The sequence below is a fragment of the Mycobacterium sp. genome (assembly GCF_035274705.1).
In the GTDB taxonomy this organism is placed as follows: domain Bacteria; phylum Actinomycetota; class Actinomycetes; order Mycobacteriales; family Mycobacteriaceae; genus Mycobacterium.
Genome location: NZ_DATENY010000109.1, coordinates 1 through 115,343 on the forward strand (window position 1 = coordinate 1; position 115,343 = coordinate 115,343).

A 115,343-nucleotide genomic window follows, 5' to 3' on the forward strand; every position below is an offset into this window, starting at 1 on the left:
CAGTCCCTACGTCGCGCCGCGGAACCCAGCCGAGGAGACGATCGCGGACGTCTGGAAGGCCGTGCTGCGCGTCGACAGGGTGGGTCTCGACGATCACTTCTTCGAGCTCGGCGGCGATTCGCTCCTCAGCATCCGGGTGCACGCACAGCTGAGGGATCAGCTCCGCGCGGACCTGCCAATCGTCGCGCTGTTGCAGTATCCGACCGTGCGCACGCTCGCACGCCACCTCGCTGGCGAGCGCAATGGCGCCGAATCGGCCGGCGCGGCGATGGATCGCGCACGCAAACAACGCGAAGCTTATGCGCGCCAACGCAATCTGACCGGGAGACGTTGACGCCGTGGCCTACTCCGACGCCTACGATCCGCTCGAGGGCACCGCCGTCATCGGCATGGCCGGGCGTTTTCCCGAATCGCCGAGCGTCGCTGCGCTGTGGCAGAACCTGCTCGCGCGGCGCGAGTGCATCACACGCTTCGCGCCCGAGGAGCTTGAGCCCGCGCGCCGCGAGGACATGCTCGCGCGCTCGAGCGCGAACTACGTGCGCGCGCGCGGCGTCCTCGCAGGCGTGGACGAGTTCGACGAGGAGTTCTTCGGCTTCACGCCGAAGGAAGCCGAGATCCTCGATCCGCAGCAGCGTCTTTTCATGCAAGCCGCGTGGGAAGCGATCGAGCATGCAGGCTACGACCCGCAGCGCTTCGACGGCCCGATCGGCGTGTTCGCCGGCGCGACGACCAACAGCTATCACCTGCAGAACCTGCTGTCGCGCAGCGACGTCACCGACCCGCTCGGCCCGATGATGATCATGATGGGCAACGCGAACGACTACGTCGCAACGCGCGTGTCGTACAAGTTCGATCTCAAGGGTCCCGCGCTCAACATCCAGAACGCCTGCTCGACCTCGCTGGTCGCGGTCTGCACTGCGGTGCAAAGCCTGCAGACATACCAATGCGATATGGCGCTCGCCGGCGGCGTATCGATCATGCTGCCGCAGCGGCGCGGTTATCTCCACGAGGAAGGCTCGATCCTCGCGCCGGACGGCCATTGCCGTGCATTCGACCGCGACGCCGCAGGCACGGTGTCCAGCAACGGGCTCGGCGTCGTCGTGCTCCGCAGGCTGCGCGACGCCATCGAGGACGGCGACACGATCTACGCGGTCGTCAAGGGTGCGGCGCTCAACAACGACGGCAGCACGAAGGTCGGCTTCACCGCGCCGAGCGTCGACGGCCACGCGCAGGTGATCTCGATGGCGCAGATGCTCGGCGGCATCGATCCCGCGACGATTTCGTACATCGAAGCGCACGGCACCGGCACCGCGCTCGGCGATCCGATCGAGATTGCGGGCCTGACGCAGGCGTTCCGCGCGGGCGGCGCGGAAGAGAACGGCTTCTGTGCGATCGGCTCGATCAAGTCGAACATCGGTCATCTCGACGTCGCGGCGGGCGTCGCGGGATTGATCAAGACGACGCTCGCGCTGCATCACAGGATCCTGCCCGCGAGCATCAATTTCGAATCGCCGAATCCGAAGCTCGGCATCGAGAGCACGCCGTTCTTCGTCAATGCAGCGCAACGCAACTGGCCCGAGGGGCCGACACCGCGCCGGGCCGGCGTCAGCTCGTTCGGCCTCGGCGGAACAAATGCGCATGTCGTGCTCGAAGAGGCGCCGCGCGCGGAACCAGCGCCGTCCGCGTCGCGCCCCGAACAGCTGCTGCTGCTGTCGGCCCGCGACGCGGAAGGCCTCGATCGCGCCGCGCAGAACCTCAAGGAGAATCTCGAACAGGACACGAGCACCGAGCTCGCCGACATCGCGTACACGCTCCAAGTCGGCCGCCGCCGCTTCAATCATCGGCGCTCCATCGTCTGCCGCAATCGCGCCGATGCGATAGCGCTGCTGACAACCGCCGATCCGAAGCGCGTGCACGATTTCACCGGTGACGCTGAGCCGTCGCCCATCGCGTTCATGTTCCCGGGCCAGGGTTCGCAATACGTCAACATGGGCCGCCGGCTCTATGAATCCGAGCCGCTGTTCGGCGAAACGATCGACGCCTGTGCGCGCGTGCTGCAACCGGAGATCGGCGTCAATCTTCTTGACGTGATTTATCCGAGCGAAGCGGACCGCGACAGCGCGCAGGCGAAGCTGACACAGACCGCGATAACGCAGCCGGCGCTGTTCGCGATCGAGTACGCGCTGGCGCAGCTCTGGATGTCGTGGGGAGTAAAGCCGGATGCGATGATCGGTCACAGCATCGGCGAATACGTCGCCGCATGCATTGGTGGCACCTTCTCGCTCGACGACGCTCTCATGCTCGTCGCGCACCGCGCGCGCCTGATGGAGTGCATGCCGGCCGGTGCGATGCTCGGCGTGCACGCTCCTGCGGACCTAGTCACGGCTGAGCTGACGCCCGACGTGTCGATCGCCGCGCTCAATGCACCGAAACACACAGTGGTCTCCGGAAACCACGAAGCCATCGCCGCTTTCGAGACGAGGCTCGAAGCGAAAGGCATCGCGCACCGACGCCTGCATACATCGCACGCGTATCACTCACCGATGATGGAAGCCGTCGCGGAGCCGTTTGCGAATATGGTCGCCGAGATACCCTGTCGCGCACCGGAATTACGCTGGATCTCGAGCCTCACCGGCCGTCCGATCAGCGATGATGAAGCGGTCGACCCACGCTACTGGGCACGACAACTGCGTGAGCCGGTGCAGTTCTCACGTGGCGTCGGCGAGCTTGTCGATGCACATCTCACGCTCGTCGAGGTCGGTCCCGGCCAGACGCTCGCAGCTCTGTCACGTCAACACGACCGGCGTCTCCCGCAGCAGCTGATCACGACGTCGCTACATCCAGGCCAGGATTGGGGCGCGGATATCGAGCACCTGCTCGCGGCCGCGGGCCAGCTCTGGGCCCGCAATGTCGACATCGACTGGCGCAGATTGCACGGCGATGTGCCGCGTCGTCGTGTGCCGCTGCCTACGTACCCTTTCCGACGCCGGCGTCACTGGGTTGACCCGATCCCGGAGAGCGACGCGCTCCCCGCCGCCGTACCACCCGTTCCTGCGGCGACTACTCCGACTTCCGTTCCGCCCCAGGACATCACCGTCGCGACCAGCGACCGATCCGCAGTCCTACTTTCGCGCCTGCAAACGGTGTTCATGGATCTTTCCGGCTTCGACCCGGCGCTCCTCACGCCGGACGCGACCTTCCTCGAGATCGGCTTCGATTCGCTGTTCCTCACGCAGGCGAGCAACGCGCTGCAGAAGCACTTCGCGACGAAGATCACCCTGCGTACATTGCTCGAGGATGCTCCGACGTTGAACCTCTTGGTCGAGCACATCCTGCCGACGTTGCCCGATGACGCGTTGCCAGCGGCCGCGTTCGCGATGCCGACAGCCGCCCCGGCACCGACGCCCAGCCCGACCGGCGGCCTGACCGATCAGCAGCAGAAGCACCTCGCGGCGATCGTCGAGCGCTACAACCGCAAGACCGCGAAATCGAAAGCCGCGACGGACGCGAACCGCGCACATCTCGCCGATCCGCGCTCGGTGTCGGGCTTCCGCAAGAGCTGGAAGGAGATGGTCTACCCGATCGTCTCCGTGCGCTCATCCGGGGCACACCTCTGGGACCTCGACGGCAACGACTATGTGGACATCACCAACGGCTTCGGCTCGATCTTCTTCGGCCACAACCCGGAGTTCATTCGCGAGGCCGTCGACAAGCAGTACGACGCCGGGATTGAAATCGGTCCGCAGACACCGTTGGCGGGCGAAGTGTCGAAGCTTCTCTGCGAGATGGTCGGCATGGAGCGCGCCGCGTTCTGCACCACCGGTTCCGAAGCCGTGATGGCCGCCATCCGTCTCGCGCGAACGGTGTCTGGGCGCGACAAGGTCGTGATGTTCACCGGCGCGTACCACGGCGCCTTCGACGAAGTGCTTGTGCGCCCGACCAAGGGCACCGACGGCCGGGCAATGCCGATCGCACCCGGCATTCCGGCCGAGATGACCGACAACATGCTCGTGCTCCAATACGGCACACCGGAAACGCTCGAAACGATCAAGTCGCTGAACGGGCAACTGGCCGCGGTGCTCGTCGAAACCGTGCAGAGCCGGCGCCCCGAGTTCCAGCCCCGCGAATTCCTGCACGAGTTGCGCAGAGTGACCTCGGAAAGCGGCACCGCGCTGATCTTCGACGAAGTGCTCACCGGCTTCCGCGTGCATCCGGGCGGCGCACAGGCGCTTTTCGGCGTGCGCGCCGACATCGCGGCGTACGGCAAGGTCATCGGCGGCGGCCTCCCGATCGGCATGATCGCCGGCAGCGCGAAGTACCTCGACGCACTCGACGGAGGCGGCTGGCGCTTCGGCGACGACTCCGGCCCCGAGAGCGGCGTCACCTACTTCGCCGGCGCATTCGTGCGCCATCCGCTCTCGCTCGCAGCAGTGCACGCGGTGCTACTGCGCCTGAAGCAAGAAGGTCCCGCGCTGCAGCGCGGCCTCAATCTGCGCACGACGGCGTTGGTCGGGCGGCTGAAGAAGGTTGTCGCCGAGCTCGGCGCACCTGTGCAGGTCAATCATTTCTCGTCGTGGTTCCTCGTGTCGTTCCCGCACGAACTGCCGCTCGCGCCGCTCTACTACACGCTGATGCGCGAGAAAGGTGTGCACACGTGCGAAGGCCAATTGTCCTTCCTGACACTGGCGCACAGCGATGCCGATCTCGACCGCGTGGTCGCCGCGTTCAGCGCGACGCTCGCGGAAATGCAGGCCGCCGATTTCCTGCCCAAACGCGCCGACGCGCCACGCAAGGGCCGCGACCCTTCCGGGCGCGAGGCGTGGTTCGTTCCGGACCCAGATCGTCCGGGCAAGTATCTGGAGGTGGCCGACATCAATGCTTGACGAAAGTCATTACAAGCCGGTCGATTTCGATCCATTTGCGGAAGTCGAGGCACATTTCCCGCTAACCGAACCGCAGCGCGAGATGTGTGCCGCGACGCTGATGGGCGACGACGCGAACTGCTCGTACAACCAGTGCTTCATATTGAAGTTGCACGGTCCGCTGTCGGTGGAATCGCTGCACACAGCGCTCGCCGACGTCGTTCGACGCCATGCTGCCCTACGCATTTCGATCGATTTGATCGGCGAGTCGCAACACGTGCTGCCCGACGTCGCAGTGGAGCTTCCGCTCACCGACCTCGCAGCGCTGGACGAGCCGGAGCGCGATGCTGCGATCACGCGCATCGTCGATCGCGAGACGCGCACGCCGTTCGATCTAGGCGCCGCGCCGTTGTGGCGTGCGGAAGTCATCCGCGAAGCGCCCGACCGGCATCAACTCGTGTTCACGGCGCATCACGTCATCGTCGACGGCTGGTCCTCGACGGTGATCTTCGACGATCTTGCGAAACTCTATGCCGCCGATCGCGTCGGCCTGCCGGCGACCTTGCCTCCAGCCGCATCATTTCGCGAGTTCGTGGATGACCAGCAGAGCCCTGCCGTCGTCGCGGAAATGGATGCGGCGCTTGAGTTCTGGGCGGCGCAATACGCGAACGACGTGCCGGTGTTCGAACTGCCGCTCGATCGCACGCGCCCGGTGTTCAAGACCTACCCCGCCGGCCGGCAGATCCTTACGATCGACAAGGCGCTCTTCCAGGCCGTTCGCGCGGGTGCTGCCCAGCAGGGCACGACGCCGTTCGTCGCGTTGCTCGCCGCATTCGAAGTGCTCGTCGCGCGCCTCACCTCCGTCGACGACTTCATCATCGGCGTGCCGATGGCGAGCCAGGCGCTGCAGGAGAACGGTCACCTCGTCGCGCACGGCGTCAATACAATTCCCTTGCGCTGCCGCGTCGATTCGCAGCAGACGTTCGCCGAGCACCTCCGAGCGGCGCGCCGATCATTTCTCGATGCACAGGCACATCAGCGCCTCACCTTCGGCACGCTCGTGCAGAAGCTCAGGCTGCCCCGCGACCCGGGCCGCATGCCGCTGGTGTCGATATTCTTCAACGACAAGTTCAACAGCCGGTTCGATTTCGGCGAGGTCACCGTCGCCGGCGTCGAGATGCCAAAAGCGTTCTACAACTTCGAGTTCGGCCTGACCGCGACCGCCGACGGTGACAGCGTCGTGCTCGAAAGCGAGTTCAATGCAGACCTTTTCGATGACTCGACAGTCGCGCGCTGGCTTGCGCAGTACCGCCGGCTGCTCGAACAGGTCGTGGCGGAGCCGACGGTTCCGCTCGCTGCCTTGTCGCTGCTGACACCGGCCGAACACGCCGAGTTGGTCGGCGAGTCCCCGATCCCGACGTTGACCACCCGCGATGCCACATTGCACGCCGGGTTCGCCCGCCAGGCCGCAGCGACCCCGCAGGCGATCGCCCTTAGCGCAGAGACCTCCGCCGGGCGGGTGCAGTTGAGCTACGCCGAACTAGACCACCGCGCCGAGGCGCTGGCCACCTACCTGCGCACCCTGGGTGTGGGCGCCAACCAGGTCGTCGGTCTTCGCGTCGAACGCAGCCCCGACGTCGTCATCGGCATCCTGGCCATCCTCAAAGCCGGCGCCGCCTACCTCCCGCTGGACCCCCTCTACCCCACCGAACGCGTCGCGTTCATGCTCCACGACGCCGCCGTGCACGTGGTACTGACCCAACGCGCGCTAGCCGGCGAACTGGCCGCCCTGCCCGTCGACTGCGTGTGCATCGACGAACCACTGCCACCCACCCCGGCCGACCCACCACCGGCAGTGGCCGGCAGCGGCCAGGACCTGGCCTACGTCATGTACACCTCAGGCTCGACCGGCCAACCCAAAGGCGTACGCGTCACCCACCACAACGTGCTGCGCCTGTTCGCCGCCACCGTGCCCCGGTTCGGCTTCGGCCCACACGATGTCTGGACCCTGTGGCACTCCTACTCCTTCGACATCTCGGTCTCCGAACTGTGGGGCGCTCTGCTGGTCGGCGGGCGCCTGGTGGTCGTGCCCCACGACGCCAGCCGCGACCCGGCCGCCTTCCGCGCGCTGCTCGAACGCGAACACGTGACCGTGCTCAGCCAAACCCCGACCGGGTTCCAAGCGCTCATCGACGCCGACCGCAGCGCACCACCGGGCGCCTTCGCCCTGCGCTACATCCTGCTGTGCGGCGAGGCGCTGCACCTGCAAACCCTGCAACCCTGGTTCGACCGCTACGGCGACCACACCCCACAAGTCATAAACATGTACGGCCCCACCGAGACCACCCTGTACGTGACCTACCAGCAGATCACCCAAGCCGACCTGACCGCGGGCGCAGGCAGCATCATCGGCATGCCGCTACCCGACATCCGCATCTACCTACTCGATACCCACGGCCAACCCGTCCCCACCGGCGTCGCCGGCGAGCTGTACATCGCCGGTGCCGGCGTCGCCGACGGCTACCTCAAGCGCCCCGAACTGACCGCGCAGCGCTTCGTGCCCGACCCGTTCCACGGTGGGCGCATGTATCGCAGCGGCGATCTGGCCCGCCGCCTCGGCACCGGCGAACTCGAATACCTCGGCCGCATCGACCAACAAGTCAAAATCCGCGGCTTCCGCATCGAACTCGGCGAAATCGAAACCACCATCGCGCAACACCCCGCCATAAGCCAAGTCGCCGTCATCGACCGCGAAGACACCCCTGGCGACAAAAAACTCGTCGCCTACCTCGTCACCAACACCGCACCACCCACACTGACCGCCGACCTACGCCAAGCACTGCACACACGCCTACCCGAATACATGGTGCCCGCACACTTCCACTACCTCGACACACTCCCACTAACCACCAGCGGCAAACTCGACCGCAAAGCACTACCCGCCCCTCAACCCGCCAACACCCAGCCGCGCGACATCGTCGATCCGCGTTCGTCGAGCGAGGCGCTCGTCGTCGCCGCGTTCAACGAAGTGCTCCGCCGCAGCGATGTCGGCGTCTTCGACAATTTCTTCGACCTCGGCGGCCATTCGCTGATGGCCGCGCGCGTGATGGCGAACCTGTGCAAGATGGCTCGCGTCGAACTGCCCTTGCGCAACCTGTTCGAACGGCCGACACCCGAGCAGCTCGCCGTCGCGATCGACGCCCTGTCCTGGACGGCAATGGGCAGCGCTCCGCTCGCGCTCGCCGGCCACGGCGAGAGGGAGGAGATCGAGCTGTGACCGCTGCCGACCTTCTCGCCGAGCTACGCAAGCTCGACGTGCACGTTGTGCTCGACGGCGACCGCCTGCGCCTCAATGCGCCGGTCGGGGTCCTGACCGACGAACGCAAGCGCGACCTTGCCCAGCGCAAGCCCGAAGTCATCGCGTTCCTGCGCGAGGCGCAGCGGCTTGCCGCGCAGCAGCGCGCAATCGTGCCGCTCGAATCCGCCGGAACGCGAACGCCGATCTTCGCCGTGGCCGGGCACAACGGCGACGTGTTCGCCTATCGCGCGCTAGCACAACATCTCGGTCCGGACCAGCCGTTCTTCGGCCTGCAGCCGCCCGGGCTCGAGGAAGGCGGCGAGCCGCTGACGCGCGTGGAAGACATCGCGCGCTATTTCGCGGAGCAGATCCGCGCGTTCTGGCCCGCCGGGCCCATGTCCATCGCCGGTTACTGCGCCGGCGGCGCGATCGCGTTCGAACTTGCGCGCCAGCTGACGAATTCGGGTGCGTGCATCACGAATCTCATCCTGTTCGGCGCGCCCTACTGCAAGTTCTATCGTCGATTGCAGTGGACGACGACGGTGGCACGTTACTACAGCAGCCGTTCGATGATGCATGCCCGCACGCTGCGTGCGATTCCCGTGGCCGAGCGCGCGAGTTATCTCGCCCAGCGCGCGAGTTATCTCGCCGAACGCGCGCGCGTGCTGCTGCACCGCGAGGCTGAGGAGCCCTCCGATCCCGTCCTGATCCGACGCGGCGCCGTCGTGGAGGCGACGCTGGCCGCGGTGCGCGCGTATTCGCCGAAGCCGTCCAGCAGCCACATCGACTTCATGATTCCTTGCGAGTCGTGGAAGCATTCGTCGACCCATCCGTTGCGCTGGAGTCGCCTCGCCCCGAGCTCCACCGTGTTCGTCGGACCCGACGACTGCAATGGCGACACCATGCTCCTGCCCGAGCACGCCGCGACGTTCGCCGCATTCGTCGCTGAGGCCCAGCAACGCCATGCTCGAAGCGGCGCGCCATGAAGACCGTCGAGTTGGCTCCGATCACGGACGAAGACGTGGCCGCGGTGGCGGACTTCCTGCACGCCAATCTCAATGACCGAGTCCCCTGGGCTCTAGCATGCTCAGCGGCGCCATGGAAGGTGGAGGCACCTAACCGCGGATTTATGCTCCGGGACGGGCAGCGCGTCGTGGGCGCACTATTGGCTCTCTACTCCGAGCGGCTGGTGGCAGGACGGGTAGAGCGGTTCTGCAACATGGGGTCGTGGTGCGTACTGCCCACCTACCGGTCCCGGAGCATCTTGCTGCTCAAGGCGCTGCTGGAGCAGGAGGGCTACCACTTCACAGTCCTGACGGCCGACGTGGGGCCGCAGGAGGTCCTCGCGTGGTTCAGGTTCCGCTACCTGGATACGTCTGCAGCGCTCGTTCCCAACCTGCCGTGGCCCACCCTTCCGGGCAGAACGAGAATCAGTGCCGATCCAGACGTTATCGAAAAAGCGCTCACCGGAGCGGAGCTGGAGCTCTACCACGACCACGCACAAGCCCTCGCCGCGCATCACCTCGTGCTAACCCGCGGCCAGGACTCCTGCTATGTCATGTACCGGAAGTCTAGGTACAGGGATAAGCCGGTCGCTCTAATCCTGCACGTCAGCAATCCTGAGCTGTTCCATCGTGCTCTGATCCCGCTGACCCGTCATCTGCTGGTTCGTCATCGGCTAGTGGCGACCCTGGCTGAGCTGCGGATCATTGAGCACAAGCCACCTCTGTCGTTCAAGCTGAACAACTGGCCCAAGATGTACCGCAGTGCCAACCTGGAACCCGAGCAGATCGACTACCTCTACAGCGAGCTTGTGTGTGTGCCCTGGTAGCCGGGGCGACTGGCCCCCATGAAGAGAAGCCTGAACGGAAAATGATCCAGGGTGACCAGACGCGCGACGGCATCCGGCGCAGCAGGTGCGTGACGGGTCAGCAAGACATCGTTTTCAGCATCGAGCCCATCGGCGCGCTTGACGAGCTCGAGCCAGAGTGGCGGCGCCTGGAGATCGAGGCCTCGCCATCGTTCTTCGTGTCGTGGAACTGGATCGGCACTCTGCTCGAGATGGTCCCGCCGGAGGCGAAACCGCGCCTGCTGCGTGGCACAGCGGCGGGACGGACGGTGGCGCTCGCCGTGCTGGGGGACGCCGAGATACGTCGGCGCCGGATAATCCGCGCTCGCCGGTGGGTCCTCAACGCCACCGGCGATCCAGCGCTTGACTGCGTCCACTTAGAGCACAACGGGTTGTTAGCCGAGCCGCAGATCGGTTGGGACGGTCTGCTCGACGCCTTCGCCGCAACGAAGGAAGTCGACGAGATAAGCCTCCCCGGTGTCGCGGCCCCCCCGCCCGCCTCCTTGGTCGAGGAGCGGGGGCTGCTTCGTGGGGAGGCGCAAGAGTTGTCCTTCGCGGTGGAGCTTGGCGCGCTGTCCGCCAGTGGCGGGGACGTCGCGGCGATTCTCAGCCACAACGCACGCTCTCAGCTCCGACGAGCAATGCACAAGCTCGAGCCGCTCAGGATCGAAGCAGCGGCGAGCGAAGGTGAGGCGCTGGCCTTCTTCCGAATCCTCAAGGAACTCCACGTCCCCTGGTGGGAGCGGCGCGGCCTGCCGCACGCGTTTGTCCACCAGTTCTTCGAGCGCTTCCATGAACGCCTCATCGAGCGAGGGTTCGCCGAAGGAGCGATCCAACTCCTGCGTGTTTCGAGCGGGGACCGCACGCTCGGCATCCTCTACAACTTTCACCGCGCCGCCCGCGTGTACGCCTACCAGAGCGGCTTCGTTCAGCCGGAGGCACACGAACGTCCCGGCGTCATCGCCCATGCCCTCGCTATCAATCGGGCGTGGCAGGAGGGCGCCGAAGTCTATGACTTCATGGCCGGCGAGAATCGGCTGAAACGAAGCTTCGGGAACCGCACCGAGACATTGTCATGGACCGTGGTCCAGAAGCCACGCCTTCGCTTTCGCGCCGAGCATCGGCTTCTAGGCGACTCGAGGCGAACCACCTCGCCGTATGAGCTCGTGCGGAGGAACAGCCCGGCTAATCGAAGCGGAGTTCACTACGTCAACGGCAGCCGAACCGATCAGCCTGGCGGTAAGTGAAATTGACCAGCTTGGGTTCATTGGTCGTCGCCCGTGACGGTGGGGACGCGGCCGAGGCCTCGGTCTTGGATGCGGTAGCTGCCTCCTTGAGTGCGATGACTTCGGCGTGGCGGAAAAGGCGATTGATCATGACTGCGGCGACGGGTAATCGGGCCGGGCGGTCCAGTTCGGTTTGCAGCGTGCCGCTGTGCAGGCAGCGGTCATTTCGGGTTGGCGTGCCCGCCACCGCCCGACCGTACCTTCACCGTCCCGCAACAACACCCGGGGCGTGGCACCCGGCGTTGAAAGATGTTGACACCAAACGGCATAGCGGTCGTCAGCCAAACAGGCCGGAACCAGTCCCACTGTCGCCAACGCTGTTCCACACCACGAATCGGTGCACCCCGGGGAGCATGCGGCAAATCGAAATTGGCTGCTGGGTGGCATACTGGGGCCATGCGTGAGATTGTTCGCGCCGAATCAACCGTTCCGTTCACCCCGCGGATCGGTCGCCGCGAGTTCGCACGTCTGTCATTGACCATGGCGGCTGCCATCGCCAGTGGCTGTGCGGCCAAGCCGGAAGCCGGCACCGAATTGCCCCCTATCACAAGCACAACAGCGCATATTCTCGATGCCAGCGTGGCGTCTTTTGTCGGCGATTACAGCACTGGAGATTTCAGTCAGTGGTGGGTGCAATGCAAGGACTACAACGGGGAGGGGAGTAGCTTCCCGGGTTCGTACTCTGCGCGCATCGTCGCAGACCCCAGCTACGGGAATGCGGCCCGCTTCGAAGTTCGCACCGGCGATGTTGCGCCGTTCGGAGGTGGTGAGCGCTCCGAGGTGAGTGGGGGCGACAGCTCGGGCGGGGTCGAGGGCCAAGTCCGCTGGTATCGGTTCGCGACAAAGTTCGATCCAACTTTTCCGAGCGACCATGCGAGCCTTGGGTGGGGTTTGACCAATCAGTGGCATGGTGATTCGAGCGCGGGCACTCCGCCGCTCAACTGGAGTGTGAGTGAGCAGAATGGCCAATGGACGCTGCTCGCCGATAGGCAATCCTCTCCAGGCGCCTATCTCGGCAAAGTTGCATTGTTCAGTACTCCCCTCGACGTGGGCAGTTGGCACGATGTGAAGATGCAAGTCTGCTGGTCAACTTCAGACTCCGCAGGGTTTGTCGAGTTGTGGCACAACGGTGTACGCCAGACGTTCACCGACGGGTCCCAGACTTACCATTTGCGCACGCTGGTCCCTAGTAGCGCGGTTCCCTCGGTCTACTACAAGGAGGGCTACTATCGGGAGAACGGCATCGCGCCAACCGGCATCGTGTACCACGCCGCATTCCGGTGCGCAGCCACAGAAGCTGCGCTATAGATCCCCTGCTCGGTCACCTCAGGTCGCGGCACGCCCCGCGAACTCGTGCACGCGCAACGTGAATGCCCCGCTAGACGGTTGACGACTGGCGAGGGCAATCTTGGTACGAATCCATCACTGCCACCCTGCCTTCGGGTATCGGCCATTCTTCCGACTGTTGATTCGTTGTCCGGTCCAGCAGCAGCAGCCGGGCGTTGCTGGGCAGGGGCACCCGTTCCGTGTCAACCAGTTTTCCATCGCTTGCCGGCCGCACGGTATAGAGGACGCGCTCGGACAGCGGCGCTCCGACTTGGACGAGCAACTGAGGCCGGTACGCCCCCACGATTACATAGTCGAGCCCGTCAGGAGAAGCCGCTAGCTTCCGCTTTACGACGGCCGCCACGCAACTGCGTTCATTCTGTATCTCGATCTCGCGGATGACGGGCCCGCTCATATTGAAGCCCTTGATGCCTTGGTGGCGGTCCAGCGAAAAGAGAAAACAGGACACCAGCAACAATGCCGTCAAGACCCAGAGCATGATGTAACGCGCATACCGGCACAGCAGCCAGTACAAGCCCAACAGTGCTGGCATGAGATACGACGCCTCGTCGGGGAGCTGGACAAAGATCAGGCCGTAGAGAATCAGGACGGTCAGGGCCCAGCCGTTGAGTTTGCGACCGACGAAGTCGGGCAGCGGGATACCGCGCCGCTTGTTGATCCAGGCCGAGACCACGGCGCAGGCAACCCCGACGAAGCCGGCGAAGCCGAACAGACCCAGAGTGCTGTTGTATGCCACATACGCCCAGTTGCCATACACCTTGGGCACCTGAACACCGATATTGAGGAATGCAGGCAGAAAGAACGCAAGCGTGATCAGGCCCGAACACAACGCCAGTGCGGCCAAGTGCCGCCACACCACGGGGTTGCGCAGTTGTCGCAGGTCATAATCCACGTACAGCAATCCCAACGGGATAATCGCCAGCGCATAGCTCGGCCTCGACGCTGCGGCCAAACCCAGAAATATCGCTGCCAGCCAGACGCGGCCCGACAGCATGCACAAGGTGGCAGCCAGAAAGAACGTCAGTCCCCAGAGGTAATCCATGGAGCCCAGGCCGGCAACGTAAAACACCGGCGTCAACGACAACGCCAGGGTCCCGGCCACGGCGCGTGTTCGGCCCAATGGCAATAACAATTGGAAGAACAGCGCCGCTGACGCGCCGGATAGCACCGCCGAAATCAGGCCGATCCCAAAACTGCCGGCCCCGAGGTAGAGCATAATCGCGTCGACGTACTCAGGCAGCGGATATCCGGGCACCCTGGACGGCAGGTACGTGCCGGTGTCCAGTAGGCGTTGGGCCGCCGAGATCGCGCGCCACGCATCTGGATCGCTCCCGTAGCCATGTCCCAATAAGGGCAAGCGGCTCAACAGCACAACGAGCGCAAGAAGCAAAGTCAATCCCCATGCGCCGTTGTCGCCAGCGGTAAGGCGCGGGTTCAACCCGGCCAATCCACGTACGTCCCCCGATTTCATGTGGAGCCCAGATTTGCGTATCGGTTCTCGGCCATGTCGACCCGTAGTGATCCGCCGACTTCCCGCAGGACGAGCACTTCGGGGCCTTTGCCGAAATGCTTTGCACCAGTGTCAGTTCCGGCGAAATCGCAGCGCCACTGTCCGTCCCGCCGGCGGTGCGAAATCAAACAGGTGGTGGCCAGCTGCCGGTTATTCCGTCGTCCGGTCCCCGATATCGCTTGCTGCGCCGAGTTCCCCAATTGCGAAACTACGGAATATGTTCCAGCGCCATTGATCATAATCGCGGAAGTGCCCCCGGCTGTGCTTCATCGACCTGAGGTATTGCCGCGCGTGCAGATCGACGTCGGGGGTTTGTGCGAAAAGGACGTAATCGCAGCTCGAAACCCGAGACCTTGAGCCGGAACAGCGCAAAGGAGTGCTGGCTCGCAATTCCGATGCGGGGCAGCGCAAGCGGATCGGAATCGCGGTCCGCGAAGCCGTTGGTCGTCGAGAGCGCCCAGCGGACGCCGTTGCGGTGTAACGCCGACCTCGCACGCTGGTCGAAGTCCTGCACGCCACCGTTGGGATAGGCGAAAATCTCTGGTGCGCCGCCTGTCTCGCGCTCAATCGCCAGACACGATTCGGAGATCTCGTACTCGACTTTCTCGTCGGAGCAGCGCGAGAGGATCGGATGCGTGACAGAGTGCGGGTAGAGAGTCACGCGCCCGTCGCTCGCGAGGACACGCGCCTCCTCCCACGAGAGCATTTGGAACGGTCCCCCATAGGCGTCGAACTCGGGCCCGAGCGCGGCGACGAGCCACTCGACGCGCGCGATGCGCTCCGCGTCGGGGAGATGCTTGAAGTGTTCGACGGCCGCGTCGCGGGTCTGGTTGCGGTCAGCGGGACTCCGAAGCGAAAACTTCCCGAGGCCGGCCGCCGTGAGGTCGACTTCGGGCACCTTCGTTCGCGAGAACGCAAGCCAGAGGCGGTCGGGCCAAAGCGCCTCACCGGTTCCCATCGGCCCTGTCGCGAGGAAGACCGCGGCGGGCAGTTCAAGGTCGCGTAGCACCGGCGCGGCGTGGATCGCTAGGTTGCGCGTCCCGTCGTCGAAGGTCAACGCCGCCGCGCGGCGGGGCAGTGTGCCGTCATGGAGACGCTCGAGGGCCTCGTCGAGCGGTAACACACGAAAGTGTCGGCGAACGTATTTCAGCTCCCGCCGCAGGGTCGCGGCATCGAGAACGTAACTGCAGGGCGGGGAAAGCGGCTCTCCCTCGATCCCGTGAAACATCAGGATCGCAAGTCGCCGGGATCTTCGCCACCGAGCGAACGCCGGGACGCCGACAGCGCACAGGAGCCGTGCGGCGAGCTCCTTCACGGCCGCGCGTGGCAGCAAGTTCGGCGATGCGTCGCACTCGACTAGCTCAACCGTCATGGATGTCTCCTACCCCAGTGCTGCTTGATATGCCTGGACAGTCATCTCGGCAATTGCCTTGGGCGTGAACCGGGCTAGCGCGACTTCATGTCCCCGCTGACCCATCCGCAGGCTTAGGTCCTGATCCTCGAGCAGAGTCAGCAGCCGGTCGGCCAACTTGGCTTCGTCCTCGGATTCCACAACGAATCCCGTCTTGCCGTCGTCGACCATCTCCGGCACGCCACCGACGCGGCTCGCCACAACCGGCTTTCCCGCCGCCATTGCTTGCGCGATGATCGTCGGCGAGTTTTCCTGCCGTGAGAACGACACGACAGCGCGGGCGGTGGCGATCTCATGCCGCAGCCGTTCATTGTCGACCAGATCGACAATGTCAACACTGTCGGCCAACCCCAGAGTTGTCACCCGATCCCGAACAATCTTCGCGTAGGCCGCATCCGGTTGCGGACCGATCAGTGCCAGGCGAGCGTCGGGCACAGCCCTTCGCGCCTGCGCGAACGCATTGACCACGCCCAGCGGGTTTTTCAGGGGGATGAGCGCACCGGCGAACAGCAGCCGCGGCGCGGTTGGCGCTGGCGGCGCCAGCGCGAAGAACTCCACGGCGGTTGGATTGGGAATGCTCACGCGTGAACCCCGGGTCAGTCCGGAGAGTTCCTCGGCATCGTACTTCGAGATCGAAATGACGACCTTGGCGCGTCCCAGCACCCGCCGGGCCACGTTACGTATCAACTTGGCCCGCAACGTATTCCGGAGACTGGGCTCGTGATATAAGTGGGTCTCGACATACGTAATACCGTGCACGGTCACCACGCAATTCGGGCTGCAGCGTGCCGCGATATCGCTGTTCAAGCCGATTTCTTGGCCGTGCACCACGTCTGGGTTCAATTCGGCGATCAGCTTGCGTGCCTTGCGCAAATCCAGGAAGGCCCCGGTGACCATCCGCCACCGGTACTGGCCGCGCATGTAGAAGACTTGGATCTTCGGCGCCTCGCGCCGGTAATCTGTCGACGCCTCACCGTGATGGAAGCGCAGCACGGTGACACTGTCGATGTCGTCGCGCTCGGCCAACGCCGGCACAAGTGTGCCGGTCGCCGACTCGACTCCACCGCGCACGACACCCGGCTCAAGCGGATACGTGCCGATCATCAGCACCTTCAGACCCACACCAAATTCCTCACTTACGCCGGCCGTTGAGCGAGGCCACTAGCGTCATCGCCGCTTGCTCTGCAAAGCCACGGACCGATCGATACCGGGTCGGCGACACCAGTCGTAAGACGCCGATGTAGACCACCGTGAAAAGCAGGCAATCGCCAACAACCGACGCGAGACCTAGCGGCTCGAAGTACTGGTCGGACCTGATGATGAGATGCTCCAAGGGGAAAACCACTGCGAAGGCGACAGATGCCGACAGTGTCGACGGGGCCAGGCACGCAACGACATCGCGGAATGAGGCATTGACCACCGCGCGCGCGAGCAAGACGCTGACGATGCCGCAGACCAGAAACGTGAGCGAGAGCCCGATGCCGACCCCGACGAGGCCAAACGGCAAGAGCAGCACGATAAGCGGCAGGTGGAGCCCCAGGCCGAGCGCGCTCAGCCAGTTCACCAGCGATGACCGGCCGGCACCCTTGATCGCCGTCACGCCAAGCGCTTGGAGCGCTGCACCCACGGCGATTCCCGCCATCGCCATGGCGGCAGTCCCGGCGGGACGCCATTCGTCGCCGAGGAGTAGCACTGCGACTGGCTGGCCCACCAAAACCAACAGCGCTCCGATCGGAAGTGCAGCGAACCAAGTCCAACCGAGCGCGCGCAGGAAAGCATCTCGGAAGCGTGTGCTATTGGCGGAAATTCGCGCGAATGCGGGGAACAGCACGTACCCGAAGATCTCGACGATCGCCATCGCGGGCATGCCCGCCATCTGGTACCCATAACGGTACTGGCCCAAATCCGCCGTCCCAAGACGACGACCGAGGAGCACCTGCTGGAAGGTGTCACGGATGCTGTAGGCCATGTTGTCGAGGAGCAGCGGCAACGAGAAAACTGCCATCTCGCGCCAGATCCGGACCGAAAAGCGTCCGCGGAACGGGCGCCATTTCGCCAACCACCAGCTCAGCACCAGCAGGGTGGTGATCGACGCGTAGGAACCGACGACCATCGCCCACGCGCCGTATCCCAACACCGCGAATAGAATCGATACACCCGCGAACGCGATCTTTGCCGCGGGCTGAACGATCATTCGTTGTTTGAACCGAAATGCGCGCTGCATGAGCGCCTCTGGAACGCTCACGCACAAATAGAGCAGCATAAGTCCCGAGCTCGCCGCCGAGATCTGCCCAGCCCGGGCATTGTGAAACAGATTGCCGATCAGAGGCGAGGCGGCCAAGACCCCAATTCCGAGCAGCAGACCCGTAACAAAGGTCACGACCAACACCGTATTGGCGGCGTCCTCGATATCGTCCTCGCGTTGTATGAGCGCCTGCGCGAGCGTGCTCTGCGCGAACAGCAGTAAAAACCCCGTCAACACTGATCCGGCCGTGAAGACACCCACCTCTTGGGGTCCGAGTAGACGGCCCAGCACAATCGTCTGGACGATGACGACGATCTGGCAGACGACTACGCCGATCGCCGAGTACCCCATCCCCCGCTTGAGCACACCGCTGAGACCACCTTGCGAGGCGCCAAGCTCTGCTGACGTCATCGGATCCGACCAAGGTGGATGCCGAACTGGGCTCGGCGCGCGGCGTTTTGGGAGCGGTTCGTCTCGACAGCGCTCGTCAAAGAATGGATGAACGGATGCAGCATCGGCTACCAGCCGATGCCCTGGTAGTTCGGGGTACCACGCAGTTGCTCAGCGTTGGGGAGCCGCACCAAGTCGATGATCAGACGCTCCGATCCGACCTGTGAGATCGCATCGACGACCTCGGGCGCGCGCGACCCGATAATCAGCACCTCGGCATGCTCGAGCACGGCGTCGACCGTGTCGATCAGCACCTCGCCGATATGAGGCAGCCGCTCATCGATGTAGGTGCGGTTCGCACCTACAAGTCGTGACAGTATTACGTTCGCGTCGTGGATCTTGACGTCGAAGCCCTTGCCAATGAGGCGTTCAGCCAGTTCCACCATCGGACTCTCACGCAGATCGTCTGTGCCCGACTTGAACGACAGACCAAAGATCCCGACTTTGCGTCGACCGTCGGCGATGACGAGGTCGAGAGCACGACGCAAATGGACCTCGTTGGAGACGAGTACGTTCGCCAGCAGTGGCGTATCGACGTCATTGCGCCGCGCCGTATGAGTCAGTGCTCGAAGGTCTTTGGGAAGGCACGAGCCGCCGAAGGCGAATCCCGGACGAAGGTACGCCGGGCTGATGTTGAGTTTGGTATCGGCGAGGAAGATGTCCATGACAGCGTGCGAGTCCAGTTCCAAGGCGGCGCAGATTGCGCCGATCTCGTTCGCGAACCCGATCTTGACGGCATGAAAACTGTTGTCGACGTACTTCGTCATCTCAGCGACCGCGATGGGGACCTGGAAGCGCGGGCCGGGAAGGCCTTCGTACAGTCCCAGCACCGTCCTCGCGCTACGTAAATCCGTAGCCCCCACAACCGTTTTGGGTGGATCACGAAAATCCCGAATACTCGTTCCCTCACGCAGGAACTCGGGATTCACGCACACCCCGAAATCGACATCAGCACGCTTGCCTGATGCCTTTTCCAGCAGCGGTATCAACAGCTTCTCGCACGTCCCCGGCACCATAGTGCTGCGAAATACGACAACGTGCCACCCATCCTTTTCGGCCAGCACCGCACCGATTTCGGACGTCACCTCTTCGAGATAACGTGTCGTCAATCCCCCGCCGGCGGACGAAGGCGTGCCGACACAGATCAGTGAGATGTCGGTGTCCAAGACCGCCGCGTGGGCATTTGCCGTCACTGTGAGGTTGCCCGCGTCGACGACCTCGGCGATGAGGTCGCCGATGTCCTCCTCCACGATGGGAGACCTACCCTGCCGGAGGGACTCCATCTTGTCCGGGTTCACATCCACGCCGACGACCCGGTATCCGCGCGACGCCAGGCAAGCGGCGGTCACGCATCCGACGTAGCCGAGACCGAAAACACTTACTGAATAGGAATTTTGACGGCTCACGATTCGCTCACCAACCTCACGGGGGACGGACAGGCCGCACTCACCACGGCACCGGGGCCACTGATGTCGATCGTCAATCCACGCCGGACGCCATACTCCGACCAACTGACCTCGAGCATCTCACTGTCACGGACAACTTCCGGCACGGAGATCATCCCCGCATCGGCGGTGCGCAACACCGACAGCATTGCCACAGGGGGGGTGGTCCGGGCGTGCACTGTGAGCAGCCATGCCGGCACCCTGGCTTCCAAACGATCCGACCACCAGCCAAGCTGAGAATCAGGATCCGCCCGCACCTGGCCGATTTCGATCGGTGACGTTGCGGCATAGCACAACTGCAGGACCGGAAGTCCATCGCGGGAGACCAGATGCCCGTCCTGGGTAGGAATCCAATCCAGATCCGGATGGAGTGGCCACGACATCGCGATGTCGTGCACTGACAAGCCGTCGAGCAAGTCGACGACGACCACGGTCGCGTCGCCGGGTGGGGCAATCAACCAACGCCGGTGCATCACCGGGTCGTCGAGCCTGCGGTAGCCGTTGTGCTCGGCGTCGACGATGCCGCGGTTGAGATCAACCGACCGCACAGTAGTCGCAGCGTGCCGCCTCCAGTAGAACGGTCCGCCGATCACAGACTGATTGACGCCGTCGACACAGACCGTGGGATGAGCGCGGGTGCCCCGAAGCGCAGTCCGCCATGCCGGCTTCATGTAGTAGCTGCCGGTTCCTGGGTCGACGATGAGCTCTCGACCCTCGGCGCTCAGCGTCACGGCGAGCGCGTCAGCGTGCCCGTGCGCTGCGGTTGACAAATAGCCGAGCGGCCCGACGTCCATCGTCAGCCGGTGCGGACCCGGTCGCAGGACGACCAGCCCACCGTTCGGTGCATACATGCCCGCGCTCGTTTCGCGTCGACGGACACCTGCGCCGAGCTCATGTAAGGGCGTGCCCAGCGCAGTCGCGATCCACGCGCCAGTGAGCGTCATCTCGCCATACCGGGCCGCGGTGACGTTTGCAGTCGTCGCCGCCACGATGCCGAGATGTTCGCGGACCGTACGTTTCGGCTCGGCGCCCAGCCTGAGCGCGAAACCGTCGTCGTCGTCCCCGTACCTGGGGTCCGGGTCGTCGGACCCGACGACGGAGACAAGGTATTGCGCACCACGCTCCAGCGCCGCGACCAACTCTGTCGGCACCCGATCACCGGCCAGCTGCAGCAGCGCGACCACCATCGCGAACAGCTCTGCAGTGAACATCTGGTATGAAATCGACTGCTCGGCACCGGCACCATCGGGCAGAATCAGTCGTTCGGCCTCGGCAGCGAGCGCGTCAACGGCACGCCTATATAGCGATGCGGGTGCAGCCAGCTCGGGGAACAGCAGATGAACGGTCACCAACCCGGTCAGCTCACCGATCAGGTGATTATTGGCCGAACTGAACCGGGAACGGGCGTGCCAGCAGTAGCGGGCACTCGCGTCGAGCATCCGGACCACCCGGCGGTACCTCTGCGTGGTCATGGCCGGCGAGTTCCGCAATCCCTGCAGGGCAATGGCCACCGAGATCGCCCTGATGCCCGCCTCAAACGCACCCCGCCATACGATTCCGGTGCCGATCGGGTTCTGGTCCAACCACGAATCGAGGTGGTCGAACACCGTATCGGCGTATCGCGATTCGCCGGTGAAAAGCCACGCCTGCGCCAGCACTGGCAAATGCTGTAGGCGATTCAGCTCCCAGATCCATTTCGGGTCGCTGCTTGCCACCCGGTGATCAATCCTGCTGCTGGCGATAGCCGGCCAGCGGTAACCGGTGATCGGGTCGTAGTTCCAGTCGGCGACGGGACCGATATTCACACTGCGGTACCCGAAATAGGCGCGTTCACCGGCGAGGATTCGGTCGGCCTCGGTGATCAGTTGGCCAACTTCCGCCGGTTGTTCTCTCGCAACCTGTAGAGCGCGGTCCTGATCGAGCAGCAGCGGCCGCGCACTGGCGTCGCGGAACCGCTCCAACAGCGCGTCCCAGTCGGATACCGAACCTGTGAGCATCCTGGCGTCAGCTTGCTCACGCAATCCATCACGGCTCGCCAGCGTGTCGCCCATACGTCGGGCACGCCACACCATCTCGCGCGGCGACATCTTCGCCGCGCGACCGGCATACCATGCAAGGCGCGACAGCGGTAGGCCTCGGGAAGGGAACACGGTTCAAGTCTTTCGAATCGCTCACACCGACTGCGGCGACGGCGAATAGGCGGCCACCGGGGTTCGTGACGCCTGCTCGACCGGGCGGCGCGCGATCGCATACACGGAAGGTGAGGCCACGTCGCGAATGCCCCGCGAGCGCGCCGCGCGCAACAGCAGTTCGGGCAGTCGGTCGCCGTACTTGAAGCGCAAGTAGTCGTCGGTGATGAAACGGATGTCGGTGAACTCCGCCGCCAGCAGGCCGTGAAGCTCCTTCTCCGAAAAACCGGCGTGTGCCCCGAGCTCATTGCGAAATCGATTGGTAACGCGCGCTCGGTAGTCGCTGAGATTCCACCGCAGCTTTTCCATAGTTGTCGCGTCGAAGGAACCGAGGTAGCCGACCGCGCGGTGCCGGTTTGGGGTTCCGACGAAGATGAGCCCACCCGGGCGCAACACCCGGGCCAGTTCGCGCAGACTTCCAGCCGGCTTGTCGACGTGCTCGATCACGTGGTGGTAGAACACCGCATCGAAGCTGCCGTCGGCGAAGGGTAGCTCGAGAATGCTGCCGGCGAGTAACCGGAAATCTGTCACGCCGGCGTCCAACCATGGATCCCATTGCTCGCTGATGTCCACCCCGACCACAGATCCGCCGAGTTCCCTGCGGATGAACAGCGCCTCATGGCCCTTACCGCAGCCCGCGACGAGCAGCCGCGGTTCGGGTCCCAAGCCTCCGGCCGACCGGACCGTTCGGCAGAAATATTGTGCGCCGGCGTGGGTTTCGCTGGAGATGGCTTCGGTCATGGTTGTCTCCTTGTCGTGAATTCTCGGGGTGTCCCTGCCGAGCAACTGTTCATAGAACCGAACGAGCGCTCGCCGCGACACCTCCCAGGACAGTTCCTGTGCGACCCTGCGGTATCCCGACTCACCCATCTGCCGGCGTTGGCCGGGGTCTTGCAGAAGGGCGTCGATCGCTTTCGCGAACGCGAGTTCGTCGTTGGGCTGTACGTACACCGCTGCATCGCCGGCCGATACGCGCGCCTCGACAAGATCGAAGGACACGATCGGCCGCCGCATCGCCATGTACTCGACCACCTTGTTCATCGTCGACAGGTTGTTGAGCGGGTTCAGCGGGTCTGGCGCCAGGCACACATCGGCCGTAGAAAGACAACGCTGCACGAACTCGTCGGTCACCCGGCCAGGAAATTCCACGAAGTCTGCAAGGCCGAGTTGCTCACTGAGCGCGACCAATTCGTCGTAGGTGTCGCCCGCACCCATGAAGATGCAGTGGACGTCGTCGCGTCCGATCTCGTCGCGCAACAGCTGTAATGCCCGCACCGCGTAGTCGACACCGTCCGACGGCCCCATCACGCCCAGGTACGCGAGCAGATAGGGTTTGCCGCGTCGCAGGCTGGTGTCCGGCTCCCGCCGGATGAAACGGCTCAGGTCAGGTGCGCTACGCACTACCACCACCCGGTCGGCGGCGAATTTGCCGCGCTCGATGGCGACGCGCCGATAGCTTTCGTTCGTCGAGATCACTGCGTCGGCGGCGGCGAAGGTGAGTCGCTCGACAAATCTGGTCAGCCAGTACAGGATTCGCCCACCGTCCGGGAAGCGCGAAAGGTACATTTCGGGCCCCAGGTCGTGGTGGTCGAAAACGAACCGCGTGCCGCCTGGACGCAGAGCCAAAGCGATCAGAAACAGAAGATCCGGAGGGTTGCACGCATGCACGATGTCGATGGGCCCCGAGCGACGAACCCTAATGGCCAGGCGCAGCGTGTGGAATAGCGCGAGCGTGTACTCGAGGACATAGCCGATCGGCCCGCCGGTTGCCTGAAACAACGGATAGCGCAGGATCCGCACACCCTCGATCAGAGCTTCCCGCTCGCGGTCTTGATTGGCACCCGTCGGGCAAATAACCGTGACCTTGAATCCCGCGTCGGTCAACGCCTGGGCCTCTTGCCATACGCGACGGTCGAACGGCACCGAGAGGTTCTCGACGAGAATCAGTATGTGGCGCGTCATTTCGTTACCCCCGACCAACCAGCATGTATTGACCCATGACCACGTCCTCGATCGCCCGTTGGGCCGCCTCGACGCTGCGATCCAGATTGAATTCAGTCTCCACGCGATCGCGCCCGGCCCGGCCCATGCGACGCGCGGTTTGCGGATTCGACAACAAGTCCACCAGTCGCACTGCGAGCTGTTGCGGATCTTTCGGTGGCACAAGGTATCCGGTCTCTCCGTCATTGATCATCTCGGGGATGCCGCCGACGGCGGTGCAGACTGCCGGTCGGCCGCACGCCATGGCCTCGAGTAGTGCGATCGAAAAACATTCCACCGTTACCGAACTCAGCGCGAAAACATCGATCGCGCGCAGCAATCGAGCGACATCGCGACGCACGCCGGCGAAGTGAACGTTCGATGTGATCCGCAGTTCTGAGCACAGCGCCTCGAGCTGAGGACGACATGCACCATCGCCGATAACGAGGAACCTCGCTCGGGGCATCTCGTTGATCACGATGCGGGCAGCCCGCAAAAAGGTGGCGTGGTCCTTTATCGGGCTGAGTTCGGCAAGGATGCCGACCACGGGATCGCCTTCGGTCCAGCCGAATTCGGTCAGGGCGCTTCGGTCGGTGTTGACATCGAACAGCGCCGGATCCACTCCGTTGTGGATGATGCGAATCTTGTCATCGGGGTAGCCGAGTTCATCCACCAGATACCGTCGCTGTGCCTCGGCGACACCGAAATAGGCACTCGTCCAGCGAGTCAGCGCACGATCAACTGTGGTGCGGACGCTGCTTCGCGGGTTGGGATCGCCGATGTTATGCACCCACATGACCGTGTGCTCGACGCCGGCGGCGCGGGCAGCGATTCGGCCCAGCGTTTCTGCGTTATAGCCACGCACCACCACGACGTCTGGCCGCTCCCGCCGGGTGATTGAGACGAGTTTGCGCAGAGCGCGCGCTGCCTGCCGCTTGCCTCCCAGGTGCAGTGCCCTCGAGTCGACCCCAGCCGCCAGCAGATCGGCAAAGAGTTCGCCCTCCTTGCCGATGCAGACGACCGATGGAGTGAACCGCTCAGGGTTCATCCGCGGCAGCAACGTGGTCACGTGTCGCTCAGCGCCGCCAACCCGCAGATCTGGAACAACAAACAGCACTCGGATCGGGCGCCCGCTCATCGGGACACCTCGCGGTAGAGCGCGTCGAGCCGGCGCGCGACTGCGCAGACGTCGAACCGACTCTCTACTCGTGCGTAGGCGGCGCCACCGTATCGGGTGCGCAACTCATTGTCGTAAACAACGATCCGCAGCGCGGCTGCAATCGCCTCGGTGTCTTCGGGCGGGATGATTAGGCCGCATTCATCGCCGATCATTTCCGGCAGCCCACCGACATTGCTGGCGATCACGCACAATCCCCGCGCCATCGCCTCCAGCACCGCCATCGACTGCCCCTCGTTACGTGACGGCAGCACCAACACCTGGGCGTGGTCGAGCAGCTCACCGACCTCTTTCTCAGACAGCCAATTGTGCAGTGCGACAGTATCTTCCAGGCAAAGTTCCCGGATGGTTTGGCGCGCGCGCTCCACTTCGCCATCACCGGCGAGCGTCAAGGTTGCGGCCTTCCAGGGGCCCGAATTGAATTCCGGGTCGCGGGTGAACTTGGCCCACGCGTCGAGCAGTCTGAACGTACCCTTGTGGTCGCCGATGCGGCCGAGGAAAACCACATGCACTGGCTCGCCCAATGCCGGCTGGGTCGCACGGCGTGCGAGGCGAACCGCGTTGGGGATTGCAATTATCCGCGCGGTCGGGGCAATCGCGCGCATCCGCACCGACCACACCTCGCCGAGCGCAATGAAGGCGCTCGCCCGACTGAGGGTCGCACGGATCACCGCCTGTGCCACCCGTGGTGAATTCTCGTAGAAACCCTGGAAACCGGACCCGTGCATATGGATTACGACGGGAACACGGGCAGGCCTGCTGATCCAAAACAGCGCGGCCTTCCGGATGAAACTTCCGCGCGTACTGGCATGCAGGTGCACCACGGTGGGACGGAATCGAATCAACTCGACGACATACAGCAGCGCGCCACGCGCGAAAGCCGTGATTTTCGCCGCGTCGGAGCCGTCGCGGTGAGTCGCAACGTGCCGGATGTTCCAGTCAGTCCACAGGACTGTCTGCTGCATCGCGCGAACGTAGCTCGCGATGCCGCCTCGGGTTTCCGTGCTTGTGGAAACCCACAGTGCCCGTTGCTCAGCCATGGCGCTGGAGTATTCGTTCGGGGATGTCGCCGTTCCCGGCCGCCTTCGCGCGTTTGTCGCGATCGGCCCATCCGATGGTGATTCCGACGAGCAGGAATATGACCGTTATCGCAAACTCGAAGTACCGGAGGTCGACAGTCATCCCGGCACAGACGAGGATGGCCATCCCCATGATCGCCAGGACCGCGAGCGGCTTGCCGCACAAATCGTGATCCGGAAGTGTCCGGTACGCACTCGATAGCCGGTACGCAACCAGCGCCAGGACACAGATCCAGGCTGCGAGGCCGATCGCGCCCAATTCGGCCAGGACTGCCAACTCGTTTTGGTGCGAGACCTCGCCCAAGCCAAGACTCCATGCCGTGTCTGGGGACCACTGCTGATGGTGATAGGAATTGACCGCCTGAAATCGACCAACTCCCCAGCCTTCGAGGGGTTTTCGTGCGAATGCCCAAAGCGCGGTCTGGATGTCGTTCAGTCGAGACTCGACCTCGCCCTGGGAGCCCACGCCACCTGCCTCCCGGTCGTCACTGGTGAACGTCGACCAGTTGGTGACGACGATCGTGACCAACAAGCAGAGGACCGTGATGAACCAATGGCGATATCCCTTGGCCAGGGTTGCGCCGATGATGAGCACGGCCACTCCGCCGAGCCAGGCGGCTCGGGTATGCGTCTCATAGAGGCCGACGCCGGAGGCAACGGCGATCGCGAACGCTATGCACCTCTGCCACACCGGTTCGCTGCGCCGGCTCAACAGCAACATCGCGATCGCAATGCCCAGCGCGAGGACCATTCCATTGACGACCGGCTGGTTGAAGACGCCCACGGCCCGGCCGGCCCAGCCCGGTCTTTCGATCACAACGATGTAGCGAGGCCAGACCCAGTCGGACAGCCCGGTGAATGGCATGATGCTCACTGCGGCTGAGTAGGCCACCAATGTCAGGATCGTCCAAAGCAGTGCCCGCACCGCCGACGTGCGGTCGAATGCGTAGCGCCCGACGACATACATCGCGAATGGGATCAACGTCCCGATGACTATGAGCCGAGATACCGAGAGACCTTCGCTGAGCAGCACGTCGACCGCGGGGTATTTGTGCGGGGTCAACATCGAGTAGACGTTCCACATCAGGTACAGGGACATCGCCCACCCGACCCCTCCGATGCCGCGCAATCGAGTCGGTGTGCGATCCATCCATAGCGCTGTCGCTATGACCAGCGCAGCGAAGACGACCAAGAACAGCTCGACGGGCAATGCGGTCTCTGACCGTATTGGCAGCCGCAGGAACATCGTCACAAGTAGCAGGATCGTTGCGAAGACCGGGCTGATCAGGGCACACAGTCCGAGCGCCAGAACGGCGACACCGGCAAACAGCATCTGGCCGGATGTCGAACCCACCAGCAGCGCCGCCGGCATGCCGACAACGATCCCGACCACGATGGCACCGGCAGGCAACGATGCCCGCAACCGGCTGCCTCGGACGGGGGCGCCTGATCCGTCGGCTCCTTGGTGGGCCGAGACGTCAGCCGCCAGCGGAGCTGACCCGCTCATCTGCGTTCTGTCCCGTCGATCAACACCGCGCCAAGAAGAACCGTGTGCGCGTCACCGAGCGCATCAACTGCCGAGGTGACGTCGCCGGCCCGCGACGAACGTCGGCCGACGACGACAATGGTGAGGTCTGCCGCCGCACATATCGGTTGCGAATCGATGGTGTCGGCGATAGATGGAGCGACGACGACAACGGTGTCGGCGCCCGTGCGAATCTCGTCGAAAACCGCGACGACTCTCTCGCGGCTCACGAGCGAGTAGCGGTCGGCAACAACCGAACCCGAGGTCATGATCTTCAACGAGTCGACCGCACCGTCTTTCAGCACACTGTTGACCAGGCCGCTGTCGGTGAGTACGTCGTTGAACCCGGCATCCTCCGTATGCTGCGACGCGTCGTTGTCGGCGTAGACGAGAACGGTCCGATATCCCTGCTGAGCCGACAACCTGGCCAATGCTTCGCCGAGGTCTCGCGCTCCTCGAGCGCCGCGGATGTCGGTCAAGGCGACGACCGTCGATTTTGGCAAGTCTTGGAGGCTGACGATGTTGGCAAGCGTGCGCAACCGATTTTCACGCAACGTGTTCCGCTCGATCGAACCACTAGCGGGCACCTCGACCAACGGTTCGATGCCGGTCTTGTCCAGAACATCGGCCGAATTTGTGAGCCGTGTCGAGAATGCCGCCAGACCGAGGGCGGCAAGGATACCGAGCAGCAATCCACCCGCGGCCCGCAGTGCGACCTCGAACATGAAGTTTGGTGCGTTCTTGGTTACGCCGGCCCGAACCTGAAGCTCCTGGAGTTGATCAGTCGAATCAGCACGCAGCGTGTCCAGTCGCTGCTGTACGACGGGCACCAGCGGATTCATCAAACCGTCGGGTCCGGCCTTGGAGAGCAGCGAGTTCAGTTGGTCCTGCGTGTTCTCGATCGCTTTCTCATTTCTCCTTTGCCGTACCGAATTGATGTCGTCACAGAACGCCGCGGCCATATTCTGCGCCGCATCCTGGGCGACTTTCGGGCTCTGAGCGGTTGCCTCGATGGTCAGGATCGGGCTGGCGCCAACCGTCCGGGCCTCGAAGGTGACATCCTCGGGGAGGTCATGCGCGTCCCTCAACCGGCCGATCGTCGCGGGATCGTTGAAAAGGGTGGAGTATCCCGTGACCATCGTTGCGTCTTCCACGGGATTTCGGCCCGGTGAGGACAGCACGAGTGTCGATGTCGCCACATACGTTGGTTTGGTAAGCAGCAGCGGCAGGGCGGCCGACAGCGTCGCGAGTCCCGCGATTGCCAGAACTACCCACCATCGTCGCCGGATCTGATCGATGCGGCGCCTCAGAATCGGATTCACTTCTCCTCCAAGGGAACATAAGAACGCGCCGATGCCCAGGTCATCGGAGTACACCCTTTCGCGAAGCGGTCGCCGGCTCAGCGCCGTGGATCAATTCGGTCGCGACGCGTCGGCCGGACCTGATCGCACCCTCCATCAGCCCGAAGAACTCCAGGCTGGTTTCGGTGCCGGCCCAGTGGACGCGGTCATGCGGTGTTGTCAGTGTCGGGCCGAGCCGCAGCCAGTCGCCGAGGCCGAACAGGGCGGCATAGCAGCCCTTGCTGTACTCCTCAGCCAGCCAGTCGGTCACCGTGCATCGTGTCGGCGGCGGCAACTGTGGAAAGAGCCGCCGGGTGTGGGCCAGCGCCGCGTCCCGCTGCTCGGCCGGCGACAGCGGGCTGAAGGCGGCTGCCGCGGCACCGGTAACGAATCCCGTTAGCACGCCGGTGGATTCGTCCGGCGGAGAATCATCGACCGTGGACAGCAGCGGCCCGTGCGCACTGACCGACCATCCGGATAGTCCGTAGTCACGCCAGATCGGAGCCGGATAATTCAGATGTACCTTGACTGCACAGCCGCGCCCGGTGGCCGTTGTAGCGCGCGGCGTCCGCAGCGCGGGCCGGAACTCGATCCGTTGCGCGAGCAGCGGCGGCACGGCGACGACCACCCGGTCGGCGCGATACTCGGACGGTGTGCCGTCGATGGCCGAAACGCTATGCACCACAACGTCGTCACCGTTCTGGTCGATCGCACAAACTGGTTGGTGCAATTGCACCCGCTCGCCGAGCCGTTCAGCGAGCACCCCGCACAAAAGATGCGCGCCGCCATCAACCCGCCATTGCTGGGCCCCGCCCTCGAAGGCGTTGAGATACCGGATCCCGCCGCCAGAGCGCAGATAGAAAGCCATGTGAAGAGCGGAGATCGCGGCTGGGTCGGCCGCCATCATCTCGCCGATGAACAGCGGGAAAAAGGTCTGCGCGTCTGGATGCCTGACCTCGTCGACAAGCCAGCGCTCGGCCGTCAGATGGTCGAGATACCCCGCCCGTGGGCTGTCCCAGGGTGCGTCAGGCTGCACTTGCGCGACGAGGTCCTCGAGTCGATCGAACAAATCACCGAGCGCGACCGCGTCCAGAGGGGGCATCCGAGTCGCGGTTGTCGTCCTCCGCTCCGACACCAGGAATGTACTGTCCCCAGCCATCACGGTGGAGACCACGTCGAGTCCATGCTCCCGCAGCAGTGCGAGCAATTCGGTGTGCCGCTCGCCCAGGTAGGCGGCACCCCCATCGGCTACCACACCTGCGGACAACGGGACACCAAGCATCCGCCCGCCTACCCGGTCACGCGCCTCCAGCACGGTGACCTCCGCGCCCGCCACCGCCAAGTCGACAGCGGCGGTCAGTCCGGCCAGGCCGGCACCGATGACGACAACGCGCATGCCTGCCCCGATCATGACACCGCGGCCGCAACTTTAACGAATAGCCCATCCGCCGATGGGTTTTCGACGAAGTCCTCGAACAACAGCTCCGTACCGAAGTCCCGGGCGATCGCACTGAGCACCCGAGTGGCCAGCAGTGAATCACCGCCGAGTTCGAAGAAGTCGGAACTCGGAGTCACGTCCGGGGTGTTGAGAACTCGACGGAAGATCCCGACGATGTGGTCGGCGCTCATAGGCTTGCTCCATTGCTGTCGTAGTCTGCTGCTGCGGCACGCTGCGTTGCCGCCCGGTCAACCTTGCCGCTGGACGTGTAAGCGAGCGCGGCAACGAATTTCACTCGGCTGGGCACGAATTGGTTGGGTAGACGGTCGCGCAGGTACTGTTTCAGTTCGGCCGGCGTAGTCGCCCCGGCCGTCCTGGCCAGAGCAACGTACGCTGTCAACGCCGTGCGCCCGAGTAGCCGTTCACCGACCACAACGGCGCCTGCGACCTCGGGGTGGGTGTTCAACTGCGCCTCCACCTCGGCCGGATGTACCCGCACACCAAGGACTTTCACCTGTTCGTCGGCGCGACCGCGCGAATACAGCAAGCCGCGCTGGCCGCGGATGACCAGATCACCGGTGCGGAACCACCGGGTCGGTCCCGAGCCGTCATCGGCGACCGGGAAACCCTTCGCAGTGGTTTCTGGCAGCCCCAGGTATCCGGTGGCTAGGGAGGGACCCGAGATGAGTAGTTCGCCCTCCTCGGTGACGCGATCGCGCACATGGGGCAGCGGGCGCCCCAGTGGCGCCTCGGCGTCGTGAGCCGCGACTTCTGGTTCGGTGCCGGGGCCGGCCAGCTGCACCGCGTGGGTCACCATCGTCGTTTCGGTACACCCGTAGGTGTTGAGCAACCTGACGTGCCCGACGTCGAGATCACGCCACTGCCGCAATCGGGTTGGGTCGACCCGCTCGCCGCCGATCACCACCAGTCGGACGCTGTCGGGTAGTGCCGCGTGCTCCTCGTGCAGGAAAAGCGCGAGTTCGTGCCAGAACGCCGTCGGCAGGTCGAGCACGGTGATTTCCCGTTCCGCCAGCATGCGGATGAACGGCGGGAACGAGCCGGAATGGGCCGCGTCGTCGAAAACCAGTGTCGCGCCGGCGGTCAGCGCGGGCAGAATCTCCTCCAAGCAGGTATCCCACCCGAGCGAGGCGAATTGCAGCACGCGGTCTTCGGGTGTGACCGCGAAGAGGTCGCGTAGCGCGCGCACCGTGACCGTCAGGGCATGCCGCGAGACCACCACCGGCTTCGGCGCCCCAGTGGAACCCGACGTGCACAGCACATACGCCGGATCGCTCCGGTGCCATGAAGGCTGCAGCACCTCGGCATCAGCAGCGACTGGATCGTCGTCGAGCGTTTCGATCCGCAGGTTCGTTGCTGCGTGCGGGTCGGGGGCTACCGCAAACAGACGGTCCAGGCCGAGCACCGCGGCGAGCGTCTGCTTGCGGGCGACCGGAAGAGCGGCGTCGATCGGACAGTAGGTGGCGCGGGCTTGCAGTATCCCAAGCAGATGCTCTACCACCGCGGGTGTGTGCGAGACCAACGCACCGATCAGACCGGATGGCGCGTCGGCGGCGAATCGGCGTGCCCGATAGCGCAATGCGGTAAGACGGACCCGCTCTGCGAGGTCTCGATAGGTGATGGCGACCCCGTTGTGCACGATGGCAGGACGGTGAGGCCAATCTCCGGACGCGGCGGCGAAGTCCGCCATCACGTCACCGACGACGTCGGTGTCGGGAACCGCGACGCCTTGCTGCAACGGCGACAGCTCGTAGGTATCGATCACGTCATCCATGCGTCAGCTTCTCCCGTTCATGCCGAGCCGTTGGCGGCGAATTGCTTTTCGCTGACGCATGTTTCAGTGGGCCCATGACCGTTCGGGAATGATCCAGAGGGAGTGGTCGCGGTATTGGTCGAGGGCAGGGCGCCTGCGACAGGACCGTACTGGTCAGGTACGGTGCCGTCGTCCGAGGCGGGCGTGGCTGACCCGCATTCGGCTGAAAGTGCTGTGCCACATGGGCGGTCGCAATTCTCCCGCCACCATGCCTGCCCGGACGCCGGCAGACTGTCGATCGGGTCGTAGAACGGGTAGATGCGGTTCAAGGCATCGACATCCGTCAGATCCAAACCAGTGCGGTAATTCTTGGTCCAGTATGAGACGCCCAGGTTCCGGTCGTAGTGCACCACTTGATGGACCCACCGTTTACCGACATAGGGAACATCGCATACGATTCGCGGCGTCGCGTAACCGGGCAGATAACCCATGATCGCCAACTGCAGCTGTTGAGCTTCCCCTAGTGAGGTCCGCCAGTGTTCGGCGTTAGGGATCATGTCGCACATATAAAAGTAGTACGGCAGGATATTTGCTTCGCCCTGGAGCGCGAAACACAGGTCGAGCAGGTCGTCGGCCGTAGCGTTGACCCCACGCAACAACACGCCCTGGTTGCGCACGTTGCGCAGCCCTGCGTCGAGGAGCGCCCGCGCCGCCGCCGCGACCAACGGAGTCACCGACTGCACATGGTTGATGTGGGTGTGTAGCGCCAGGTTGACCCCGCGGGCGGCGGCAATGTGCGCCGTACGATGAACTCCGTCGAGCACCTTCGATTGCAGCCAGTGCTGCGGCAGCCCGGCCAACGCCTTTGTCGCCAAGCGGATATCGCGGATGGTGTCAATTTCGAGCAACTGCATGAGGAACGATTCCAGTCGCGGCCAGGGGACGTTCGCAACATCCCCGCCGGACACCACGACATCGCGCACCATCGGTGTGGCGCGCAGGTACTCCAACATTCGGTGCTGCCGGTCGGCCGGCTGCAGGGTCAGCCTGGTCTTGCTGACCGTGGGTGTGGAATTGCCGACGAGATCCATCCGCGTGCAATGGCCGCAATATTGCGGGCAGGTCGACACCATTTCGGCGAGGACCTTGGTCGGGTACCGATGGGTCAGCCCCTCCACGACCCACATGTCGCTCTCGTGCAACGAATCTCGCTCGGCGTATGGATGTGAGCACCATTCCGGGTCGCGATCGCTGAGCACCGGGAGCATGTAACGCCGGATCGGATCGGCATAGAACGCCTCGGTGAGGCTGCGGCGTTCCGGCAAGCTGTTGGGGGCCATGGTGTTCAGCGTGTGCGGCGGCAACAACATCGACATGGTCGCCCGTGACAGCTGATCGGCGGCCAGGTCGGCATAGAACCGCTCGCCGAGCAGATCCCCCACCACCGCGCGCAGCTGCCCTACGCTCTTGACGGAGTGCGCCCGCTGCCATTGTGCGTCCCGCCATTCGGACTCCGTGACCGTCGCCCAGCCTGGGAAACGGCGCCAATCCGGCTCCGACAACTCCTTGCGTACATAGGTATACGGCTGATCGGTGGCGGCGGTGAAGCCAGTGCGCCGGGTTTCCGAGAGTCCCCGCAAACGATCAGTCATCAATCCGTCCTCCGTCGCCGTCACGCGTCGATCGCCATCGCCGGCTCGGGCTCGAGAGAGGCGCGAAGCCACTGCACCGTGCGGTGGACTCCTTCGACAAGATCGACAGCGGGTTTCCACCCGAGTTCCTTGTGCGCCTTCGTCGCATCCAACGCAATCGCGTGTAACTCACCGGTACGAGCCGCCGCGTAACAGGGCATCGATGACCCATCAAGCACCGCAGCGATCAGGCGGTGCACTTCTGCAACTGTGGTCTGTTGCCCCGTGCCGATGTTGTAGGTTCCGACGGTCGTCAAGGGCGCCTCGCCGGCACGCACAAATGCGTCGACCACGTCGTCGACATAGACGTAATCGCGAGCGGCGGTGCCGTCGCCGTAGACGGTGACCGGGCGACCGCTGATCATTCTGCTGCCGAAAATAGCGATCACGCCGGCCTCTCCCAGCGGATTCTGACGCGGTCCATAGACGTTGGCCAACCCCAGGCAGATCGGCGCGAGCCCGTACATGCCCGCGTAAGCGCGTACATACATCTCGCCGGCGACTTTGGCCGCCGCATAGGGCGACAACGGATCCAACTGCGCGGTCTCATCCACCGGCAGGCGGGTCGGTGCCCCGTAACGTGAACCGCCTGACGCGGCATAGACGACCCTTTGAACGCCCGCTCGCCGGCTGGCCTCAAGAACATTGATCGTTCCGAGCACATTGCTGCGGGCATCGAATTGAGGATCGGACACCGAAGCCCGAAGATCGACCTGCGCGGCAAGATGGAAAACAGCGTCGGGGTTGGCACCCGCGACGATGCCTGCCAGTTCGGGCGCCTGAATATCGGCCCTCAAGAACGTGAACCGGCCCGGGTAAACCCTGTTGCAGCGATGCGCTTGTTCGAGGTTGGTTGCGACGCCGCTGCTGAGGTTGTCAACTCCAACTACTTTGTGGCCTTCGGCCAGGAGACGGTCCACCAAAGTGGAGCCGATGAATCCGGCTGCGCCGGTAACCAAGGTTCGCACGATTTGCTACTCCTATTCAACGGGACTGACTGAAAGTTCGTGGTAACCGCTCCACTGGACCAGGGGTCATGCAGGCTGACGACTCATCGCGACCAAAGACCGCGAGCGAGGAACCTACTTTGTACATTCTCAGTAAGCCCCTTCATGCTGAAATACTGATCGGACTGTCTTCCCGATAATCGCAATGTCGGCGGCCATCGACCAATTATCGACATATGAAAGATCCAGACGGAGGGCGTCATTCCATGAAAGATTGGATCTGCCACTAACCTGCCATAGCCCAGTAATACCAGGCTTGACGAGAAGCCTGCGCTGGGAAACGCTGTCATATTCTTCGGCTTCCAGCTTAAATAGCGGACGGGGACCGACCACACTCATATCCCGGCGGAGAACGTTGATGAATTGTGGCAACTCGTCGATGCTGAAGCGTCGCAATATGCGACCCACCGACGTTATCCGAGGGTCATTTCGGATCTTGAACAGATGGCCGTCGCATTCGTTGCTGTTCAAGAGATTCTCGAGTTTCTTGTCTGCATCCACCACCATGGTGCGTAGCTTCAACATCGAAAATGGCTTGCCGCCAAATCCGATGCGTTCAGAAGAATAGAAGACAGGGCCCCTACTGTTGGCCTTTATAGCGATGGCGGCTAGAAGAAGGATCGGCAGGACGGCTGTGAGTGCGGCCAATGCGAAGCAAAAGTCGAAAGCGCGTTTCTGCACGCGCTCTGCACCGCGATATTGCGGCTTTTCAATGTGTAACAGTGGTAGGCCGGCAACGGGAAGCATGGTCAAGCGAGAAATCGCGACATCCATTACCCCGGGCGAAACCACTAGATCGACGCCCAGGGGCTCGAGCGTCCAGATTAACTTGCGGATTTCCTGGGTCCCAAGATGCTCGCTGCCAACTATCGCGACTGTGTCCGCACGGCACTTACGGATCATCTCCTCTAAATGGCATATTTCGGCACCGACTACGGGAATCGCCTCGTCCCGGACTAACAGCTGCTCGTCGTTTGCCGGGACGCCGCCAGGTATGCAAGCTCCGACAATCCGATACCCGTCTATCGGATTCCGGGTGAGCTCATTCGCGAGATTCGCCACCGCGTCACTTTTTCCGACGGCCAACACTGCAGTTAGATATCTGCCATCGACCCGCTTGCGCGCAACATATTGCCGGGCCAGCCACCTGCTCAGCACCAAGCCAAAAATGCCTACGGGAAGAGCAACAGCGAGATAACCCCTCGCAATCTCGAGCTTGAAGAGCAGCTCCGCCATAGCGATGGCACCGAAGGTCCAGAGAGACGCCTCCACCGCTCGCCGGTACTCCTCGATGCCCCGCCCGATAATTCTTGCGGACCTTGCATGGAAGCCGGCTAGGGTGGACAACCATAGAATCGCGATCAGACCGGAATATGCCGTGGCATAACCGTTTTCATGTACAGGCGCCAGAGGGGCTTGGCCGAATCGGATATATTGAGCCAAAATCACCGCGCCGATTACCACCGCGGAGTCCGTTATCCGAAGTTTGGCGGCGTATCGCCGTTGCCACCGTGAGCGGTCGAGTTCCTGAGTCGGCGCCCCTTCGGCCCGGGGAGCTTGTGCCGAACCTAGTATCCGCACCTGGGTCGGCTCGGGGAGCGCTCGTTTCGGTAACACTGCCGTGCTTTGGTGACCATTTCTCCCCTGGCGGTTTCGTTCGCCGCCAGGGCGAGAGACGCTGAGTCCGGACTTCTGTTGAAACACGGCCTACCCCAACACCATCGGTTCGGATTCTCTGATTTGGGGCTTGGTCTGCGACGGCAGTGCAACAGAATGCACGGCATTTGCGCAAACCTCCCGGGTCAAGCGAGAGGCCCCAAAGGCTGTGCGGGCCAAACTGCTCGAACCCATCGCGGTGGGCCCGACTAGGTGCATCTCAGGCAGTTCGTGTCGGTCGGTGGACAGCTCAACAATGGGAGTCAAGACTCGCTCCTTTTGAAAGTCTGGCGCCACAAAGGTTTTGGCGGCTGTTACCTCGATCGCTGGGTCGGCGGCACATGTCACAACCGTGTCAGCTCGGCCGGCCAAGATGGATTGCGCATCGTTGGTGGAGGCCTGGACGGTCGACTCGTCCGCCAATCGGGATGTGAGAGAACGAGCTTGCACTACTTCGCCAAGCTCGGTTGGAACAGCACCGTCGGCCTCGATGGTCATGACGCGCGAACTTCTTGCAAGGCCTTCGCATGCCACTCGATCGTTCGGACAATGCCTTCGCGCACCTGCACCTGTGGGCTCCACCCCAGCCGGTCGCGAGCCCTGCTGATGTCGGGCTTTCGGCGTGTCGGATCGTCTTGCGGTAACGGGCGGAGCTCGATCATCGAGGGTGAGCCAACTAATTCGCGAACCAGTTCGGCGATTTGACGGATACTGAGTTCAACTGGATTGCCAAGATTGATCGGTCCCGGCTCGCGCGAGTCGAGCATTGCCGCAATGCCACGAACCAAATCGTCCACATAGCACAGGCTCCTGGTTTGGCTACCGTCTCCGAACACGGTCAAAGGTGCGCACCGTAGCGCCTGAGCAATAAAGCTCGATACCACGCGCCCGTCGTCTGGACGCATCCGCGGACCATACGTGTTGAAGATGCGTACGATGCCGGTGTCCGCTCCACATGAAGTGCGGTAGGCAGTCGTTAACGCCTCCGCGTAACGCTTCGCCTCGTCGTAAACACTTCGCGGGCCGACGGAATTTACGTTGCCCCAGTAGTCTTCTGATTGCGGGTGAATCAGCGGATCACCGTAGACTTCACTGGTCGATGCCAAAATAAAGCGCGCCGACTTGGCGCGCGCGAATTCGAGGGCATGCCGTGTTCCCTCCGAGCCGGTCCGCAGCGTAAAGATTGGCCTCTGTAGGTATCCGGGTGGCGACGCCGGGCTAGCTAGGTGAACGACGCCATCGAAACTGTCCACGATATTGATCGGCTCCAGCACGCTGGCCTCAATGAAGGAGAATCGTGGTGACGAGATGAGGTGTTCGAGATTGGCGCGGCGCCCGCTCGACAGGTCGTCGAGGCAAACGACGGTGTCGCCACGGCCGACCAGCAAATCGCATAGATGCGATCCAAGAAATCCGGCTCCGCCGGTGACGAGAATCCTCACGATTTCCCCCTGGTGCTCTGGTTGTTGACGCGCTCTGTGTAAGTGATCACGGACACCCGAAACCGCGATATGTCCAGCCCGCTGCTCGCCATTCGTGCGGATTGAGGCAGTTGCGCGCGTCGATAATGCACTTGGATCTCGTGACGTCACCAAGTTCTTGCGGCTGCATTCTCCGGAACTCGTCCCACTCCGTGAGAACCAGCACCGCGTCGGCGCCGATACACGCGTCTGCGGTTGAAAACGCGTAGTTAAGAGTTGGGAAGGCTTTCCGCGAATTATCCATAGCCTTGGGGTCGTATACGGTCACGTTGGCGCCCTCTACTTGGATTTGGTCGGCCACGTCCAGAGCAGGCGAGTCGCGGATATCGTCGGTGTTCGGTTTGAACGCCGAACCGAGAATGCTCACCCTGGCTCCGACTAGCGATCCGCACACTTCTCGGGTGATGGCTACAATTCGGCTGCGCCGCCTGATGTTTAGGCTGTCGACCTCGCACAGAAACGCGAGCGCATCGCCTACACCCAGTTCGCCGGCGCGAGTTATGAACGCGCGTATGTCTTTCGAGAGACATCCGCCCCCGAACCCCAAGCCGGCGTCAAGAAATCGACGACCGATGCGGTCGTCACAGCCGATCGCATCGGCGAGCGTCGTGACATCGGCCGACGTAACTTCACACACTTCAGCGATGGCGTTGATGAATGAAATCTTTGTGGCAAGGAATGCGTTCGCTGATACTTTTACCAATTCGGCGGTTGGAAGGTTTGTCACGAGAAAAGGAATTTCCTCAGCCCACAGTCGGGCATACACTTCCCTTATCGTGTCCTCTGCCCGGGAATCCCGGCGGTTTTCGACGCCGAGGACTATACGGTCCGGATGCAAGGTGTCCTGCACCGCGAACCCCTCCCTAAGAAACTCGGGATTCCACGCCAACTCGACTTCGACGCCAACAGGAGCGATTCTGCGCGCCCGTTCGGCCAGTCGCTGGGCTGTTCCGACCGGAACCGTCGACTTTCCGACGATTAGCGTCGATCGGCTCAGATGGGGACATAAGGCATCGATTGCCGCGTCGACGTAGGACAAGTCGGCGCCCCTATTTCGCTTGTTTTGCGGTGTGCCGACTGCGAGGAAATGGACATCGGCGAAGTCGGCCACCTCCGCATAAGATCCGGTGAATCGGAGATTCCCGGAGGCCAGGCCGTCCTTTACGATGTTCTCTAGCTCCGGCTCGAAAAAGGGCACCACACCCGACTGGAGCTTGGCCACCTTGTCAGCGTCGATATCGACGGCCAACACGCTGTGGCCAATTTGCGACATACACGCCGCGTGTGTCGTCCCCAAATATCCGGCTCCAATCACGGCGATCTTCATGGAAGTTCCCGTGTTGGCGCTTCGTAAGGTGCAGCGGTAGTCGCTTGTTCCGAATTCATTCGCTTCAACTCCCGTCCAGGCTGCCGCTCATTCGGTGAACAACAACGATTTTGTTGCCGTTTAATCAGCCCGCGAGCTGGAGTCACGTGCTTTGGACTGGCGTGCATATCGGCGATGCACGAATCGAAAACCGCTATAGCCAACGCCGCAATATTGAGGCGCCCGATGAGGCCGGCGGAGTCGGGGGCGGGCCGCCGACTCCGCCGGCGATGAATCGCGTCTAGGGCTTTCAAGTTCTTCAGCGGTTGGTGGGGCACTCCATTGCGATGGCCGCGCAGGCTATTGATGCAGCACTTCACATAACCGACCATGCGATCGGTGGCAGACACTCTCCACACTGGACCGTTGATGAGCCGCCTGGTGAACTCGATTCGTTCAGCCAGTTGCAGCAGCATCAAAGCGGAAACGCTCATCGAACCGCGTGGCTCGCGTACCGACGCGAGAGTCTCTGACATACCGAAGAATTCGCCCAACCGCAGTAGGCGCGTCCACAACTCCAGATCTGACCACTCACGCAGATCCTCGCGAAAGCCGCCACAGCGCTGAAAATCTACGCGTCGAAACATTGCCCCGGATGGCGGTCCAATGGGGTTGCCGCCGCCGCGCACTATCGCCTTGACCACGCGCTGCCCGGAGTGGACACCCACGATTTGCGCGAACGCCGGCTGCCGTCTCGCAACTTTGCCGGTGTGATCGATGTGTTCCGTCCGGGCGGCTACCAGCGCGACACCGCGGTTGTCCTCCAGCACTTTGGCTTGCGCTGCTATGCAGTCCGGCTGGAGTATGCCGTCGGGGCATAGGAGTTTGACGAACTGCCCTCGACTATGCCGCACGGCCATGTTGAAGCCCGCGGCGAGCGGCAGGGTCGTCTCATTTCGGATCACTCGCACGCGGTCGCCTGCCGCCGCGCAGAAATCGGCTGCACTATATGAGCTTTCGTTACTGACGATGACGATCTCCAGGTCGTCGAAACGTTGCGCGAGAACGCCGTTGATCGTGGTCTGCAGATTGCGCGCCGCCCGGTTGGCGACAATGCAAACCGAAACCTTTGGGCGACGCACAGGGCGCTTGCTGGCCTCCATTACGGCTGGCCGGTACGCCTCCACGATGTCGGCCCAGTCCCTGATTGGCTTACTCATGATGAGCTCGCACTCAGTTGACACTTCACTCTCCCGGCGCGTAGCCGCGAAAGTCCCTCTCCCAGGCCCCTAGTGGTTCTGGAAGCAATGTCGCCACGTCCGAATTTGATCTCCCCCCGATGCTTCACGATTCACCCCACCGTCACCGATTTGGCGAGGTTTCTGGGTTTGTCGACGTCCCGGCCCAACGCCAGTGCAAGCGTGCGGGCCAGCACTTGCAGCGGTATGGCGGCGCCAATTGGACCCCACGGCGCATGTGGATCGTCGACTACGGGAACGGTGCTGCCTGCCGGACCGAAAGTGATCACGCGACCACCACGGGCCTTGACCTCCGCAACATTGGTGGCCAGTTTCGGGTCGGCGTTATCGACGACGATGACGGGAGTTCCGTCGTCTATCAGTGCGAGTGGTCCGTGTTTGAGTTCTCCCGCCGGGCAGTGCTCGGCCCATCGGTACGTGAGTTCCTTGAGCTTGAGCGCGCCCTCGGCGGCGTACGGCAGCCCAGATCCTCTGGCGATGAAGATGAAGCCGCTGGCCCCCTCAAGCTCCTCGGCGAGCGGTGGCACCAAGCACTTGGCGATCGTCCCCGCCGAGGCAAGCTGGTCTGGCAAGCGGCGAAGATCATCGACCAGTGCAACAGCGAACGCAGCGCTGATCCGGCCCGTGGCGACGAGCGCTGAAATCATCAGCGCTGCACCGGTAATGATCTGGCATGTGAACGTCTTAGTGGCTGCCACGCCGATCTCAGGGCCGGCGCCACACATGATCACTGCATCTGCCCGGCGCGCCAACGTGGAGTGCGAGTTGTTTGTAAGGGCCAAGAGAGGCGATCCAGCTACCGCTTCGGACTTGACGGCATTCAGAACGTCGGCCGTCTCGCCAGACTGACTGATCACCAAGGACAGCTGATGTGCTTCCGCGATCTCCTCTGCCGCCTCGCTGGCGACAGTGGTCGTCGCCGGTATACCTCCCAGGCGGCGTACCAGGTTGCAGATCACATGCCCTGCATTCAGCGATGTGCCACACCCGATCACGCGCAGACGTTCAAATGGCGCCAGTCCGAGCTCAGTCCACAGCGCCCCGGTTGCAATTCCGTCCTCGAGTTCATCGAGCACTCTGCTTGCCAATTCGGGTTGTTCGTCGATTTCCTTGGCCATGTAGTCGGTGCAACCGTTCAAGTCGGCGTCGTGCCCCTGCCACGTGGACCGCGTCACTGTTGGTGGCATAGTCGCGATTCCGCGACGACTCCATCGATCGCTGCTAGTCAGATCAACGACGTCACCGTCATCGAGTACGCGATACTCGTCGGCCCAGTCGGCAATCGCCGCAAAATCGCTTGCTGCAAAGTCACCATGGGTAGTGCGGGCGACCAGCAGCGGCGAACCGTGAGCCGCGACGACGATCTGGCCGGTGCCCGCTTCAAGAGCGGCCAGCGCCCACGACCCCTCGACGTGGGTAAGTGCAATCTGCACGGCCTCAAAGAGATCCCCGCAGCGCATCCGCGCATCTTCGATCAGGTGACACAACACCTCACTGTCGACGGTTGAGGCGAATCTGTGACCCGATGCGGCCATGGCATGCCGCAGGGCGTCTGCATTGTCGATCACGCCGTTGTGCACGAGGCTGATTTGTCCCGTGCAGTCGGCGTGTGGGTGTGCGTTGGTTACCGTCACCCCACCATGGGTCGCCCACCGGGTGTGACCAATCCCCACTCCATCGAACTGCGGGCCGCGCCAGTCGCGCACGAGCCTGTCAAGTGCCCCTACCCGGCCGACCGTTCGGAGCCGCGCTAGGTCGCCGGTGCTGGTTTGCAGAGCAACACCGACTGAGTCGTAACCGCGGTATTCGAGTCGGCGGAGTGCGACGCGCAAGTAATCGACCGCGGGCCGATTCGTGCGGCACGCGACTATGCCGCACATCGCCGTGTCACCTGATCTGAGTGGTGCCGCAGGATGTCGCTGGAGCTATCGGCGTCGAAATGTGGATGACCCGCAGACGAAGGCCAGTTGGATGAACAGGTATCCATGGTTTCCGGCAAACGGACAGTGGAGTCACGGACTGCCGGCTCAATGGCCGACCGGCTCAACGCAATTCGCGTCCACAGGCACGCCGGCAGTGTCGCCAGCGATGCCCTACCGCAGACGTGAGTTAACCCGAAAACCATGCCTTCACTATCGGTTCCATCACGCCGCTAGTACATGGACCATCCGAGCGAAGTTTCAGCTAGACCGCGGTCTAGTTCCTGGGACTAGCCTCGCCGTACTGGATGGTCCGCGAGAGCGCCGCCGCCTGTGCGCGAGTGCTGACGCCGAGCTTGGTCAACAGGCTGTGAACATGGTTTTTAACAGTGTGTACTGCGATGCAGAGCTGCCCGGCGATGTCCCTGTTCGAAAGGCCCAGTTCCAGCATCCCCAGGATCTGGACCTCCCGGGCCGTCAGAACTAGTTCCTCAGCCACCGGTTGCCGCTGCGAAGCAAGTGCCGACAGCCGTCGCAGCAGGATTGCCGAGACTCGGGGCGAACACAACGACTCACCGGCAGCAACCTTGCGCATCAGTAAAAGCAAGTCTTCTAGCGATTGGGACCGCATGTGATAGCCGGCAACGCCCGCCTCCGCACAAGCAACGATCTGTGATTCGTCGTCCTCCGACATACCCAGCGCGATCACCCTTGCGCTCGGATTCATTTCCAATGCCTCACGCAGCAACATAGCGCTGTCGCGCGTCGCGGTGTTCAACAGGATGACTCTCGGCGTCATGTCTTCGAATGCTGTGACCAACGACGACAAATCCCATGCGACGCTGGGAACGGACGTCCCGTTCGCAGCGACGACGTCCGCGAGGTATTCGCGGTAGAGCTTGCTGTCATCGATGATCAGGACCTTCGTGTCGCGAAGGAGCCCGTGACCATCTGCTGCCCAGGTCAACTCTGGCCGGCTCCCATCGGCCGCGGCCATGTCCCAACCGAGCAGCTCCCGGCGTGCGCTTGAACGCAATCGTGGGTTGACGACGCCCCGCTGACCGTTGCCCAGCGACTGGCCGTAGATGGGCTCCGCCTGGCCACCAGCCGACTGAGCGAGCAGCTCGACCTCGGCAGAGACCGGCGCCCCGCCCAGAGGGTCGGAAGAAATGGTGTTGGCAGAGTAGTCGTTCATCGCAGGTATGGATCTGGCGCCGCCCAAGGGGCCGCAGTGGTTGGTTGCCGCGTTCGCTGCGAGCGGTGCTGACTAGCCGAAAGGCGCTGTCTGCCAATCACTGTGGGCGAATGAAGGATCTCGACATTGCGCGTGAAGAATCCGCAGAAGTTGGTAGCTGCGTCGCGGGAACCGCGGAAGACGATCGGTTTGTGGTCGCGTTCGCCTGGGCCGAGGTATAGACGAACGCCATGGCGCGCGCAGCTCGCGTGCAACTCGGTCACAGTCTTCGACCCTTCGAGGACTTCGAATCTTCCGAACGTTTTGCTACCTGAGGTGGCAATGCTATGGGTTTGCCTAAATCGCAGCAACCGACTTGTTGAAGATGGTCTGGCAAACTGTGACTAGACAAGTAAACCAGGTCACAGTGCCGCCGACGTCGTGCGGAATCCGTACATGCTTCCACCCTGATAGGGCGGCTGATTACGTACCAGTAGTACGGTTTCGGCTCGTTTTCCGTCGAGAGCATTTCATTTGCCTGGGTTACGCGGTTGATATGTGGACCCCTCGGCGCCGATGTGGACGCCACCTGCGAATGATTGTTAGCGACTACCCGCGCCGAAGAGTCGGCCGCGTACGAACAACATTGCGATTTTGGCAATGCTGCTCGGCCGTCTGATGAAGCACTCTGAACATTCGCTGAAAATGGGTTTACGCGCGCGTAAACCCATTGCGTCTCGGCTTCGCCGAGGATGAGGCCCGATGTCGGGACGCCGGTGCCGCCGGTGACGAGCACATGCTCGACGTCGCGCACCTGGTTCACCGAAGTTCCGCGTAGCTGACGGAGACCCTCGGCAACGCCGTTCATGCCATGGACGTACGCCCCGCCCAATTGGCCGCCGTCCGTGTCGGTGGGCCGCAGCCCCGACTGCGACCACAGCTGCTTGCCGACCATCGAATACCGGTCGGGCATGAATCCGCGCTCCCTAACTTCTTTCACCGCGCAGGTTTGGGAGAGTGTGGTTCAAAACGAGAAGCGATAACGAAGTCGGTAAATGAACTGCGTTCAGAAAGTGAGAACATCGGTCGGGCACGCGCAGCATGGATTGCTGCATGCTTGGCCGGCGGCCTGCCAGGTAGTTCTCGAGCCACTTCTGGTCATCCGGGCTAAGCGCCGACGCTTCGCCCAGGGTGTCTATGTTTTCGGCGCCACACGTGTTTGGTCGACCGTCAAGTGCGAGCGCCTCGCTTAAGAAGCTATGCGCCGCAACCACTTCGCGACGAGTTGCGCCCGGGTCCACCAGTATGGTGGTTGCGGAAGCGATAACTGAGCGGGCGCATTGCGATTGCCGATGCCCATCCGCCCGCATGTGTGCTTCGCGAGCCTTGTTGATGTCGTCCCGAGCCTGTGCGAGAGCCTCGGCTGCGGTTGGCTCCTTTGCGGCGGTCTCGAGCAAGCCCGGCGGCACGACGAGGCTGCCCCGTCGAGAGCTTGATGCATCGGTTGACATCGGGTGGCCTCCTCACCGCGGATCAGATGGTCGTTGCTCAGCCAAATCCTGACTCAATGCTATTGACGATCATGTTGCTTTGCTGAGATTGCGCCGATGGTGCGCAACCTTACTCGTCCGCACGACGCGGCGCGATCCCTTCAGTGCACTGAAACACCAAGGCTCTAGGGGAAATCGCGCTTTTAGTGTGTTCGATCTACAGAAGGTTCGTATGTTCGAACGACAACGTCCTAGTACGTTGAGGGTACGTAGAAAACTTTGCTACTTCTGAGCTTGGGTGCCCAAGATTCGCGCGTCAGCGTAAATCCCGTTTACTTGCTGATGGCGCGCTCGGCGATCCCAGGAATCACAGCTCATCAATACTTAGGATCCCGTCTTGGATTGCCCTGGCGATGAGTGCCGCCTTGGTCGGCGCGGGTCTGCCCACCGCGGCGTACTTCGCTCGCACTCGCTGGAGATGCGTACGCACCGTTGACGGCTCGATAAACAGTCGCTTGCCGACGAGTTCCTTGTTCTCAGTTTGGAACCACGCGATGAGCACTTCTCGCTCCCGCTCGCTCAGGTGAGGACGGCCCATGGACTTGTCGCGCAGGAGAGCTTGCGCCATCCGCGGGGCAACATAAGGTGTGTCCGACCGCGCGGCGCGGATGGCTTCGCACAGGTGGCTGCCACTCTCCGACTTCGCCACATACGTCATTGCTCCGGCGTCGAGACTGGTCAGGATGATTTCGTCGGTTTCAAGATATGAGTAGACGATGGCTCGATGGCCAGCACGACAGACTCGTCGAAGAGAATCGAACTGCGGTCCACGCGAACCGTATTGAAGCGCGAACAGTACAACGTCGACGTCGGATGTGGCCGTGGGGTGATCACCGATGAATTCCGACGGATCCGAATAATTCCCGACGATCTTGATCGGGGACTCGCTCCGGTTGATCCACGCCTCGATGCCCGCATGGACGACGTCGTGACGGTCGATGATGGCGATCGATACCGCCGATGGATCTCCGCCTACCGTAGACATCCTTGGACCCTTGTCAGCTGCTCCTTTACACCGGGATGCGGCGGGCTCATCGTGAAGGCGCCCCACGGTTGGATCAGCGGAATCGTCGGCCTGCGGTCGTTCTGCGCGACGCAAATGAGAGCGTCGACTTTCGCCGACACCTGGCGCAGCCGAGCCGCGCCGACCCACCCGCGGCTACACCGCCCCTGGCTCCCACAGCGAGCTTCGAACACTCCCACCAGAGTCTGACCGTCCCCCGAGCCGACGGGGCCGGGTACTGGCCTGCCGCCCCGCCGGCGATCGGGGGCTTTTTGCATCGTCTTCATCGGTGATCTCCTCGCCCACGTTCTTCACGCGGGTCCCTGCGAGTGAGTTGCGTCATCAAACCGCTGCCGTTTCGCGACGACGCGAGAGTGTCTGGCACACCGAGGAAGTCGCCCTGTCCCAGTAACCGAATCCACAAGCCCATATCCATCGGGAACAGCAAGTCTGCCCGGCATCCGCCACACCGGTCGAAGTCGTCCCGTCGAAACAACCCACCGACTGCGGGTCCGATCGGGTCGACGCTGCTGCGGGCGATTCTTCTGATCGCACGCTCTCCCGAATGCCGGCCGATGAGCCGGGCCAGCCCGCAACCGCGGCTCAGCAGATTGCCGTCATCGTCGAGGTGATCGGTTCGGACCGCCACCAACGCCACGTCGGCGTTGTCCTCGAGCAGTTTGGCCTGTTTGGCGATGCAGTCGCGACGAAGCACGTCGCCCGCGCAGATCAGCTTCACGAACTGACCGTTGCTCTGCTGTACAGCCATGTTGAACTTGTCGGCAATGGGACCTGCTGTCGCGCTTCGTATTACCCGAACACGATCGTCTTTGACCATCTCCAGGATGTGTCGCGTGCGGTCGGAACCGTCGTTGTCGATGATCAGAAATTCCAGGGCGGCGTAGTGCTGAGCAAAGCAGCTCTCGATCGTTGCCTGCAGATGCCGATCCGTCTCGGATGCACAAATGCAAAGCGAAACCTTCGGTCGACGAGTCCGACGCCAACGCGAATTCGCCATTGCAGCTGGCCGATACGCCTCGACGACTTCGGCCCAACTACTGATCGGACGCCTCGCTGACGAATTCAACCGCAGGGTGTCGCTCCGCGCGGCAGCTGTTAACGAAGCGCCGGCGTCAAACCCGGTAAGCCTGTGTGCGGAGTGAACACGCGCGTATCCCCGTCGACGGATCGCTCCGACCGCGCGAGGGCGCGCGGACGAATTTGCCCCCAGCAACCCTCGGTTGCCGAGGTCTTGATCGCTGGCCAACGTGGCGGCCGGTAGGAAACTGTCAGAGTTCCGCCGATACGAAGCCGACTTTTCCCGCCGATACATACCATTTGCCCCCACAACTGGCAATTTTAGGACTGATTGGCGGTTTTTCAACGATATCAGCGACTTAGAGTATCTAGAGTTTGCATGTTCAAGACCAGCAGATGCTTGTCGCAGCGGTAAATTCCTGCTCAGGCGGACCGCAGGAGTAGCAGGCGGGTCCCAGAACGACCAAATCCCGCGTTGTCGGATGCACAGAACGACCGAGGCGGTAAGCGCCCGAGGCGCCGTCTAGCAAAGATCACGACGCGGGAGTCGACATCGCGACGTGACCCGACCACGGTGGTGTGGCGCTGAGGACTACCGCGTGAAGGGAACGATGCTTTCGTTGCGATGGAAGTCGCGGGGTGCCCCGAAGCACGTCGGTGTGATTTTGCCGGCGAGGTGCCACTGAATCGGTTGACCATCTACCGGCGATAGGCCTGGGCGTCCAAGGCTAACCCCAACCATTCGCCCAGGCACCGCTCGGCGGCTACGTAGCTAATACCAAAAAATGCGGTAGGGGGTGGCAAGATTGAAGGCTGATCCTGAGGGCGGAATCGCTCACCAGGGCAAGTGTGTGCTTCGGGGGCCGCAGTGAGTGAGCCGGGGGATAAGCGAGGCGATGTCACGCGGCAACGGCTCCTGCGCGCAGCTGCGCGTCAGTTCGCCGAAAAGTCATACAGTCTGGTGAACCTTGACGACATCATCGCCGAGGCGCACGCGACCAAAGGCGCGATGTACTTTCATTTCCAGTCGAAAAAAGCGCTGGCGATGACCCTCATCCACGCGCAGAACAGCTTGGGTATGGCTGCCGTCGACGAGGTGCTGGCGAAGCAACTATCGGGCCTGGAAACGGTCATCGACATCACCATTCTCATAGCCGTCCGCGACATCGGCGATGACCTGACCCGCGCGGGATTGAACTTGCTGCAGACACTCGGCCCGTCCGATGACCTCGGACCACACCTACTCAGTCAATGGATCACCGCGTTCTCTCCGGTCGTCGAGCGTGCCGTCGACGACGGCGACATCCGCTCCCAGCTCGATCCGGAACACATCAGCCGGCTGGCAATCTCGCTCTACATGGGGATCCGGCAAACGCGTCGCGCCGATGAACGTGAACAGCTGCTCTCTGACCTGGAGAGAGCCTGGCTCCTGATGCTGCCCACCTTCGCAAATCCAGATCGGATCACCTACCTCACCGAGTTCATCCGGCGACGCATCTCCCATGCGCGCCATTCGTCCCAGCTGTCCCCGAACGACGAGCCCGACAACGCTGGGAATGATCCGCCCCTTGACCTCCGCTGCTAACCTTTACGCGGGTAAGACACCTCACAACCGACCTCAGACCGGCGTAGATGCTGCGGAATGCACGGGAGGGGCAGAGCCATGGCGCGCCAGGCGCGGTCGGAGTCCACCAGGCAAAAAATCCTTGCTGCGGCGATGGACCTGTTCGACGAAATAGGTTACGACGCAACGTCAATGGGCGACATTATTGAGCGTGCGCAGATGACGAAGGGCGCACTGTATTACCACTTCGATTCCAAGGAAGCTGTGGCCGCCGCCATTATCGAGATCGGGACGGCCAAGCTCCTCTCCACGCTCCTCGCGGTGTGCCAGTCTTCAGCCCCCGCTATCGAAAATCTGATTCACAGCACGTTCGTCCTCGTGGACCAGATGGCCGGCGACAAGGTCGCCCGCGGGGCCGGGCTGCTCAGACACACACTTGGACAGTTCAGTGAGGCGGCGGCCACTTCCAACAGAGATTGGTCGTCAGCGATGGCAGCACAGCTTGCGCGCGTCCGCACCGAGGGTGACCTCCGAGAAGATGTTGATCCGAACGACGCCGCCGAGACGATCGTGGCCACGATCATCGGATCGACGCTGATGTCGGCGGAGTTGTCATTCGGGACCGATCTACCGGCGCGTCTGCTTCGGACGTGGGGCGTCCTGCTGCCTGCCATCGTCCCCGGGCATTCGCTGTCATACTTTCGCGAATTCCTCAAACGAGAACCACTACGACGCAGAGAATTGACGCTGTCGCAGTAGTGAGCAGCGCGCTGCGGGATTAGTCCGCCATGGCGTCGGCTCTTTTCGCTCAGACTGTTAGTCATCCAATCGGCAACCATCCCGAAGCTTGGTATGTACCATGATCGCGTGCACTGCTGTGCTCAAATGCAGGGCCCGTGGGCGCACACGAACGAGCCCGCCGTGTCACCGTGGGGTCAAGTACCACGGGCTGTCGTAGACCCGCTCGAAGGCTCCGACACAGTTCGCCAGTGGTGCGTTCAGTCAGTAGTAGCCTCTAGCGCAATGCATTTCAGTTCCGGAGACCAGGGTGCCGTCCAGCTCACCGGCCGGACCGTTTGTCGTCCCGGCCGAAGTGGTCCGTCCACCACCATGAGTGCTGATTGGAGCAAGCTCCGGTGACTGATCCTGGTGAGGGTAGGGCAGACGGCACGCGCCAACAGATCTTGCGAGCGGCCGCGCGCGCGTTCTGCCAAAGGCCTTTCAGCGTAGTAAGTTTGGATGACATCGTCGCCCGAGCGGGGCTCAGTAAGGGAGCGATGTATTTTCATTTTCAATCGAAGCACGCGCTGGCAATGGCGATTCTTCATGAACACTCGGCCACGATTCGGGCTCTACTGACTGAACGGATCAATCACCAGTTATCTGGACTCGAGTCACTTATCGAGGCGTGCTATTTCCTTGCGGCCCAAGATGTCCACTCTCGCGGCATTCGCGCCGGTCTGCACCTGCTGGAGCAGATCGGTCGCGCCGACGGCGTTCAGGCGAAGATCTTCACGGAATGGTTCCCAGCATTCACCGCGATGATCGAGCGGGGGATCGCCGACGGCGACATCATCGACCGTACCGATCCCGAGGGGCTCAGCCGGTTGATTACGTCGATCTACATGGGACTGCGCCAAACAGCCGACCTTGATGCGCCGCAAGAGTTCTTCACCCAATTCGAGTCCGCGTGGATGCTGATCCTGCCTGGTTTCACACATGCAGACCGGTTGGCCTATTTCGCATGTTTCGTCAAGCGATGCACCGCAGTGGCGATAAACAATGCGTCGCTTCCGGGCGGCTCGTCAGCGCGGCCGGCTTCGGGCTGAGTTTTCGTCGGAAGTGTTCATGGTTCTTCAGCCCACAACTTCTCGGTGTGATCCTCGAACGTCGCCAACGCGACCGGGTCATCGCCGCGCAATAGAGCCGACTTGCTCATGATCGCCCGCACCGTCGAGCCGTTCGCATGCACCAACTCGACGAGACGACCCGCATGGGCGTGCGCAAGAGACACCGCCGATCCGGCGATGCCCCCTTGAAAGAGTTCGCGAAAACTCAACGACAGCAACTCTTCAGTCGTGTAACCCAGCATCTCCGCTGCTGCGGGGTTGGCGGCGAGGATGGATCCGTCGGAGGCAATCGCGAGCGTGGGCACCGGGATTCGCCCCAGCACGACCAACGCGGGCATCTGCTCCAATATCTCCATCGGAGATCGCGCAGCACGCCCGCCCCGCCGACGTTCGGATCGCTCCACTCCACGATATTGCCAGCAGGACTCGCCGATTACTTCGAAAACGACGAGACCGGCAGGGCGAATCGAAGAGAAACTAGCCGAGAATGAGGCCCGAGGTCGGGACTCCAGTGCCTGCGGTGACGAGTACATGCTCGACGTCGTCGACCTGATTGACTGAGGTCCCGCGCAGCTGGCGCACACCTTCCGCGATGCCGTTCATGCCATGGATGTATGCCTCACCAAGCTGACCACCGTGCGTGTTGATCGGCAGCCTACCGCCGATCTCGATCGCGCCGTCGGCGACGAAGTCCTTCGCCTCTCCCAAGCCGCAGAACCCCAACTCCTCCAACTGAATCAGCGTGAACGGTGTGAAATGGTCGTAGAGCACCGCGGTCTGGATGTCGGTGGGCCGCAGGCCAGACTGCTGCCACAGCTGCCTGCCGACCAAACCCATCTCAGGCAGTCCCAGTTCGGGCCGGTAGTAGCTGACCATCGAGTACTGGTCCGCACTCGACCCTTGTGCGGCAGCCTCGATGATCGCCGGCCTGTGCCTGAGGTCCTTGGCCCGCTCCGGCGTGGTCACCACCAGAGCCACGCCGCCGTCGGTCTCCTGGCAGCAGTCCAGCAGGCGCAACGGCTCGGCGATCCACCGCGAATTCTGGTGATCCTCAATGGTGATCGGCTTTTCGTAGAAGTAGGCCATCGGATTCTTCGCGGCGTGCTTACGGTCGGCCACCGAGACGGCGCCAAAGTCCTTGCTCGTGGCGCCGGACAAGTGCATGTACCGCTTGGCGATCATCGCGACCTGCGCGGCCGGTGTCGACAAGCCGTGCGGGTACGAAAACGAGTTGTCGACACCGGTCGAGTCGGCATTTTCCACCAGGCGCATCTGTACCTGGCCGAACCGTGTTCCCGACCGCTCGTTGAAAGCCCGGTACGCGACAACGCATTCCGCGACACCAGTTGCCACTGCGATCGCGGCTTGCTGGATGGTGGCGCAAGCAGCCCCGCCCCCATGATGGATCTTTGAGAAGAACTTCAGCTCCCCGATGCCTGTGGCCCGCGCGACGGCGACCTCGGTGTTGGAGTCCATCGTGAATGTGACCATGCCGTCGACATCGGCCGGCGTCAGGCCGGCGTCGTCGAGCGCATCGAGCACCGCCTCGGAGGCCAGCCGAAGCTCGCTGCGGCCGGAGTTCTTCGAGAAATCGGTCGCGCCGATACCGACGACCGCGGCCTTTCCGGACAGCTCACCCGGCATCAGGCACCCCCATTGCCAATGTTGCCGTCGCGATCACGTGATCGCCAAGACTGTTGCTACCAACGGCTTTCAGCGTGACGACGTCGTCCTCGATCGCGGTCACCTCACCCCGAAACGTCACCGTGTCGTAGGCATACCACGGCACACCGAGTCGCAGGGAGATCGACTTGATGATCGCGGTGGGTCCCGCCCAGTCGGTGATGTAGCGCTGCACCAGGCCGGTGTCGGTCAGGATGTTGACGAAGATGTCCTTGCTGCCCTTGGCGTGCGCCTTGTCGCGATCGTGGTGGACGTCCTGATAATCGCGCGTGGCGATAGCAGTCGAGACGATGAACGTCGGGTCACCGTACAGCGCCAGCTCGGGCAGCTTCGTTCCCACTTCGACAGTCGGGGCGCTCACGAGTCCGGCTCCCATGCGTACAGTGTCCACGCCGGGCCGGAATCTCCCTCGGGAAAGTCGATATATGTTGCGCGAACGGGCATTCCGATCTCCACGGTGGCGGGGACCACGTTGCGGAGCTCGCCGAGCATCCGCACTCCTTCTTCGAGTTCGACGAGAGCGATGACGAACGGCAGCGTGCGCCCAGGCACCTTGGGGGCGTGATGCACGACGAAACTGAACACCGTGCCGTTGCCGCTGGCCACGACGTAGTCGACCGGCGACTCTTTGTCCTGCCAGATTGCAGGCACCGGCGGATGCTGCAGGCTGCCGTCGGACCGCTTCTGGATGCGCAGTTCGTGCGCGTTTACGCCTTCCCAGAAAAACTTCGTATCCCGCGACGACGCCGGCCGCATCATCGCGTCGGCGTCGAGGTCGTCAGGCACGGCTGAAGGAGTCACCTGCCCGTCTTGACTGGACGGTTTGAACTTCATGATGCGCCACATCATCTCGGCGACGTCTTCGTCGCCGACCTGCCAGGTGATCTTCTGTGTGATGAAGAAGCCCTCGCCGAGTGCTGTTCGTTTGGGGCCCACGACATCGGTCAGCTCCGCGGCAACACTGACCTCTTCCCCAGGCCTTAGGTACCGGTGATAGGTCTGTTCGCAATTGGTGGCGACGACGCCGATGTAACCTGCGTCGTCGAACAATTCGAGGATCTTGGTGAGCGGATCGTCGGGGGCACGAACGCCACCGAGGCCCATCATCGTCCAGACCTGGATCATCGCAGGCGGCGCGACGATGCCCGGATGGCCCGCTGCTTTCGCGGCTTCCTCGTCGACGTAGATCGGGTTCTTGTCGCCCATCGCATCGAGCCAGTGGTCGACCATCGGCTGGTTTACTGGATGTCGACCGGCGCGCGGCTTGCTGCGGCCCGCCGCCTTGATCTGTTCGGCCGCCTTCTGGATCTCCTCGACGGCGCTCATAATTGTCCGTTCTTCACGCAAGCGCTCATCACCGCGGAACCCTCGGCACCTTCAGGCCCGACGCTGCGATCATCTCGCGCATCACCTCGTTCACACCGCCACCGAATGTGATCACCAGATTTCGCTTGGTTTGGCTGTCGAGCCAGCGCAACAGCTCGGCGGTGGCCGGTTCGGCCGGATCGCCGTACTTGCCGACGATCTCCTCTGCCAATCGCCCGACATACTGAACGCGTTCGGTGCCAAACACTTTCGTCGCGGCGGCGTCGGCAACGTTGATGTCCTCGCCTGCGGCTGCCACCTGCCAGTTGAGCAGCTCGTTGATCCGCCAGATGGCGTGGATTTCACCGAGGGAGCGCTTGACGTCCGGCTGGTCGATGGGCGTGATGCCGTTGCCGCCGGGCTTGGACGCCCATGCATGCACCCGGTCGTAGACACTCGCGAACCGCCCCGCTGGGCCTAGCATCACGCGCTCGTTGTTGAGCTGAGTGGTGATCAAGCGCCAGCCGCCGTTCTCCTCACCGACGAGCATGTCGGCGGGTACGCGGACGTCGCTGTAATACGTGGCGTTGGTGTGGTGCGCACCGTCGGAAAGGATCATCGGCGTCCAGGAGTAGCCGGGATCCTTGGTGTCGACAATGAGGATCGAAATGCCCTTGTGCTTTACCGCCTCCGGGTCGGTGCGGCAGGCCAGCCAGATGTAGTCCGCGTCATGCCCGCCGGTGGTGAAGACCTTCTGCCCGTTGACGATGTACTCGTCACCCTGGCGAACCGCAGTGGTCCGCAACGACGCGAGGTCGGTGCCCGCTTCCGGCTCGGTGTAGCCGATCGCGAAATGCACGTCACCGGCGAGGATCGCGGGCAGGAACTTCTTCTTCTGCGCCTCGCTGCCGTACATCTGCAGCGTCGGGCCGACGGTCTGCAGCGTGACAGCGGGCAGCGGCACATCTGCTCGGTGTGCTTCGTTGACGAAGATCTGCTGCTCGATCGGCCCATAGCCGAGGCCGCCGAACTCCTTGGGCCAGCCGACGCCGAGCTTGCCGTCGGAGCCCATCCGCTTGATCACAGCACGGTAGGCCTTGCCGTGCCGGTCGGACTCCATCTCCTTGTACTCGTCACCCGAGATGAGGTTCGAGAAATATTGCCGCAGTTCGGCTTGCAGCTGCCGCTGCTCGGGCGTCAGTTCGATGAACATTGCGCTCCCACCAGATCGAGACGATGCGACGGCCCGCCCACCAGCCGGGTCAGGTCCTTGATAGTGGAGTAGTAGCGGTCCATCGGGTAGTCGATGTCCATGCCCATACCGCCGTGCAGGTGGTGGCAGATCTGCATCACCGGCGGCGCCTGCGACGCCAGCCAGTAGCCGAGGACGTCGAGATCGTCGTCGGCGTCGCGGCCCTCGGAGAGCCGCCACACAACCGACGTCGCCGCCAAAGTCAGCGTGCGCGAGGCGATGTAGACCTCGGCCAGTTGAGCCGCCACCGTTTGGAAGGTCGACAGCGGCTTGCCGAACTGATGGCGGTTGGCCACATAGTCAGCGGTCAAGCGAAGCGCACCGGCGACCAATCCAGAGGCGAAGGCGCCAATAACCGCCAGCGCCAACTGGTTTACCCGATGCGCGCTCGCCCCCTCCAGCACCCCGTCCGCTTCGGCGTCGGTGAACGTCACGGTGCACTCGTCGCCCTTGTTCGACGACGGCGTCCTTGTCACGTGAACGCCGTCGGTCTTCGGCGAGACCACCACGACCGCACTATCGGTGGTTACGACGATCCACTCAGCCTGTTCGGCATACGGCACAAAGACTTTCGTCCCGTTGAGCTTCCCGTTGGCGAATGTCGTCGCCGGCCGGTCCGGCAGTGGTGCGCCTTGTTCGTCGAGCGCGGCCGTCAGCACGGCACCCTTCGCGACCCCGGCCAGGTAGCGGTCCTGCTGCGCATCGGACGCCAGATCCAGCAGCACCGCGGTGCCGAGGCCGAGCGTCGCCAACGCAGGGCTGATCGTGCCGTGTCTGCCGATCTCGGTCAGGGCCGTCGCGATCTCCGGCAGGCCCAAACCGTCACCGCCGAGGCGCTCGGGCACCGCCAGCGCAGTCACTCCTCCCGCGACCAGGGCGTCCCAGCTGTTGTCCCGCTCCAGCACCGACGTGGCGACGTCCGCCACAGCCTGCTGTTCCGGGTCCGGTGTGAAATCCACCCGACTCCTCCTTGAGTGTCGAACGATCAGTGCGCGGCGGCCTGATTCGCCGGCCCGCCGGCGACCGGGCACTTACCGGTGTAGTCCACCTGCCAGTGCTTGATGCCGTTGAGCCAACCCGACTTCAGCCGCTCGGGCTCACCGATCGGCTTGAGATCGGGCATGTGATCAGCGATCGCGTTGAAGATCAGGTTGATGGTCATCCTGGCCAGATTCGCACCGATGCAATAGTGCGCGCCGGTGCCGCCGAAGCCAACATGCGGATTGGGGCTGCGCAGGATGTTGAACGAGTGCGGGTCGGTGAACACTTCTTCGTCGAAGTTGGCCGAGCGGTAGGACATCACCACCCGTTGACCCTTCTTGATCTGCGCACCACCCAACTTGACATCCTCGAGTGCGGTGCGCTGGAACGCCGAGACCGGAGTGGCCCAGCGGACGATCTCGTCGGCGGCGGTCTCCGGCCGGTCCCGCTTGTAGAGCTCCCACTGGTCGGGGTTCTGCGAGTACGCGATCATGCCGTGTGTGATGGAGTTGCGGGTGGTCTCGTTGCCGGCCACCGCGAGCATCACCACAAAGAATCCGAACTCGTCGTCGGAGAGCTTTTCGCCTTCGATATCGGCCTCGACCAGTTGGGTGACGATGTCGTCGCCGGGGTTCTTGCTGCGGTCGTCGGCCATTTGCATCGCGTACTGGATCAGCTCGATCGACGACATCGCGGGGTCGATGTCGGCATATTCCGGGTCCTCACCGGCGGTCATCTCATTGGACCAGCGGAACAGCTTGTCGCGGTCCTCCTGCGGGACGCCCAGCAGCCCGGCGATGGCCTGCAGCGGCAACTCGCACGACACCTGTTCGACGAAGTCTCCGGAGCCCTCGGCCGCGGCGGTCTCGGCGATCTGCTGTGCGCGGGTCCTCAGTTCCTCCTCTAGTCGCCCGACGGCGCGTGGCGTGAAACCACGGGAGATGATCTTGCGCAGCCGTGTGTGCTGCGGTGCGTCCATGTTCAGCAGTACTGCCTTTTGCAGATCGATCGCGTCGCGGGTCATACCCTGCGGCCACGTCGGAATGGCGCCGTCCGGCGAGCTGCCGAACACGTCGTTGCGCTTCGACACCTCCTTGACGTCGGCGTGCTTCGTCACCAACCAATAACCTTTGTCTCCGAACCCGCCGGTTCCACCGGGAACGTCGACCCAATGGACGGGGTCGGCCTTGCGTACCTCGGCGAGCTCGGCAACGGGCAGACGCTCGAGATTCAGGGTCGCGTCGAGGAAGTCGAAGTCAGCTGGGATGGGGCAGGGCATAGGAAAGCTCTCCTCAATTGCAACGTGTTCTAGTGCCAGTAAAACATGGCTTCTGCGCAGATAAAAGGCAGGTCACCATCCTTGCTTGTCAGAGTAATGAAACGTGTTCTAGCCTGACGGAATGGGTAACCCTGTCATCGTTGAAGCCACCCGCAGCCCTATCGGCAAGAGGAATGGATGGCTGTCCGGCCTGCACGCCACCGAGTTGCTGGGCGCCACGCAGAAGGCGCTCGTCGAGAAGGCCGGCATCGACGCCGGCGAGGTCGAGCAGGTCATCGGCGGCTGCGTCACGCAGTTCGGTGAGCAGTCCAACAACATCAGTCGGGTGAGCTGGCTGGTCGCCGGGCTACCCGAGCACGTCGGCGCGATGACGGTCGACTGCCAGTGCGGCAGCGGCCAGCAGGCCAACGGGTTGATCGCGGGCCTCATCGCCGCGGGCGCCATCGACATCGGCATCGCGTGCGGTATCGAGGCGATGAGCCGCGTCGGCCTCGGCGCCAACGCCGGTCCCGATCGCAGCATCCTGCGGCCGGCTTCGTGGGACATCGACCTGCCCGACCAGTTCACCGCGGCGGAGCGGATCGCCAAGCGGCGCGGCATCACCCGCGAGGAGATCGACCGGTTCGGCTTCGAATCGCAGCTCAAGGCCAAGCAGGCCTGGGCCGAGGGCCGCTTCGACCGGGAGATCAGCCCCATCGAGGCGCCGGTGCTCGACGAGAACAAGCAGCCGACGTCCGAGCGGGCGCCGGTCACCCGCGACCAGGGCCTTCGCGACACCACACTGGAAGGTCTGGCGTCGCTGAACCCGGTGATCGAGGGCGGCATCCACACGGCTGGCACGTCGTCGCAGATTTCCGACGGCGCGGCCGCGGTGCTGTGGATGGACGAAGACAAGGCACGCGCGCTGGGTCTGCGACCGCGGGCTCGGATCATCAGTCAGGCGCTGGTTGGCGCCGAGCCTTACTACCACCTCGACGGACCGGTGCAGTCGACGGCGAAGGTGCTCGAGAAGGCCGGCATGAAGATGGGCGACATCGACATCACCGAGATCAACGAGGCATTCGCTTCGGTCGTGCTGTCGTGGGCGCGGGTGCACAACCCCGACATGGACAAGGTGAACGTGAACGGCGGTGCGATCGCATTGGGCCATCCCGTCGGCAGCACCGGCAGCCGTTTGATCACCACCGCGCTGCACGAGTTGGAGCGCACGAATCAGAGCACAGCACTGATCACGATGTGCGCCGGCGGCGCGTTGTCGACCGGCACGATCATCGAGCGGATCTAGTGCCTGCTTCGGACGCCGAACGCATCGCGGCCGCACAGGCCTACATCGATGCGCTGGTGAGCCACGACGCCGACAAGGTGCCGTTCGCGCCCAGCTGCACCCGCATCGAAGTGGGTCTGAAGACCGGTTTCTCGGGAAATCACCTGCGCCGCAGCCTGAATCGCGGATTGCAATACCGGGTTATCCGCGACACCTCGGTTCCCGAGTTCACCGTCGACGGCGACTCGGTCCGGGCTCGATTCGATCTGTTCACCAAGCCCTCGCTGGCCGGACGGCGGGTCGGTGCGCATATCGACGAGACGTTCTTGATTCCCGCCGAGGACGGCCAGATTCACCACATCCGCGCAAGCATTCACCCGTTCCTGACCAAGTCCTAAGATCGGCCCATGCCGAAATCGCCGCCGCGCAACTTGAATTCGCCGTATGCCGACTTCTTCATCAAGTGGATGGCACGCGGGAACACCTGGCTCTACAAGCTCACCGGCGGCCGGCTCGGCGGCACCTTCCAGAAAGCGCCTGTGGCGCTTCTGACCACGACGGGTCGCAAGAGCGGTCAGCCGCGGGTTTCTCCGCTGCTCTACATCCGCGACGGCAACACGGTGATCGTGCCCGCGTCCCGGGGCGGCAGCGACAAGCACCCGATGTGGTATCTGAACCTCACGGCCAATCCCAAGGTGCAGGTGCAAATCAAGAAAGAGGTTCTTCACCTGACCGCCCGCGAGGCCGATGACGAAGAGCGGTCACGGTATTGGCCCCGCCTGGTCGAGATATACCCGGCGATCGATGACTACCAGTCGTGGACCGATCGAGTGATTCCACTTGTGGTCTGCGAGCCATGACCTCGTCGTATGACCTGATCTTCTACTTCGATCCGGTATGCCCATTCGCCTGGATGACGAGTAAGTGGGTTCGCATGGTCGCTGAGCAACGTGACTACAGCGTGGACTGGCGGCGAGTTTCCCCGGTTTCGCGGAACTCAAGCGCAGTCTGCGGGAACGGCCGCAACTGGCCAGTTTCGGTGTCGACACCGGATCGGTTGGCAAACAAGAGGACTGGCACGGCGGCAGCCGTCGCATGACTCTCGCTCGCGAGCAGACGCAAAAGCACCCCAAAATTACTGAAATAGGGGACTTTTGCGTCTGCTCGCGGAATAGCTACGCGCCGTACACGGGCACCGGTGGACGAGCCTTACAGAGCAGATCGGTGACGACCGGACCTAGCTCGGCCGGATCCCACCTTGCGCCCTTGTCGACCTCAGGCCCGTGCGCCCAACCCTCGGCCACGCGGATGATCCCGCCCTCGACTTCGAACACCGTGCCAGTGACATCCTTGGACTCCACGCTGCCGAGCCAAACCACCAGCGGTGAAATGTTTTCCGGTGCCATCGCGTCGAAATCTTGGTCCTGGGTTGCCATCATCTCGGCGAACACAGTCTCGGTCATCCGCGTGCGTGCAGACGGCGCGATGGCGTTGACGGTCACGCCGTAGCGGCCCATCTCTGCCGCCGCGACCAGCGTCAAGGCGGCGATGCCTGCCTTGGCTGCACTGTAATTCGCCTGTCCCACACTGCCTTGCAGACCGGCGCCCGAACTGGTGTTGATGATGCGGGCGTCGGCTGTGTTGCCCGCCTTGGACTGGGCGCGCCAGTAAGCGGCGGCGTGCCGCATGGTGGCGAAGTGGCCCTTGAGATGGACCGCGACGACGGCGTCGAACTCTTCCTCGCTGGTGTTGGCGAACATCCGGTCGCGCACGATGCCCGCGTTGTTCACCAGGACGTCGAGCCCACCGAACGTGTCGATCGCGGTCTGGATCAGTCCAGCCGCCTGCTCCCAGTCGGCGACATTGGCGCCGCTGGTGACGGCTTCGCCCCCGGCTGCGGTGATCTCGTCGACTACGCCCTGCGCCGCGCTGCCACCGCCGGCGGGCGAGCCGTCTAACCCCACGCCGATGTCGTTGACCACCACGCGGGCGCCTTCGGCCGCGAACGCCAGCGCGTGCGCGCGCCCGATGCCGCCGCCCGCACCCGTCACGATGACCACCCGGCCGTCGAGCAAACCCATATCTTGTGTCTCCTTATTTGTTTGCGCTTGACGCGTCCAGATACGACGGCGGCTCGCCGCCGCCGTGGACCTCGAGCGTGGCGCCGCTGATATACGACGCCGCCTCTGATGCCAAAAAAGCTGCAGCCCAACCTATATCCGCGGGTTTGGCCAATCTCCCCAGCGGAACGGTGGCCGCGACGGCGGCGACGGACTCGGCGTCGCCGTAGAACAGCTCTGACTGTTCGGTTTCGACCATGCCGACGACGATCGAGTTCACCCGCACCTTGGGCGCCCACTCGACGGCCAGAGTGCTGGTGAGGCTGTCGACACCGGCTTTGGCCGCGCCGTAGGCCGCTGTGCCGGGCGTGGGTCGGTGGCCGCCGACACTCGAGATGTTGATGATCGACCCGCCATTGGCGTTCTGCATGTGGGCGTTGGCGTGCTGCGAAACCGACAACGGCCCAATCAGATTGAGCTCGATGATCTTTCGGTTGAACTTCGCGGAGGCGTCCGCGGCCAACGCGTACGGCGAACCGCCGGCGTTGTTCACTACGACGTCGATCCGCCCATGCCGCTCGACGATCGCCCCGACCATTGCGGCGACCGCCTCGTCGTCGCGCACATCGCACGGGAGGAACTCGTAGGGCAGTCCGTCGACGGGACGGCGCGCACACGTCACCACCGTCGCGCCCTGGTCGGCGAACACCGCGCTGATACCGGCGCCGACTCCACGTACGCCGCCCGTCACCAGGACGACCTTGTCCTTGAGTCCGAGGTTTATGTCTGGCGCGTCGGTCACTGTGCTAGCGTACCAAGCAAGTGCTTGCTTTCCTATCGTCCCCAGGAAGTGCCATGACCATTACCTCCACCACAGTCGAGCCGGGCATCGTCTCGGTAACGGTCGACTACCCGCCTGTCAACGCCATCCCGTCGCGCGGCTGGTTCGAACTCGCCGACACAATCACCAAGGCCGGCGAGGACTACGAGACCCACGTCGTGATCCTTCGAGCGGAGGGCCGCGGCTTCAACGCCGGCGTCGACATCAAGGAGATGCAGCGCACCGAGGGCTTCACGGCGCTCATCGACGCCAACCGCGGGTGCTTCGCGGCTTTCCGGGCCGTCTACGAATGCGCAGTGCCCGTCGTTGCTGCGGTCAACGGCTTCTGCGTGGGTGGCGGCATCGGGCTGGTCGGCAACGCCGACGTCATCGTCGCCTCCGACGATGCGACATTCGGTCTGCCGGAAGTCGAACGCGGTGCGCTCGGGGCGGCGACCCATTTGTCGCGACTGGTGCCCCAGCACATGATGCGGCGGCTGTTCTTCACCGCCGCGACGGTCGACGCGGCCACGCTGCACCACTTCGGGTCGGTGCATGAGGTGGTGCCACGTGATGAGCTGGACGAGGCCGCGCTGCGGGTGGCCCGCGATATCGCCGCGAAGGACACACGCGTGATCCGGGCGGCGAAAGAGGCGCTGAACCTCATCGACGTGCAGCGGGTCAACTCGAGTTACCGCATGGAGCAAGGATTTACGTTCGAGCTGAATCTCGCCGGCGTCGCCGACGAGCACCGCGACGCGTTCGCCGGTACAGCGAAGGGCAAGAACGCATGATTCGGCGGGTAGCGATGGGCCCACGCGCGCAGCGCAGGGGACGACTGGGGGAAGAATGACGGACAAGCGGACCACCCTCGACGAAGCCGTCTCGGCGATCGAGAGCAGCATGACGATCGGCATCGGCGGCTGGGGATCGCGGCGCAAGCCCATGGCGTTCGTGCGGGCGCTGCTGCGCACCGACGTGAAGGACTTGACGGTGGTGACGTACGGCGGACCGGACGTCGGGCTGCTGTGTTCGGCAGGCAAAGTGAAACGCGTCTACTACGGGTTCGTGTCGCTGGATTCGCCGCCGTTTTACGACCCGTGGTTCGCCAAGGCGCGCACCGCCGGCGCGATCGAGGCGCGTGAAATGGACGAAGGCATGCTGCGCTGCGGGTTGCAGGCCGCGGCTCAGCGGCTGCCGTTCCTGCCGATCCGCGCGGGGCTTGCCAGCTCGGTCGTCGACTTCTGGGAAGGCGAGCTGCAGACCGTCACGTCGCCATATCCGGCCCCGGAGGGTGGATACGAGACGCTGATCGCGATGCCGGCTCTGCGCCTAGACGCCGCCTTCGTGCACATGAATCTCGGTGATGCGCAAGGCAATGCGGCGTACACCGGAATCGACCCGTACTTCGACGACCTGTACTTGATGGCCGCCGAGCGACGCTACCTGTCGGTCGAACAGGTGGTGCCGACCGACGAGCTGATCAAGGCCGTGCCGCCGCAGGCTCTGCTGATCAACCGGATGATGGTGGACTCCGTCGTCGAGGCACCCAACGGCGCCCACTTCACGACGGCCGCACCCGATTACGGACGCGACGAGAAGTTCCAGCGCCACTACGCCGAGGCCGCCGCCTCCGATGAAACGTGGCAGCAGTTCGTCCAGACCTATCTGTCCGGCAGCGAGGCCGACTACCAGGCAGCGGTCCGCAAATTTCGGGAGGCCCAGTGATTGCCGTCAGCCGTCCGGAAGTGTGTGCGGTCGCCTGCGCGGAATTGTTCCGCGACGCAGGCGAGATCATGGTCAGCCCGATGGCGCCGATGGTGTCGATCGGGGCGCGGCTGGCTCGGTTGACGTTCTCCCCCGACATCTTGTTGACCGACGGAGAAGCACAGTTGCTTGCCGACACTCCGGCGATCGGCGTCACGGGCGCAGTCGAGGGCTGGATGCCGTTCGGCCGAGTCTTCGAGACGCTGGCGTGGGGCCGGCGCCATGTGGTCATGGGCGCCAACCAGATTGACCGCTACGGCAATCAGAACCTGTCGGCGTTCGGGCCGCTGCAGCAGCCGACCCGGCAGATGTTCGGCGTGCGTGGCGCGCCCGGTAACACGATCAACCATGCGACGAGCTATTGGGTTGGCAACCATTCCAAACGAGTGTTCGGCGATTCCGTCGACGTGGTGTCGGGCATCGGCTGGGACAAGGTGGATCCCGACAACCCGGCGTACCGGTTCGTCAACGTATACCGCGTCGTCACCAATCTCGGCGTCTTCGACTTCAACGGGCCCGACCATCAGATGCGCGCGGTATCGCTGCATCCGGGCATCACACCCGACGAGGTGGCCGACAACACGTCGTTCGAGGTGCACGACTTGGACAAGGCTGAGCGCACCCGCCTGCCAAGCGAACAGGAGCTGAAGCTCATTCGCGAGGTGATCGACCCGAAGTCGCTGCGGGACAAGGAAGTACGGATATGAGGTTACGCACGCCGCTGACTGAGCTGGTCGGCATCGAGCATCCGGTGGTGCAGACGGGGATGGGCTGGGTGGCGGGTGCGCGGCTGGTGGCGGCGACCGCCAACGCCGGCGGGCTAGGCATTCTGGCCTCGGCAACGATGACTCTGGAGGAATTGCAGACCGCCGTCACCAAGGTGAAGGCCGCGACCGATAAGCCGTTCGGCATCAACATCCGCGCCGACGCCGGGGACGCTAACGAACGCGTCGACCTGCTGATCCGTGAAGGTGTCAAGGTCGCATCGTTTGCGTTGGCGCCCAAGCCGGAGCTGATTGCTCGGCTGAAAGACGCTGGCGTGGTGGTAATTCCGTCCGTCGGTCTGGCCAAGCATGCCAAGAAGGTAGCCGGCTGGGGCGCCGACGCGGTGATCGTCCAAGGCGGCGAGGGCGGCGGCCACACCGGCCCAATCGCCACCACACTGTTGCTTCCGTCGGTGCTTGATGCGGTCGACATCCCGGTCGTGGCGGCGGGCGGCTTCTTCGACGGTCGCGGACTGGCAGCGGCGTTGTCCTACGGCGCGGCCGGCGTGGCGATGGGGACGCGGTTTCTGTTGACGTCGGATTCGACGGTGCCGGATGCGGTCAAGCAGCGGTACCTGGAGGCTGGGCTGGACGGCACGGTGGTATCGACCCGCGTCGACGGGATGCCGCATCGAGTGCTGCGGACCGGGCTGGTGGAGAAGCTGGAGAGCGGTTCGCGGGTGCGGGGCTTTTCCGCGGCGGTGCGCAATGCGCAGAAGTTCAAGAAGATGTCCGGCATGACGTGGCGGGCGATGATCCGCGACGGGCTGGAAATGCGGCACGGCAAGGAGCTGACGTGGTCGCAGGTCGTCATGGCGGCCAACACCCCGATGCTGTTGAAGGCCGGACTGGTAGACGGCAACACCGACGCGGGGGTGCTTGCGTCGGGACAGGTCGCCGGCATCCTCGGTGATCTGCCGTCCTGTGCGGAGTTGATCGACTCCATTGTCAGCGACGCCGTCAAACATTTGCAGGCGGCAGCGGCCCTGGTCGCGTAGTCAACCAACCTTATAGACGCGATGTGCCCAGCTGTGGGCGACAGAGTCGGCAGTCGGCTCGATCGTCTAACTATCTAACGACATTGTCGTGCGGAGCTGAACGATTCTTGGTGCCGGTCTCGGAACGGTGGCTCGTACCGCCGGACTTGCGGTTTAGCGCCAACAGACACAAAGCGCCCCGACACGCCGAGGATTTGGGGCCTTTTGCGTCTGCTCGCCGAACGAACTAGAGGCGCTCGATGATCGTGACGTTGGCGGTGCCGCCGCCTTCGCACATCGTCTGCAGGCCGTAACGGCCGCCGGTGCGCTCAAGCGTGTTGAGCATGGTCGCGAACAGCTTGGCCCCGGTGGCGCCGAGCGGATGACCCAAAGCGATCGCGCCGCCGTTCGGGTTGACCTTCTCCGGGTCGGCCTTGATCTCCTTGAGCCACGCGATCACGACCGGCGCGAACGCCTCGTTGATCTCGACGGTGTCGATGTCGTCGATCGAGAGTCCGGCCTTCTCCAGCGCGTACCGCGTAGCGGGGATCGGGCCGGTCAGCATGAACACCGGGTCGGCGCCGCGGGCGCTGATGTGGTGGATGCGCGCCCGCGGGGTCAAGTTGTGCTCCTTGACTGCCTGCTCGGACGCCAGCAGCACCGCGCTTGCACCGTCGGAGATCTGGCTGGCCATCGCCGCCGTCAGCCTGCCCCCTTCGACGAGCGTCGCCAACGTCGCCATCTTCTCCAATGACGTGTCGCGTGGGCCCTCGTCGGTCTTGAACCCGTCGACCTCGATGATCTCGTTCTCGAAATTCCCGCCACGAATCGCCGCCTGCGCCCGCTGATGGCTGGTGAGCGCGTACTGCTCCATCTCCTCACGCGAGATGTTCCACTTCTCGGCGATCAGCTCCGAACCGCGGAACTGCGAGATCTCCTGATCTCCGTAGCGGTGCAGCCAGCTCTTCGACTCGTTGGTGGGCGAGGTGAATCCGAACTGCTCGCCGACGATCATCGCCGACGAGATGGGGATCTGGCTCATGTTCTGCATGCCGCCCGCCACGATCAAGTCAGATGTGCCCGACATGATCGCTTGTGCGCCAAAGGAAATCGCCTGCTGGCTGGAGCCGCATTGGCGGTCGACGGTGACGCCGGGCACCTCCTCTGGATATCCGGCGGCCAGCCACGACAACCTGGCGATGTTGCCCGCCTGCGGTCCGATCGCGTCGACGCAGCCGGCGATGACGTCATCGACCGCGCCGGGATCGACGTCGACGCGCTCGAATAGTCCCCTCCACGCCGCCGCGCCCAGGTCGACGGGATGCACGCCGGCAAGCGAACCATTGCGCTTGCCGACAGCGGTGCGTACAGCGTCGATGACATACGCCTCAGGCATACTTGCTCTCCTTGGGAGTGGCGGCGGTGATTCCACCGAGGACTATCGAGAGGTACTGGCGGCCAACCTCTTCGGCTGTCAATGGTCCGCCGGGCTGATACCAGCGGACCGAAACCCACGTGGTGTCGCGGATGAACCGGTACACCAGGTCGACGTCGATGTCGGGCCGGAAGTAGTTCTCCTCGATGCCCTGGTTGAGCAGGTCCAACCACATCTTGCGTTGCTCTTTGTTGCGCGTCTCGACAAAGCCGAACTGCGGCAGCGACGACAGCCGCTTGGCCTCGTCCTGATAGATGACGACCTGGGCATGCCGGTCTTCGATCGCCTCGAACGAGGCCATGAACAATCCCTTGAGCCGTTCGAGCGGATTGGGTTCGGTGTCGACGACCTCCCGGTAGCGACCGAACAGCCAGTCCAGGAAATCCCGCAGCACCTCCTCTACCATCTGCTCTTTGCTCTTGAAATGGTGATACAGGCTGCCGGACAGAATGCCCGCCGAATCGGCGATGTCGCGCACGGTCGTCGCGCGCAGCCCGCGCTCGGCGAACATCGTCGCGGCGAGCTTCAGCAGCTCGTCGCGGCGACTCGGAGGCGCGCTGTCCATCCGACCAGGATAGCAACCAAGCGCTTGCTAGGTAAGTCCGGGGCGAGTCACCGGGAGGCCCCCCAGTACTCCGAGCACTCGTCATCCCGCGGCGTGCCGTCGTAGGGGGCACGCCAACGCGACAGGTTGAACTCGTAGAAGGGCCCCCGGTCGTCACTGCGGTACATCGCGCACACGCGCATCGACTCAGGCAGGCGGGCCAGCGCCGGCTCGATGTCCGGGGACAGCCGAAACAGGTAGGCGGTGTCCAACAGCTTGGTCTGCTCGTACCTGTCGATGTTGCGCTCAGCGATCAGCCGCTCGGGGTTCGTCGCGGCCAGGCCCAGCAGCGCCACCGCACCGGCCATCAGGATCGCCCGTGGCAACCACCGCCCCGCCATCCGTAACCCCGCGACGGCGACGAGGATGAACACCGCGCCGAGCCACAGTTCGATGGTGATCACCATGAGGCGCTCGGTACTGAAGCCGTAGGCCTGCTGATACAGCCACATTCGGTGGATCGCCGAGATCACCACCACAACCGAAGTCGTACAAAGTGTTCCGACGAGAATACGCAGCAATCGACGATCCGATGCGGCCTCCCGTCCGGCCACCCGGATGACGCCGCTCAGCACCAGAAGCGTCAGCGCGGAGACCCCCAGCAGCTGCCAGAAGCCCTGCCGTGCGTACTCGGCGTAGGTCAGCCCGGCGGTCTCAAGAACGTGCGCGTGCCCGCCGAACAGCACCGTGGCCTGAACCGCGACGAACCCGATGAACAGCACATCCAGCACCGCCAGCGGCACCGCCCACTCCCAGTTCGGCACGGAACGCATGGGATGTGGCGCCAGTGCATCGAGTTTGGGGGCGAAGCGCACCAGGTAGCCGCCGAACAGCACGAAGCACAGCACGATCCCGAACACCATGGCGCGGGCATACGCCTCGTAGGGGTTCCACTCCGGTGTCAAGACCTCGATCAGCCGCGCGAACGCCGGGTCGGCCGACGCGAACAAGCCGCCGAAGACCAGCGCGAGCCCGACGGTGACGGTCGCGACGACGCCGATCCGGATCGTGCTGGGCCGCCCGCTCCACGTGAATCCGTCTTCGCGGATCGCTCGACGTGCCCACCCGAACGCCCGGGCGGGCATCAGCCACGGCACGAAGGGCCCGGTGATGACGGCGGTCCAGGTGCTGCCGCCTGCCAGCGTGCTCCAGCCGACCAGCCACGCAGCCAGGATGCACAGCACCCCAAGCCATTCCGCAGCGAGCAGCGCGGGCACGGCCAGTAGTGCCAGCGCGACGGTGATTCCGAGCCATTCACCGCGGGTTGGACGACGTCCGGCGGTGCAGTACACGACGCCGAACACCATGACACCCACGAGCAGATAGCCCACGCTGAGCACTGAGACCCGCCAGAACGCCGCGCCCACCACGCCGGCGACGAGCGCAGGCGCCAGCAGTCGGCGCGGCGCGGCGGTCAGCGGGTCGAGCGGCCAAACACGGTGCGGCCACATGGTCCAACCGGGCTCGCCCTTTCGCGGTGGTTGCGGACCGAGCAACGGTGGGGGCGGCGGTGGCGCGTGCGGTGCCCCGTACCACCCGGGGTACATCGTGCTCTGCGGCGTCGTCATCGTGGCTCCTCGCCTGTCGCCGGCGCCGGGATCGTGACCCCGATCCGGCAACCAGTCCCGGCGTCCATCACTTCGATGGCGCCACCATGCAATTCGACCGCCCAGCGGGCGATCGCCAACCCGAGTCCGGTACCCCCCGCCGACGTCGCGCCTCTGGTGAAGCGCTGGAACACACGTTCGCGTTCAGCGGGCGGTATCCCGGGTCCCTCGTCGCACACCTCGAGCCGCAGCCCCTTCGGTTGCGCCGCGCTCGCGATCACCGAGACCCGGGCGCCCGCTGGACTGTGCCGAATGGCGTTGTCCACCAAGTTGACGACCACCTGCCGCAGGCGAGCCTGATCGGCGACTGCAACCAGATTCGGTGGCGACACCTGCACCGTCACCTGCACACCATCGCCGGCCACCGCGACGTGCCCGATGGCCTCCTCGAGGAACTGCCCGACTCCGAATACGCTGGGCTGCAACGGAATAGCTCCGCCTTCGAGCCGGGACAGATCGAGCAGGTTGGTCACCAACTCGCCAAGTCGCTCGGTCTGGGACAGCGCCATCCGCATGGTCTTGTCGTCCGGCTCCGCGATGCCATCGACAACGTTCTCGAGCAGCGCGTGCAACGCGGTGATTGGCGTGAGCAGCTCGTGCGAGACGTTGGCGATGAGCCCCCGCCGATACTCGTCGGCCGCCCCCAGATCGGCCGCCATCTGGTTGTAGGCCGCTGCCAGCTGCCCGATCTCGTCCCTGGAGGTGGCGCGGACACGCGCGCTGTAGTCACCGCGAGCCATGGCGCGCGCCGCCGCGGTCATCTGCCGCAGCGGCGACGTCATGCCGTGGGCGAGGAACTGGGTGAGTGCCAGTGAGGTGGCCAGCGCGGCGAGTAACGCCCAGCGGAACTGCCAGCTCGCGCCGATCCAGAACGTGAACGCGGCCAGGGTGATCGCGCTGCCGACAAGCAGACCCATCTTGACCTTGAACGAGCTGAAGGGATCCAGGGGCCGCGGCAGCCGGTCCCACAGGGCGGCGAGCCGCCGATCCCACACGGCGGCGAGCCGCCGATCCCACAGCGCGGCGAGGCGCCTCAACGGGGTAGCTCCAGCGCGTACCCGACACCGTGCACGGTGCGGATGAGTTCCGGGCCGAGCTTGCGGCGCAACGCCTTCACGTGGGTGTCGACGGTACGGCTCTCCACCCCCGACCCCCAGCCCCACACGTGCTCGAGCAGGGCATCGCGGGAGACCGCCGTGCGCGGCCGGCCCGCCAGGAACACGAGCAGGTCGAATTCGGTCCGCGTCAAATGGATTTCGTCGTCACCCTTGTGAACCCTGCGGGCCTGCAGATCGATCCGATGGTCACCGACCCACAGGGGTTGGGCCGGGTCGGTGCGGTCCATGCGGCGCAGCAAGACCCGGATCCGCGCGACGAGTTCGCGCATGCTGAACGGCTTGGTGAGGTAGTCGTCGGCGCCGATCCCCAGCCCGATCAGCATGTCGGTTTCGTCGCTTCGCGCGGTCAGCATCAGCACGGGGACGGACTGCACGGCCTGGATTCGCCTGCACACCTCGAGCCCGTCGAATCCCGGCAACATGACGTCGAGCACCACGAGGTCCGGCGGGGAGGCCGTGGCCGCGGCGACGGCCGACGGTCCGTCGACGGCCGTGTCCACCAGGAACTCCTCGGCACGCAACCGGGACGCGACGGCGGCCAGGATGGTCGGCTCGTCCTCGACCACCAGGATTCGCTTCACACATCCGACTGTAAGGGCCGGATGTGGGGCTTCCGAGCAGCGTTTGTGAAGATTCCGTGGAGATCGCGGTTCGTCAGGCCCGCTGGCTCGACACCGAGATGACTTCGCCGGTCAGGTAACTGGAGTACTCACTGGCCAGGAACGCGATGGTCGCGGCGATCTCCCACGGCTCGGCGGCGCGGCCGAACGCCTCACCCTCGGACAGCCGGTCCAACAGCTCCGACGAACTCGTCTTCTCCAGGAACTTGTGGCGGGCGATGCTTGGCGAGACGGCGTTGATCCGCACGCCGTATTCGACGGCTTCGATTGCGCTGCAACGGGTCAGCGCCATCACACCGGCCTTGGCCGCCGCGTAGTGCGACTGCGAATGCTGCGCCCGCCAGCCAAGTACGCTCGCATTGTTGACGATTACGCCGCCATGGTCGGCTCCGCGGAAATACCGCAGCGCCGCCCGCGTGGCCCGCATCACCGACGTCAACGTCACGTTGAGCACGCGATCCCATTCCTCGTCGGTCATATCGACCACGGGGGTCTGTCCGCCGAGGCCGGCGTTGTTGACCAGCACGTCGAGCCGGCCCATGCGCGCGGTCGTCGACGCGATCAGGGCATCGACCTGCGCGGTGGACGTCACGTCGCAGACCACGCTCTCTACTCGGCCGAGTCCGAGTTCAGCCAACCGGTCGCGGGTCTCGCCCAGCCGCCGTTCGTGGTGATCGGACACGACGACGTCGGCCCCTTCGGCCAGCGCGCGGCGCGCGACCGCCGAGCCTATGCCGGTGCCGGCCGCGGCCGTCACCACGACGACCTTGCCGTCCAGAAGTCCGTGTCCGTCAATCTCTTTCGGCGCGTCGGCCAGACTCATGCGCCTTTGACCTCTCTGGGTAGGCCGAGCACGCGCTCGGCGATGATGTTGCGCTGGATCTCGTTCGACCCGCCGTAGATGGTGTCGGCGCGGCTGAACAAATAGAGCCGCTGCCATTCGTCGAAGTCGCCGTCGGTCAACACCAGTCCGGCTTTACCGACGACGTCCATCGCGATCTCCCCGAGTTCACGATGCCAGTTGGCCCACAACAGCTTCGACACGTTATCTTTCCCGGCGGCCCGGCCGCCTCCCTCGACGTCCATGGTCGCCAATGCGTAGGACCGCATCGCGTGCAGGCCAGCCCACGATCGGGTCAGCCGCTCGCGGATCAGCGGATCGTCGGCGGCGCCGGTGCGCTTGGCCAGGTCCACGAGGTTGGAAAGCTCACGTGCATAACGGATCTGCTGGCCCAGCGTGGACACACCCCGCTCGAACGTCAGCGTTCCCATTGCCACGCGCCAGCCGTCACCGGGCTGTCCGACCACCAACGAGGCGTCGGTGCGGGCGTCGTCGAAGAACACCTCGTTGAATTCCGAGTCTCCGGTCAGCTGCACGATCGGCCGGACTTCGACGCCCGGCTGATCCAGCGGCACAAGCAGATACGACAGTCCGGCGTGTCGTTTGGAGCCCTTCTCGGTGCGGGCCACCACGAAGCACCACTGTGCCCAGTGCGCCAGCGACGTCCACACCTTCTGCCCGTTGATCACCCACTGGTCGCCGTCGAGTTCGGCCGTAGTCGATACATTCGCCAAGTCGCTGCCCGCGCCCGGCTCGGAGTAGCCCTGGCACCACAGCTCGGTGACGTCGAGGATCTTCGGCAGGAACCGCTTCTGCTGATCCGGGGTGCCATACGCGATCAGCGTCGGGCCGAGCAGTTCCTCCCCGAAGTGGTTGACCTTGTCGGGCGCGTCCGCCTTGGCGTACTCCTCGTAGAAAGCGACGCGGTGCGCGACAGACAATCCCCGCCCGCCGTGCTCCTCCGGCCACCCCAGGCAGGTCAGTCCGGCCGCGGCCAGATGCTGGTTCCACGCCCGTCGTTCCTCGAACGCCTCGTGTTCGCGGCCCGGCCCGCCGAGGCCTTTGAGCGTGGCGAATTCGCCGACGAGGTTGTCGGCGAGCCACTGCCGGACCTCGGCCCGGAACTCCTGGACCTCTATCACCCCTGTAGGCTAACCTACCAAGCACTTGCTTTGTTAGAGGAGCATCGATGACCCCCTCCGCGAGGACCATTCCCGCGGTTCTCGACCGGATTGCCGACGAATTTTCCGACCACGACGCGCTGGTCACCCACGACCGGCGGTTTACGTACGCCGAGCTCCGGGCCGAGGTCCGGCAGGCCGCTGCGGCGCTGATCGACCTGGGCGTCGGCCCCGGCGACCGGGTGGCGATCTGGTCGCCGAACACGTGGCACTGGGTGGTCGCCTGCCTTGCCACCACCTACGCCGGTGGGGTGCTCGTTCCGCTGAACACCCGCTACACGGCCAGTGAGGCCGGCGACATCCTGGCCCGCACCGGCGCACCGGTGCTCGTCGCGGCAGGTGAGTTCCTGGGTACGGAGAAGACCGCCGACCTCGACCGCGGCGAGCTGCCCAAGCTCCAGCACATCATTAGGGTGCCCATCGACAAGCACGATGGGACATGGGACGAGTTCACGGCTCGGGGAACCGACCTGGACGCGGTGGACGCGAGGGCCGCGGCGGTCAAGCCCGACGACGTCTCCGACATCCTGTTCACCTCCGGCACCACCGGCCGCAGCAAGGGCGCGCTGTGCGCACACCGGCAGTCGTTGGCGGGGTCCGCAGCGTGGGCCGAGTGTGGGCAGATCACCAGCGACGACCGCTACCTCTGCATCAACCCGTTCTTCCATAACTTCGGCTACAAGGCCGGCATCCTGGCCTGCCTGCAGACCGGTGCGACGCTGATCCCGCAGCTGACCTTCGACGCCGAGCGGGCGATGGCCGCAGTGCAGGAACACCGCATCACGGTGCTGCCGGGCCCGCCGACGATCTACCAGACACTGCTCGACCATCCCAAGCGCGGCGACTACGACCTGACGGCGCTGCGGTTCGCCGTCACCGGTGCCGCGGTGGTGCCGGTGGTCCTGATCGAACGCATGCAGACCGAACTGGACATCGACATCGTGCTGACGGCCTACGGGCTTACCGAGGCCAACGGGTTCGGCACGATGTGCCGCGCCGACGACGACGCGGTCACGGTCGCCACCACCTGTGGTCGACCGATCGCCGACTTCGAGCTGCGCATCGCCGGCAGCAACGCCGCAGGCGAAACAGGGGAAGTGCTGTTGCGCGGGCCCAACGTCATGCTCGGTTATCTCGACGATCCGGAGGCCACCGCCGCGGCGATCGATGCCGACGGCTGGCTGCACACCGGCGACGTCGGCAGGGTCGAGGAAAGTGGCAACCTGACGATCACCGATCGCCTGAAGGATATGTACATCTGCGGCGGGTTCAACGTCTATCCCGCCGAGATCGAGCAGGTGCTCGCACGCCTCGACGGCGTCGCCGAATCGGCGGTCATCGGCGTGCCCGACGATCGTCTCGGCGAAGTCGGCAAGGCGTTCATCGTGACCAAGCCGGACGCCGATCTCGACGAACAGACCGTAATCGCTTATACGCGTCAGCATTTGGCGAACTTCAAAACACCGCGGTCGGTGGAGTTCCTCGACGTGCTGCCGCGCAACCCCGGCGGCAAAGTGGTCAAGCCGCTCCTGCGTGAAAGGGCCTGAATTGGACCTGACCATTGACGACGTCACCCTCGAGTTCCAGGCCGAGGTGCGCGATTTCCTTTCGGCCAACAAAGAGTCGTTCCCGACGAAGTCGTATGACACCGCGGAAGGCTTCGAGCAACACCGTCACTGGGACAGGGTGTTGTTCGACGCCGGCCTGTCGGTGATCACCTGGCCCGAGAAGTACGGCGGACGCGACGCCACGCTGCTGCAATGGATCGTGTACGAGGAGGAGTACTTCCGCGCGGGCGCCCCGGGACGTGCCAGTGCCAACGGGACGTCGATGCTCGCGCCGACGCTGTTCGCACACGGCACCGAAGAACAACTCGACCGCGTGCTGCCGAACATGGCAAGCGGCGAGGAAATCTGGGCGCAAGCGTGGTCGGAGCCGGAGTCCGGCAGCGATCTGGCGTCGCTGCGCTCGACGGCGACCAGGACGGACGGCGGCTGGCTGCTCAACGGGCAGAAGATCTGGAGTTCGCGAGCGCCCTTCGGCGACAAGGCCTTTGGACTGTTCCGCTCTGACCCGGAAGCCGAGCGTCATCGCGGCCTGACGTACTTCATGTTCGACCTGAAGGCCGACGGCATCACGGTCCGGCCCATCGCGCAGCTCGGCGGGGACACCGGGTTCGGCGAGATCTTCCTCGACGATGTCTTCGTGCCCGACAACGACGTCATCGGCGCTGTGCACGACGGCTGGCGCGCGGCGATGAGCACGTCGAGCAACGAGCGCGGCATGTCGCTGCGCAGCCCCGCCCGCTTCCTCGCTCCCGCGGAACGGCTGGTTGCGCAGTGGAAAGCAAACCCCGACAGGGATGTTCAAGCGGCGTTCACCGACCGGGTTGCCGACGCATGGATCAAGGCGCAGGCCTACCGACTGCACACGTTCGCGACGGTCACACGGGTGGCCGCCGGCGGCGAGCTGGGCGCCGAGTCGTCGGTGACGAAGGTGTTCTGGTCAGACCTCGACGTGGCGCTGCATCAGACGGCACTGGACATGCGAGGAGCCGACGCCGAGCTGGCGGACTCGTGGACCGAGGGGCTGCTGTTCGCGCTCGGCGGCCCCATCTACGCCGGTACCAACGAGATTCAGCGCAACATCATCGCCGAGCGGCTGTTGGGCCTGCCGCGAAAATGAAGGTGAAATTCGACTGTGTTTTTTGAGACTGACGAACAGCAGCGCGACTTCGCCGCCAGCATCGACGCGGCGCTGGCATCCGCCGATCTACCGGGAGCGGTGCGCGCATGGGCCAAGGGCGATACCGCGCCGGGCCGCAAGGTGTGGGCAAGGCTGGCCGACCTCGGCGTCACCGCGCTGATGGTTCCGGAGAAATTCGACGGAATCGAGGCTCACCCCGTCGACCTGGTCGTCGCCGCCGAACGGCTGGGCCGGTGGTGCGTCCCGGGACCTGTCACCGAATCCATCGCCGTCGCACCGGTTCTGCTGGCACACGACGAACGGTCGGCGGCCCTGGCCGCCGGTGAACTGATCGCAACCGTCGCTCTGCCGCCACACGTACCGCGGGCCCTAGATGCGGATGCCGCCGGCGTCGTCCTGGTGGCCGCAGACGACGCGGTCCGCGAAGGCACGGCAGGTAATCAGCACGCGTCTGTCGACCCGAGCCGAAAGTTGTTCGACGTCACAGCATCCGGCGACTCCCAGGCAGCCGACGTCAAGCGCGCTTACGAGTTCGGCGTACTCGCCACAGCCGCCCAGTTGGTCGGTGCCGGTCAGGCGATGCTGGACATGTCAGTCGAATACGCCAAGCAGCGAAGCCAATTCGGCCGCGTGATCGGCACCTACCAAGCGATCAAGCACAAGCTGGCCGATGTGCACATCGCCGTCGAGCTCGCACGGCCACTGGTGTACGGAGCAGCGCTGTCGCTGGCCGACAACTCGTCGGATACGGCGCGAGACGTCAGCGCCGCGAAGGTTGCCGCGTCGGAGGCCGCGCTGCTGGCCGCGCGCTCGTCGCTGCAGACCCATGGCGCGATCGGGTTCACCCAAGAGCACGACCTGTCGCTGTGGCTGCTGCGGGTGCAGGCGCTGCGGTCGGCATGGGGCGATCCGACGGTGCACCGCCGGCGGGTATTGGAGGCCTTCTCGTGACCGAAGAACGCGAACTGCTGCGCGAGACCGTCGCGGCGCTGGTGGAAAAGCACGCGTCGCCAGCCGCGGTGCGCGAGGCGATGGCGTCCGAGCGTGGCTATGACGAGTCGCTGTGGAAGCTGTTGTGCGAGCAGGTCGGTGCGGCCGCACTCGTGATTCCGGAGGAGCTGGGCGGCGCGGATGGCGAACTCGCCGACGCCGCCGTCGTGCTCGAGGAGCTGGCCAAGCGTTTGGTGCCGACACCGTTGCTGGGCACCACACTCGCCGAGCTCGCGCTGCTGGCCGGCGATGAGCCGGACGCCGACGTCCTCGAGGGCCTGGCGGAGGGCACGAGGATCGGCGCGGTGGTGTTCGATCCCGACTATGTGGTCAACGGCGACATCGCGGACGTGGTCGTCGCAGCCGACGGCTCAAAGCTCACGCACTGGACAAGGTTCACTGCGCAGCCGGCCGACACCATGGACCTTACGCGGAGGCTTTCGCGGGTCGAACCGCAAGAGACGACGGATATGGGCGCGGATCCTGGGCTGACCGATACGGCCGCCATCTTGCTGGCCGCCGAGCAGATCGGTGCGGCCACGAAGTGCCTCGATCTGACAGTCGAATACACCAAGGACCGCGTGCAGTTCGGTCGGCCGATCGGCAGCTTCCAGGCGCTCAAGCACCGGATGGCCGATCTGTACGTCGCGTTGCAGTCCGCGCGCGCGGTTGTCGACGATGCGGTCGCCGAACCGTCGCCGACATCGGCGGCGCTGGCTCGGGTCGCGGCCAGCGAGGCGTTCTCGAAGGTCGCGGCGGAGGCCGTGCAGATGCACGGCGGCATCGCGATCACGTGGGAGCACGACATCCAGCTGTACTTCAAACGGGCGCATGCGAGCGCGCAGCTGCTCGGCCCGCCGCGGGAGTATCTGCGTCGTCTCGAATCCGAAGTGCTCTAGGGCGCCAGCCGCTTCGGTTGACCGCCGAGCACAACCTCACGCACGAGCGGCACGCCCGGCCGATAGGCCAGATGGATATACGAGGGCGCGTCAAGGCACACGAAATCGGCCCGGTTGCCCGGTGCCAGCACGCCGATGTCGTCGCGTCGAAGCGCAGCTGCTCCTCCGGCCGTCGCCGACCACAACGCCTCCGCCGGAGTGAAGTTCATATCGCGGACCGCCACGGCGATGCAGAACGGCATGCTCGTCGTGAACGAACTGCCGGGGTTGCAGTCGGTGGCGATCGCGACGGTGACGCCGGCGTCGATCATCCGCCGCGCGTCCGGCCATGATGCACGCGTTGAGAACTCCGCACCAGGCAGGAGCGTGGCGACCGTCGAACCGGAGGCCAACGCCTCGACATCGTCATCCGTGGCGTACGTGCAGTGGTCGACCGATGCGGCCTGCAGCTCCACCGCCATTCGGATCCCGCCGCTGGGGCCGAGTTGCCCGGCGTGCACCCGCGCCTGCAGTCCGGCGGCGATACCCGCGCTCAGGATGACACGCGACTCGTCGACATCGAACGCACCGCGGTCACAGAACACGTCGATCCAGCGAGCGGACGGCAGACAGGCCTGAAGCATCGGTCCCTTGACGAGATCGATGTAACCTTCGCGGTTGTCGCGGAACTCGGCGGGCACGACATGCGCGCCGAGAAACGTTGTCTCGCTGGTGAACCGGCGTGCCACGGCCAATGAGCGAGCTTCGTCATCGACGGTCAGACCGTAGCCGCTCTTCGATTCGAAAGTCGTCACGCCCGCATTGAGCAGTTCTTCTGCGAGCCGACCGACACCTGCGGCCAAGGTTGCGTCGTCGGCGTCCCGGGTGGAGGCGACGGTGGTCGCGATTCCGCCCGCCGCATACGGCTGTCCGCTCATGCGGGCGGCGAACTCCGCCGAACGCTCGCCGGCGAACACCAAATGCGCATGGCTGTCGACGAACCCCGGAATGACACTCGAGCCGCCCCAGTCAACGTGTGAGTCCGTCGCCGGTGCGTCGTGTCGACGCCCGACCCATGCGATCGTGTCACCGTCGACGACGACGGCACCGTCCTCGATGATGCCCAGTGCACTGCCGTCGCCCTGGGCGGGATCATTGGTGACCAGTTCACCGATGCCTGCGTACAGAGTGCTCACGACCGCGTCTGCACCGCCTCTGGCCGTACCCCCATCAAATCGGCGATGGCCTCCGATAATTCGGCAGCCGCGTCGACGTGGATATGTCGCCCACCGGCGACCACGACCCGGCCGTCGATGACCACGTCGGTGACGTCACCGGCCGAGGCAGCGAACACCACGGTCTCCGGTGTCGCATCGCCGCCGGCAGTACGTACGGAGTTCAGGTCCACGGCGACCAGATCTGCGCGCGCACCGACGAGCAACCGCCCAGCGTCCGTCCACCCGAGCGCTTGCTGTCCTCCGGTGGTGGCCGCGTGCAACAGCTTTGACGCACCGATGATGCCGCGCTGCTCACGGGCGAGACGTTCGTCGAGTTCGACTGCCCTGGCTTCCTCGAACATGTCGATCACGGCATGACTGTCCGAACCCAGACTGAACAAGCCTCTTGACTCGATCAGCGTCGGTGCCGGGCCGATGCCGTCGCCCAGGTCCCGTTCCGTGGTCGGGCAGAAGCACACACCCGTAGCCGTATCGTCCATGGCGCCAATGTCTTCTGGCGTCAGATGTGTGGCGTGCACCGCGGTCGTCCGTGGTCCGAGCACGCCGGCATCCCGAAGAACGGCAGTGGGCGTGCGCCCGTACGTGGCGATGCACTGGTCGATCTCGGCCCGCTGCTCCGACGAGTGCACATGCAGTGGCGTCGCGTGCGCATCGGCCCATTCGACGACGGCCGGCATGTGTTCGGCCGGGACTCCACGGACGGAATGCAGTGCAGCGCCGACGAGAACACCCGGGTTGGACTGTGTCTGCTGGTAGAGCGCCTCGACGCGCTCAGCCCAGCCGGCTCCGCTACCGTCTCCGAAGCGTTGTTGAGGTCCGTCGTCCAGCGGCGATCCGTCGGCAGCCGAACTGAGATAACAGGTATCGAGCAACGTCAGGCGCAGTCCCGCATCGGCCGCACCCACGATCAGTGCGTGGCCCATCGCATTCGGGTCGGAATACCGTCGACCGCCTCCGTCGTGGTGCAGATAGTGGAATTCGCCGACCGATGTGATTCCCGCAAGGGCCATCTCGGCATAGACACCGCGGGCCAGCGCTTTGTAGTGATCGGGATCGAGCCGGTCCGCCGCGCGGTACATCAGATCGCGCCACGTCCAGAACGATCCGCGATCGCGTTGGGTGCGCCCCCGCAAGGCGCGGTGAAAGGCATGCGAATGGGCATTCGCCATTCCCGGTATCACCAGGCCGTACAGGCGATTCGACGACGGATCGGCAGCGACGCCGGACCGGATTGAGGTTATCCGTCCGTCGGTCACCGTGATCAGCACCCCGGCGTCGACGGTGTCCCCGCCGAGCCACGCATGCTCGCACCACCATGTCGTCATGGCGATACCCAGTCGGCCATCACGTCGGCCAGTGCCACCGCGCCCACATTGCAGTCGGCCATCTCGGCATGCTCTTCTGGCGAGTGCGAGACACCGGTTGGGTTTCGGACGAACAACATCGCGGTCGGCACTTTGGCGGACAAGATGCCGGCATCGTGGCCGGCAGCCGTGGGAAGTACCGGGATGTCGCCGAGGTTACTGAGCGCCTTCCTCAGCCGTGCCCGCGGGCCTTCCGGGAATTCGACTATCGGAGTGATTGATTCGGCGACCACGTCGAGCGTGACGGCGTCCTCAGCTGCGTGGCGTTGCGCCTCAGCGGTGATCTTCTTCACCAGCGAGGCCAGGGTTGCCTCGTCGGCCGCCCTGGCATCCAACCAGGCACGGATCTCCGACGGAATCGCGTTGGCCCCGTTGGGCGAGACGATCACTTTGCCGAACGTCGCCACCGCATTGTGTGCGGCGGCCTCCGCCCGCGCCGCGTGCACCGAGGACGCGAAGGCCAGCATGGGATCTCGGCGATCGACGAGCCGCGTCGATCCGGCGTGGTTGGCCTCGCCACCGAATGTGAACTCCCAACGGCCATGCGGCCAGATCGATGACGCGACCGCGACTGGGGCGTCCACGAGGTCCAGTGCCCGGCCCTGCTCCACGTGCAGCTCGACAAACACCCCGATGCGGTCCGTCAGTCGGGAGTCCTCGCCGAGATGATCGGGGTCGCGGCCGACCCGAACGAGCGCCTCTTCCAACGTTATTCCGTCGATGTCGCGCAATCCACGCGCTCGATCCGCACTCAGCGCCCCGGTCGACAGCTGAGACCCGACGCATGCGACACCGAAGCGCGCGCCCTCCTCGTCGGAGAAGGCCACCACTCCAACGGGAATCGAGGGCACCACCCCACGCTCGCGCACCATATCGATGGCGGCGAAGGCCGACACCACGCCGAGCGGCCCGTCGTACGCGCCACCGTCAGGGACGGAGTCCAGGTGTGAGCCGGTCACGAACGCCCCGCGCGGGTCCCCGGTCCATCCAGGCGGCATCCACCACGCCCAGATGTTGCCGTTGTGGTCGACCTCGACATCCATGCCGCGACGGTCGGCGCATCCGACGAACCACTCCCGCAGGGTCATGTCGGCATCGGTCCAGGCGAACCTGCGGTACCCGCCGGTGCGGGCGTTGCGGCCGACGTCGAGGATCGTCGTCCACAGCGTGTCGAACGCCGTCACGCGTTCTCCCACATGGGGATACGCACGCCACGTTCGCGAGCCACCTCCGCGGCGTGCTCGTATCCGGCGTCGACATGGCGGATGACACCCATGCCCGGGTCATTGGTGAGGACGCGCGCGAGCTTCTGCGCGGCCAACTCCGTGCCGTCCGCGACACACACCTGGCCGGCGTGGATCGAGCGCCCCATCCCGACTCCACCGCCATGGTGGATCGACACCCACGACGCCCCGGACGCGGTGTTCACCAAGGCATTGAGCAACGGCCAGTCGGCAATTGCGTCCGAACCGTCCAGCATCGACTCGGTTTCGCGATACGGCGACGCCACCGACCCTGAATCGAGGTGGTCGCGGCCGATCACGATCGGTGCCGACAGCTCACCGGAGGCCACCATCTCGTTGAACCTCAAACCGGCCCGGTGACGCTCCCCGTATCCGAGCCAGCAGATGCGCGCGGGCAGGCCCTCGAATGCCACCTTCTCGCCGGCCATCGTGATCCAGCGCCGCAGGTGCGCGTTGTCGGGGAACAACTCCAGAATCGCCTGATCGGTGGCGGCGATGTCCTTCGGGTCGCCCGACAGCGCCACCCACCGGAACGGACCGAGGCCCTCCTCGAACTGAGGACGGATATAGGCCGGAACGAAACCGGGGAACGCGAACGCGCGGTCATATCCCGCCTTGCGCGCCTCGTCCCGGATCGAGTTGCCGTAGTCGAAGACCTCGGCGCCGCGATCCATGAAGCCGACCATGGCCTCGACGTGTTTGGCCATCGAAAGCTCTGCCTGCTCGGTGAAATACACGGGATCCTTGTCCGCCATCTTCTTCATGTCTTCGAAGTCGATGCCCAGCGGCAGGTAGGACAGTGGATCGTGCGCTGACGTCTGGTCGGTGACGATGTCGATCGGTGCGTCCCGCTCGAGCAGTTCGGGAAAGACTTCGGCTGCGTTGCCGACCAGTCCAATCGACAACGGCCGCTTGGCGTCCCGCGCATCGATAGCCATCTTCAACGCCTCGTCGATATCCGCTGCCTTGGTGTCGAGGTACCGATGCGCGATGCGCCGGTCGATCCGGCTCTCATCGCAGTCGACGCAGATCGCCACGCCCTCGTTCATCGTGACCGCGAGTGGCTGGGCACCACCCATACCGCCCATGCCCGCGGTGAGGGTGATGGTTCCGGCAAGTGTGCCGCCACTGTGCTCATAGCGGCCGGAGGCCGCGAGCTTGCGCGCAACGGCGCCGAAGGTTTCGAACGTGCCCTGCAGGATGCCTTGGGTGCCGATGTAGATCCACGATCCGGCCGTCATCTGGCCATACATCATCAGGCCTTCGGCTTCGAGTTTGCGGAACTGCTCCCAGTTGGCCCAATCACCGACCAGATTCGAATTCGCCAGCAGCACCCGCGGAGCCCACACGTTCGTGCGGAACACCCCGACCGGTTTCCCGGATTGGACGAGCATGGTCTCGTCGTCCTCCAAGGTCTGCAGAGTACGGACGATCGCGTCGAACGCTTCCCAGCTACGGGCCGCCCGCCCGGTGCCGCCGTAGACGACGAGATCGTCGGGGTGTTCGGCGACCTCCGGGTCGAGATTGTTCATCAACATGCGAAGGGCCGCTTCCTGTTGCCAACCCTTGCAGGTGATTTCGGTGCCGTGTGCTGCTCGGACAGGACGGGGTCCTGTGGTTGCTGTCATGAGAAGAGAAGTCCTTAACGAGTGTTTCTTATTGTCCGCTGATGCCGGCGCTGGCGAGCCACTTCTTCGCGACGTCGGAGGTTGATTCCAGTCGCGGCGGTCGAAGTCGGATCCACGTAACTCTGAAGAGCGACCGGGTGCTCCGGCACCAGATCGTTGGACCCGTCCTTCAACGCTTGGATGCATACCTCGCGGCTGCCGATGTTGAACTGCTCTTTCACGCTAGGTCCTGGCGCGCATCTGCGGTAGATATCGAGATGAATTACATGATTGTGCCGAACTGGCCGCCTGCCGCCCGACAACATTGAGGACCGGGACCTGAGGGGCGACGTCGCGGTAGCGGAGTCGATCCTTGATGACCTCGGCCGACTCATAGAGGACTGAGACCGGTCACCCCAGCGGGCCGGTAACCGATTCGGCAGCGGCGAGCAGTGATCCGTCGCGTGCGAGTCCGATGACGGCCTCGATCTCGGGAGCGAGGTGGCGGTCAGCGCCGGGACCGGCGACCCGTGCGCGGACAGCCTCGATGACGGCACCGGTTGCCGACGCCGGTTGCAGCGGCGCGCGCATGTCGATTCCCCTTGCGGCGGTGAGGATTTCGATGGCGAGAACGCGGGTGAGTCCGTCGATCGCCTTGCGCAGTTTCCGGGCCGCAGACCAACCCATCGAAACGTGATCTTCCTGCATCGCCGATGACGGGATGGAGTCGACGCTGGCAGGAACGGCCAGGCGTTTGAGTTCGGAAACGATCGCGGCCTGGGTGTACTGCGCGATCATGTGGCCACTGTCGACGCCAGGGTCGTCGGCGAGGAACGGGTTCAGCCCGTGACTTCGGGACGCGTCGAGGAATCGGTCGGTGCGGCGTTCACTGATGCTGGCCAGGTCGGCGACGACGATGGCCAGGAAATCGAGCACATAGGCGACGGGTGCGCCGTGGAAGTTGCCGTTTGATTCGACCGTTCCCGCATCCGTGACGACGGGGTTGTCGATGGTGCTGGCCAGCTCCCAGTTCGCGACATTGCGGGCGTGCGTCACGGTGTCCCGTGCCGCGCCGGCAACCTGCGGTGCGCACCGCAGCGAGTAAGCATCCTGGACCAGCGGGCAGTCCGGTCCGCTGTGGCTTGCGACGATCGGCGAACCGGCAAGGATTCGTGTCATGTTCGCCGCGGCTACCGCCTGGCCAGGTTGGGGCCGCAGCGCCTGCAGATGTGGGGCGAACACTCTGGCGGTACCGAGCAGTCCTTCAACGCTCATCGCCGCGGCGACGTCGGCCAGGCGCAGCAACCCGTCGAGGTCGGTCAATGCCAGGATCAATTGCCCGAGCATGCCGTCGGTGCCGTTGATCAGCGCAAGGCCTTCTTTCTCGGCGAGGACGACCGGTTCCAGGCCGTGTGTGCTGAGGGCATCCGCTGTTTGCCGAAGCTCACCGTCAGCCGTGCGCACCTGTCCTTCTCCCATGATCGCGAGTGCGACATGTGCGAGCGGCGCGAGGTCTCCGGAACAGCCGAGGCTGCCGTACTCGTAGACCACCGGCGTCAGGCCCGCTGAAAGCAGCCCCGCGTAGGCCTTGGCGACTTCCGAACGCACACCGGTACGGCCGGTCGCCAGCGTCGACAACCTCAGCAGCATCATCGCGCGGATGACCTCGCGCTCGACCTCGGGTCCGGACCCTGCGGCATGAGAGCGAATCAGGCTGCGCTGCAGCTTGGTTCGCAGCTCGAGCGGGATATGACGAGTTGCGAGCGCACCAAAGCCGGTGGATATGCCGTAAGCCGGCGTCGGATCGTCGGCGAGCGCTTCGATCCATCGACGACTCTCGGCAATAGCGGCAAGGGCGTCGTCGGCGATCTCCACGGGGTCGTCGTCCCGAGCCACCCGTACTACGTCGTCGGCCGTGACAGGACCGATACCCACAACCACCGGAGTCATCCGACGATTGTGCTACTAGCCTCATCCGGATGAGCGATCGCGTCGCACTGCGCGCAGGCATCCCGCCGTTCTATGTGATGGACGTGTGGCTGGCCGCCGCGGAGCGCCAGCGCACGCACGGCGACCTGGTCAACCTGTCAGCCGGGCAACCGAGCGCAGGCGCGCCCGCAGCAGTGCGCGCGGCGGCAAAAGAAGCGTTGGACCGCGGGCCTCTCGGCTACACCGTGGCACTCGGCATCCCGGAACTGCGAACCGCGATCGCGAGTTCGTACAAGGACCGGCATGGGCTCGATGTCGACCCGAATGACGTCGTGATCACCACCGGCTCGAGCGGCGGGTTCCTGTTGGCGTTCCTCGCGTGCTTCGACGTCGGCGACCGGGTGGCCATCGCCAGTCCGGGCTATCCCTGCTACCGCAACATCTTGTCCGCGCTTGGCTGCGAGGTCGTTGAGATCCCGTGCGGTCCCGACACCAGGTTTCAGCCGACGGCGCAGATGCTGGCCGACCTCGATCCACCAGTGAAGGGCGTGATCGTCGCGAGCCCTGCCAATCCCACCGGCACCGTCATCCCACCGGAAGAACTCGCGGCAATCGCGTCGTGGTGCGACGCCTCGGGTGTGCGATTGATCAGCGACGAGGTGTATCACGGGCTGGTCTACGAGGGCGCACCGGCGACCAGCTGCGCATGGGAAACGTCACGAGATGCCGTGGTGGTCAACAGCTTTTCGAAGTACTTCGCCATGACGGGCTGGCGGCTCGGCTGGCTGCTGGTGCCGCAAGAGCTGCAACGTGCGGTGGATTGCTTGGCGGGCAACTTCACGATCTGCCCGCCGGCACTGGCGCAGGTCGCCGCCGTCGCCGCGTTCACGCCGGAATCGGTCGCCGAGGCCGATGCGCTGCTGCATCACTATGCGGCCAACCGCCAGTTGCTCCTCGACGGGCTTCGTAGGATCGGCATCGACAAGCTGGCACCGACCGACGGCGCGTTCTACGTCTACGCCGACGTCTCACACCTGACGACCGATTCACTGTCGTTCTGCTCAAAGCTGTTGGAAGACACCGGCGTTGCGATCGCGCCGGGCATCGATTTCGACACCGTGCGTGGCGGCGCGTTCGTCCGGCTTTCGTTCGCGGGCCCGACCAGCGATATCGAAGAGGCGCTGCGCCGCATCGGCGCCTGGTTGGCCAAGGGCGGTGTTGTCGTTCAGACGGGCGCGGCAGCCAACTCGTCACCGAGGGTGAGTTGAACACCTGTCGCTGCCTGCACCTGATCGACAGACACGCCCGGCGCGGTTTCCACGAGGATCAGCTCTCCGTCGTTCCCAACGTCAACAACCGCGAGGTCCGTGACGATGCGGTGGACGACGCGCTCGCCAGTCAAGGGCAGGGTGCATTTCTCGACGATTTTCGGGTTGCCTTGCCGGTCAGTGTGTTCCATGAGGACAATGACGCGCGACGCCCCGTGCACCAGGTCCATGGCGCCCCCCATGCCCTTGACCATCTTCCCGGGGACCATCCAGTTCGCCAGGTCGCCGTGGCGCGACACCTCCATACCCCCGAGCACCGCGACGTCGATGTGTCCGCCGCGAATCATCCCGAACGACAAGGACGAGTCGAAGAACGACGCACCGGGCAGCACCGTGACGGTCTCTTTCCCGGCGTTGATCAGGTTCGCGTCGACGGCGTCCTCGGCGGGATACGGGCCAGTGCCGAGGATCCCGTTTTCCGAGTGCAGAGTCACCCGCACGGCCGGATCCAAATAGTCGGGAACGAGAGTCGGCAGTCCGATACCCAGGTTCACGTACTCGCCATCGTGAAGCTCGCGGGCCACCCGGCGGGCCATCTCCGGTCTGCTCCAGCCTCGGCTGGTCTGCGGCTCGGTCATGCTGGTACTCCTGCCTCGTCGCGGACCGTTCGCTTCTCGATGCGAACGTGCTGCGGGCCCGTCTCGACGATCCTCTGCACGAATACACCTGGAAGGTGAATGCCCTCGGGGTCGAGTTCGCCGGGCTCCACGAGTGTTTCCACCTCAGCGATCGTTATTCGGCCAGCCATCGCCGCCAACGGGTTGAAGTTCATCGCGGTCTTGTCGAAGACGAGATTTCCCTGGGTATCTCCGACGGCCGCATGGACGAGTGCGAAGTCGGTCCGGATGCTGGTTTCGAGCACGTAACGCTGGCCATCGAACTCTCGCGTCTCCTTGGGCGGCGAGGCGATTGCGACGGACCCATCCTGGGCGTAGCGCCACGGCAGACCGCCGTCAGCCACCAGGGTTCCCACCCCTGCGGGGGTGTAGAACGCAGGAATACCCGCTCCACCCGCACGCAAGCGCTCAGCGAGCGTGCCCTGTGGGGTCAACTCAACCTCGAGTTCGCCAGCTAGGTACTGTCGGGCGAATTCCTTGTTCTCGCCCACGTACGACGCCGTTATTCGGCGGATACGACGCAGGCCGAGCAGCACACCAAGTCCCACATCGTCGACGCCGCAGTTGTTGGAGTAAACCTCGAGATCGTCGACACCCGACTCGGCCAGTGCGCCGATGAGTGCGTCGGGAATACCGCAGAGACCGAAACCTCCGACTGCCAGGGAGGCTCCACTGCCAACATCGGCGATCGCCTCGTGGACGTCCTTGAGCTGCTTACTGGACATCAGCGTGACAACTTCCTGTCGATGCGTTCGCTCAACGAACGCGGTGATTTCACTGAACAGGACATCATCATCAATCGGCTGCTGCCAAGGTCTGTGGGGATTTCTCGAGGAAAGTGTCCGCCTGGCGGGATGAGGCATCGACGTAGCGTCCACTGAATGAACGCTACGATTTCGTGGTGGAGGATCTCAGCGCCGGCACCCCGGTCATCACGCGTGTCGCAGCCATCCTGCGTGCGGTCGGTAGCGCGCGCGGCGACGGCATGACGACTACCGCCTTGTCCCGCGCCACCGCAATACCGCGCGCGACGGCCCACCGCATGCTCACGGCACTGGCCGACCAAGGGCTCATCGACCGCGCGCCCAGCACTGGCTTGTGGTTCCTCGGCCCAGAGATCTATCTGCTCGGGTCCGTGGCTACCAGCCGCTACGACGCCGTGCCCGTCGCGGACGACATTCTGCGCGCTCTCGCAGACGACACCGGAGAGAGTGCCTTCCTCTCCGCGCGTCGCGCAGACGAATCGGTATGCGTGTCCGCCGTGGAGGGGAGCTTTCCGCTGCGGTCTCATGTGCTGCACCCGGGTAAGCGGTTTCCCTTGGGTGTCGCCTCCGCTGGCCTGGTGATGCTTGCACACCTTTCCGATGCCGAGGCCCACGCGTATCTGGATCGCACCGATCTCGAAGGTGAATGGGGCAGCGCGCACTCGAGAGCGGCGATCGAAAGCCGCATCCGACAAACAAGAATCAGCGGCTATTCGGTGAATCCTGGTCTGGTCGTGGAAGGCAGTTGGGGTATCGGAGCAGCGGTCTTCGATGCGTTTCGTCAGCCCCAATGGGCGTTGAGCCTGACCGGTGTGGAGGCCCGCTTCGCCGGACATCGGACGGAAAAGCTCGGCGAGGCGTTGTTGCGTGCGGCGCACGCACTGACACAGCGCCTCAAGCGCAAGTCGTAGGCACGCCAGCGCATCTGAGTCCCGGATTGCCGCCGACGAACTTTGCCTCAACCACACGACCGTCCGCCCCGAACTCACCGCACTGGGAACACCGCTCGCTGCGAACGGTAATGCCACCAACTCGGCCGGCATATCGGGCAGCCACACGGGGAACTGCGGTCGGGCTGAGCCGAAGTCTTGCGCGTTCGGCGGCCCAGCTGGTGCAGTCAACCCATGCCATTCATCGACCATCCGAAGGGCCGGGCGTACTACCGGCACTGGTCCGCCGCCGAGCCACGCGCCGCCGTCATATTTCTCCACGGTTTCGGCGAGCACACCGGTGTCTATCACCGTTACGGCTTCGCGCTGAATGCCGCCGGCATCGACCTGTGGGCGGTCGATCAGTTCGGCCACGGGCTCAGTCCCGGCAACCGCGGCGATTTCGGCTCGATTGAGGACAGCTCGGATCTGGCCGACACATTGACCGAACTTGCCGAAGGCGAACGCCCGGGTCTGCCGCTCGTCGCCCAGGGACATTCGTTCGGCTCGGTGGTCACCCTGTTCCGGCTACTGGAGCAACCCGAGCGTTACCGCACCGGCATCATCTCCGGCGCCCCGCTCGTCCCTATCCCCGAATTGCTGGACACCGACAGCGAATTCGACCTCGATCCCGGTTGGCTGTCGCAGGATCCGTTCTATCTGGATTCGCTGGAGAACGACCCGCTGGCCTTTGTCGACGCCGACGGCAAACCCCTGGCGCGCGAACTCGACAAAGCATGGGACCGGTTCGGCGCGGAGCTGCCGAAGCTGGCCGTGCCAACGCTGGCGGTGCATGGCGTCAACGATCCGATTGCACCCATTGGTCCGGTGCGGGCCTATGCCGAGCAGATCGAGGCACTGCAAATTGTCGAGTTCCCCGGTGCGCATCACGACATCCTGAACGAGACCGTTCATCACGAGGTAGCCGCTGCCATCGTGGACTTCATCGAGAACCGAGCGCTAGGGTGAGCCGGTGTTGAAGAAGACGGTGATCGCCGCGGCCGGCGCCCTCGCGGCGGGCGTGCTGCTCGCGACGCCTGCCAACGCCGATCCAGGCGACAACCCGTGTCAGCTCGCGGTTACGTTCTTATGCAAATTCGTCCCGATCGCACCTGAGCTCGAGGGCGACGTCGACCTCACGGTAGACCAACCGCCGGCTGACCCCAATGCCCCACCACCCGAGTCACTGCCGGTGGCCCCGCTTTGTGCCGCGGGCTGTATCTAGAGCCAGGTGTCGTCGGTGGTGGCGGTGAGAAAGGCCTCGAGGTCGTCGCGCCACTGAGCCGGGGTGTTCTTGTCGGGTTCGATGCCGGTGTACTGACCGCGGTAGAACAGCAGCGGCCTCGGCTTCTTGTGTGGCACGTCGGACATCGAATGCACCGCGCCGAACACGACGAAGTGATCACCGCCGTCGTGCACCGAGTGCACCATGCAGTCGATGTGCGCCAGCGTCCCGTCGATGACCGGTGAGCCGAGTTTAGAAGGGCGCCAGTCGATCCCGGCGAACTTGTCCGGCTCCTTGGACCCGAACCGCGACGACACGTCCTTCTGCTGCTCGTGCAGCACATTCACACAGAACCGGCCGCTGGCCTCAATGGCCTGCCAGGACCGCGACACCTTCGTCGGGCAGAACAACACCAGCGGCGGTTCCAGCGACAGCGCCGCAAAGGACTGGCACGCGAACCCGACGGGTGCGCCGTCCTGCATGGTGGTGATCACGGTGATGCCCGTACAGAACTGCCCGAGCACATTGCGGAATGTGCGCGGGTCGAGCGGTTCCCTGGTCACGAACTCTTGAAGCCGACGCTGAAGTCGTGGCCCCACAGGCTGACCGCCGTGCTCTCGCGGGCGATCCAGTCCTGATCGTCGACCTGCAGTCCCTCGCAGCCGAATTCGACGTCGAAGCCGCCTGGTGTCTTCATGTAGAACGACAGCATCTTGTCGTTGACGTGCCGGCCGAGTGTCGCCGACATCGGCACCTTGCGCCGCAGCGCGCGGTCCAGGCACAGTCCGACGTCGTCGGAGCCCTCCACCTCGACCATCAAATGCACGATGCCGCTGGGGGTTTCGCCAGGCATGAACGCCAGACTGTGGTGACGCGGGTTGACCCCGAAGAACCGAAGCCATGCCGGAGGGCCATCGGCGGGCCTGCCGACGAGCTGCGGCGGCAACCGCATCGAATCACGAAGGTAGAACCCGAGGACGTCACGGTAGAAGTGCAGCGACTCCGCGTCGTCACGGGTGGTGAGCACCACGTGTCCCAGACCCTGTTCTTCGGTGACGAACTTGTGCCCGTAGGGACTGACGACGCGACGGTGTTCCAGAGCCGCGCCGTGGAACACCTCCAAGGTGTTGCCTGACGGATCCTGGAACCGGATGAACTCGTCGACGCGACGGTCGGCCAGCTCGGCGGCAGTGGCTTCTTTGTAGGGAGTGCCTTCGAGGTCGAGTCGGTTGCGAATCTCCTGCAGCGCTGCGGCATTGGCGGTTTCCCAGCCGGACTCCAGTAGCCGGTCATGCTCGCCCGGGACGATCACCAGCCGGGCGGGAAACTCATCCATCCGCAGGTAGAGCGCGCCCTCGGTCTGGCCCTTGCCCTCGACCATGCCGAGAACCTTCAACCCGTATTCGCGCCAGGCCGCGACGTCAGTGGACTCGATGCGCAGATAGCCCAACGATCGGATGCTCATGACCCGCCTCCTAAGAAGTCGATGGTCAGTTTGTTGAATTCGTCGAACTTCTCCAACTGTGCCCAATGCCCGCACTGCCCGAACACGTGCAGCTGCACGCGGGGGATCTGTTTGAGGGCGACCAGTGCACCGTCGAGCGGGTTGACGCGGTCCTCGCGACCCCAGATCAGGAGTACCCGCTGGCGCAGCTTGTATACCTCACGCCACATCATGCCCAGCTCGAAGTCGGGGCCGGCGAACGACTTTCCCATCGCCCGGGCCGCGGCGAGCGACTCGGGCTGGCTGGCGATCTGGAAGCGCTCGTCGATCAGTTCTGGCGTCACCAGTTTCTGGTCGTAGACCATGATGCGCAGGAACTTCTCCATGTTCTCGCGCGTCGGCTCGGCGGTGAACTTGCCGAGCAGCTTGACGCCCTCGGTTGGATCGGGCGCGAAGAGGTTGACTGACAGCCCGCCCGGGCCCATCAGCACGAGCCGGCCGGCGCGCGACGGATTGTCCAAAGCGAACCGCACCGCGGTGCCGCCCCCGAGCGAATTGCCCACCAGCGCAGCACGTTCCAGACCGAGATGGTCAAACAGGTTCAGCACGGCGGTCGCGCTGTAGCGGTTGTACTGCTCGTGCTCGGTGTGCTTGTCGGAGTGGCCGTAGCCGGGCTGGTCGATGGCCAGCACATGGAAATGCTGCGCCAGCACGGCGATGTTGCGCCCGAAGTTCGACCAGCTCGACGCCCCCGGGCCGCCGCCGTGCAGCAGCACGATCGTCTGGTCGTTACCGACGCCGGCCTCGTGGTAGTGCAGCCGCATGTCCTCGCGGACCTGCGCGTAGCGCGAAGTCGATTCGAACGTGATCTCTTGCTGTTGTGCAGCTTCTGCGGCGAATGACGTCATCAGACCATGGTGTCGCCGGGCGGTAGCCCGAACTCGTGGTTTCCGAAAATCAGGTAGGCACGCTCCGGATCGTTGGCCGCGTGCACACGGCCGGCGTGCGCGTCACGCCAGAAGCGTTGGATCGGAGCGCTATTGGCGAGCGCGGTGGCTCCCGACGCCTCGAACAGGCGGTCGATCGACGCGATGGCGCGGCCGGTGGCACGGACCTGGTCACGACGGGCCCGGGCGCGCAGGTCGAACGGGATCTCCTGGCCCGACGACAGCAGCGCGTACTCGTCGGCGACATTGCCGATCAACTGTCGCCACGCCGCGTCGATGTCACTGGCTGCCTCGGCGATGCGGACCTTGGCGAACGGGTCGTCCTTGGCCTTCTCCCCCGCGAACGCCGCGCGCACCCGTGTGCCCTGATGTTCGACGTGCGCCTCGTAGGCGCCGTAGGCCATGCCGACAATCGGCGCCGAGATCGTCGTCGGATGCACTGTGCCCCAGGGCATCTTGTACACCGGCGAGGTGTTGGTCTGCAGACCGCCTGCCGTGTGGTCATTCATCGACTTGTACGACAGGAACCGATGCGTCGGAACGAACACATCCTTGACGACCAGCGTGTTGCTGCCCGTCCCGCGCAGGCCGACCACATGCCACACGTCGTCGATCTCGTACTCGGTGCGCGGGATCAGGAAGCTACCGAAGTCCACCGGCCGTCCATCTTTGATGACCGGCCCGCCGACGAACGTCCACGTCGCATGGTCGCAACCTGATGACCAGTTCCACGAGCCGTTGACGAGGTAGCCGCCGTCGACCACCTGGCCAGCACCCATCGGTGCGTACGACGACGACACCCGAACCGTCGAGTCGTCGCCCCAGACCTCTTCCTGGGCCTGCTGGTCGAACAACGCGAGGTGCCAGTTGTGGACACCGACGATGGAGCTCACCCAGCCGGTGGAGCCGCACGCGCTGGCGATCCGGCGCACGGCCTCGTAGAACACGGTCGGATCGCACTGGAAGCCGGCCCACTGCTCGGGCTGCAACAGCTTGAAGAAACCGACCTCGTCGAGGTCCTTGATCGTCTCCTCGGGAATCTTGCGCAGGTCCTCGGTCGCCTGAGCCCGCTTGGCGATCAATGGCAGCAGGTCGTCGATGCCGGCTAGGACCGACTGCACGTCACGCTGTTCAATGGACGTCACTGCTTTGCCTCCCGGGAGTAGACCTAGACAGAGATTAGAACACGTTACGATTTGTGTCGAGCAGCGCATTCCTGCGGCAGCTGGACCTGCGGACATGCATTTCTGTAACCTGTTCTAGTTATCGCCGAATTTTGCACAGGGAGGGCCACCCGCCGTGACGGACGAGCCACTCGGTAGCCACGTGCTCGAGCTGCAGGTGGCCGACGTCGTCGAGGAGACCGCCGACGCGCGATCGCTGGTGTTCACGGTGCCGGACGGCGTCCAGATTCCGCCCGAAAAACTCCGTTACTCGCCGGGGCAGTTCTTGACGCTTCGCGTGCCCAGCGATCGCACCGGATCGGTGGCCCGCTGCTACTCGCTGTGCAGCTCACCGTTCACCGCAGACCCGATGACCGTGACGGTCAAGCGCACCGCCGACGGCTACGCGTCGAACTGGTTGTGCGACCACGCGCAGGCCGGCATGAAGATCCACGTGCTGGCGCCGTCGGGCACCTTCGTCCCCAAGACGCTCGACACCGACTTCCTGCTGCTGGCGGCCGGCAGCGGCATCACCCCGATGATGTCGATCTGCAAGTCCGCGTTGTCCGAGGGCAGCGGCAAGGTCGTGCTCATCTATGCCAACCGCGACGAGAATTCGGTCATCTTCGGCGGCACGCTGCGTGACTTGTCGGCCAAATATCCCGACCGCCTCACGGTCGTCCACTGGCTGGAAACGGTCCAGGGGTTGCCGAGTGCGGCGGCGCTGGCGGGACTGGCGGCACCGCATGTCAGCCACGACGCATACATATGCGGGCCCGGCCCGTTCATGGCCGCGGCCGAGGAGGCGCTCAAGACCGTCGGCGCCGACCGCATCCACATCGAGGTGTTCAAGTCGCTGGAGTCCGACCCGTTCGCGGCGGTCGTCATCGAGGAAGACGACAGCGACGAAGGACCCGCCACGGCGATCGTGACGCTGGACGGTGAACGACACGAGGTGCGGTGGCCGCGCAACGCCAAGCTGCTCGACGTGCTGCTCGACAAGGGGCTGGACGCGCCGTTCTCCTGCCGTGAGGGCCACTGCGGTGCCTGCGCGGTGTTGAAGAAGAGTGGCGATGTCGAGATGGAAGTCAACGACGTGCTCGAACAGCAGGACCTCGACGAGGGCCTGATCTTGGGCTGCCAAGCCCGGCCGCGATCCGATTCGGTCGAAGTCACCTACGACGAATAGGCCGCGGGCTACCATTTCGCCGCACCGGAGGGAGCAATCGTGAAGCGGTTCGCCAGCATTCTTGCGGTGGTCTCGGCGACGTGGTTGACGGTCGCACTCGTCACGCCGGACGCGACGTCGTCCGCGGCGGCCGACACCGCTAACGCGTCGATCCCCGTCGACGGCGCCACCACGCTCGAAATGCACGCCACCGCAAATTGTGTGAAGGCGGAGAACAACTGCTTCTTCAACACGAGCGCGAACCTGCTCACCCCCGATGGCCCAATCGGTTTCCCGGATGACCTGTGGGCACGCCAGACCACCACGTTGCGCACGTCGCGCCAAACCGTGTACGTGGACGCCGATTTCGATGCGCCGAATACGCGAATGTTCAAGTCCATCAGGGATGTTGAGTTCTCGACGGTCTACTTCGGTGGCGGGCCCGTGGAGAAATATCAGATCCACGGCAACGCCTGGCCCACCGACTGGAGCACCGGCCAGCCGCGACCGGATTCAGACTTCATTGTCTGCGCGCACGTTCAGGTCGTCTATGCAGGCGTGAACCTCACGTCACCCGACGCGTGCGCCTGGACCACGTTCAGCTAAGTACGCGCGAGCAGACGCAAAGTGCTCCGTTTCCTCGGCGTGTCGGGGACTTTTGCGACTGCTCGCGCTAAGAACTAGCGCGGCAATCCCAGCAGGCGCTCGCCGGCCAGCGTGAGCAGGATCTGCTCTGTGCCACCCGCGATGGTCAGGCAACGCGTGTTGAGGAAGTCGTGCACGGTCGTGTTCTCGACGACGCCCGCACCCTCGGACAGCTCCATCCGGAACTCCGAGAGCACCTGTCGATACCGCACGCCAATCAACTTGCGAGCGGAGGATTCTGCGCCCGGGTCCTGACCGCCGACGGCCAGTTGCGCGATGCGCTGATCCAGCAGAGAGCCGACCTGAGCCGAGCGGATCAGCTCACCCAACCGGTCCTGTTCGGCCGGATCGAGCTCGACCGTCGTGACCTGGCGCAGCAGCTCTTCCATCGGATTGCCCAGTGCGGTGCCGTGCGCCATCGCGACTCGCTCGTTGGCCAGCGTGGTGCGGGCCAGCCGCCATCCGTCGTTCACCTCGGCGACGACCATCTCGTCGGGAACGAACACATCGTCGAAGAACACCTCGTTGAACAACTCGTCGCCGGTGATCTCGCGCAGCGGGCGGATCACGATGCCCGGTGTCTTCATGTCGACGAGGAAGTAGGTAATTCCCTTGTGCTTGGGCGCATCTGGGTCGGTGCGCGCCAGGCACACACCCCAGTGCGCCTTGTGGCCCGCCGATGTCCAGACCTTCTGCCCGGTCAGCAGCCAGCCGCCATCGGTGCGAACGGCCTTGGTGCGCAAGGACGCAAGGTCGGAGCCCGCGCCGGGCTCGCTGAACAGCTGGCACCAGATCAGCTCGCCGCGCAGCGTGGCCGGTACGAACCGGTCGATCTGCGCTTGGCTGCCATGCTCGAGGATCGTCGGCACGGCCCACCAGCCGATGACCAAGTCGGGCCGCTCCACCTGGGCCGCCGCCATCTCCTGGTCGATCAACAGCTGTTCGGCGGGCGAGGCCTCCCGGCCCCACGGCCGCGGCCAGTGCGGTGCCAGCAGACCCGCGTCAGCCAGAGCAATCTGACGCTTCTCGACGGGCTGCGCCGCAACTTCGGCGACGGCCGCCGAGATTTCGGGACGCAAGTGTGCGACCGAGTCGAGGTCGATGTGCAGCTCGCGACGGATGCCGGCTTGCGTCAAGGACGCGATGCGTCGCGTCCAGTGTTCGCGTCCACCCAGAAACCGCGAAATGCCGTATGCGCGACGCAAATACAGATGTGCGTCGTGTTCCCACGTGATGCCGATGCCGCCGAGCACCTGGATGCAGTCCTTGGCGTTGGCCTTGGCGGCCCAGATGCCGGTGGCGGCAGCGATGGCCGCGGCGATCGACAACTGTTCGTCGTCGGAATCCCCGGCGGCCCGCGCGGCGTCGGCTGCGGCGACGGCGGCCTGCTTGGACCGCAACAACATCTCCGCGCACATGTGCTTGATCGCCTGGAAGCTCCCGATTGGCTTGCCGAACTGCTCGCGTACCTTCGCGTACTCGGTGGCGGTCTCCAGCGTCCAGCGCGCTACACCCGCCGCTTCGGCGGCCAGGACGGCGGCGGTGAGGTCCTCGCCTCGCTGCGCCGAGACATCCAGCAGCTCGGCGGGCGACGAGTCGAACGTCACCCGCGCCAGCGGGCGGGAGAAGTCGGTGGCCTTCAGCGGTTCGACGGCCACACCGTCGGCGGCCCCGTCAACCAGCAGCCATCGGCCGTCGGCCTCGATCACCAGCACCCCGACCCGGTCGGCCCCGAGCACGTATTCGGCCGTGCCGGAGACCCGGCCGTCGTCGTAGCGCAGCGTGGTGGACAGCGCGACGCCGGCCGTCCGCTGGCCGGACGCCAGAGCCTCGAGCAGGTCGGAATGGGAGTCGCCGATGAGCAACGTGGCCAGTGCCGTCGTCGCAACGGGGCCGGGCACCATCGCTGCGGCCGCCTCGTCGACCATCGCGCACAGGTCCTCGATCGTGCCGCCCGCGCCACCGTGCTCTTCGGCAAGCGCGACGCCGAAGATCCCGAGTTGCGCCAGCCCCTCGTAGGGCGCACGCCAAGCGTCGGGCTCGCCGTGCTCGACGTCGCGCGCGGCCTCGATCGAACCGGAGCCGGCCGCCCAGCTACGGACCAGTTCCCGTGCGGCAAACTGCTCGTCAGTGATCGTGGCCGACAACGTGACTCCTATTGTTTGGGCGAGAAGAGCGTGCTTCTCACTAGAACGTGTTCTAATAGTGCCAGCGTTCGACCGTCAAGTCGACTGGCATTGCGGCAGGACACGTCGGTGTCGGTCGGGCACGGAGGGGAGAAATTGTCCATCGGCGTGCGTATCGTTTTTGTCGATATCGTTAGATGAAGGAGCCAACGCCCGGATGTCGTCGCCAGCACACACCAACCCGTCCTCGGGGTCTGACTCCACACCGCGTCAGGTGATGGCGGTGTCCGTGCTGGCCGAGTCGGAACTCGGTTCGGAAGCCCAGCGGGAGCGCCGCAAGCGCATCCTGGACGCCACCCTGGCCATCGCCTCCAAGGGCGGATACGAGGCCGTTCAGATGCGGGCCGTCGCCGAACGCGCGGATGTCGCCGTTGGCACCCTGTACAGGTACTTCCCGTCGAAGGTGCACCTACTGGTCTCCGCCTTGGGCCGGGAGTTCGAGCGCATCGACGCCAAAACCGACCGCGCAGCCCTGTCCGGCGGCACGCCGTATCAGCGGTTGAGCTTCATGGTCGGCAAGCTCAATCGAGCGATGCAGCGCAACCCGCTGCTGACCGAGGCGATGACCCGCGCATTCGTGTTCGCCGACGCGTCGGCGGCGGGTGAGGTTGATCACGTCGGCAAGCTGATGGATTCGATGTTCGCGCGCGCGATGAGTGACGGCGAGCCGACCGAGGATCAGTACCACATCGCCCGCGTCATCTCGGACGTCTGGCTGTCGAACCTGCTGGCCTGGCTAACTCGGCGGGCGTCGGCAACCGACGTCAGCAAGCGACTGGATCTGGCCGTCCGTCTGCTCATCGGGGACGGCGAGCACCCTAAGATTTAACAGGTGGCATCGGAGCCGCCTCAGCGGCGACATTCAGCGGAAGCGCTACCACCCGCATTGCGACGCGCACTCGGCACGGTTGCACGGGTGCCGCGGTTGCTGGTCGCCTGCGACTACGACGGCACCTTGGCGCCGATCGTCGCCAATCCCGACGACGCCAAACCCCTCGCGGCGTCCGCGGCCACGCTGCGCGAGCTGGCTGCCCTGCCGTCGACGGCTGCTGCGTTGATCTCCGGGCGGGCGCTGCGCGACCTCGCGACGTTGTCCCGGATGCCCGCCGAGGTGCACCTGGTCGGCAGCCACGGCTCGGAGTTCGACACCGGCTTCGTGCACGCAATCGACGATGCGGCCAAGGCGCTGCTGAGAAAGATCAAGGACACCTTGGGCGCGATTGCGGCCGAGTACGCCGGCGTGACGGTCGAAATCAAGCCGGCCAGCGTCGCGCTGCATGTGCGCAACGCCGACCCTGCCGACGCCACCGACGCGCTCATCAAGGCGCACGCCGCCTCACAGTCCTGGAACGCGCAGATCACCGAGGGCAAGGCTGTGCTCGAGTTCGCGGTGATCCAGACCGACAAGGGCCAGGCCCTGGACATCCTGCGCCATCAGCAGGGCGCATCGGCCGCGGTGTTCATCGGCGACGACGTCACGGACGAGAAGGCGTTTCGCCGGCTGCACGGACCCGACATCGGCATCAAGGTAGGCGAAGGGGACACGCTGGCCGGCTATCGCATCGATTCCCCCGAAGAAGTGGCTCTCGCGCTGCAGTGCCTACTCGACGCGCGCCGCACCTGGCTGCTGGGCGGTCACAGCACGCCGATTGAGCGGCTGACGATGCTCGCGAACGCTCGGACGGTTTCGCTACTGACGCCCGACGCGGATGTGGTGTGGATGTGTCACCCGCAGGCCGATTCTGCGGCGGTGTTCTCGCGGCTGCTCGGCGATGCGACCGCCGGTCACTTCGCGATCGGCCCGCAGCGCGAGGCGCTGCCGCTCAGCCAGCGCTACGTGACGGGCACGATGACCGTCGAAACCCGTTGGGCCAGTTTGCTTGTGACCGACTATCTGTCCCATGACGTCGGCGCCGGCCGCACCGACTTGATCCGCGTCATCAGCGGGCAGGCGAAGGCCGTCGTGGAGTTCGCGCCGCGCCCCGAGTTCGCGCAGACGCCGGTTCACCTGCGCGTCGACGAGGACGGGCTGCGGGTATTCGCAACGAACGAGCCGATGGTGTTGCGGTCGCCCGGCGTCGAGTGGGAGATCGTTCCCGACGGCATCCACGACACCGCGCGCGCCGTGATCGACCCGTCAGAAGGCCCGTGCATCTTGGAGTTGCGGTGCGGCACGGAGGATCTGGCCGAAAGTCCGGTCGACGACTCGTCGCGTCGCGAGCGGGCCGAAAGCCATTGGCGCGACTGGGTATCCACGCTGGCCTTGCCGTCGATGAAGCCGGAGCTGATGAGGAGGTCAGCCCTGACTCTGCGCGCGCTGGTGCACGCGGATACCGGTGCAATCATGGCGGCGGCCACCACGTCACTGCCTGAGGAAATCGGCGGGGTGCGCAACTGGGATTACCGCTACTGCTGGATCCGCGACGCGGCGATGACGGCTTCGGCGCTCGTGTCGCTGGGCTCGCTCGGCGAAGCCGAGGGCTATCTGAACTGGCTGCACAGCGTGATCGAGACGATGCACGGGCCGGAGCGACTACATCCGCTGTATGCGTTGTCGGGAGCGATACTCGGCCCCGAGGCCGTGATCGATTCGCTGCCAGGGTATGCGGGCTCACGTCCTGTGCGTGTGGGTAATGCCGCGAATGCTCAGGTGCAACTGGATGTTTTCGGGCCCGTGGTGCAGCTGATCTCCGACCTGTGTCATCGGCGGCTGACTGTTGGCGTGACGGACCCGTTGACGGATGCCGACTGGAATCTTGTCAGCGAGATGGTGTTTGCCGTCGAAAGCCGTTGGGTGGAGGCCGATCACGGGATCTGGGAGATTCGCGGCGCACCGCGCCATCACGTCTACTCGAAGGTGATGTGTTGGCTGACAGTGGACCGGGCGCTGAAGCTGGCCTCGGAGTTCGGCCGCGAGGCGCCGCCCGGGTGGGCGACCCTGCGCGACGTCATTTCCAAACAGGTTCGCGAGCGTGGCTGGAATAACGAGGTGAAGTCGTTCACCGCGGCCTACGACGGCACCGACCTCGATGCGGCCACGCTGCACATCGGGTTGTCGGGGTTGATCGATCCGTCCGATGAGCGGTTCGCCGCCACCGTGGTCGCGACGGAGGCCGAACTGCGCAGCGGCGCAACGGTTTACCGCTATCACCGCGATGACGGCCTGCCAGGCACCGAAGGCGGCTTCCATCTGTGCGCGGCGTGGCTGCTTGAGGCCTATCTGCTGACCGATCAACGGTCGCAGGCCGAGGCGCTGTTCGACCGGCTGGTCGCGGCGGCGGGCCCGACGGGCCTGCTGTCCGAGGAATACGACCCGGTCGCCGAGCGGGCGCTGGGCAATCATCCGCAGGCGTACAGCCACATCGGCCTGCTGCGCTGCGCGCAACTACTGGACGCTTGAGCGCCGCGTGGGCCCACACGTGAGTAGGGGACGACCACTTCTGTACACAATCTCGCAGCGTGTTGCGTGCAGACACGGTCGCTCGCCCGGGGGGGTTAGGCGGGTGGGCCGGACGTGCGGCCGCGTACGACTTCGGTGTCGAGCACGTCGATGACCGGCAGACCGTCTCGCGGAGGGTTGTGCAGCAGCCGTCCGGCGCGACGGCCCTTCTCCAGGCTCGGCTGCACGACGGTGGTCAGGCCGCGGCCCAATGCCTCGGGTACGCCGTCGAATCCGGTGACGGTCATCTGGCCCGGCACGTAGATTCCGCGCGCGCGTAGGTAGTCCATCGCCGAGAGGGCGAGTACGTCGGCCGTGCACATCAGCGCGGTGATGCGTGGATTCGCGTCCAGCGCAACCTCGGCGGCCGCCCCGCCCGACGTCGGTAGATGCTCGTAGCTCTCCACGACGGTCAGGGAATCCGGATCCAGACCGGCCGCCGACATCGCATCGTAGACGCCGTGAATGCGCTCGCGCTGCACGTGAAAGTGCGGCGTCTGCACGCGCTCCGGGTCGGCCACCGCCGGCCGCGGTCCGCCGTGCGGCCAGACGCGGCCCAGCCGCATCGTCAACAGCCCGATCTCGGTATGACCAAGCCCGACAACATATTCCGCAAGCCTGCGCATCGCGTCGCGGTCGTCGATGCATACCCGCGATGTGCCGGGCACGTCCTTGGGCTGGTCAACGACGACGACGGGCAGGTGCCGCTGCTGCACCACGGACAGATACGGGTCGTCGTCTGACGCCGAGTAGACGACGAAGCCGTCGACTCCGGCAGCGAGCACGGCCGCCGACCCGTCGCTGACGCTGCGGTTCGGGCCGATCGCCACGAGCAGCAGGCCCTGCCCCGCCTCCTCACACGATTCTGCAAGGCCGGCAACGAAATCCAGCGCTGCCGGATCGCTGAACGAATAGTTGAGCGGTTCGGTGATCATCAGCCCGACCGCGCCCGCCTTGCGGGTCCGCAGCGAGCGGGCCACCGGGTCCGGCCCCGGGTAACCGATCCGCTTCGCGGTGGCCAGCACCCGCTCGCGCAGGTCCGCCGACAGCTGGTCGGGCCGGTTGTATGCGTTGGAGATGGTGGTGCGCGAGACCTTGAGTTCGGCAGCCAACGAGGCCAGGGTCGCCCGCCGTCTGGGCGTTGGACTCCTGGACATGCTCTCTGACGTTAGTGGATCGCGACTTGTCAGCGATGAGCGCTCGCGCGAAGAGCCGATAGCCCTGCCCGGTTGCCGTGCGCTAGAGTTATTGGAAACGGTTTTCATTTGTATTAGGGAGCATGAATGCGTGCGAAGTTGGCCGTCGGTGCGGCGGTAGCTCTTGCAATCGGTGTCGCAGGCTGCGGCCAGGACCAATCAGGCTCCCAGCAACACGGCACGCCGTCGATCGTCGCGTCCACCGACGTGTGGGGCAGCGTGGCCAGCGCGGTGACCGGCGACCACGCGGCCGTGAAGTCGATCGTCACCAGCGCCGCGGACGACCCGCATTCGTTCGAGGTCACCCCATCCGACGCAGCGGCGATCACCGACGCATCGCTTGTCGTCTACAACGGCGGCGGTTACGACCGCTGGGTCGACGACGTGCTGTCCAGCCACCAGGGCGCGCCCGCCGTCAACGCCTATTCATTGCTGCCCGCCGGCCTTCCCCAGCCCGCCAACGAGCACGTCTTCTACGACCTCGAGACCGCCAAGGCCGTCGCCAACCAGATCGCCGAGAAGCTGGCGCAATCCGACAGCGCGCACGCCGACGACTACAAGGCCAACGCCGCGACGTTCGGCGAGGAGGCCGACACCATCGCCGCCTCCGAGCGCGCAATCGGTGCGGGCCATCCGGGAGCGTCGGTGGTGGCGACCGAACCCGTCGCGCACTACCTGCTGCTCAACGCCGGCATCACCGACAAGACCCCGCCGGGCTTTGCCAGCGCCGTCGAGGAAGGCGACGACCCGTCGCCGGCCGACGTCGCCGCCGTGCTCGACCTGATCAGTACCCATCAGGTGTCGGCGCTCGTGGTCAACAAGCAGACCGAGACCCCGGTCACCAAGCGGATCACCGACGCGGCACGCCAAGCGTCGGTGCCCATCGTCGAGGTCACCGAGACGTTGCCGGAAGGTCAGAACTACCTCGACTGGCAGCGCAAGACCGTGGACGAGTTGGCCCGCCAGCTGGATGCCGCTGCGCAGGCGAACAGATAATCACTGCTTGTGCCTGCTGATCCTGACGAGATTGTCTCGCTGACCGGAGCCCGGCTGGCGTTCGGTGACCGTGTGCTGTGGGACCACCTCGATCTCACCGTGCGCGCCGGCGAATTCGTCGCCGTGCTCGGCCCGAACGGCACCGGTAAGACCTCACTGCTCAAGGTGCTGCTCGGGCAGCTGCCGCTCAGCGCCGGCACCGCGACCATCGCCGGGCGTCGGGTCGAAGCCGGCAGCGAGCGCATCGGTTACGTCCCGCAGCACCGATCGGTGGAGCGCGGGCTGTCGCTGCGCGGCCAAGACCTCGTCGGCCTCGGCTACGACGGTCACCGCTGGGGTCTGACGAGCCTTCGCGACCGATCAACGAAACGCGCTGCCGTGCAACGCGCACTACAACAAGTCGACGGCCAACGTCTCGCCGGCGTGTCCGTCGGCGTGATGTCCGGGGGCGAGCTACAGCGGGTGCGGATCGCGCAGGCGTTGGCCACCGATCCGGTGTTGCTTCTGTGCGACGAGCCGCTGCTGAACCTCGACCCGGCCAACGCCCGGCTGGTGTCTTCGCTGATCGATCATCGTCGGCGGGAAGCCGACACCGCCGTTCTGTTCGTCACTCACGAAGTCAATCCCGTTCTCCCGTATGTGGATCGGGTGCTCTATCTGGTCGACGGCAGGTTCCGCGTCGGCACCGTCGAAGAGGTGATGACGTCCGCGACGCTGTCCGAGCTCTACCGAGCCGACATTCAGGTCGTCAAGGTCGGCAACCGCTACGTCGTCGTCGGCGAGCACCTCGACCACTCCGGTCACGCGAGCGGACACGAACATGTCTGACCGGCTCACCCACCTGTTGGCCAACCTGTTCTCGTTCGACATCACGGCCGACTTGCTGCAGCGCGACTTCGTCCAGCAGGCGCTGTTGGCCGCCGCGCTGCTCGCGCTGGTGTCGGGGTTGATCGGGCCCTTCATCGTGATGCGCCAGATGTCGTTCGCTGTGCACGGGTCTTCTGAATTGTCGCTCACCGGTGCGGCTTTCGCGCTGCTGGCCGGGTTAAACGTCGGCGTCGGCGCGCTCGTCGGGTGTGGGCTTGCGGCAGTGCTGTTCGGGATCCTCGGACAGCGCGCCCGCGAGCGCGACTCGGCGATCGGCGTTGTGCTCGCGTTCGGGCTCGGCCTGGCGGTGCTGTTCATCCACCTCTACCCCGGTCGCACCGGCACCAGCTTTGCACTGCTGACAGGGCAGATCGTCGGGGTCGGCTACTCCGGGCTCGCACTCCTTGCCGTCGTGGCCGCTGTGGTGGTTGTCGTGCTGACGGTGTCCTACCGGCCGTTGTTGTTCGCGACCGTCGACCCGGAGGTGGCGTCGGGTCGCGGAGTTCCGGTGCGCGCGTTGGGCATTGTTTTCGCGGCGCTGGTCGGCGTGACGGCCGCTCAGGGCGTACAGATCGTCGGCGCGCTGCTGGTGATGTCGCTGTTGATCACACCTGCGGCCGCGGCGGTGCGGGTGTTCGTCTCTCCTGTCGCGACCATGGTGGCATCCGTGGTCTTCGCTGAAATCTCGGCGGTCGGCGGCATTCTGCTGTCGTTGGCGCCGGGGGTTCCGGTGTCGGTGTTCGTCACCACCATCTCGTTCGCGATCTTCTTGATCTGCTGGCTGGTCGGCCGTCGAAGCCGGACCACCTAGCCGTTCTCGACGGGACGCGAAGGGTCCGAACACCATTCGGACCACGAACCGGGATACAAAGCCGCATCGACACCGGCCGCGGCAAAAGCGGCCACCACAACCGACGCCGTGACGCCCGAACCGCAGTACGCCCCGACCGGCCCGTCGACGGCCGGCAACCGTTCGAGTGCAAAGGTTCCGTCGTCGGCCAACAACGAGGTGCTCGGTACGTTGCGTGCCCCTGGGATGTGCCCGGCGACCGGATCGACCGGTTCGGCGTCGCCGCGGAAGCGCTCCGCGGCCCGAGCGTCGATCAGACTTGCAGTTGCCGCCTGCGCCGCGGTCAACGTCGCGCGGGCTCCGGCGTACAAGTCGTCATGCGTGACGGTCACATCGCCCGGCTCGGGAGTGATCGTCCCGTTCTCGAGCGACCCGGTCCATGCGCTCAAGCCGCCGTCGAGGATGCGCACATCGGATATCCCTGCGGCCGTCAGCACCCACCACGCGCGCGCCGAACCCGCCCGGTTCCAATCGTCGTAAACCACGACCGGTACGCCTTCGCGCAGGCCCCAGCGACGGGCCGCGGCCTGCACGCTGCCGCCCGACGGCAACGGATGCCGCCCCCGACCCGAGACGGCATGGTCGCTGAGCTCGTCTTCGAGCGACGCGTACACCGCGCCCGGGATGTGGCCCCGCTCGTACGCAGCCCGTCCGTCGGGTTCAGTCAACTGCCAGCGCACGTCCAGGACCGTCACCGGATCACCCTTGGCCAGCAGCTTCGACAGTTCCGTCGCGGTGATCAGGACATCGTCGCGAGCCACCCGTTGATCGTGCCACCTCCTTCAATGTCGCCGGCCGTGCGGCTCCTAAGCTCACCGGCGTGAGCGAGCACGCATATGGCGCAGCAGAGCGCCGGGCGATCTACCGGGTAATCGGCGAACGCCGCGACATGCGCCGCTTCGTCCCAGGCGCCGTGGTGGCCGACGACGTCCTGGCGAGGCTGCTGGCCGCCGCGCACTCGGCCCCGAGCGTCGGTCTCATGCAGCCGTGGCGATTCATCCGCATCACGGACACCGACTTGCGGGACTATATCCGCGCGCTCGTCGATGAGGAGCGGATACGAACCGCCGAGGAGCTGGGATCGCGCGCCGACGAGTTCCTTGCACTCAAGGTCGAAGGGATCCGCGAATGCGCAGAACTGTTCGTGGTGGCGCTGTGCGACGGCAGGCAAGGCCACGTGTTCGGCCGGCGGACACTGCCGCAGATGGATCTCGCGTCGGTGTCGTGCGCGATCCAGAACCTATGGCTGGCCGCTCGCGCCGAAGGCCTCGGCATGGGATGGGTGTCGATATTCGACCCACAGAAGCTGGCCGAGCTGTTGGCGATGCCCGACGACGCGGAGCCCGTCGCGATCCTGTGCCTCGGGCCTGTTCCGGCGTTCCCGGACCGGCCCGCACTGGAGATCGACCAGTGGGCGTTCGGCCGTCCGCTAGGCGAATTCGTCTCGGAGAACGGGTGGACCACGCCTGCACGGGCCTAGGCTGGCGTTCGTGAACATCGTCGATCTCAACGCCGACCTCGGCGAGAGCTTCGGGGTGTGGCGACTCGGCGATGACGAGGCGATGCTCGACGTGGTCACCAGCGCCAATGTGGCGTGTGGGTTCCACGCCGGCGACGCCGCTACTTTGGCCCGCACGTGCCGTGCCGCCGCGGAGCGCGGTGTGCGGATCGGCGCGCAGGTGAGCTACCGCGATCTCGCCGGGTTCGGGCGGCGCTTCATCGACGCCACGCCGGAGGATCTGACCGCCGACGTGATCTACCAGATCGGTGCGCTGCAGGCGCTCGCGCACGCCGCGGGCTCGACGGTCAGCTACGTCAAACCCCATGGGGCGCTGTATAACACGATCGTCAGCAACCACGCACAGGCGCGGGCCGTGGCCGAGGCCGTACACGCCGTCGACGCGAGTCTTCCCGTGCTGGGCTTGTCCGGCTCCGTGTTCTTCGCAGAAGCCAAGGAGCTGGGCTTGCGCACGGTGCCAGAAGCGTTCGCCGACCGCGCCTACCGCTCGGACGGACAACTGGTTTCGCGGCGTGCACCTAATGCGGTTCTGCACGACGTGGGCGAGATCGCCGACCGCGTGGCGTCGATGGTCGAGGCGGGACGTGTCGCCGCGGCGGACGGGTCGACGATACCGATCACTGTGGAATCCGTTTGCGTGCATGGTGATTCGCCAGGGGCAGTGGAGATCGCCAATGCGGTCCGCGCTCGGTTGGTGGCCGACGGCGTCGAGCTGAAGCCATTTACCTGATGCGCCTCAAGCTCGGTCGGCCGGACCTGGGGAACTATTCGCGCTACTTCGATGAACCTTCTGCCGAGCCGGACGCACCGTTGACGGTGACGTGGGCCGGTGTCACCACGCTGCTGATCGACGACGGTTCGTCGGCGTTGATGACGGACGGATTCTTTTCCCGCCCATCGCTGCCCGACGTCGGTCTGCGGGCGCTGTCGCCGTCGGAGCCGCGCATCGACGGCTGCCTGGCCCGCCTCGGAGTGGACCGGCTGGAGGCTGTGCTGCCGGTGCACACGCATTTCGACCATGCGATGGACTCGGCAGTCGTCGCCGAGCGCACAGGTGCACGAGTCATCGGCGGCTCGTCCGCCGCCCAGGTTGGGCGTGGAGGCGGATTGCCAGAGGACCGCATCGTCGTCGCCAAGTCAGGCGAGGCGATATCGCTTGGCTCCTACGAGGTCACGCTGATCGAGGCCGAACACTGTCCACCCGACCGCTTTCCCGGCGTGATCGCCGAACCGGTCGCCCCGCCCATAAAGGTGTCTGCGTACAAATGCGGTGAAGCGTGGTCGACGCTGGTATACCACCGTCCGTCCGAGCAACGCCTGCTGATCGTCGGCAGCGCAGGCTTCGTCCGCGGGGCGCTTTCCGGCCGGCACGCCGACGTGGTGTACCTGGGCGTCGGGCAACTCGGACTGCAACCCGAGCGGTACGTGATCGACTACTGGACCGAGACCGTACGCACCGTGGGCGCGCGCCGCGTCGTGCTCATCCACTGGGACGACTTCTTCCGTCCGCTGCACAAGCCTCTTCGCGCGCTGCCCTACGCCGGCGACGACCTGGACGTGTCGATGCGGGTGTTGACCCGGTTGGCCGAGCGGGACGGTGTTTCACTGCATCTGCCCACGCTGTGGCATCGCGCTGACCCGTGGCGTTGACGCTGGCGCTGGTGGCGCTGGCCGTGGTCCTCGGCTACGCGATGGTCCGTCCGCACGGCTGGCCCGAGGCCGCCGCGTCGGTGCCTGCGGCAGGCATACTCATCGCTCTCGGCGCGATCTCCTGGCACGACGCCGCCGCCGAAGTCGGTCGCCTGCTGCCGGTCGTGGGGTTCCTGGCGGCGGTGCTCGTGCTGGCGCGGCTATGTGACGACGAGGGCTTGTTTCACGCCGCAGGCGTCGCGATGGCCCGCAGCAGCGACGGCAGCCAACAGCGGGTGTTTGCAATGGTTTTCGTGATCGCGGCGGCGACGACGGCGGTGCTGAGCCTGGACGCGACCGTGGTCTTGCTGACGCCTGTGGTGCTCGCGACGGCGCGTGCCCTGGCAGTACCGGCGAAGCCGCATGCTTATGCCACCGCTCATCTGGCCAACACGGCTTCCTTGCTGCTGCCGGTGTCGAACCTGACCAATCTTCTCGCGTTCAGCGCTGCGGGCATCTCTTTCCTGCATTTCGCGGCGGTGGTGTCGCTGCCCTGGATAACCGCCGTAGCCGTCGAATTCGTCGTTTTACGTTGGGTTTTCGCGCGCGACCTCTCGGTGACGCCCGTGCATGACGATGCTGGCCCAGCAGAGGTGCCGGTCTTCGTCCTGGCGGTGCTGACAGCGACGCTCGTCGGCTTCGCGGTGACCTCGTTGGCGGGTTTCTCGCCTGCATGGGCGGCACTCGCGGGTGCGGTGGTGCTCGGTGTTCGCGGGCTGGCCCAGGGGCGCAGCAGCGTGAAAGGCATTGCGACCGCCGTCGACCTGCCGTTTCTAGCGTTCGTGTTGTGCCTCGGGGTTGTCGTCGACGCGGTGATGGTCAACGGCCTGCAGACTGCGATGCGCGACGTGCTGCCCAGCGGTGACACTTTTCCGGCGCTGCTCGGTGTCGCGGCTGTGGCGGCGGTTCTGGCCAACGTCGTGAACAACCTGCCCGCTGTGCTTGTGTTGCTGCCACTGGTGGCGTCGTCGGGTCCAGCCGTGGTGCTCGCCGTGCTGATCGGGGTCAACGTCGGGCCCAACCTGACGTATGTGGGTTCGCTGGCGAATCTCCTGTGGCGCGGTGTCGTGCGTCGCGACATCTCCAGCGGTTTCGTCGAGTTCAGCCGCGTCGGGTTGTTCACGGTACCGGTCACCGTGACCGCTTCAGTGCTCGCGCTGTGGGTGGGGATTCGGGTCTTCGGGCTGTAGAGCAAAACACCGGTTACATCGGCGCGAACAGCGGTCGGACGGCTGACGTCGAATCGTCGATCAGCGGCGCTGTGGGTGAGCAAATCAGCCTAGTGTCGGCAAGATTGGTCCCGTGGCCATCACCGGATCGCCGGCTCCGTCGGCAGCGTTTTCCAGGTACGTGGCGCTCGGCGACTCGTTCACCGAGGGTGTCGGCGACCCACATGCCACCAGTCCGAACGGTTTGCGCGGATGGGCGGATCACGTCGCAGTCGCGCTGGCACAGAACAACCCAGAACTTCGATACGCCAACCTGGCCGTGCGTGGCCGCAGGATGGACGAGATCCTCGCGGATCAGCTTCAGACCGCCGTCATGCTCGAACCCGACCTCGTCATCGTCTACGCGGGCATGAACGACCTGCTGCTGGTGCGCAACGACATCGACGCGATGATGTCCAGGTATGCCGACGCACTGAAGACCTTGCAGCAGACCGGGGCCCACGTGCTGGCGTTTACGGCGGGCGATCTCGGCACTGTGCCGCTGTTTCGGCGGCTGCGGGGCCGTGCTGCGGTCTACAACGAACTGTTGCGAGGCATCGCCGACGACCTGGATTTGCGGCTCGTCGACTTCTGGCGATTCACCGAGTTTCGCGATCCGCGTTTGTGGGCCGGAGATCGCATCCATCTCTCACCGCTGGGTCATGAGCGCATGGCGGCCAAAGTTCTTGACACACTGACTGTTCCCCACAACCTGTCCACACGGTCAGCCGCGCTGCCGGCCTCGTCACCACCCGTGCGCAGCTTCTGGGCCAATCTGCAATGGACGCTCGCGTTCGCGACGCCCTGGGTGGCCAAACGACTACGCCGGGCCACGCCTGGAGCCGGCATCGAGCCGAAGTACCCGACACTGACCAAGATCGTTTGACCGCCACCGATATGGATGTGAGCCGACGAAAACTCCTGATCGCCGGCGGCACGTCCGCCATCCTCGGCGCGGGCGTAGGCGCCGGAGCTGTCGAACTCCTCCGGTCCGACCGAACGAGCCCGACGCTGTGGCAGCGAGCAGACCGCAGCGGCGCGCCGCGCGTCGGTGGGCTGCATCTGCAGTTCGGCGCCGAGGCCGCATCCGAAGTGGTGGTGTCATGGCACACCGCCTCCGCGGTGAGCAATCCACGGCTCATGTTCGGCACACCGGACGACGGGGTCGGCCGGACCGTGACAGCCGAAACGCGCACCTACCGCGATGCCTCCTCACAGACCGAGATCTACGTCCACCACGTTCGAGTGGCCGGACTGGCTCCCGATACCGACTACGTGTACGCAGCATTCCACGATGGAGCCACACCGGAGTGGGGCACAGTGCGGACGGCGCCGCGCGGGCGTGCCCCGTTGCGGTTCACCAGCTTCGGCGACCAATCGACACCGATGCTGGACGCGCTGGTCGCATCGGCATTCGGCAACGACAATCGCGGCTCGCCTTCGGCGGGCGATATCACGACCGCGGTGGAGCGTGCAGCGCCTCTGTTCAATCTCGTGAACGGCGACCTGTGCTACGCCAATCTGGCGCGCGATCGCGTCAGGACCTGGTCGGACTGGTTCGAGAACAACTCCCGGTCTGCGCGATACCGGCCGTGGATGCCTGCGGCGGGCAACCATGAGAACGAATTGGGCAACGGTCCAATCGGATACAGCGCCTACCAAACCTATTTCGCGTTGCCTGATGCCGGGTCAGATCGCGAATTGCGGGGTTTGTGGTACGCGTTCACGGCTGGTTCGGTGCGGGTGATCAGCCTTCACAACGACGACGTGTGCTATCAGGACGGCGGCAACTCGTACGTGCGAGGGTACTCCGGTGGTGCCCAAAAGCGTTGGCTCGAGAGCGAACTCGAACGTACGCGCAAAGACGGCAATATCGACTGGATCGTGGTGTGTATGCATCAGACCGCGGTGTCGACAGGTGAGCGCACCAACGGCGCAGACCTCGGTATCCGGGAGAACTGGCTGCCGCTGTTCGATCGGTTCGGCGTCGACCTGGTGGTCTGCGGCCATGAGCATCATTACGAACGCACGTACGCCGTCCGGGGAACAACGCCAAGCGACACGCTGACGCCCGACCCTGTTGACACGCATCCCGACCGCATCGACACCAGTAAGGGCACCGTTCATCTCGTCATCGGCGGCGGAGGCACGTCGATCCCGTCGAACACGATGTTCTTCCCCGAGCCGCGATGCGCGGTTTTGATGGGTGTGGGTGACGTGGACCCAGCGCTAGGGCACAAGGCTCCGAAGTATGTGGTCGAGCCGGCGCCGTGGTCGGCGTTTCGCGACCGCGAAAACCCTTGCGGCTTTGTTGCTTTCGACGTCGACCCGGGCCAGCCGGGCGGCATGACGTCGATGGCTGCCACGTACTACGCGGTGAAGGGGCCGTTCGGTGAAGTCACACCGGTCGACAAGTTCACCCTGACCCGCCCAAGGCGGGGGTGACTTCTTCCGCCGAGCAGGCGCAAAAGGCCCCGACACGCCGAGGATTTGGAGCACTTTGCGTCTGCTCGCGCAGGAAATCAGCCCCGTCGCTGGCGGGCGATTTCGGCCAGCACCACACCGGCGGCCACCGAGGCGTTCAATGACTCCGTCGGACCTGCCATCGGGATCGACACCACGGCGTCGCAATTCTCGCGCACTAGCCGTGACAGTCCTTTGCCCTCGGAACCGACGACCAAAACCAAAGGTCCGGTGCCGTCCACCTCGTCAATCGTCGTGTCACCGGCCGCATCGAGCCCAACCACCTGCAGTCCCGCGTCGCCCCAACTCTGCAGTGTCCGATTGAGATTCGTCGCGCGGGCAACCGGCAGCCGCGCCGCCGCGCCCGCGCTCGTGCGCCAAGCAACCGCTGTGACGGAAGCCGAGCGTCGTTGCGGGATCACGACGCCATGTCCGCCGAACGCGGCAACCGAGCGGACGATGGCGCCGAGGTTGCGCGGATCGGAGATGTTGTCCAGCGCAACCATCAACGCCGGCGCGCTGTCTTTCGTCGCGGCGGCGAGCAGGTCGTCGGGATGCGCGTATTGATACGGCGGCACCTGCAGCGCGATGCCCTGATGCAGCCCGTTTGCGGCGATCCGGTCCAGATCGTGGCGCGGCACTTCCAGTATCGAGATGCCCGAATCGGCTGCGATCCTTACGGATTCGGTCAGACGCTCGTCGGCCTCGGCACCGAGTGCGACGTACAGCGCCGTGGCGGGCACTCCCGCCCGCAGGCACTCGATAACCGGATTGCGGCCCAGCACGATCTCGGTGTCGTCGGTCTTGCGGGCAGGACGTCGCTGCTGCTGCTTCTGAGTTTTGGCCGCGCGCTTGGCGGCGGGGTGGTTGGGCCGCATGTGCGCAGGCGGAGTCGCGCCGCGGCCCTCCAGACCACGACGGCGCACACCGCCGGAGCCGACCGTCGGCCCCTTCTTGGTGCCGGGCTTACGAATCGCACCCCGGCGCTTGGAGTTTCCAGCCATCTACTTCGTATACCCGTCGAGCAGCGCCCATTGTGGCCCGTCGGCTGTGTCGGTGACTTCGATTCCTGCTTCCTTGAGCCGGTCACGGATCGCGTCGGCTTCCGCCCAGTCGCGGCGCGCACGGGCGTCCTCGCGGCGCTGCACCTCGGCGTGCACAAGCACGTCGACAGCGGCCAGTGCGGCCGACGTCTCGTCTTTCGATTCCCACCGCTCGTCGAGCGGGTCGGCGCCGAGAATGCCCATCATCGCACGGATTGACATCGCTTGCGCGAGAGCGGTTTCGTGGTCACCTGCGTCCAGCGCGCGATTACCCTCTGCTCGGGCGGCGTGCACCTCGGCCAGGGCGATCGGCACGGACAGATCGTCGTCCAGGGCCGCTGCGAACTTCGGCGTCCATTCGCCTGGCACCACCGCACCGACGCGGTTGCGCACCCGGTGCAGGAAGTCCTCGATGCCGGCGTACGCCTTGGCCGCATCCTGCAACGCGGTCTCGGTGAATTCAAGCATCGACCTGTAGTGCGCGCTGCCGAGGTAGTAGCGCAACTCCGCTGCCCGAACCCGTTGCAGCACAGCCGGAATCGCGAGCACGTTACCAAGCGACTTGCTCATCTTCTCGCCGCCCATGGTCACCCAGCCGTTGTGCATCCAGAACCGGGCGAACGGGTCACCGGCGCCTTCCGCCTGGGCGACCTCGTTCTCATGGTGGGGGAACACGAGGTCCATGCCGCCGGCGTGGATGTCGAACTCGGGACCGAGGTAGCTCTCGCACATCGCCACGCATTCGGTGTGCCAACCGGGGCGGCCCCGGCCCCACGGCGTAGGCCACGACGGCTCACCTGGCTTGGCGCCCTTCCACAGCGTGAAGTCGCGCTCGTCGCGCTTGCCCTTGGCGACACCCTCGCCCTGATGCACGTCGTCGACCTTGTGACCGGACAGCTTGCCGTAGTCGGACAAGCTCAGCACGTTGAAGTAGACGTCGCCAGCCCCATCGCCGGAGCCCGTGTACGCATGTCCTCGTTCGATCAGCCGCTCGATCAGCTCGACGATCTGCGTGATGTGGCCGGTGGCCCGCGGCTCAGCCGACGGCGGCAGCACCCCCAGCGCGTCGTAGGCGGCCGTAAACGCGCGTTCGTAGGTGGCGGCCCATTCCCACCACGGCCGGCCCGCGTCGGCAGCCTTGTTGAGGATCTTGTCGTCGATGTCGGTGACGTTGCGGATGAATGCGACGTCGTAGCCCTTGGCCATCAGCCAGCGCCGCAGCACGTCGAACGCGACCCCGCTGCGGACATGTCCGATATGCGGCAGGCCCTGCACGGTGGCGCCGCAGAGATAGATCGATACATGACCGGGTCGCAGCGGCACGAAATCGCGCACGACACCGGTCATGGTGTCGTAGAGCCGCATATGAGATGCGGGGCCGTTGTTGGATGTCGCCGCCGTGGCGGCTCCGTCGGTCACGACGCGCCAGCTTACCGGCCTATATCGGCGGAATCCCCATTGGAGAGGACAAGGGCGGTCGCGATCGCTGCCAAACCTTCGCCCCGGCCGGTCAGCCCAAGGCCGTCGGTGGTCGTCGCCGACACCGAAACCGGCGCGTCCAACAGCTCGGAAAGAATCTTTTGCGCTTCGGCGCGCCGCGGCCCCACCTTGGGCCGGTTTCCGATCACCTGGACGGCGGCATTGCCGATGCGGTAACCCTCGGCCACCAGCAAGCCGTGAACATGCCTCAGCATGTCTGCGCCGCTGACACCGCGCCATTCCTCACGGTCGGTGCCGAACACGTCACCGATGTCGCCCAGCCCCGCTGCGGACAGAAGAGCATCGCAGAGTGCATGAGCAGCGACGTCGCCGTCGGAATGGCCCGCGCAGCCGTCGCCGTCGTTGAACAACAAGCACAGCAACCAACACGGCCTACCGGCCTGGATTGGATGAACGTCGGTGCCAAGCCCGACGCGCGGTAGCGCCACTAGGACGCGGCGGCCAGAACCTCGTCGAGGATGACTGCAGCCTTGGCGTCGTCGGTGTTCTCGGCAAGCGCCAGCTCGCCGACCAGGATCTGCCGCGCCTTTGCAAGCATCCGCTTCTCGCCGGCCGACAGACCGCGCTCCTGGTCACGGCGCCACAGGTCGCGGACGACCTCGGCCACCTTGTTCACGTCGCCGGAGGCCAGCTTCTCGAGGTTGGCCTTGTACCGGCGCGACCAGTTGGTCGGCTCTTCGGTGTGTGGCGCGCGAAGCACCTGGAAGACCTTGTCCAGGCCCTCCTGCCCGACAACATCGCGGACCCCGACATACTCGGCATTCTCGGCGGGTACTCGAACGGTGAGGTCCCCCTGGGCGACCTTCAAGACGAGGTATTCCTTTTGTTCGCCTTTGATGGTCCGGGTTTCGATCGCCTCGATCAACGCAGCACCGTGGTGTGGATAGACAACGGTGTCTCCGACCTTAAAAATCATCAGTTTCGAGCCCCTTTCACAAGTCAATGTTAACACGGGGCCGAGACAGGTGCGTATCAACGATGCAGGTCAGGGGCACTGAAGGTGAAGACTAGGGGTTGACATGATGACAAATACGTGCAACACCAGGGTCGCTCCGGAGAGCGTTTACGACGGCTTTCGCGCCGCTTCGAGGTAGCTGTCCACTCGGCGTCAGCCCTCAGCTACCGCCGACAATCGGCACCTACTACTGTGCATAGTCGAATCACAGCGACTGAAATGGTGGTCGCGTCGTCGGCGAGCAGGAGGCCCTAGTGGACCGCTTCAAACCGCGTACTTCCGCCCTGGCCGCGTGCGGACTGGCAGTCGCCGTCGCCCTGTCCGGCTGCGGAGCCGGGCAGGTGTCCCAGATGGCAACCCAGGAGCCCGCGGTCAACGGCACCAGCGGCAACGTCGGCACCCTCGCGCTGCGCAATATCCACCTGCGGGCCGTACAGAGCACGGACTACGTGCAGCCCGGGCGCGACGTGGAGCTGATCTTCACGGCGGTCAACAACTCCCCTGACGCCAACGACAAGCTGGTCTCGATCACCTCCGACATCGGAAAGGTGTCGTTGAGCGGTGACACCACCGTGCCCGCGAGTGGCGTACTGGTCGTGGGCCAGCCCGACGGACAGACCGCCGCACTGGAGGCCGCAGAGGCCACCGAGGGGGCGAAAGCCGCCGTCGCGCTGTCCAAGCCGATCACCAACGGGTTGACGTACAACTTCAAGTTCACGTTCGAAAAGGCCGGCGAGACCACCGTGACGGTGCCGATCTCGGCCGGCGAGGCTCCTCGCCGCGAAGCATCGCCGGTAGAAGTCGGCGACACGGGCGGACACCACTGAATTTCTGTCGGTCGCGACAGCTACCGTCACGGCGTGGCCAAGGCGCGTTCGCAATACCGCTGCTCGGAATGCCACCACGTCACCGCTAAATGGGTCGGCCGCTGTCCGGATTGCGGCACCTGGGGCACAGTCGACGAAGTTGCTGTCTTGGCAGCCGTCAA

General features: G+C 64.7%; 99 protein-coding genes and 2 pseudogenes (1 of these 101 running past the window's edge). 40 read left to right on the forward strand and 61 right to left on the reverse strand.

Annotation, left to right across the window (positions count from 1 at the left end; translation table 11 throughout):
• From VJV41_RS22630 to VJV41_RS22655, 6 genes are all read left to right on the forward strand, one after another.
• A partial coding sequence (locus VJV41_RS22630; RefSeq protein WP_325337449.1) for a phosphopantetheine-binding protein occupies positions 1–334 on the forward strand: 334 nt, incomplete at its 5' end.
• Positions 335–338: 4 nt separating this feature from the next.
• A complete protein-coding gene (locus tag VJV41_RS22635; protein WP_325337450.1) occupies positions 339–4,883 on the forward strand; it encodes a type I polyketide synthase in 4,545 nt (1,514 codons plus the stop codon).
• Positions 4,876–8,139, forward strand: coding sequence for an amino acid adenylation domain-containing protein (locus VJV41_RS22640; RefSeq protein WP_325337451.1), 3,264 nt, complete (start codon positions 4,876–4,878; stop codon positions 8,137–8,139). Before VJV41_RS22635 ends, VJV41_RS22640 begins: the two co-directional genes overlap by 8 nt.
• Complete coding sequence (locus VJV41_RS22645; RefSeq protein ID WP_325337453.1) at positions 8,136–9,146, forward strand: thioesterase domain-containing protein; 1,011 nt, start codon at positions 8,136–8,138, stop codon at positions 9,144–9,146. Before VJV41_RS22640 ends, VJV41_RS22645 begins: the two co-directional genes overlap by 4 nt.
• The gene (locus VJV41_RS22650) at positions 9,143–9,991 is read left to right on the forward strand and encodes a hypothetical protein (RefSeq protein WP_325337454.1); all 849 of its coding nucleotides are present in this window, start codon (positions 9,143–9,145) and stop codon (positions 9,989–9,991) included. The genes VJV41_RS22645 and VJV41_RS22650 overlap by 4 nt, the downstream gene beginning before the upstream one ends.
• 89 nt (positions 9,992–10,080) lie before the next feature.
• The gene (locus tag VJV41_RS22655) at positions 10,081–11,256 is read left to right on the forward strand and encodes a GNAT family N-acetyltransferase (protein WP_325337456.1); all 1,176 of its coding nucleotides are present in this window, start codon (positions 10,081–10,083) and stop codon (positions 11,254–11,256) included.
• A gap of 17 nt (positions 11,257–11,273) precedes the next feature.
• On the opposite strand, the pseudogene VJV41_RS22660 reads toward VJV41_RS22655, so the two are convergent.
• Positions 11,274–11,398: pseudogene (locus tag VJV41_RS22660) on the reverse strand (IS21-like element ISAau2 family helper ATPase IstB); the annotation flags it as partial.
• Between the two features lie 293 nt (positions 11,399–11,691).
• Between VJV41_RS22660 and VJV41_RS22665 the strand changes: the two are divergent.
• The gene (locus tag VJV41_RS22665) at positions 11,692–12,603 is read left to right on the forward strand and encodes a polysaccharide lyase (RefSeq protein ID WP_325337458.1); all 912 of its coding nucleotides are present in this window, start codon (positions 11,692–11,694) and stop codon (positions 12,601–12,603) included.
• A gap of 70 nt (positions 12,604–12,673) precedes the next feature.
• On the opposite strand, the gene VJV41_RS22670 is transcribed toward VJV41_RS22665, so the two are convergent.
• The 26 genes and pseudogenes from VJV41_RS22670 to VJV41_RS22795 all read right to left on the reverse strand — a co-directional run bounded on the left by VJV41_RS22670 (position 12,674) and on the right by VJV41_RS22795 (position 47,581).
• Positions 12,674–14,113 carry a hypothetical protein gene (locus VJV41_RS22670; RefSeq protein ID WP_325337460.1) on the reverse strand — a complete coding sequence of 480 codons (1,440 nt, stop codon included), beginning with the start codon at positions 14,111–14,113 and terminating at the stop codon, positions 12,674–12,676.
• A 274-nt stretch (positions 14,114–14,387) separates the two neighbouring features.
• Positions 14,388–15,524: a polysaccharide deacetylase family protein gene (locus VJV41_RS22675; protein ID WP_325337462.1), complete on the reverse strand. Its 1,137-nt coding sequence runs from the start codon at positions 15,522–15,524 to the stop codon at positions 14,388–14,390.
• Between the two features lie 9 nt (positions 15,525–15,533).
• Positions 15,534–16,685, reverse strand: a complete 1,152-nt coding sequence (locus VJV41_RS22680) for a glycosyltransferase family 4 protein (protein WP_325337464.1) — start codon at positions 16,683–16,685, stop codon at positions 15,534–15,536.
• Between the two features lie 10 nt (positions 16,686–16,695).
• Positions 16,696–18,219, reverse strand: a complete 1,524-nt coding sequence (locus VJV41_RS22685) for an oligosaccharide flippase family protein (protein ID WP_325337466.1) — start codon at positions 18,217–18,219, stop codon at positions 16,696–16,698.
• Positions 18,220–18,326: 107 nt separating this feature from the next.
• On the reverse strand, positions 18,327–19,664 hold the full coding sequence (locus VJV41_RS22690) for a nucleotide sugar dehydrogenase (RefSeq protein ID WP_325337468.1): 1,338 nt from the start codon (positions 19,662–19,664) through the stop codon (positions 18,327–18,329).
• Entirely contained in the window at positions 19,661–21,700 is a 2,040-nt protein-coding gene (locus VJV41_RS22695) for an alginate lyase family protein (protein ID WP_325337470.1), read from the reverse strand. Before VJV41_RS22695 ends, VJV41_RS22690 begins: the two co-directional genes overlap by 4 nt.
• Before the next feature lie 174 nt (positions 21,701–21,874).
• On the reverse strand, positions 21,875–23,854 hold the full coding sequence (locus tag VJV41_RS22700; RefSeq protein ID WP_325337472.1) for a glycosyltransferase: 1,980 nt from the start codon (positions 23,852–23,854) through the stop codon (positions 21,875–21,877).
• A gap of 4 nt (positions 23,855–23,858) precedes the next feature.
• Complete coding sequence (locus VJV41_RS22705; RefSeq protein WP_325337474.1) at positions 23,859–25,010, reverse strand: glycosyltransferase; 1,152 nt, start codon at positions 25,008–25,010, stop codon at positions 23,859–23,861.
• Entirely contained in the window at positions 25,007–26,089 is a 1,083-nt protein-coding gene (locus tag VJV41_RS22710; protein ID WP_325337476.1) for a glycosyltransferase family 4 protein, read from the reverse strand. The genes VJV41_RS22705 and VJV41_RS22710 overlap by 4 nt, the downstream gene beginning before the upstream one ends.
• Complete coding sequence (locus VJV41_RS22715; protein ID WP_325337478.1) at positions 26,082–27,635, reverse strand: O-antigen ligase family protein; 1,554 nt, start codon at positions 27,633–27,635, stop codon at positions 26,082–26,084. The genes VJV41_RS22710 and VJV41_RS22715 overlap by 8 nt, the downstream gene beginning before the upstream one ends.
• The gene (locus tag VJV41_RS22720; RefSeq protein WP_325337480.1) at positions 27,632–28,975 is read right to left on the reverse strand and encodes a hypothetical protein; all 1,344 of its coding nucleotides are present in this window, start codon (positions 28,973–28,975) and stop codon (positions 27,632–27,634) included. The genes VJV41_RS22715 and VJV41_RS22720 overlap by 4 nt, the downstream gene beginning before the upstream one ends.
• A 40-nt stretch (positions 28,976–29,015) precedes the next feature.
• A complete protein-coding gene (locus VJV41_RS22725; RefSeq protein ID WP_325337481.1) occupies positions 29,016–30,389 on the reverse strand; it encodes a flavin monoamine oxidase family protein in 1,374 nt (457 codons plus the stop codon).
• An 11-nt stretch (positions 30,390–30,400) separates the two neighbouring features.
• Positions 30,401–30,622, reverse strand: coding sequence for an acyl carrier protein (locus VJV41_RS22730; RefSeq protein ID WP_325337483.1), 222 nt, complete (start codon positions 30,620–30,622; stop codon positions 30,401–30,403).
• Positions 30,619–32,223 carry an AMP-binding protein gene (locus VJV41_RS22735; RefSeq protein WP_325337485.1) on the reverse strand — a complete coding sequence of 535 codons (1,605 nt, stop codon included), beginning with the start codon at positions 32,221–32,223 and terminating at the stop codon, positions 30,619–30,621. Before VJV41_RS22735 ends, VJV41_RS22730 begins: the two co-directional genes overlap by 4 nt.
• Positions 32,224–32,240: 17 nt before the next feature.
• Positions 32,241–33,854, reverse strand: a complete 1,614-nt coding sequence (locus VJV41_RS22740) for a lysine 2,3-aminomutase (protein ID WP_325337487.1) — start codon at positions 33,852–33,854, stop codon at positions 32,241–32,243.
• Positions 33,855–33,874: 20 nt separating this feature from the next.
• Positions 33,875–34,861: an NAD-dependent epimerase/dehydratase family protein gene (locus tag VJV41_RS22745; protein ID WP_325337489.1), complete on the reverse strand. Its 987-nt coding sequence runs from the start codon at positions 34,859–34,861 to the stop codon at positions 33,875–33,877.
• A gap of 129 nt (positions 34,862–34,990) precedes the next feature.
• Positions 34,991–36,364 (reverse strand): sugar transferase, encoded by a 1,374-nt coding sequence (locus VJV41_RS22750; protein ID WP_325337491.1) that lies wholly within the window; start codon positions 36,362–36,364, stop codon positions 34,991–34,993.
• Positions 36,365–37,050: 686 nt separating this feature from the next.
• Entirely contained in the window at positions 37,051–37,998 is a 948-nt protein-coding gene (locus VJV41_RS22755) for a UDP-glucuronic acid decarboxylase family protein (RefSeq protein WP_325337493.1), read from the reverse strand.
• Positions 37,999–38,044: 46 nt separating this feature from the next.
• A complete protein-coding gene (locus tag VJV41_RS22760; protein WP_325337495.1) occupies positions 38,045–39,364 on the reverse strand; it encodes a UDP-glucose/GDP-mannose dehydrogenase family protein in 1,320 nt (439 codons plus the stop codon).
• Positions 39,361–40,563: a glycosyltransferase family 2 protein gene (locus tag VJV41_RS22765; RefSeq protein WP_325337496.1), complete on the reverse strand. Its 1,203-nt coding sequence runs from the start codon at positions 40,561–40,563 to the stop codon at positions 39,361–39,363. The genes VJV41_RS22760 and VJV41_RS22765 overlap by 4 nt, the downstream gene beginning before the upstream one ends.
• 131 nt (positions 40,564–40,694) lie before the next feature.
• Positions 40,695–42,482 carry a glutamine--fructose-6-phosphate transaminase (isomerizing) gene (gene glmS / locus VJV41_RS22770; protein ID WP_325337498.1) on the reverse strand — a complete coding sequence of 596 codons (1,788 nt, stop codon included), beginning with the start codon at positions 42,480–42,482 and terminating at the stop codon, positions 40,695–40,697.
• 316 nt (positions 42,483–42,798) lie between these two features.
• Entirely contained in the window at positions 42,799–43,518 is a 720-nt protein-coding gene (locus VJV41_RS22775; RefSeq protein ID WP_325337500.1) for a response regulator transcription factor, read from the reverse strand.
• Positions 43,519–44,440: 922 nt separating this feature from the next.
• Positions 44,441–44,698: pseudogene (locus tag VJV41_RS22780) on the reverse strand (lipid-transfer protein); the annotation flags it as partial.
• The gene (locus VJV41_RS22785) at positions 44,682–45,206 is read right to left on the reverse strand and encodes a hypothetical protein (RefSeq protein ID WP_325337502.1); all 525 of its coding nucleotides are present in this window, start codon (positions 45,204–45,206) and stop codon (positions 44,682–44,684) included. The pseudogene VJV41_RS22780 and the gene VJV41_RS22785, both read right to left, overlap by 17 nt.
• A gap of 346 nt (positions 45,207–45,552) precedes the next feature.
• Entirely contained in the window at positions 45,553–46,230 is a 678-nt protein-coding gene (locus VJV41_RS22790) for a response regulator transcription factor (RefSeq protein ID WP_325337503.1), read from the reverse strand.
• Between the two features lie 301 nt (positions 46,231–46,531).
• On the reverse strand, positions 46,532–47,581 hold the full coding sequence (locus VJV41_RS22795; protein WP_325337732.1) for a glycosyltransferase family 2 protein: 1,050 nt from the start codon (positions 47,579–47,581) through the stop codon (positions 46,532–46,534).
• 573 nt (positions 47,582–48,154) lie between these two features.
• On the opposite strand from VJV41_RS22795, the gene VJV41_RS22800 reads away from it, so the two are divergent.
• The 3 genes from VJV41_RS22800 (at position 48,155) to VJV41_RS22810 (ending at position 50,679) form a co-directional block, all read left to right on the forward strand.
• Positions 48,155–48,871 carry a TetR/AcrR family transcriptional regulator gene (locus VJV41_RS22800; protein WP_325337505.1) on the forward strand — a complete coding sequence of 239 codons (717 nt, stop codon included), beginning with the start codon at positions 48,155–48,157 and terminating at the stop codon, positions 48,869–48,871.
• A 78-nt stretch (positions 48,872–48,949) separates the two neighbouring features.
• Positions 48,950–49,609, forward strand: coding sequence for a ScbR family autoregulator-binding transcription factor (locus VJV41_RS22805; RefSeq protein ID WP_325337507.1), 660 nt, complete (start codon positions 48,950–48,952; stop codon positions 49,607–49,609).
• 377 nt (positions 49,610–49,986) lie between these two features.
• Positions 49,987–50,679, forward strand: a complete 693-nt coding sequence (locus VJV41_RS22810; protein WP_325337509.1) for a TetR/AcrR family transcriptional regulator — start codon at positions 49,987–49,989, stop codon at positions 50,677–50,679.
• Between the two features lie 17 nt (positions 50,680–50,696).
• Here the strand turns inward: VJV41_RS22810 and VJV41_RS22815 are convergent, their stop codons facing one another.
• The 7 genes from VJV41_RS22815 to VJV41_RS22845 all read right to left on the reverse strand — a co-directional run bounded on the left by VJV41_RS22815 (position 50,697) and on the right by VJV41_RS22845 (position 57,200).
• Positions 50,697–51,056 carry a PAS domain-containing protein gene (locus VJV41_RS22815; RefSeq protein ID WP_325337734.1) on the reverse strand — a complete coding sequence of 120 codons (360 nt, stop codon included), beginning with the start codon at positions 51,054–51,056 and terminating at the stop codon, positions 50,697–50,699.
• Positions 51,057–51,177: 121 nt separating this feature from the next.
• Positions 51,178–52,344: a lipid-transfer protein gene (locus VJV41_RS22820; protein ID WP_325337511.1), complete on the reverse strand. Its 1,167-nt coding sequence runs from the start codon at positions 52,342–52,344 to the stop codon at positions 51,178–51,180.
• Positions 52,334–52,759, reverse strand: a complete 426-nt coding sequence (locus tag VJV41_RS22825; protein ID WP_325337513.1) for a MaoC family dehydratase — start codon at positions 52,757–52,759, stop codon at positions 52,334–52,336. Before VJV41_RS22825 ends, VJV41_RS22820 begins: the two co-directional genes overlap by 11 nt.
• Positions 52,741–53,709 carry a bifunctional MaoC family dehydratase N-terminal/OB-fold nucleic acid binding domain-containing protein gene (locus tag VJV41_RS22830; RefSeq protein ID WP_325337515.1) on the reverse strand — a complete coding sequence of 323 codons (969 nt, stop codon included), beginning with the start codon at positions 53,707–53,709 and terminating at the stop codon, positions 52,741–52,743. Before VJV41_RS22830 ends, VJV41_RS22825 begins: the two co-directional genes overlap by 19 nt.
• Before the next feature lie 28 nt (positions 53,710–53,737).
• A complete protein-coding gene (fadE29, locus tag VJV41_RS22835; RefSeq protein ID WP_325337516.1) occupies positions 53,738–54,901 on the reverse strand; it encodes an acyl-CoA dehydrogenase FadE29 in 1,164 nt (387 codons plus the stop codon).
• Positions 54,886–55,899, reverse strand: coding sequence for an acyl-CoA dehydrogenase family protein (locus VJV41_RS22840; RefSeq protein ID WP_325337518.1), 1,014 nt, complete (start codon positions 55,897–55,899; stop codon positions 54,886–54,888). The genes fadE29 and VJV41_RS22840 overlap by 16 nt, the downstream gene beginning before the upstream one ends.
• 26 nt (positions 55,900–55,925) lie before the next feature.
• The gene (locus tag VJV41_RS22845; protein ID WP_325337520.1) at positions 55,926–57,200 is read right to left on the reverse strand and encodes a cytochrome P450; all 1,275 of its coding nucleotides are present in this window, start codon (positions 57,198–57,200) and stop codon (positions 55,926–55,928) included.
• A gap of 121 nt (positions 57,201–57,321) precedes the next feature.
• On the opposite strand from VJV41_RS22845, the gene VJV41_RS22850 reads away from it, so the two are divergent.
• Genes VJV41_RS22850 through VJV41_RS22860 form a run of 3 tightly spaced genes read left to right on the forward strand, consistent with a single transcriptional unit; the run spans position 57,322 to position 59,324 of the window.
• On the forward strand, positions 57,322–58,485 hold the full coding sequence (locus VJV41_RS22850; RefSeq protein ID WP_325337522.1) for a steroid 3-ketoacyl-CoA thiolase: 1,164 nt from the start codon (positions 57,322–57,324) through the stop codon (positions 58,483–58,485).
• Positions 58,485–58,862, forward strand: coding sequence for a hypothetical protein (locus VJV41_RS22855; RefSeq protein ID WP_325337523.1), 378 nt, complete (start codon positions 58,485–58,487; stop codon positions 58,860–58,862). The genes VJV41_RS22850 and VJV41_RS22855 overlap by 1 nt, the downstream gene beginning before the upstream one ends.
• A 9-nt stretch (positions 58,863–58,871) precedes the next feature.
• On the forward strand, positions 58,872–59,324 hold the full coding sequence (locus VJV41_RS22860) for a nitroreductase family deazaflavin-dependent oxidoreductase (RefSeq protein ID WP_325337525.1): 453 nt from the start codon (positions 58,872–58,874) through the stop codon (positions 59,322–59,324).
• A gap of 315 nt (positions 59,325–59,639) precedes the next feature.
• Here the strand turns inward: VJV41_RS22860 and VJV41_RS22865 are convergent, their stop codons facing one another.
• Both VJV41_RS22865 and VJV41_RS22870 read right to left on the reverse strand, forming a co-directional pair.
• The gene (locus VJV41_RS22865) at positions 59,640–60,545 is read right to left on the reverse strand and encodes an SDR family oxidoreductase (RefSeq protein ID WP_325337527.1); all 906 of its coding nucleotides are present in this window, start codon (positions 60,543–60,545) and stop codon (positions 59,640–59,642) included.
• A gap of 13 nt (positions 60,546–60,558) precedes the next feature.
• Positions 60,559–61,326, reverse strand: coding sequence for an SDR family oxidoreductase (locus tag VJV41_RS22870; protein WP_414685023.1), 768 nt, complete (start codon positions 61,324–61,326; stop codon positions 60,559–60,561).
• A gap of 53 nt (positions 61,327–61,379) precedes the next feature.
• Here VJV41_RS22870 and echA20 point away from each other — a divergent pair, with 53 nt between their 5' ends.
• The 4 genes from echA20 to ipdC are packed head-to-tail and all read left to right on the forward strand — an operon-like array spanning position 61,380 to position 64,873.
• Complete coding sequence (echA20, locus tag VJV41_RS22875; RefSeq protein WP_325337528.1) at positions 61,380–62,138, forward strand: (7aS)-7a-methyl-1,5-dioxo-2,3,5,6,7,7a-hexahydro-1H-indene-carboxyl-CoA hydrolase; 759 nt, start codon at positions 61,380–61,382, stop codon at positions 62,136–62,138.
• 55 nt (positions 62,139–62,193) lie between these two features.
• Positions 62,194–63,072 carry a cholesterol ring-cleaving hydrolase subunit IpdA gene (gene ipdA, locus VJV41_RS22880; RefSeq protein WP_325337530.1) on the forward strand — a complete coding sequence of 293 codons (879 nt, stop codon included), beginning with the start codon at positions 62,194–62,196 and terminating at the stop codon, positions 63,070–63,072.
• Positions 63,072–63,818 (forward strand): cholesterol ring-cleaving hydrolase subunit IpdB, encoded by a 747-nt coding sequence (ipdB, locus tag VJV41_RS22885; RefSeq protein WP_414685025.1) that lies wholly within the window; start codon positions 63,072–63,074, stop codon positions 63,816–63,818. The genes ipdA and ipdB overlap by 1 nt, the downstream gene beginning before the upstream one ends.
• On the forward strand, positions 63,815–64,873 hold the full coding sequence (gene ipdC, locus VJV41_RS22890; RefSeq protein WP_325337534.1) for a (3aS,4S,5R,7aS)-5-hydroxy-7a-methyl-1-oxo-octahydro-1H-indene-4-carboxyl-CoA dehydrogenase: 1,059 nt from the start codon (positions 63,815–63,817) through the stop codon (positions 64,871–64,873). Before ipdB ends, ipdC begins: the two co-directional genes overlap by 4 nt.
• Before the next feature lie 226 nt (positions 64,874–65,099).
• Here ipdC and fadA6 read toward each other — a convergent pair whose 3' ends face one another.
• The 7 genes from fadA6 to ipdE1 form a co-directional block, all read right to left on the reverse strand.
• The gene (fadA6, locus tag VJV41_RS22895; RefSeq protein ID WP_325337536.1) at positions 65,100–66,248 is read right to left on the reverse strand and encodes a steroid 3-ketoacyl-CoA thiolase FadA6; all 1,149 of its coding nucleotides are present in this window, start codon (positions 66,246–66,248) and stop codon (positions 65,100–65,102) included.
• The gene (gene kstR2 / locus VJV41_RS22900) at positions 66,241–66,852 is read right to left on the reverse strand and encodes a TetR family transcriptional regulator KstR2 (RefSeq protein ID WP_325337538.1); all 612 of its coding nucleotides are present in this window, start codon (positions 66,850–66,852) and stop codon (positions 66,241–66,243) included. The genes fadA6 and kstR2 overlap by 8 nt, the downstream gene beginning before the upstream one ends.
• A gap of 47 nt (positions 66,853–66,899) precedes the next feature.
• A complete protein-coding gene (locus VJV41_RS22905) occupies positions 66,900–68,459 on the reverse strand; it encodes a DUF4173 domain-containing protein (protein ID WP_325337540.1) in 1,560 nt (519 codons plus the stop codon).
• Complete coding sequence (locus tag VJV41_RS22910) at positions 68,456–69,415, reverse strand: HAMP domain-containing sensor histidine kinase (protein WP_325337737.1); 960 nt, start codon at positions 69,413–69,415, stop codon at positions 68,456–68,458. The genes VJV41_RS22905 and VJV41_RS22910 overlap by 4 nt, the downstream gene beginning before the upstream one ends.
• Positions 69,416–69,531: 116 nt before the next feature.
• A complete protein-coding gene (locus tag VJV41_RS22915) occupies positions 69,532–70,197 on the reverse strand; it encodes a response regulator transcription factor (RefSeq protein ID WP_325337542.1) in 666 nt (221 codons plus the stop codon).
• A 73-nt stretch (positions 70,198–70,270) separates the two neighbouring features.
• Positions 70,271–71,059 carry a (5R,7aS)-5-hydroxy-7a-methyl-1-oxo-2,3,5,6,7,7a-hexahydro-1H-indene-carboxyl-CoA reductase gene (ipdF, locus tag VJV41_RS22920; RefSeq protein WP_325337543.1) on the reverse strand — a complete coding sequence of 263 codons (789 nt, stop codon included), beginning with the start codon at positions 71,057–71,059 and terminating at the stop codon, positions 70,271–70,273.
• Complete coding sequence (gene ipdE1 / locus VJV41_RS22925) at positions 71,056–72,219, reverse strand: acyl-CoA dehydrogenase IpdE1 (protein WP_325337544.1); 1,164 nt, start codon at positions 72,217–72,219, stop codon at positions 71,056–71,058. Before ipdE1 ends, ipdF begins: the two co-directional genes overlap by 4 nt.
• A 47-nt stretch (positions 72,220–72,266) precedes the next feature.
• Here ipdE1 and fadD3 point away from each other — a divergent pair, with 47 nt between their 5' ends.
• Genes fadD3 through VJV41_RS22945 form a run of 4 tightly spaced genes read left to right on the forward strand, consistent with a single transcriptional unit; the run spans position 72,267 to position 76,853 of the window.
• On the forward strand, positions 72,267–73,805 hold the full coding sequence (fadD3, locus tag VJV41_RS22930; protein WP_325337546.1) for a 3-((3aS,4S,7aS)-7a-methyl-1,5-dioxo-octahydro-1H-inden-4-yl)propanoate--CoA ligase FadD3: 1,539 nt from the start codon (positions 72,267–72,269) through the stop codon (positions 73,803–73,805).
• 1 nt (position 73,806) lies between these two features.
• Complete coding sequence (locus tag VJV41_RS22935) at positions 73,807–74,943, forward strand: acyl-CoA dehydrogenase family protein (RefSeq protein ID WP_325337739.1); 1,137 nt, start codon at positions 73,807–73,809, stop codon at positions 74,941–74,943.
• Positions 74,944–74,958: 15 nt separating this feature from the next.
• A complete protein-coding gene (locus tag VJV41_RS22940) occupies positions 74,959–75,915 on the forward strand; it encodes an acyl-CoA dehydrogenase family protein (protein ID WP_325337547.1) in 957 nt (318 codons plus the stop codon).
• Positions 75,912–76,853: an acyl-CoA dehydrogenase family protein gene (locus VJV41_RS22945; protein WP_325337549.1), complete on the forward strand. Its 942-nt coding sequence runs from the start codon at positions 75,912–75,914 to the stop codon at positions 76,851–76,853. The genes VJV41_RS22940 and VJV41_RS22945 overlap by 4 nt, the downstream gene beginning before the upstream one ends.
• On the opposite strand, the gene hutI is transcribed toward VJV41_RS22945, so the two are convergent.
• From hutI to hutH, 5 genes are all read right to left on the reverse strand, one after another.
• Positions 76,850–78,028: an imidazolonepropionase gene (hutI, locus tag VJV41_RS22950; RefSeq protein ID WP_325337551.1), complete on the reverse strand. Its 1,179-nt coding sequence runs from the start codon at positions 78,026–78,028 to the stop codon at positions 76,850–76,852. The two genes, VJV41_RS22945 and hutI, sit on opposite strands and share 4 nt — an antisense overlap.
• Positions 78,025–79,395: a formimidoylglutamate deiminase gene (locus VJV41_RS22955; RefSeq protein WP_325337553.1), complete on the reverse strand. Its 1,371-nt coding sequence runs from the start codon at positions 79,393–79,395 to the stop codon at positions 78,025–78,027. The genes hutI and VJV41_RS22955 overlap by 4 nt, the downstream gene beginning before the upstream one ends.
• On the reverse strand, positions 79,392–80,618 hold the full coding sequence (locus VJV41_RS22960) for an allantoate amidohydrolase (protein WP_325337554.1): 1,227 nt from the start codon (positions 80,616–80,618) through the stop codon (positions 79,392–79,394). Before VJV41_RS22960 ends, VJV41_RS22955 begins: the two co-directional genes overlap by 4 nt.
• The gene (hutU, locus tag VJV41_RS22965; RefSeq protein ID WP_325337555.1) at positions 80,615–82,306 is read right to left on the reverse strand and encodes a urocanate hydratase; all 1,692 of its coding nucleotides are present in this window, start codon (positions 82,304–82,306) and stop codon (positions 80,615–80,617) included. Before hutU ends, VJV41_RS22960 begins: the two co-directional genes overlap by 4 nt.
• A gap of 390 nt (positions 82,307–82,696) precedes the next feature.
• Positions 82,697–84,235 carry a histidine ammonia-lyase gene (gene hutH, locus VJV41_RS22970; RefSeq protein WP_325337557.1) on the reverse strand — a complete coding sequence of 513 codons (1,539 nt, stop codon included), beginning with the start codon at positions 84,233–84,235 and terminating at the stop codon, positions 82,697–82,699.
• Positions 84,236–84,264: 29 nt separating this feature from the next.
• Here hutH and VJV41_RS22975 point away from each other — a divergent pair, with 29 nt between their 5' ends.
• Positions 84,265–85,482 carry a pyridoxal phosphate-dependent aminotransferase gene (locus tag VJV41_RS22975; RefSeq protein ID WP_325337558.1) on the forward strand — a complete coding sequence of 406 codons (1,218 nt, stop codon included), beginning with the start codon at positions 84,265–84,267 and terminating at the stop codon, positions 85,480–85,482.
• On the opposite strand, the gene VJV41_RS22980 is transcribed toward VJV41_RS22975, so the two are convergent.
• A complete protein-coding gene (locus tag VJV41_RS22980) occupies positions 85,440–86,120 on the reverse strand; it encodes a CoA transferase subunit B (protein WP_325337560.1) in 681 nt (226 codons plus the stop codon). The two genes, VJV41_RS22975 and VJV41_RS22980, sit on opposite strands and share 43 nt — an antisense overlap.
• On the reverse strand, positions 86,117–86,884 hold the full coding sequence (locus VJV41_RS22985; RefSeq protein WP_325337562.1) for a CoA transferase subunit A: 768 nt from the start codon (positions 86,882–86,884) through the stop codon (positions 86,117–86,119). Before VJV41_RS22985 ends, VJV41_RS22980 begins: the two co-directional genes overlap by 4 nt.
• A gap of 176 nt (positions 86,885–87,060) precedes the next feature.
• Between VJV41_RS22985 and VJV41_RS22990 the strand changes: the two genes are divergently transcribed.
• The 3 genes from VJV41_RS22990 to VJV41_RS23000 all read left to right on the forward strand — a co-directional run bounded on the left by VJV41_RS22990 (position 87,061) and on the right by VJV41_RS23000 (position 89,077).
• Positions 87,061–87,834 carry an IclR family transcriptional regulator gene (locus VJV41_RS22990; protein WP_325337564.1) on the forward strand — a complete coding sequence of 258 codons (774 nt, stop codon included), beginning with the start codon at positions 87,061–87,063 and terminating at the stop codon, positions 87,832–87,834.
• Between the two features lie 213 nt (positions 87,835–88,047).
• Positions 88,048–88,821 carry an alpha/beta fold hydrolase gene (locus VJV41_RS22995; protein ID WP_325337566.1) on the forward strand — a complete coding sequence of 258 codons (774 nt, stop codon included), beginning with the start codon at positions 88,048–88,050 and terminating at the stop codon, positions 88,819–88,821.
• A 4-nt stretch (positions 88,822–88,825) separates the two neighbouring features.
• Complete coding sequence (locus VJV41_RS23000; RefSeq protein ID WP_325337567.1) at positions 88,826–89,077, forward strand: fibronectin-binding protein; 252 nt, start codon at positions 88,826–88,828, stop codon at positions 89,075–89,077.
• On the opposite strand, the gene hsaB is transcribed toward VJV41_RS23000, so the two are convergent.
• From hsaB to hsaA, 4 genes are read right to left on the reverse strand one after another with little or no spacing between them, the layout of a single operon-like run.
• Positions 89,074–89,640, reverse strand: coding sequence for a 3-hydroxy-9,10-secoandrosta-1,3,5(10)-triene-9,17-dione monooxygenase reductase subunit (hsaB, locus tag VJV41_RS23005; protein WP_325337569.1), 567 nt, complete (start codon positions 89,638–89,640; stop codon positions 89,074–89,076). The genes VJV41_RS23000 and hsaB overlap by 4 nt on opposite strands.
• On the reverse strand, positions 89,637–90,542 hold the full coding sequence (gene hsaC / locus VJV41_RS23010; RefSeq protein WP_325337571.1) for an iron-dependent extradiol dioxygenase HsaC: 906 nt from the start codon (positions 90,540–90,542) through the stop codon (positions 89,637–89,639). Before hsaC ends, hsaB begins: the two co-directional genes overlap by 4 nt.
• Positions 90,539–91,429: a 4,5:9,10-diseco-3-hydroxy-5,9,17-trioxoandrosta-1(10),2-diene-4-oate hydrolase gene (gene hsaD / locus VJV41_RS23015; RefSeq protein WP_325337573.1), complete on the reverse strand. Its 891-nt coding sequence runs from the start codon at positions 91,427–91,429 to the stop codon at positions 90,539–90,541. The genes hsaC and hsaD overlap by 4 nt, the downstream gene beginning before the upstream one ends.
• Positions 91,429–92,613, reverse strand: a complete 1,185-nt coding sequence (hsaA, locus tag VJV41_RS23020) for a 3-hydroxy-9,10-secoandrosta-1,3,5(10)-triene-9,17-dione monooxygenase oxygenase subunit (RefSeq protein WP_325337575.1) — start codon at positions 92,611–92,613, stop codon at positions 91,429–91,431. Before hsaA ends, hsaD begins: the two co-directional genes overlap by 1 nt.
• Before the next feature lie 154 nt (positions 92,614–92,767).
• Between hsaA and VJV41_RS23025 the strand changes: the two genes are divergently transcribed.
• The gene (locus VJV41_RS23025) at positions 92,768–93,820 is read left to right on the forward strand and encodes a ferredoxin--NADP reductase (RefSeq protein WP_325337577.1); all 1,053 of its coding nucleotides are present in this window, start codon (positions 92,768–92,770) and stop codon (positions 93,818–93,820) included.
• A 39-nt stretch (positions 93,821–93,859) separates the two neighbouring features.
• A complete protein-coding gene (locus VJV41_RS23030; protein ID WP_325337579.1) occupies positions 93,860–94,405 on the forward strand; it encodes a hypothetical protein in 546 nt (181 codons plus the stop codon).
• A 74-nt stretch (positions 94,406–94,479) separates the two neighbouring features.
• Here VJV41_RS23030 and VJV41_RS23035 read toward each other — a convergent pair whose 3' ends face one another.
• Positions 94,480–96,591 carry an acyl-CoA dehydrogenase gene (locus VJV41_RS23035; protein ID WP_325337581.1) on the reverse strand — a complete coding sequence of 704 codons (2,112 nt, stop codon included), beginning with the start codon at positions 96,589–96,591 and terminating at the stop codon, positions 94,480–94,482.
• A 262-nt stretch (positions 96,592–96,853) separates the two neighbouring features.
• On the opposite strand from VJV41_RS23035, the gene kstR reads away from it, so the two are divergent.
• Both kstR and otsB read left to right on the forward strand, forming a co-directional pair.
• Entirely contained in the window at positions 96,854–97,459 is a 606-nt protein-coding gene (gene kstR / locus VJV41_RS23040; RefSeq protein ID WP_325337741.1) for a cholesterol catabolism transcriptional regulator KstR, read from the forward strand.
• A gap of 3 nt (positions 97,460–97,462) precedes the next feature.
• Positions 97,463–100,030 (forward strand): trehalose-phosphatase, encoded by a 2,568-nt coding sequence (gene otsB / locus VJV41_RS23045; protein ID WP_325337583.1) that lies wholly within the window; start codon positions 97,463–97,465, stop codon positions 100,028–100,030.
• Between the two features lie 95 nt (positions 100,031–100,125).
• On the opposite strand, the gene VJV41_RS23050 is transcribed toward otsB, so the two are convergent.
• On the reverse strand, positions 100,126–101,226 hold the full coding sequence (locus VJV41_RS23050; protein WP_325337585.1) for a substrate-binding domain-containing protein: 1,101 nt from the start codon (positions 101,224–101,226) through the stop codon (positions 100,126–100,128).
• A gap of 126 nt (positions 101,227–101,352) precedes the next feature.
• Between VJV41_RS23050 and VJV41_RS23055 the strand changes: the two genes are divergently transcribed.
• The 3 genes from VJV41_RS23055 to VJV41_RS23065 are packed head-to-tail and all read left to right on the forward strand — an operon-like array spanning position 101,353 to position 103,939.
• Positions 101,353–102,261: a metal ABC transporter solute-binding protein, Zn/Mn family gene (locus VJV41_RS23055; RefSeq protein WP_325337587.1), complete on the forward strand. Its 909-nt coding sequence runs from the start codon at positions 101,353–101,355 to the stop codon at positions 102,259–102,261.
• Positions 102,262–102,270: 9 nt separating this feature from the next.
• On the forward strand, positions 102,271–103,089 hold the full coding sequence (locus VJV41_RS23060) for a metal ABC transporter ATP-binding protein (protein WP_325337589.1): 819 nt from the start codon (positions 102,271–102,273) through the stop codon (positions 103,087–103,089).
• Positions 103,082–103,939, forward strand: a complete 858-nt coding sequence (locus tag VJV41_RS23065; RefSeq protein ID WP_325337591.1) for a metal ABC transporter permease — start codon at positions 103,082–103,084, stop codon at positions 103,937–103,939. The genes VJV41_RS23060 and VJV41_RS23065 overlap by 8 nt, the downstream gene beginning before the upstream one ends.
• On the opposite strand, the gene VJV41_RS23070 is transcribed toward VJV41_RS23065, so the two are convergent.
• The gene (locus VJV41_RS23070) at positions 103,936–104,739 is read right to left on the reverse strand and encodes a sulfurtransferase (RefSeq protein WP_325337593.1); all 804 of its coding nucleotides are present in this window, start codon (positions 104,737–104,739) and stop codon (positions 103,936–103,938) included. The two genes, VJV41_RS23065 and VJV41_RS23070, sit on opposite strands and share 4 nt — an antisense overlap.
• A 59-nt stretch (positions 104,740–104,798) precedes the next feature.
• On the opposite strand from VJV41_RS23070, the gene bluB reads away from it, so the two are divergent.
• The 6 genes from bluB (at position 104,799) to VJV41_RS23100 (ending at position 110,839) form a co-directional block, all read left to right on the forward strand.
• Complete coding sequence (bluB, locus tag VJV41_RS23075) at positions 104,799–105,458, forward strand: 5,6-dimethylbenzimidazole synthase (protein WP_325337595.1); 660 nt, start codon at positions 104,799–104,801, stop codon at positions 105,456–105,458.
• A gap of 10 nt (positions 105,459–105,468) precedes the next feature.
• A complete protein-coding gene (locus tag VJV41_RS23080) occupies positions 105,469–106,227 on the forward strand; it encodes a 5-oxoprolinase subunit PxpA (RefSeq protein WP_325337597.1) in 759 nt (252 codons plus the stop codon).
• Entirely contained in the window at positions 106,227–107,147 is a 921-nt protein-coding gene (locus VJV41_RS23085) for an MBL fold metallo-hydrolase (RefSeq protein ID WP_325337598.1), read from the forward strand. The genes VJV41_RS23080 and VJV41_RS23085 overlap by 1 nt, the downstream gene beginning before the upstream one ends.
• The gene (locus VJV41_RS23090; protein WP_325337600.1) at positions 107,138–108,376 is read left to right on the forward strand and encodes an SLC13 family permease; all 1,239 of its coding nucleotides are present in this window, start codon (positions 107,138–107,140) and stop codon (positions 108,374–108,376) included. Before VJV41_RS23085 ends, VJV41_RS23090 begins: the two co-directional genes overlap by 10 nt.
• A 112-nt stretch (positions 108,377–108,488) precedes the next feature.
• Entirely contained in the window at positions 108,489–109,280 is a 792-nt protein-coding gene (locus tag VJV41_RS23095) for an SGNH/GDSL hydrolase family protein (RefSeq protein ID WP_325337602.1), read from the forward strand.
• 11 nt (positions 109,281–109,291) lie between these two features.
• Positions 109,292–110,839 carry a metallophosphoesterase family protein gene (locus VJV41_RS23100; protein ID WP_325337742.1) on the forward strand — a complete coding sequence of 516 codons (1,548 nt, stop codon included), beginning with the start codon at positions 109,292–109,294 and terminating at the stop codon, positions 110,837–110,839.
• Positions 110,840–110,916: 77 nt separating this feature from the next.
• Here the strand turns inward: VJV41_RS23100 and rlmB are convergent, their stop codons facing one another.
• The 4 genes from rlmB to carD all read right to left on the reverse strand — a co-directional run bounded on the left by rlmB (position 110,917) and on the right by carD (position 114,316).
• Positions 110,917–111,861, reverse strand: a complete 945-nt coding sequence (gene rlmB / locus VJV41_RS23105; protein ID WP_325337604.1) for a 23S rRNA (guanosine(2251)-2'-O)-methyltransferase RlmB — start codon at positions 111,859–111,861, stop codon at positions 110,917–110,919.
• Positions 111,862–113,265: a cysteine--tRNA ligase gene (cysS, locus tag VJV41_RS23110; RefSeq protein WP_325337743.1), complete on the reverse strand. Its 1,404-nt coding sequence runs from the start codon at positions 113,263–113,265 to the stop codon at positions 111,862–111,864.
• A gap of 65 nt (positions 113,266–113,330) precedes the next feature.
• Complete coding sequence (gene ispF, locus VJV41_RS23115; RefSeq protein ID WP_325337606.1) at positions 113,331–113,828, reverse strand: 2-C-methyl-D-erythritol 2,4-cyclodiphosphate synthase; 498 nt, start codon at positions 113,826–113,828, stop codon at positions 113,331–113,333.
• The gene (gene carD, locus VJV41_RS23120) at positions 113,828–114,316 is read right to left on the reverse strand and encodes an RNA polymerase-binding transcription factor CarD (RefSeq protein WP_325337608.1); all 489 of its coding nucleotides are present in this window, start codon (positions 114,314–114,316) and stop codon (positions 113,828–113,830) included. The genes ispF and carD overlap by 1 nt, the downstream gene beginning before the upstream one ends.
• 293 nt (positions 114,317–114,609) lie before the next feature.
• On the opposite strand from carD, the gene VJV41_RS23125 reads away from it, so the two are divergent.
• Complete coding sequence (locus VJV41_RS23125; RefSeq protein ID WP_325337610.1) at positions 114,610–115,182, forward strand: hypothetical protein; 573 nt, start codon at positions 114,610–114,612, stop codon at positions 115,180–115,182.
• Between the two features lie 33 nt (positions 115,183–115,215).
• A protein-coding gene (gene radA, locus VJV41_RS23130; protein ID WP_325337611.1) for a DNA repair protein RadA crosses the window boundary here: on the forward strand, positions 115,216–115,343 show its beginning. The gene runs 1,282 nt beyond the window's last position; 128 of the gene's 1,410 nt are visible here — the first part of the coding sequence; it begins with the start codon at positions 115,216–115,218; its stop codon lies off the right edge, out of view.

Excerpts from the sequence above, each read along its gene's own strand:
- VJV41_RS22640 (WP_325337451.1), top strand. The coding sequence starts at position 4,876 with ATGCTTGACGAAAGTCATTACAAGCCGGTCGATTTCGATCCATTTGCG.
- VJV41_RS22650 (WP_325337454.1), top strand. The coding sequence starts at position 9,143 with ATGAAGACCGTCGAGTTGGCTCCGATCACGGACGAAGACGTGGCCGCG.
- VJV41_RS22665 (WP_325337458.1), top strand. The coding sequence starts at position 11,692 with ATGCGTGAGATTGTTCGCGCCGAATCAACCGTTCCGTTCACCCCGCGG.
- VJV41_RS22670 (WP_325337460.1), bottom strand. The coding sequence starts at position 14,113 with ATGAAATCGGGGGACGTACGTGGATTGGCCGGGTTGAACCCGCGCCTT.
- VJV41_RS22675 (WP_325337462.1), bottom strand. The coding sequence starts at position 15,524 with ATGACGGTTGAGCTAGTCGAGTGCGACGCATCGCCGAACTTGCTGCCA.
- VJV41_RS22685 (WP_325337466.1), bottom strand. The coding sequence starts at position 18,219 with ATGACGTCAGCAGAGCTTGGCGCCTCGCAAGGTGGTCTCAGCGGTGTG.
- VJV41_RS22695 (WP_325337470.1), bottom strand. The coding sequence starts at position 21,700 with ATGCTCACAGGTTCGGTATCCGACTGGGACGCGCTGTTGGAGCGGTTC.
- VJV41_RS22700 (WP_325337472.1), bottom strand. The coding sequence starts at position 23,854 with ATGACGCGCCACATACTGATTCTCGTCGAGAACCTCTCGGTGCCGTTC.
- VJV41_RS22705 (WP_325337474.1), bottom strand. The coding sequence starts at position 25,010 with ATGAGCGGGCGCCCGATCCGAGTGCTGTTTGTTGTTCCAGATCTGCGG.
- VJV41_RS22710 (WP_325337476.1), bottom strand. The coding sequence starts at position 26,089 with ATGGCTGAGCAACGGGCACTGTGGGTTTCCACAAGCACGGAAACCCGA.
- VJV41_RS22715 (WP_325337478.1), bottom strand. The coding sequence starts at position 27,635 with ATGAGCGGGTCAGCTCCGCTGGCGGCTGACGTCTCGGCCCACCAAGGA.
- VJV41_RS22725 (WP_325337481.1), bottom strand. The coding sequence starts at position 30,389 with ATGCGCGTTGTCGTCATCGGTGCCGGCCTGGCCGGACTGACCGCCGCT.
- VJV41_RS22730 (WP_325337483.1), bottom strand. The coding sequence starts at position 30,622 with ATGAGCGCCGACCACATCGTCGGGATCTTCCGTCGAGTTCTCAACACC.
- VJV41_RS22735 (WP_325337485.1), bottom strand. The coding sequence starts at position 32,223 with ATGGATGACGTGATCGATACCTACGAGCTGTCGCCGTTGCAGCAAGGC.
- VJV41_RS22740 (WP_325337487.1), bottom strand. The coding sequence starts at position 33,854 with ATGACTGATCGTTTGCGGGGACTCTCGGAAACCCGGCGCACTGGCTTC.
- VJV41_RS22760 (WP_325337495.1), bottom strand. The coding sequence starts at position 39,364 with ATGAAGATCGCCGTGATTGGAGCCGGATATTTGGGGACGACACACGCG.
- VJV41_RS22765 (WP_325337496.1), bottom strand. The coding sequence starts at position 40,563 with ATGAGTAAGCCAATCAGGGACTGGGCCGACATCGTGGAGGCGTACCGG.
- glmS (WP_325337498.1), bottom strand. The coding sequence starts at position 42,482 with ATGTGCGGCATAGTCGCGTGCCGCACGAATCGGCCCGCGGTCGATTAC.
- VJV41_RS22775 (WP_325337500.1), bottom strand. The coding sequence starts at position 43,518 with ATGGCCGCGGCCGATGGGAGCCGGCCAGAGTTGACCTGGGCAGCAGAT.
- VJV41_RS22785 (WP_325337502.1), bottom strand. The coding sequence starts at position 45,206 with ATGTCAACCGATGCATCAAGCTCTCGACGGGGCAGCCTCGTCGTGCCG.
- VJV41_RS22790 (WP_325337503.1), bottom strand. The coding sequence starts at position 46,230 with ATGTCTACGGTAGGCGGAGATCCATCGGCGGTATCGATCGCCATCATC.
- VJV41_RS22795 (WP_325337732.1), bottom strand. The coding sequence starts at position 47,581 with ATGTATCGGCGGGAAAAGTCGGCTTCGTATCGGCGGAACTCTGACAGT.
- VJV41_RS22805 (WP_325337507.1), top strand. The coding sequence starts at position 48,950 with ATGGCGCGCCAGGCGCGGTCGGAGTCCACCAGGCAAAAAATCCTTGCT.
- VJV41_RS22815 (WP_325337734.1), bottom strand. The coding sequence starts at position 51,056 with ATGGAGATATTGGAGCAGATGCCCGCGTTGGTCGTGCTGGGGCGAATC.
- VJV41_RS22820 (WP_325337511.1), bottom strand. The coding sequence starts at position 52,344 with ATGCCGGGTGAGCTGTCCGGAAAGGCCGCGGTCGTCGGTATCGGCGCG.
- VJV41_RS22825 (WP_325337513.1), bottom strand. The coding sequence starts at position 52,759 with ATGGGAGCCGGACTCGTGAGCGCCCCGACTGTCGAAGTGGGAACGAAG.
- VJV41_RS22830 (WP_325337515.1), bottom strand. The coding sequence starts at position 53,709 with ATGAGCGCCGTCGAGGAGATCCAGAAGGCGGCCGAACAGATCAAGGCG.
- fadE29 (WP_325337516.1), bottom strand. The coding sequence starts at position 54,901 with ATGTTCATCGAACTGACGCCCGAGCAGCGGCAGCTGCAAGCCGAACTG.
- VJV41_RS22845 (WP_325337520.1), bottom strand. The coding sequence starts at position 57,200 with ATGCCCTGCCCCATCCCAGCTGACTTCGACTTCCTCGACGCGACCCTG.
- VJV41_RS22850 (WP_325337522.1), top strand. The coding sequence starts at position 57,322 with ATGGGTAACCCTGTCATCGTTGAAGCCACCCGCAGCCCTATCGGCAAG.
- VJV41_RS22860 (WP_325337525.1), top strand. The coding sequence starts at position 58,872 with ATGCCGAAATCGCCGCCGCGCAACTTGAATTCGCCGTATGCCGACTTC.
- VJV41_RS22865 (WP_325337527.1), bottom strand. The coding sequence starts at position 60,545 with ATGGGTTTGCTCGACGGCCGGGTGGTCATCGTGACGGGTGCGGGCGGC.
- echA20 (WP_325337528.1), top strand. The coding sequence starts at position 61,380 with ATGACCATTACCTCCACCACAGTCGAGCCGGGCATCGTCTCGGTAACG.
- ipdA (WP_325337530.1), top strand. The coding sequence starts at position 62,194 with ATGACGGACAAGCGGACCACCCTCGACGAAGCCGTCTCGGCGATCGAG.
- ipdC (WP_325337534.1), top strand. The coding sequence starts at position 63,815 with ATGAGGTTACGCACGCCGCTGACTGAGCTGGTCGGCATCGAGCATCCG.
- fadA6 (WP_325337536.1), bottom strand. The coding sequence starts at position 66,248 with ATGCCTGAGGCGTATGTCATCGACGCTGTACGCACCGCTGTCGGCAAG.
- kstR2 (WP_325337538.1), bottom strand. The coding sequence starts at position 66,852 with ATGGACAGCGCGCCTCCGAGTCGCCGCGACGAGCTGCTGAAGCTCGCC.
- VJV41_RS22905 (WP_325337540.1), bottom strand. The coding sequence starts at position 68,459 with ATGACGACGCCGCAGAGCACGATGTACCCCGGGTGGTACGGGGCACCG.
- VJV41_RS22910 (WP_325337737.1), bottom strand. The coding sequence starts at position 69,415 with ATGGGTCTGCTTGTCGGCAGCGCGATCACCCTGGCCGCGTTCACGTTC.
- ipdF (WP_325337543.1), bottom strand. The coding sequence starts at position 71,059 with ATGAGTCTGGCCGACGCGCCGAAAGAGATTGACGGACACGGACTTCTG.
- fadD3 (WP_325337546.1), top strand. The coding sequence starts at position 72,267 with ATGACCCCCTCCGCGAGGACCATTCCCGCGGTTCTCGACCGGATTGCC.
- VJV41_RS22955 (WP_325337553.1), bottom strand. The coding sequence starts at position 79,395 with ATGACGACATGGTGGTGCGAGCATGCGTGGCTCGGCGGGGACACCGTC.
- hutU (WP_325337555.1), bottom strand. The coding sequence starts at position 82,306 with ATGACAGCAACCACAGGACCCCGTCCTGTCCGAGCAGCACACGGCACC.
- hutH (WP_325337557.1), bottom strand. The coding sequence starts at position 84,235 with ATGACTCCGGTGGTTGTGGGTATCGGTCCTGTCACGGCCGACGACGTA.
- VJV41_RS22975 (WP_325337558.1), top strand. The coding sequence starts at position 84,265 with ATGAGCGATCGCGTCGCACTGCGCGCAGGCATCCCGCCGTTCTATGTG.
- VJV41_RS22980 (WP_325337560.1), bottom strand. The coding sequence starts at position 86,120 with ATGACCGAGCCGCAGACCAGCCGAGGCTGGAGCAGACCGGAGATGGCC.
- VJV41_RS22985 (WP_325337562.1), bottom strand. The coding sequence starts at position 86,884 with ATGTCCAGTAAGCAGCTCAAGGACGTCCACGAGGCGATCGCCGATGTT.
- VJV41_RS22995 (WP_325337566.1), top strand. The coding sequence starts at position 88,048 with ATGCCATTCATCGACCATCCGAAGGGCCGGGCGTACTACCGGCACTGG.
- hsaC (WP_325337571.1), bottom strand. The coding sequence starts at position 90,542 with ATGAGCATCCGATCGTTGGGCTATCTGCGCATCGAGTCCACTGACGTC.
- hsaD (WP_325337573.1), bottom strand. The coding sequence starts at position 91,429 with ATGACGTCATTCGCCGCAGAAGCTGCACAACAGCAAGAGATCACGTTC.
- VJV41_RS23050 (WP_325337585.1), bottom strand. The coding sequence starts at position 101,226 with ATGTCCAGGAGTCCAACGCCCAGACGGCGGGCGACCCTGGCCTCGTTG.
- VJV41_RS23055 (WP_325337587.1), top strand. The coding sequence starts at position 101,353 with ATGCGTGCGAAGTTGGCCGTCGGTGCGGCGGTAGCTCTTGCAATCGGT.
- VJV41_RS23065 (WP_325337591.1), top strand. The coding sequence starts at position 103,082 with ATGTCTGACCGGCTCACCCACCTGTTGGCCAACCTGTTCTCGTTCGAC.
- VJV41_RS23085 (WP_325337598.1), top strand. The coding sequence starts at position 106,227 with ATGCGCCTCAAGCTCGGTCGGCCGGACCTGGGGAACTATTCGCGCTAC.
- VJV41_RS23100 (WP_325337742.1), top strand. The coding sequence starts at position 109,292 with ATGGATGTGAGCCGACGAAAACTCCTGATCGCCGGCGGCACGTCCGCC.
- rlmB (WP_325337604.1), bottom strand. The coding sequence starts at position 111,861 with ATGGCTGGAAACTCCAAGCGCCGGGGTGCGATTCGTAAGCCCGGCACC.
- cysS (WP_325337743.1), bottom strand. The coding sequence starts at position 113,265 with ATGCGGCTCTACGACACCATGACCGGTGTCGTGCGCGATTTCGTGCCG.
- carD (WP_325337608.1), bottom strand. The coding sequence starts at position 114,316 with ATGATTTTTAAGGTCGGAGACACCGTTGTCTATCCACACCACGGTGCT.